Source organism: Mesorhizobium sp. SEMIA396, from assembly GCF_024518615.1.
Lineage (GTDB): Bacteria > Pseudomonadota > Alphaproteobacteria > Rhizobiales > Rhizobiaceae > Mesorhizobium.
On record NZ_JANIFC010000004.1, the window covers coordinates 230,687 to 344,290 of the forward strand.

A 113,604-nucleotide genomic window follows, 5' to 3' on the forward strand; every position below is an offset into this window, starting at 1 on the left:
ACTCAACATGGGTGACGCCTATCTGATGGAATCGATCGCCGTGGTGGTGCTTGGCGGCACCAGCGTCGCTGGTGGGCAGGCCAACGCGGTAGGCATATGGGGGGCTGCGTTGTTCTTCAACCTGATGTCTACCATGCTCAACACCTTTGGCATCCAGGCAGGCGTGCGCTTCCTTTTGACCGGCGTGCTGATCATCCTGATCGTCGTTCTCGTGCCGAGGCCTCGCGTCAGATGACATCCGCCACTGACACGCTCGCCAAGCTGTTCGAAACAGAGGCGGTTTCCTTCGTCGATTTGACGCATCCGATGAAGCCCGGCATGCCGGTGTGGCCGACGCACCCGCATTACTGCCAGGAGATGGTGGAATCCTATGACCGCGGCGACGTCGCCTGCAACCATGCGTTGGCCATGAGCGAGCACACCGGCACGCATTTCGACGCGCCGGTCCATTTCATCCGCGGCGGTGCTGCCATCTCCGGCATTCCGGTCGAGCGTTTCTTCGGCCGCATGGTGACGATCGATGCGCGTGGCTGTCAGCCCCGGCAGGCGGTCGAGCCGGATTCTATCTTTGCTTTCGAGGCCGAACATGGCCGCATACGGCAGGGCGACGCCGTGTTCTTCCATTTCGGCTGGGACCGGCTCTGGGACGATCCGGCTGCGTTTCTCGCCGACTGGCCAGGACTGTCGCCGCAAGCAAGCGAATTGCTGGTCGAGCGCGGTGCGCGCATCGTCGGCTCGGACTGCCTGTCGATCGATTGTTTCGGCAGCGAGGATTTCCCGGCGCACAATACGTTGCTTTCAGCAGGCATCCTGATCGGCGAGAATTTCGCACGGCTTGGTGACTTGCCGCCTTGGTGCTTCCTGATCAGCTTGCCGCTGGCGATCGAAGGCGGTAGCGGATCACCGCTGCGCGCCGTCGCGCTGGTCGAGGGCTAATTCCGGCTTACGAGAAGTCCAGCTGAACCTTGAGCGTTCGCTCCGGTTCCTTCTCGATCAAGTTGAAGGCTGCGCGTGCATCGGCCGCCGCGAACACCTGCGTGATCATGCCTTGCGGATCGAGCCGCTTGTCGGCCAGCCATTCGACGACGCGCGGCAACAGCCGGCGGTTCAGGCGCGAGCCGACGATGGTCAGTTCCTTGCGCACCACTTCCTGCTGGCTGAGGTTGGATGGGGCGTCCGAAAAGCCGAGCAGGCCGATGCGGCCCGCCGGGCTGGCCAGCCGGCAAGCCTCGTCGAGAAGTGCGGGAATGCCGGCGCCGTCAATGACCAGCGTCGGGCCAAGACCGTCATTTTCACCGCGCACCGCGGCCGGCACGGGATCGCGCACAGAGTGGATCACCCTGTCGGCACCGAAGCGGAGCGCTCGCTCCAGGCGGGCTTCGTCGATATCGGCAACGATGCACCGTGCGCCCTTGAGTTTGGCGACCTGCAGGACAGTGACGCCGACCGTGCCGGCGCCATAGATCAGCGCTGTGTCCTCGGGTCCGCAACCGGTACGATCGAGCACATTGGCGGCGATGGAAAACGGCTCGGCCAGTGCCGCCAGCCCAAACGGCATATCCCTTGGAACCGGTATGACATTTGCCGCCGGCACCGCGACGAAGGCGCGAAAACCGCCGTCGCGGTGAACGCCCATCACTTCGAGGTTGGCGCAGACATTGGAGCGGCCGACCCGGCAGGGATAGCAGTGGCCGCACGACACCACGGGATCGACCACCACACGGTCTCCCGTCGCAATGCCGGTCACATTGCGTCCGAGCGCTGTTACGCTGCCGGCGAATTCATGGCCGATGATACGTGGATAGACGGCGAACGGATTGGAGCCATGCAGGATGTGAATGTCGGAGCCGCAGATGCCGGCACGGCTGACATGAACGACGACTTCGCCTGCCCCGGGCTGGGGTATCGTGCCCTGCCGGACTTCCAGCGACTGCGGCGCGCGAACGAGAACTTCAAGCATGGCCTCACCACTTGTATACTAGTCGACAAGTGGCTCAATCTCGCTGCTTCGTCAAGCGCTCATGGCGGCTGTTAGACAGCCTCTTACCTGACACGTTGCGACACGAAATCGGAACTGGCGTTCACTGAAACGCAAATGCCCTGGCGTCCGCAGTTTGGACGCTCAATGCGCTGTCTTGCCGGTCTCCTCTCGAAGGGGCGGGCAGTCAAAATTTGTTGACTTCCATCAAGGAGGAAATGACTACCGCTTGCCTATCCGTCGGACCATAAGACAGGCTGTGCGATCGGGGCCTCGGCCGGCTTGCCGCACGGAAGGCGACCTTGCCTTTGAACGCGGACGCGCCATCTGGAATGGGGCAGCCGCCTGCATGACGGAATGGCAACAGCATTGGAACAGCCTCAATTTGCCACCGAGCGCGATCCGAGGCTGAGACTGATTATTCCAATCATCGTCGCCATCGCCTTTCTGATGGAGCAGCTCGATTCCACCATCATCACCACCGCGATCCCTGCCATCGCGCGCAGCCTCGACACGACGCCGGTCAGGCTGAACCTGGCGATCACCACCTACATCCTGACGCTGGCCGTATTCATTCCCGTCAGCGGCTGGTTCGCCGACAGGTTCGGCGCACGAAAAGTGTTCGCGCTCGCGCTTTTCACCTTCACCCTCGGCTCGGCGCTGTGCGGCATGGCCAACAGTTTCGGCATGCTTTTGGCGATGCGCGCCCTGCAGGGGCTGGGCGGCGCCATGATGACGCCGGTCGGGCGGCTGATCCTGCTGCGCAGCTTTCCGCGCAGCGGGTTGATCACCGCCATGACCTACATGACCTTGCCCGCCATCATGGGGCCTGTGATCGGGCCGCTGCTCGGCGGCCTGTTGACCACCTATGCATCGTGGCGCTGGATATTCTATGTCAACGTGCCTTTCGGTTGTCTCGGCATTCTGGCGGCGCTGCGCTTCGTCGACGATTTCCGCGAGGAGGCGGTGCAGCGCTTCGACTTCGCCGGGTTCCTGATGGTGGGATGCGGAGTCGCGCTGCTGCAGTTCGGACTGGAAAGCATCGGTAGGCCGATCATCTCCGTTTCGGCGACAGCGTTGGTGTTGGCCGCGGCGATCCTGCTGCTGCTCGCCTTCGGGCGCTATGCGCGCCGCGTCGTTGCACCGGCAGTCGATCTGACACTGTTTCGATTTCGCTCGTTCTGGGTCGGTACGCTCGCAGGCGGCCTGTGCCGCGTTGGCCTCAACGGCGTGCCTTTCCTGTTGCCGCTGATGCTGCAGGTCGGCTTTGGCATGAGCCCGGTCACCTCGGGCTCGCTGACATTCGTCGGCAGCTTCGGCGCCTTGCTCATTCGGCCGCTGCTGTCGCCGCTGTTGCGGCGCTTTGGCTTCAATGTCGTGCTCATCGGCAGCGCGGTGGTCGGCTCCGCCGCTGTCGGGGGCTTCGCCTTGATCGAAGCCGATACGCCGCACTGGATGATCGGCCTTTACGTCTTTGTCTTCGGGGTCATCCGGTCGGCGCAGTTCATGACCTCCAACACGCTGTCCTATGCCGACCTGCCGGACGACAAGCTCAGCCGCGCCACCAGTCTCGGCGGCGTCCTGCAGCAACTCAGCGTTTCCCTGGGCGTTTCGATCGCCGCCATGGTGCTGGGCCTTGTCGCAGGAGAAACCCGCATCGTGACAGCGGAACGCTTCCACCAGGTGTTCCTGCTGACCGCGGTCATCCCGCTGCTGTCCGTCCCCGGCTTCCTGTACCTGCGTGCCGAGGACGGCGTGCAGGTCAGCGGCCATGTTCGACCACGAAATTCTCGTTGACGCCGCGCCTTCGGCTGTCCTGGAGACATCGAGCCCGCCTGTCTGCCTGGCTGCCACCAATCGGCCCGGACCAGCTCGTGGCGCACGATGTCTTCCATGCTGGAATTTCAGGCGAAGTCCGCTCCCGCGCTTTTCTTCGAGAGCCGCGAAAGAAGGTGAACAGTCAGCACGACGGCCAGACCGGAGACGAGCGTCGAGAGGGTGAAAAGTGCGCCATAGCCGATGCGGTCGGCGATCGCACCGGCCATCATCGAGCCGATCAGGTAGATGATGATCTGGGCGCAGGACAGAATGGTGAAGTCCGTTCCAGGCTGATCTTTCGATGACACCGCCATGAACAGGCTGTAGAGCGCCACAATCTCCATATAGCGGATCAAGGTCTGAAACCCCGCCGCTCCCAAAAGAGTCCATATGCCCGTGATTTCGCCGGCCGCATGCAGGGCAAACAACAGGAAGCAGATCGTGCGCAAGGCGCCGAGCAGCAGCAGCGTTCGGCCGGCGCCGGAACGTCGAACAAGCATGGCCGCTATGAAGGATCCGGCAATGCCGGCCGTCGCCGCAGAAATACCGCTCAGATATCCGATCGCCGACAGCGGCAATCCGACGTCGACGAGATAGGATCCCTCCATGGATTTCACCAGCCCTTCGCTCGCCCGGTAGGTCAGTGCGATCATCAGGACGGTCACGGCTTCCGGGCGCTTGAGAAAGCTGGAGATCGAAGGTTTCGCCCGCGGTTCGGCGTTTTTTGTAGCGGTGTCCTCCGGCATGAAGGCGATCGCAATCAATGGCAGGGCTGAGACCGCCGCGATCGTCAGCACCATCGCCTGCCAGCCGACCCAGCCATAGAGAAGCAGGGAAACGGTGCCGCCGACGATGACGCTGAGTGCGACCGCTCCGCCCTGGATTGCGTTTCCAACGGCGCGATCCTCTTGCCTCAGGGCGAGCGTGGCATAGCCGTCGGTTGCAATGTCCTGCGTCGAGGTCAGCACCGCGATCGCGAAACCTATTGCGAATATGGCTTTCAGATTGGTCGGTTCCACAAGGGCGAGTGCCGCTATGGCGATCACAGTCCCGATCTGCGTGGGAAGAATCCATCCGCGGCGGTGCCCGATCGCCATCGGCCTGATCCGATCGACGAGCGGTGCCCAGAGGAATTTCACCGTCAGCGGGATCATCAGGACGGCAAGCATGCCGATGGCCGTTCTCGACACGCCAAGCTCGCGCATGATCGGCGGCACCGCGGCGACCAGGAGATAACCCGGAATACCCTGGGCGAGGTAGAGACCCGCCAGCACGGCGAACAGCCGCAAACGCTGCCAATCCCGCCGCTCTGCCGGCCGGCTGATGGTCTCGGATGCGAGCCCGCTCATGGCCGAACTGCCTTGTCGAGATGTTTGGCGGCGAACTGCCGCGCTTCCTCTCTGTCGCTGGTGACGTGGACCGGAATAGCCCAGAGCCGCTCGAACGATTGCCGCGATCGTGGGTTGGGATTGTCACGCACCAGTGCCAAGGCCCGGCATGCGCTGGAGATGCGCTGCCGCGTGGCCTTGGCCCATGCGGCCTGACGGACTTCCCCCTCTCGGGAGAGATGAGTGCTGCCGGCAATATCCACCACGATGGCATAGGGTCCATCGAGGTTGCCGATCCGGTCGAGCGCTTCGAGGTAGTCGGCCTCGTCGGTTGCCGCGTGCGGAGGGTAGAGGCGCAGGTCGACGATGCCGTCCTTGTGCATCTCGAAACGAACCATCTCAGAAGGTGACCTTGTAGCCGAGCGATACCATGCGGCCGAAACCATTGACGACATTGTTGCGCGTGGCGCTAGCTGTCGGATTCATGTAGTTGGTGTCGAAGACGTTCTCGACGCCGACACTGAGATCGCCCTTGCCGACCTTGTGGCTCGCAAGGATATTTACCAGTGCCGCGCCCTTGATCTCGGGTACGGTCGTTATCTTGTCCCGGCTGGTGAAGAACTGGACCTCGCTGCGAAGATTGAGGCCGTTGTCGAAGACATAGGTCCCGTAGACCGTGCCGTGCACCGGGGTCGCTATCCTGTTGTTCGGCAGCCACGCATCGATATTGCCATCGCCGTCATTGTCGTAGCGCCCCTCGGTATAGCCAAGGAGGCCACCGACGGTGAGGTTGCCGGTCAGGTTCCACCATGCGGTGACTTCGACGCCCCAGATTTCCTCCTTCTGCTGCGACACGCGGTTGGAGGCGATGTCGTAGTTCACGCCTTGGTCGGAGGTGGACAAAAAGGCCGACAGCGAGCCGCCATAGTCGACATCGCCGCCGCGAATGCCGATCTCGTAATTGTTGACGACCTGAGGGCTGGGAGCGATGTCAGCGTAGCTGACCGTATAGTCGGGTGCGCCTGCGCCGGGACATGCCAGCGCCCCGTAGGCGTCGCACAGTTCGGCACTGCTGTTGGCGCCGGCTCGCCGCGTGAAGCTGCCGATGTCGGTCAGCGAGAACCCCTGCGAGAAGCCACCGTAAAGCTGGACATCGGGCGTGAGATCGAATGTGCCGCCGACATTGAAAGTCAGATTGTCGTAGTCAAAGGACCCGCCGATGACGTTGATCGCCGGATATGGCCGGTTGATGTAAAAGATGGCTGGGCGGTTGAAATCCTCGATGTCGAGGAAGTAGCGTTCGTAGCGCAATCCACCTTGCAGGCGCAGCCGGTCGGTCACAGGGACCTGCAACTGGGCAAAGCCGGCGACCGAGTTCTGCTTCATCGGACTGATGACGTCCCAGCCGTTCTCGAGTTTCTGGAAGGTCTTGTCGTGGATGAAGTCCAGGCCCCAGGTCAGCGTCGACCCCTCCAGCAGCATGTCGAGAGGGGTCTCGACCGTAGCGGTGACGCCGGCGCGCTTGCTGAAGAGCGTGGTCTGGGCAAAGCTGGCCTGCGGGTTGAGCGGGTTGCCCGAATAGTAGACCTGATTGTTCACGAAGCGATCGAAGCGGGTGAAGGGAAAGCGCTTCTCCATATCGTTGTAGAACGACTTCACTTCGAGCGATCCCAAGGCGAAGGCGGTGTCGGTATAGCGCGCGGTGAAATATTTTGAATTCTCTTCCACGGATTCGCCCGTATACGGCGCCGTGTAGTCGGGCGCCGCTGGAGTGGCCTGGAAATTGGAAAACCAATCCGGATTCTGTTCCATGCGGACCAGTTCGCCGGAGACCTCGAAACGACGGGCCCCGTCCTCATATCCCAGTCTTGCATAGAGGTTGCCGAAGTCGGTGCGATCGCCCCCGCCTTGGCCGAGCATGGCGTCGGACGGCAGTTCGCGACCGTCTCCGTCATAGGTCCGGCGCGTCCGCTGGCCGCTGGCCGAGAACATGTAGTCGAATTTGCCGATCTTCTGCGTCGCCGAAACCGAAACTTCCGGCGCCAGGGACTTGCCGGGATTTGCAGTGAACGCCTTCACCTTGGTCTCGACGGTGACGGTTGGTCTTTCGGTCGCGTCCCGCCTGGTGATGAAATTGATGGTGCCGCCGGTCGCGCCGGAGCCGTAAAGGCTGCTTGCCCCGTTGACCACCTCAATGCGCTCGACTTTGCCGAGATCGATAAGCGAAAGCGTTCGTGAAACGTCACGCAACGGGGTGTTGCGGGGAATGCCGTCGACGAGAATCAGCACGCCGCGACCGCGAAAGCTTTCCGAGGCACCTGAAATCGTCTGGTTTGCGATCGAAAAACCGGGAACCAGCTTGGAAATCAGGGTCGCCGGGTCGCTCGTCAGCTTGAGCTGTTGTGCCAGCTCATCAGCCTCGATGACCTGGACGGACCCGGGAATGCTGGAGATCGGCTGCTCCGTTCTGCTCGCCGTCACCAACACTGTTTCCAGCTGTATCGCGGGTGCCGAATCTCCAGTGTTCTGCGCCTGCACGGGCATGGTCGTGAAAGCAAGTGGCAGCAGTGCGAGGCAAGTTCCCGCGATCAGTTCATTCCGCATAGTCGCACTCCAAATTGGCCCCTCGGGTGCCGCAAAGGCATTGAGGGCCACAAATCGCTGGCTCCCTTTTCCCGGATCGATTAAATATGTCTCAATTACTCATGTTATCGATCAGGGCGATGGCGCGCTTGGAGTGAAGCGAAGCCGGCACTGCTGAAAACGAACTCCGACGATCCGAATTGAAAATGTTGCAGTTATATCACAGGTCGACCAACCCCAGCGGGATCAGCCCGGTGAGCTTCGACATGTCGGGTCACGACGACGCGGAAGCCGAGCGGTTGTGCGCCGGCCATTTTTTAACGGTCATCGGGGAGGTCGCGATCGAAACAGGGCTGGGTGTCCTCTCCGCCGTGCGTGGCGTGACATGTGGCCTCGCCGATCTGAACGTCATGACGTGTTTCTTCCCGCCCTCGCCGTTACGGGTGCGGGGGATTGGAATGCCGGGTTCGGACAAGGTGCTCATGTTGCGAAGCATGGAAGGTCCGCTGGTCGTTGAGCAGGATGGACGGAAGATAGAAGCCGCGCTTGGAGATTTCCTCTTTGTATCCGGTGAGATGGCCTACGACTGGTATCTGCCGGAAGGGGGCAGGCTGGACTGCGGCAGCCTGCCCGGCGCCGCTTTCCGCGTTTCCGGCGAGACGCTTTCCAGGCTGATGCTGCGACCGATCCCGAGAACGTTTCCTCCGCTCCAGCTTCTGATCACCTACGGCGCTTATCTGTTGATGCGTGGCCCGCATTCTGCCAACGAGGCGGAGATGGCCAATGCCCATTTCAACGAAATACTTCCGCTCGTCGTCGCCTATCTGGAAACCCCATCAACGGTGGAACGTGACCGGCTGCACCCTGTTAAACGCTATATCGATGATCACCTGGGGGATGGCGATCTGAGCATTTCCGCTGTGGCCGCTGTCCTCGATGTTACACCACGATATGTCCAGAAGTTGTTTCAGCGCGAAGGGACGACATTTTCGAGATATCTTCTCGAACGGCGCCTGGCCGAGGCGCGCAAGCTGCTGTTGCGGGGAACGGGAACGCTTTCGATAGGCGCCACTGCCTATGAAGTCGGTTTCGGGGATATCTCCTACTTCAACCGCACCTTCCGAAAGCGTTATGGCGTGGCGCCTTCCAGCGTTCGGGATGAAGCGCGGCAGACCCTTGGTTGAGTGGCTAATAGCCCGGGCAGAGACCGTCGGAATAGTGCGGCGAACCCTTGGGGCGTTGCCGATACTGCGTATACGAGGATACCTACATCCGTTAAGCTGAGCGCCGCGTCAAACGGGAGCATCGATTGCAAGGATTTGCGGAAAGCGTGATGCAGGGGCCGCGAACCGTGGCCGAACAGGTCGCCAATGTCCTGCGCGAAGCGATTGCCGGTGGAACCATCAAGGCGGGCACTCCGCTGCGCCAGGACGAATTGGCCGAGCAGTTTGGCTTCAGCCGCATGCCAATTCGTGACGCCCTTCGCCAATTGGAAGCCGAAGGCATTGTTTCCATCCATCCGACAAAAGGCGCGCAGGTCGCCCGGATGGACGGCGCCGAGATCGGTGAAATCTACGCACTGCGCGAACTGCTTGAATGCGAGGCGGTGCGGCTTTCGCTTCCCAACCTCGCCGGCGCGAAGCTCGACGAGGCGGAACAGGTGCTCGACCAGATCGACGCGGAGCGCAATGTCGGCCGATGGGGTGCGCTGAACCGTGCCTTTCATCTGGCTCTCTACGACGCCTGCGGTAACCGTCGATTGCTCGGCCTGATCGAGGCGCACCACAATGCCGCAGATCGCTACGTCCGCATCCTCCTGTCGAACCTGGATTATCGCAGCCGCTCGCAGACGGAGCACCGCGACCTGCTGGCCGCCTGCAGGGCGCGCAAGGAGGACAAGGCCATAAGCATTCTGAGGCGGCATCTTCGCGAGGGAAGCGAGACGCTGGTCAGCGCGATCAGGGAAGATGGCCTGTCGCGAAAATCCTGACGGCGTGGCTTGAGCTCCGGTTGCCTCTGCGCGCGATCACTGCCACATATTGCAACATCGATACTCGATCCAGGATCATCATGTCCCCCGACAGCAGCCTGCCGGCGCGCGCCCTTGCTCCACGTCGCCACGAAGAGATCCTGCGGCGGCTGGGCGCTCACGGGTCTGTCAGTGTCGCCGAGCTGGCCGGGTTCTTCGATGTCTCACGCGAAACCATCCGCCGCGACCTGAAACTGCTGTCGGATAAAGGACAGCTCGGCATCGTCCATGGCGGCGCTGCCCGTTTCGAGCCGAGCGAACCGGCAATGAGCCTGCGCAGCCAGGAGAATGCCCGGGGCAAGGCTGCGATCGGCAGGATAGCTGCCGGTCTTGTGAAGGACGGCATGGTGGTGTTCCTCGATTCCGGCACCACCACGCTGGCCGTCGCACAAGCCATGACCGACCTGCGCGATCTCACCATCTGCACGGCGAGCCTCCCGATCGCGCTTCTGCTGTGCCACGTCTCAGGCATGCGCGTGCATATGCTGGGTGGCGAAGTCGATCCCGGCGAAGAAGCAGCCTCCGGCATCGACATGCTCGAAGCCATGGCGCGCTTTCGCGTCGACATCGCCTTCCTCGGTGGTGGCGCGCTGTCGCCCGACGGCGAGGTGACCGATTTCACCCGCGCCGGCGCCGAACAGCGCAGCCGCATGATCGCGCTTGCCGCCAAAACCTACTTCGTTCTCGACAGCAGCAAGTTCGCAAAGCTGACGCCGCTCAGGATCCCGAATTTTCAGCACGCCGCCGGCGTGATCGTCGATGCGAAGCCGCAGGCCGACATCGCCGAAGCGCTTGCGCGCAAGGGGCCTGAGCTGATGGTTGCATCTTGATGTGATATTTTGTGGCATTTTGTGTTGATATTTGGAATTCGACTGCTATGATCCGGCTCGTGTCAAAACGGCAGGATCTCCCATGGCAAACCAATTTCCCACCCAGGCGCGCGTCGTCATCGTCGGCGGCGGTATCATCGGCTGCTCGGTCGCATATCACCTGACGAAGCTCGGCTGGACCGATGTTGTGCTGCTCGAACAGGGGCAACTCAGCGGTGGCACCACCTGGCACGCCGCAGGGCTTGTCGGCCAGTTGCGCAGTCACTCCAACATGACCAGCCTGATCAAATACTCCACGCAGCTCTATGGCGAGCTGGAAGCCGAGACCGGGCTTGCCACCGGCTGGAAGAATTGTGGCTCACTGTCGGTGGCGCGGACCGCCGACCGCATGACGGTGCTGAAGCGCACGGCCGCATCGGCACGCGCCCAGGGCGTCGACATCGACGTGATTTCGCCGAAGGAGGCGGCGGATCTATGGCCGGTCATGGCGACCGACGATCTGGTCGGCGCCGTCTGGCTGCCGGGCGACGGCAAGGCCAATCCGACCGATCTCACGCAATCGCTCGCCAAGGGTGCGCGCAATCGCGGCGCGAAAATTATCGAGCGGGTCAAGGTCACTGGTATCAGCCAGAGGAATGGTGTCGCCTGCGGTGTCGAGACGGATCGCGGCAACATTGCCGCCGAGATCGTCGTCAATTGCGCCGGCCAGTGGGCGCGCAAGGTCGGGCTGATGTGCGGTGTCTCGGTGCCGCTGCATTCGGCCGAGCACATGTACATCGTTACCGGCAGGATCGAGGGCGTGCATCCGGACCTGCCCGTGATGCGCGACCCCGACGGTTTTATCTACTTCAAGGAAGAGGTCGGCGGCCTGGTCATGGGCGGCTTTGAGCCGCACGCCAAGCCGTGGGGCATGAATGGCATTCCCGAAAATTTCGAGTTCGCGCTGTTGCCGGACGATTGGGATCAGTTCGAGATCCTGATGGAAAACGCGCTGGTCCGCGTACCGCAATTGGCGGAGGCCGAGGTCAAGAAATTCTACAACGGTCCCGAGAGCTTCACGCCGGACAACAATTTTCTCCTTGGCGAGGCGCCGGAGCTGAAGAATTTCTATGTCGGCGCCGGCTTCAATTCGATGGGCATCGCCAGCGCCGGCGGTGCGGGCAGGGCGCTGGCGGAATGGATCGTCAATGCCGCGCCGACCATGGATCTATGGCCGGTCGATATCAGGCGTTTCGCCCCCTTCAACAACAATCCGCGCTGGCTGCATGACCGTGTCAAGGAAACGCTCGGCCTGCACTACGCCATGCCGTGGCCGAACCGCGAACTGGATACCGCACGGCCGTTCCGCCGGTCGCCGCTCTACGACCGGCTCGCCGTCAAGGGCGCCTGCTTCGGTTCCAAAATGGGCTGGGAGCGCGCCAACTGGTTCGCGGCACCGGGAGAAAAAGCCGAAAACGACTATGCCTTCGGCCGTCAGAACTGGCACGAGGCGGTCAAGCGCGAGACGAAGGCGACACGCGAAGCCGTCGCCGTCTTCGACCAGACCTCTTTCGCCAAGCTCCTCGTGCAAGGCCACGATGCCTGCGCCGCGCTCAACTGGATCTGCGCCGGAAATATCGACGTACCGGTCGGTACGTCTGTTTATACGGGCGTGCTCAATGCACGTGGCGGCTATGAAAGCGATTTCACCGTGATGCGGCTTGGCGTGGAGAAATTCCTTATCGTCACCGGTTCGGCGCAAGCCATCCACGATGCCGACTGGATCGTCAAAAACATCCCGTCCAACGCGCATGCAATCTTGACCGATGTCACCTCGTCCTACGCGGTACTGGCATTGATGGGGCCGCGCTCGCGCGATCTGCTGGGCAAACTCTCCTCGGCCGATCTCTCCAACGCCGGCTTTCCCTTCGCCACCATCCGCGATATCGATATCGGCTATGCCACCGCCTATGCCAACCGCATGACCTATGTCGGCGAACTGGGCTGGGAACTGATCGTGCCGACCGAATTCGCCGTCGGCGTCTATGAGGCACTGCATGAGGCTGGCAGCGAGTTTGGCCTGATCGATGCCGGTTACTACGCGCTCGACGCCTTGCGTATCGAAAAGGGTTTTCGCGCCTGGGGTCGTGAGCTGACGCCAGATATCAATCCCTGGCAGGCTGGGCTTGGCTTCGCCGTCGCGATGGACAAGCCGGGTGACTTTATCGGCCGCGACGCGCTGGTTGAGACGAAGCCATCAGCACCGGCAAGACGCGTCGTGCTGTGCACGCTCGATGATGCCGAGCCGATGCTGTGGGGCGGCGAACTGATCCTGCGCGACGGCAAGCCGGTCGGCGAAGTCCGCTCGGCCGCCTACGGCCACACGCTTGGCCGCTCGGTGGCGCTCGGGCTGATCGAGAACGAGGCGGGCGTCGATGCTGCGTTTCTCACCGGTGGTCGTTTCGAGATCGACCTTGCCGGCGTTCGCCATGCCGCGACAGCACATCTGCGCAGCCCCTACGATCCGAAGTCGGAGCGGGTGAAGGCTGATGTGGTGGAGGTTCGCGCTGCCGCCTAATCCGCCGACATGGACCTTGCCATATCCAGGAACGCCCGCACCAGTTTGCCGCCGCTGCGTTCACGCAGGCAGATCAGCGCTTCGTCCATCAGGGTCTCGGGAGCATCGATGGTGATCGGCACCAGCCGCGAATCCTGGCCGAATTCGGCCGCCGAGACAAAGCCGATGCCGGCGCCCGATGCGACGATCTCGCGGACCGCTTCGCGGCCCTCGGCTTCGATCGCCGGCCTGAGTTCGATTTTCGAGGCGGCTGCGAGATCTTCGAGTTTCTGACGCGTCTTCGAACCGCGCTCGCGCATGACCAGCGATTCCTGCGCGAGTTGCTTGAGGGTGAGCGACTTTTTCGCGGCCAGCGGGTGGTCGATGGATGCAAACGCGATGATCGGCGTCGAGTTGAGTTTCAGCACCTCGAAATCGCGCCCTGTCGGCACCTCGCCCAGCACGCCGATGTCGGCATCGTAGCTGTAGAGGCTGCTGATCACCGTCTCGGTGTTGCCGGCGCGCACCGAAACCTGCACGCCGGGGTAGCGGGCCCGGAAGCTGCCGAGAATGTGAAGCAGATGATGTGCGGCATCGGCGACGATGCGTAGCGTGCCGGAACGCAGCGCGCGCGACTCCGTCAGCAACTCCAGCGCCTGTTGCTCGGTATCGAACATGCGGTGGGTTATCTCGAGCAGCTTTTGGCCCGAATGGGTCAGCGTGACCTGCTTCTTGTTGCGGTTGAACAACAGCACATCATACTCTTCCTCGAGCTTGCGCACCTGGTCCGAGATCGCCGGCTGGGTCAGGAAGAGCGCTTCGGCAGCGCGTGAAAAGCCACCGGAGATGGCCACCTGGTGAAAGGCCCGCAATTGGACGTAGCGCATCTTACGTGCCTCCGACATTTCTGAAATCGCCAACATCCTATCATAAGTACAGCTTGGGAAAAGATAGAAATGAACGATTTGACTTATGTTTAGGCAGCCATCAGCCTGAGTGTGGGTCGACGTCTCTGCCGGCCGTTGGCCGGGAGGTCGCTATGCAATTTTCCATCATCCTGCTGCACCTGGCGGGTGCCGTCATGCTGCTGCTCTGGGCCGTGCACATGGTGCGCACGGGCGTCGAGCGCGCCTGCGGCCCTGCCTTGCGCGATGCGCTGAGACAGGCGCGGGGTGCGCGGATCAGGTCGGCGGGCGTCGGCACCGTGCTTGCCGTGCTGCTGCAAAGCTCGACCGCAGTCGCCATCCTGGCGGCCGGGTTTGCCGTCAGCGGCATGGTTTCGGTGTCGGCGGGGCTGGCGATCCTGCTGGGCGCCGACCTCGGTTCCGCTCTGGTCGTCCAGGTGCTGTCGTTCGATCTGAGCTGGCTGGTGCCGGCGCTGATCCTGGTCGGCGGCGCCATGGCCCTGAAGTTCGAGGCGCGCGGCATCAAGCAGGGCGGACGCATCCTGATGGGCGTCGCCTTCGTTCTGTTGTCGCTGCATATGATCGGCGAGGCGACCGCACCCATGCGGCAGAGCACCTTGCTGCCACTGGTGATCTCCTACCTGCGCGCGGACTATTTCACCGCCTTCGCCGCTGCTGCCCTGTTCACATGGCTGATCCACTCCAGCGTAGCGGCGATCCTGCTGTTCGTCACGCTTGCCGCGCAAGGCGTCTTGCCGGTCGAGGTCGGCCTGTTCTTCATCCTCGGCGCCAATTGCGGTGGTGCGCTGATTGCGGTGTGGCTGACACGCGGCGATGCCGTCGAGGCGCGCCGTGTCCCGCTTGGCAATCTGATCTTTCGCGGCACGACGGCGCTCGCCGCCTTGTTTGCGCTTCAGGCCGTGACCTTCCCGGCGCATCTGTTCGGCGTAACCGAAGGCCGCCAACTGGTCAACCTGCACCTTGCCTTCAATCTGGTACTCGTCATCGGCTGCTTGCCGTTCACCGGCACGATGGAAAAGCTCGCCACCTTGCTGATCCCCGACAGGCCAGCGGCAAAGGCAGGGGAGGCTGGGGACCTGATGTCACGCCGCACCAGCGCGCTCGACCGCACCGTCATGCGCACACCCGGTCTCGCTCTGGCCAGTGCGACCCGCGAGTTGCTGCGCGTGGGCGAAGTCGTCGAGGTGATGCTGCGCCCGGTGATGGATTTCTTCGACGCCGGCACCGCCGACCAGATACGCCAAGCCCAAAAACTCGATGAGGAGGTCAACCGCGCCCACACCGAGATCAAGCTCTACATTGCCGAAGTCAATCGCGGCAGCATGAGCGCGGCCGAGGCGCAGCGCGGCATCGAGCTCACCGACTTCGCCATCAATCTCGAACGCGCCGGCGATATCGTCGCCAAGAACCTGCTCGTGCTCACCCAGGAGCTGCGTGACAAGAACCTGCGCTTTTCACGCGACGGCTGGAGCGAACTGGCCGGGCTTCACAACCGTGTCATGGCCAACATGCAGCTTGCGCTCAATGTGCTGGTGTCGAGCGATCTCGAGTCGGCGCGGCAACTCGTCGTCGAGAAGGAGCATATGCGCAGACTGGAACGCACGAGCCACGACCGTCACCTCAAGCGCCTGCAATCGGGAATGCCGCAGAGCATCGACACCAGCGACATCCATCTGGAGGCGGTGCGGGCACTGAAGGAAATCAACTCGCTGATGGCTTCTGTCGCCTATCCGCTGCTGACGCAGAGCGGTGATCTGCTCGAAAGCCGGCTGGCGAGAGGGGCAGCGGAAGGGAGGGCTCCTGCACTGGCCTGACGGGTGACATTCTCCGCTGGCGAGTGGCAATCTTTGCCATCGTTAGAATCGATACATCGATACAAAATAACGATTTTACAAATAGATCATTCAGGCCAAGAATAAGGCCACATCGAACGCAGATCGAGCGGAGGACAACATGCTCGCCGAGACGAAATTTGCCGCGGAGCCGCTGGCCAGTCCGGCGCTGGGCGAGCCGTATCTTCTGACCCCAGGGCCGCTTACCACGGCCTATTCGGTCAAGGAGGCGATGTTGCGCGACTGGGGATCGTGGGACGGCGACTTCCGCGCCATGACATCGGATATGCGTCGCCGCCTGCTGGCGCTGACCGGGGACAGGAACGATGAGTTCGACTGCGTGCCGATGCAAGGGAGCGGTTCCTTCTGCGTCGAAGCGATGCTGGGTTCGTTTGTGCCCAGAGATGGCAAGGTTCTGGTGCTGGCCAACGGCGCCTACGGCCTGCGCGCCGCGCAGACCATGCACTATCTCGGCCGCGCCTACACGCTGATCGACAAGGGCGACTATCTGCCGCCGCGCGGCGACGAGGTGGCGGCGGCCCTCGCGGCCGACCCTGATATCACCCATGTCATCGCCATCCATTGCGAGACCAGCTCCGGCATCCTCAATCCGGTCGCCGAGATTGCGCAAGCCGTCCATGCCAAGGGTCGCAAGCTGCTGGTCGATTCCATGAGCGCCTTCGGCGCCGTAGCGCTCGACGTCAACGATATCCGCTATGAGGCGATGGTCTCGTCCGCCAACAAGTGCATCGAGGGCGTTCCGGGCTTCGGCTTCATCATCGCCCGCAAGAGCGAGCTGGAGGCTGCCAAAGGCAGGAGCCATTCGCTGTCGCTCGATGTCCACGCCCAGTGGGCGCACCTCAACAAAACCGGCCAGTGGCGCTACACGCCGCCGACGCACGTCGTCGCTGCCTTCCTCGAAGCACTGCGCCAGCACGAGGCCGAAGGCGGCGTCGCCGGCCGTGGCGCTCGCTATACGAGGAACCGCGACGTCATGGTGGCCGGCATGCGCGACCTCGGTTTCGAGACACTGCTCGGGGATCGCTGGCTGTCGCCGATCATCGTCACCTTCTTCAACCCGGCCCATGCCAGTTTCGCCTTCGACCGCTTCTACGATCTGATGAAGGACAAGGGCTTCATCATCTATCCGGGCAAGCTGACCGCCGTCGATAGCTTCCGCGTCGGCTGCATCGGCCAGATGGACGAACATGTCATGCGCCGCGTCGTCGAGGCGGCGGCCTTCTCGCTTCATGAAATGGGCGTCGACACCGCCGCTCCACCCGCCGCGGCACTCGCCGAACGCGCCAAACTCGCCGCCTGAAGCGGCCGATCTCGAGGATATCAGATGAACCAGATGTCTCCCATCAACGTCGCGGTCAACGGCCGCACCTACGCCTGGCCGCGTGTGCCGGCCATCGCCATCTGCCTTGACGGCTGCGAGCCGGCCTATCTCGATGAGGCGATCGAGGCCGGGTTGATGCCGGCGCTGGTCAGGATCAAGCAGAAGGGCACCGTACGTTTTGCGCACTCTGTCATTCCGAGCTTCACCAACCCCAACAATCTGTCGATCGCCACAGGAAGGCCACCGTCGGTGCACGGCATCTGCGGCAACTATCTCTATGAGCGCGAGACCGGCAAGGAAGTGATGATGAATGACCCGCGCTTCCTGCGCGCGCCGACCATTTTCCAGGCCTTCTACGATGCCGGCGCCAAGGTCGCCGTGGTCACCGCCAAGGACAAGCTGCGTGCCTTGCTTGGCAAGGGCCTTGCCTTCGATGAAGGCCGCGCGCTGTGCTTTTCGGCGGAAAAATCCGACACCACCACCAGGGCCGAGCACGGCATCGACAATGCCTCGAAACATTTTGGGCTGCCCGTGCCGGAGGTCTATTCGGCCGAACTGTCGGAATTCGTCTTTGCCGCCGGTGTGCAGCTGCTGAAGGAGTTCCGTCCCGACATCATGTACCTGACGACCACAGACTATGTGCAGCACAAATACGCGCCGGGCGTGCCGCAGGCCAACGCCTTCTACGAGATGTTCGACAAATACCTGACCGAGCTTGATGCGCTTGGCGCGGCGATCGTCGTCACCGCCGACCATGGCATGAAGCCCAAGCACAAGGCGGACGGTTCGCCCGACGTCGTCTATGTCCAGGACCTTCTCGACGAGTGGCTGGGCAAGGACGCCGCCCGCGTCATCCTGCCGATCACCGACCCCTATGTCGTGCATCACGGCGCGCTCGGCTCGTTTGCCACCGCCTATCTGCCTGATGGCGCAGATCAGGCCGGCATCATGGCCCGGCTGGCGAAGATCGACGGCATCATGCTGGTCGTCGACAGCCCGACGGCGTGCGAGCGCTTTGAGCTGCCGGCAGATCGCATCGGCGACATCGTGCTGATCTCGACCGAGAACAAGACGATCGGCACCTCAGAACATCGCCATGACCTGGCGGCTCTGAACGAACCGCTACGGTCGCATGGTGGGCTGACCGAGCAGGAGGTGCCGTTCATCGTCAATCGTGTGCTGCCGGAATTGCCTGATGAACCTGTGTTGAGAAACTTCGACGCCTTTTACTACGCCACAATGGCGGCGGCACTGGCGGGCTGAGCGCTAGTGTCGACCCCCCACTCCGCCTCGCTACGCTCGGCACCTCTCCCCCGATCGACGGGGGAGAGGAAGGCGCCAGGGTTAGCCGCGGCTTAGCCGGGAAACGTGGGGGCGCCGACTTCGCCTGATTTCCTCTCCCCCGTCGATCGGGGGAGAGGTGGCCCGAAGGGCCGGAGTGGGGGTCGACCCCGCGACGTACCCAAGAATCTGCTGGAGCAGAACCCATGACCAAACTCGACCCTTCCATCAAAGTCCGCCACGAGCCGATGCGCATTGCCGGCAAGAAAGTTGATGCCGACGGCGTCGTCGAGGTGCGCTACCCCTGGAACGACACCGTTATCGGCACCGTGCCGGCCGGGCGTGCCGAGCACGCGCGAAAAGCATTCGAGATCGCCGCCAGCTACAAATCGAAGCTGACGCGCTACGAGCGTCAGCAGATCCTGTTCCGCGCCGCCGAGGCATTGGCGTCGCGCCGCGAAGAAATCTCCGATCTCATCACGCTCGAGCTCGGCATCTCCAAGACGGACTCGCTCTATGAGGTCGGCCGTGCCTATGACGTGTTCACGCTGTCGGCGCAGATGTGCATCCAGGATGACGGCCAGATCTTCTCCTGCGACCTCACCCCGCACGGCAAGGCGCGCAAGATCTTCACCACCCGCGAGCCGTTGAAGGCGATCTCGGCGATCACGCCGTTCAACCACCCGCTCAACATGGTCTCGCACAAGGTGGCGCCGGCGATCGCCACCAACAATTGCGTGGTGGTCAAGCCGACCGAATTGACGCCGATGACGGCGCTTCTCCTGGCCGACATTCTCTATGAAGCCGGTCTGCCGCCCGAAATGCTGTCGGTGGTGACCGGCTGGCCCGCAGACATCGGCAACGAGATGATCACCAACGACAATATCGACCTGATCACTTTCACCGGCGGCGTGCCGGTCGGCAAGATGATCGCCCGCACCGCCGGCTACAAGCGCCAGGTGCTGGAACTCGGCGGCAACGACCCGCTGATCATCCTCAACGATCTCTCCGACGAGGATCTGGCCAGAGCCGCGGATCTGGCCGTCGCCGGCGCGACAAAGAACTCCGGCCAGCGCTGCACCGCGGTCAAGCGCATCCTGGTTCAGGAAAGCGTCGCCGACCGCTTCGTGCCGCTGGTGCTGGAGCGGGCGAAAAAAATCCGCTTCGGCGATCCGATGGACCGCTCGACCGACCTTGGCACCGTCGTGCACGAGAAGGCGGCGGCGCTGTTCGAAGCCCGCGTCCACATGGCCGCCGAGCAGGGCGCCGAAATCCTCTACAATCCGGGTCGTCAGGGCGCGTTGCTGCCGCCGATCGTTGTCGATCGCGTTCCTCACACATCCGAATTGGTGATGGAGGAGACGTTCGGCCCGATCATCCCGATCGTTCGCGCGCCGGACGACGATGATGCGCTGATCGCACTGTCCAACTCGACCGCCTTCGGCCTGTCGTCGGGCGTCTGCACCAACTCTTTTCCGCGCATGCAGAAATACATCGCCGGCCTTCAGGTCGGCACCGTCAACATCTGGGAAGTGCCGGGCTACCGCATCGAGATGTCGCCCTTCGGCGGCATCAAGGATTCGGGCAATGGCTACAAGGAAGGCGTCATCGAGGCGATGAAGAGCTACACCAATGTGAAGACATTTTCGCTGCCCTGGTCCTGACCGGGCGGCATTGACGGATAAGACAACCGAGGGAGCGTTCGCCGCTCCCTCATTCGCGTTTCGGAGACCATGATGGCCGCGATCAAAGAGCTTGTGCACACCGAAGGCGATTCCAACACCACAGCGGCTCGCGGCCGATGGGATGCCGGGCAGGACGATCCGCGGATCCGCGGCTTGCTCGATCGCGACGCGGCTGCCTTCATGCACCAGAGTCTGTCCAGCCCCTGCCTTTCGACCATCGCGAAGGCGCAAGGCATCTGGATCGAGGACACCGCTGGCCGCCGCTTCATGGATTTCCACGGCAACAGCGTGCATCACCTCGGCTACGGCCATCCAAGGCTGGTCACGGCGATCAAAAAGCAGCTCGATGAGCTCTGCTTTGCGCCGCGCCGCTTTACCTGCGAGCCCGCCGTCGAGCTGGCGGAGAAGCTGGCGGCATTGGCGCCCGGCGATCTCGGCAAGGTGCTGTTCACCACCGGTGGTTCGGATGCCATCGAGGTCGCGCTGAAGATCGCCCGCGCCGCGACCGGCCGCTTCAAGACGGTGTCGTTCTGGGATGCGTTCCACGGGGCCGGCTTCGGCGCTGCAAGCGTCGGCGGCGAGGCGACCTTCCGCTCGCACATATCAGGCCCGATGATGACCGGCACCGAGCACGTCGCACCCTGGGACGGCTATCGCTGTCCCTATGGCCACGATTCCCTCGAAACCTCGGGGCTCGCTTGCGCCAACATGATCGCCTATGTGCTCGGCCGCGAACAGGACGTGGCGGCGGTCGTCGCAGAACCGATGCGGGCGACGCCCAACCCGCCGCCGCCCGGTTTCTGGAAGCGGGTTCGCGAAGCCTGCGACCGGCACGGCACGCTGCTGATCTTCGACGAGATCCCGACCGGGCTGGGCAAGACGGGAAAATTCTTCGCCCACGAGCATGATGATGTGACGCCCGACATCGTCGTCCTCGGCAAGTCGCTCGGCGGCGGCATCCTGCCGATCGCCGCCGTCATCGCGCGCCGCGACCTCGACGTCACCGGTGGCTTCGCGATCGGCCACTACACCCACGAGAAGAACCCGGTGACGACCCGCGCCGCACTGACGACGATCGACATCATCCTGGAGGAAGGATTGGTCGAACGCGCGGCCGAACTTGGCCGGCACATGCTGGAGCGTATGCAGCACCTGATGGCGCGCTCGCCCCATGTCGGCGACGTCAGGGGCAGGGGACTGATGGTCGGCGTCGAGCTCGTCGAGGATCGCGATACGCGCGAGCCGGCGCGCGATCTCGCCGAACGCGTCTTCTATGCTTGCCTGGGGCAGGGGCTGAGCTTCAAGGTCAGCCAGGGCAATGTGCTGACGCTGTCGCCGCCGCTGGTCATTTCGAAAGCTGATCTCGATCGTGCGCTCGACATCCTCGAGACCGCCGTGCTGGCGGCCTGACCATGAAGGCCGTGCGCACCGACCGCGAGCTCGAATGCCCCGAAATCGACGCGGGCTTGCGGGCGAGGGGGGGCGATCTGGTGGTGACTGTCCGCTCGTCCGACCCGCGTTTGCGGGCACAGACAACGGGCGTTTCGTTCGGCTGACCATAACCGTCTCCGTGCCAATCGTGGGCTTTCGCAAGCGCGAAATAGCGGCCGCAACAGGCATGCGACAGTTCCATGACGACTATCAGTAGAAGTTTGCCTGTCATAAAATAAATAGATTTTACTTATCGATCACCAATCCCCAGAGTTGACCCAACGACGACATCCACAAGCGCTACAGGGCCGCAATGTCCACCGGCGCGATCGTCACAGTGCATCGCAGAATGTGCCAACAATCAAAGGGGAACTGAGCATGAAATCGCGCAACGCAACTATCGCAATGGCCTTCGCCGCGGCATTGATGTCATCCGCCGCCTTTGCCGAAACCTCCGAACTGACAGTCTATACCGCCATTGAAGCCGAAGATCTCGCCCGCTACGCCGAGACTTTCACAAAGAGCCATCCCGACATCAAACTGAACTTTGTCCGCGACTCCACGGGTGTCGTTACCGCCAAGCTGTTGGCCGAAAAGGACAATCCGCAGGCCGACGTTGTCTGGGGCCTTGCCGCTACATCGCTTCTGGTGCTGAAGACCGAAGGCATGCTTGAGCCCTACGCGCCAAAAGGCGTCGAATTGCTCAAGCCGAAGTTTGTCGACAAGGACACGCCACCGGCCTGGGTTGGCATGGACGCCTGGGCGGCTTCGATCTGCTTCAACACCGTGGAGGGCAAAAAGCTTGGCCTCGCCGAGCCGACCAGCTGGAAAGATCTTACCAAGCCGGAATACAAGGGTCACATCGTGATGCCGAACCCGGCCTCGTCCGGCACCGGCTTCCTCGATGTATCGAGCTGGCTGCAGTTGTTCGGCGAGAAGGATGGTTGGGCCTATATGGATGCCCTGCATCAGAATATTGATGCCTACACGCATTCTGGTTCGAAGCCGTGCAAAATGGCCGCCGCCGGTGAAACCGTAATCGGCATCTCGTTCGAGTTCCGCGCCGCGAAATCGAAGAAGGAGGGCGCTCCCCTCGATATCGTCATCCCGTCCGAAGGCATCGGCTGGGACATGGAGGCATCCGCGATCGTTGCGGGAACGAAAAATCTCGAAGCCGCCAAAACGCTGCTCGACTGGTCGATCAGCAAGGAGGCCAACGAGATGTACAATGTAGGTTATGCGGTTCTGGCTATGCCGAATGTCGCCAAGCCGGTCGAATTCCTGCCCGCAGATATCGAGTCCAAGATGATCGACAATGACTTCGAGTGGGCGGCCAACCACCGCAAGGCCATTCTCGACGAGTGGACGAAGCGCTACGACGCCAAGTCTGAGCCCAAGAGCTAGACGCAGAGCATTTCGACAGGGCGCCGTCAGAGCGGCGCCCTTCTCGTAACTCTTCCCGGATGGTCAAAATGAGACACGAACCCGTCGCTGATCTATCGGCAACGCTGGCCGAGGTGCATCCCATGACCGCTGCCGGCAACACGGCTTACCTGCGGATCGAACATCTCTGGAAGGCCTTCGGCGAGTTCCATGCGCTGAAGGACATCTCGCTCGACATCAACGAAGGCGAATTCATCTGCTTTCTCGGCCCTTCGGGTTGCGGCAAGACCACGCTGCTGCGCGCCGTCGCCGGCCTCGACCTGCAGACCAGAGGCGTCGTCCGCCAGGGGGGCAGGGATATCTCAACGCTGCCGCCGTCAAAACGCGACTACGGCATCGTGTTTCAGTCCTACGCGCTGTTTCCCAATCTGACGATTGAAAGGAACATCGCCTTTGGCCTGGAAAACACCAAACGGCCGCGCGCCGAGATCGATGCCCGCGTCAAGGAATTGCTCATGCTGGTCGGCTTGCCCGATCAGGCGAAGAAATACCCAGCGCAGCTTTCCGGCGGGCAGCAGCAGCGCATCGCGCTCGCCCGGGCCATCGCCACCTCGCCCGGCCTGCTTCTGCTCGACGAGCCGCTGTCGGCGCTCGACGCCAAGGTGCGCGTGCACTTGCGCCACGAGATCAAGGGGCTGCAGCGCAAGCTCGGCGTCACCACGATCATGGTTACGCACGACCAGGAAGAAGCATTGTCGTTGGCCGACCGCATTGTAGTCATGAACCATGGCGTCATCGAGCAGGTCGGCAGCCCGACTGAAATCTATCGCCATCCCAGGACGCTGTTCGTCGCCGATTTCATCGGCGAGACCAACAAGTTCGATGCGACGGTAGGAGCAGATTCGGTAGGCTTCGGGACGAAGGCTTTCAGATGCGCGCCGCACAGCTTTGCGAACGGCGAAGCAGTCGTCGCCGCCATTCGACCGGAAGACGTGATTCCACACGGGCCGGGTTCGCGCTCGCCTGGAGCACCCGATGTGGTGAAGACTTCGGAAAACCTGATCGAAGTGACCGTCGGTGAAATGGAATTCCTGGGTTCGTTCTGGCGCACCCGGCTGCGCGGCGGAGAGCTTGGAGACGAGATTCTGATCGCCGATTTCTCGGTCAACGCCACGCGGCGTCTCGGCCTCGCCGAAGGCGGAGCGCTAACGGTGGAACTGCCCGCCGACCGACTGCTTGTCTTCCCGCAAGGAGAGCGCCATGGCGGCGGCAACTGATATCCTGATGCCGTCCGGTCGGGCGCTTCGACAGTCGCTCGACAAGGACGAGTTGATCAAGCGCGGCCTGCTGGTCGTCATCTCGTTCTATCTGGTCCTGTCGCTGGCAGCCCCGCTCTACGTGATGCTGTCGAAATCGTTCTCGACCTACAGCTTCGATCTTGGCGCGTTCGAATTCCAGGTCAGCGACAAGCTCGGCAATTTCGGCGAGCCAGTGACGGCCGCCGCTCTGAACGAGAAACTCGCCGCGGTCCCGCTAGAAAAGCTTGCGACCAGTTCCGATGGTCGGCTGCCGGCCACCAGCTTCTTTCCGGATTTCAGTTTCCGCAGCCCGGTCAAATACAAGGTCCGCGGCACCACCGATGACGCTTATTTCCTGATCGGCACGCAACTCCATCGCGGCACCGAATGGCAGGAAGTCGATTCGAACACCTTTCGGCGCATTATGCTGAGGCCCGCGCGCGAGCTTGGGTTGGACAACTACACAACCTACTTCTCGACGCCAACGCTGTTCCGCTCGATCCAGAACTCCTTCCTGATCGCGCTGATCAGCACCATCATCACGGTCGGCATAGCCTTCGGCTTCGCCTACGCTTTGAACCGAAGCAAGATGCGCTTCAAGGGCCTATTCAGGCTCATCGCCATGGCTCCCATCCTGGTGCCGTCGCTACTGCCCGGCATCGCCCTCATCTATCTGTTCGGCAACCAGGGCCTGTTGAAAAGCGTGCTTGGCGGCATATCGATCTACGGTCCGTTGGGGATTGTCGTCGGCTCGATATTCTTCACCTTTCCCCATGCTCTGATCATTATCTCGACGGCACTGGCGATCTCCGACCAGCGCCAATATGAAGCCGCCGCTTCGCTGCGCGCCAGCAAGTGGCGGACGTTCTGGGTCGTTACCATTCCGGGCGCGCGCTACGGTTTGATCTCCGCGGCGTTTGTCGTGTTTACGCTCGTCATCACCGATTTCGGCTTGCCGAAGGTCATCGGCGGCCAGTTCAACGTGCTCGCCGTCGATATCTACAAGCAAGTGATTGGTCAGCAGAATTTCGAGATGGGGGCGGTGGTCTCGGTCATCTTGCTGATCCCGGCCATCGCCGCCTTCGTCGTCGACCGCCTGGTCCAGCGTAGGCAGGTTTCGCTCCTGTCGGCCCGCTCGGTGCCTTACGAGGCAAAACCCAATCGCCGCTTCGACCTGGTCTGTCTGGCTTATTGCAGCCTGGTCGCGTTGTTCATCGCCGGCATCATCGGCATTTGCCAGTACGCCGCGCTGGTCAAGTTCTGGCCCTACGACCTCAGTCTCAGCCTGAAGAATTTCGCGTTCGGTCGCATGGATGGCGGGGGCTGGGCTTCTTACTACAACTCGATCACGCTCTCGTTGCTGACCGCTGTGTTTGGAACCGTCATCGTCTTCGTCGGCGCTTACATCGTCGAAAAGACCGAAGGCTTCAGGACCGGACGGGCAGCCTTCCACTTCCTCGCCATGCTGCCGATGGCGGTGCCGGGGCTTGTGCTTGGCCTGGCCTATATTTTCTTCTTCAACAATCCGGCCAATCCGCTGCACGCGATCTACGGCACAATGGCGATCCTGGTCGTCTGCACCGTGACGCACTTTTACACGGTCGGTCATTTGACGGCCCTGACGGCGCTGAAGCAGATCGATCGTGAGTTCGAGCCGGTCGCGGCCTCGCTGAAGCAGCCTTTCTATCGCCTGTTCACGCGGGTGACAGTGCCGATCTGTCTGCCGGCAATCCTTGACATCTCGATCTATCTTTTCGTCAACGCCATGACGACGGTTTCCGCGGTGGTCTTCATCTATACAACACACACGGCGCTCGCCTCGGTTGCAGTGCTCAACATGGACGACGCTGGCGACACCGCGCCTGCTGCTGCCATGGGCATGATGATCTTCTACACCAACGCATTCGCGCGGATCATTCACGTGGCTGTTTCGAAAGGTATCCTGAAAAGAACTCAGGGTTGGCGGGTACGATAATGAAATGCTCTAGGACTTTCCCAAGTCTCAGCCCTGCGTCGGCCTGCGTTCGACGATGTAGATGTGGTCGGCCGCCAGCACCACTTCGCCGCGCTGGTTGATCACCTCGCAGCGTTCGATCACCCGTCCCGACCCCGGCCTCTTCGGGTCGTCTTCCCTGGCCGCAATTGTGGTGCGCGTCCGGATCGTGTCGCCGATGAACACCGGCTTGATGAAGCGCAACCGGTCGTAGCCGTAGGAAAAGGCGACAGGGTTGATGACGGTTGCCGTCAGCCCGATGCCGACCGAGAACACCAGCGTGCCGTGCGCGATGCGCTGGCCGAATGGCGTCGTCTTCATGAACTCGGCGTCCATGTGGTGCGGGAAGAAATCGCCGGTGTGGCCGGCATGGACGATGAAGTCGGTCTCGGTGATGGTGCGGCCGCTGGTCAGGCGCGACGCGCCAATCTCATAGTCTTCGAAATACTGTATCTGTTCCATCAGGGTCTTTCCGCGATCGGCGTCGCCGGTGCCGCACTCGACTGATACGCCGCCTCGACCAGCGCCATCGTGCTCCAGGCATCCTCGACCGGACTGATCAACATAGCATCTTCTCCGGTGGCAAAACGCTGGACATTGGCCATGCGGCCGACGAAGGCGTCTGGAAACCACTCGCCGGCCAAGGGCACCGCGACCCAGTCCGTTCCACCCTTGGGGTAAATCTCCAGCACATCCGGCTCACCTGTGGGATAATCGAGGTTGAGACCCAGCTTGAGATAGGCGGCACCTTCTGTGCCGCAGATGCGGAACTCGCAGGCCTGGTGCCGGCGGCCGAACTTATGGTCGTGGTTGATCGACAGCGCGCAGCGCACGGTGTCGCCATAGTCGAGAATGGCGCTGGTGCGCGTCTGCGCCACGGCATGGTTGGGATGGCCGAGCGTCTTGGCGTGCACACCCTTGGGGTCGCCGAGCAATTGCCTGATCAGGTCGAGATAGTGGATCGAATGCATGGCGATCTCGACGCGCGGCGCCTTGAGCAGGAATTCCCAAAGCTGCCATGGTGTCGCCAGCGCCAGCCAGGCGTCGAAGTCGACGATCTCGCCGAGCCAGCCCTTGCCGATAGCACCCTTGAGCGCCAGCATCATCGGCGCGAAGCGCAATTGGAAGTTCACCGCTGCGTGCAGCTTCCGGGCACGGCAGATCTCGAGGATCGCGGTCGCCTCGGCAAGATTGCTGCCCATCGGCTTCTGGATCAGCGCCACTGCGCCATCAGGCAAGGACTTCAGCACATCGGCATGACGCGACGGCGGGGTGGCAAGATCGAAGATCGCGCCCTCGACGGCAGCAGCTTCTTCGACCGAGCCAAAGGCCGTCACGCCCCATTGGCTGGCCAGTTTTTCAGCCCTGGCGTGGTCGGGATCATAAAGCCCGGCTACTGGAAAGCCGGCCTTCCTGTAGGCCGGGAAATGCGCGTCGCCGACGATCGATCCGGCGCCGAAAGTGACGATCGGCCGGGGTTTTGAGGGTTTTGGCCAGGATTGAACGAGCAAGGCAGGGTCGAAACCGCCTTCAATCATGATGGAAGACCTCGTCCATCTCGGCCCACCACTCGCCCTCTTTGCGCGTCGCCAGCGGCTCCTGGCATGGCATGCAGACCGCCCACCATTCCTGCGTCTTCGGATCGGCCGCCATCTTCGCCATGTCGGCTTCGTAGTCGCTGCCGTGATATTCGAAAGTGCTGAACAGCAGGTTCTCCGGCCGCTTCAGGTAGATCGAATAATTCTTGATGTTGCAGGCGGAGATCATGGCCAGCACGTCGGGCCAGACGGCGGCATGGAGGCGGACATACTCATCGACCTTTTCCGGCTTCAGTCGCAGAACCATCCCCATCCGCTGCATGCCCGTCTCCTATTTCGTGATCGCCGTGGTGAATTCGGCGATGCTCATGGCCTTGACCGCGTCCCAGTCCCAATCGATGCCGATGCCCGGCTCGTCGGGCGCCAGCGCCTGGCCATCCTCGATCCGCAGGCGCTTGCCGGTCAACTGGTCGAGCTGCGGAATGTACTCGACGTATCGGCCGTTCTGAACAGCGCAGGTCAGGCTGACATGCAGTTCCATCAGGAAATGCGGGCAGACCGGAATGTCGAAGGCCTCCGCCGCGTGCGCGATCTTGAGCCAGGGCGTGATGCCGCCGATGCGGCCGACATCGACCTGCACGATCGAGCAGGCGCCTTTCTGCATGTATTCGCGAAAATGGCGAATGGAATAGAGCGACTCGCCGATCGCGATCGGCGTCGGCGTCGAGTTCGACAACCGCACATGTCCGTCAATATCGTCGGCCGGCAGCGGCTCCTCGATCCAGGCGAGGTCGAGTTCGCGCAACCTCGCGGCGCGCCGGATCGCCTCGTCGATCGAAAATCCCTGATTGGCGTCGGTCATGATCTCATAGCCGTCGCCGACAGCCTTGCGCACCGCCGACAGGCGCGCAAGATCCTCCGACCCGTGCGGCCTGCCGATTTTCACTTTCGAGCCGCGAAAGCCCTTCGCCTTGGCGGCTAGCGCATCGTCAACCAGCGCCTGCGTCTCGATGTGCAGCCAACCGCCTTCGGTCGTGTAGAGCGGGCAGCGATCCTTGGCACCGCCGGCCAGTTTCCACAGCGGCAGGTTCTGTTTCTTGGCCCGCAGATCCCATAGTGCCGTGTCGATCGCCGCGATCGCTATAGCGGTGATCGCGCCAATCGTGGTGGCATGCGTGGCGAATTCGAGATCGTGCCAGATCGCCTCGATCATGTCGGGGTCGCGGCCGATCAGGCGCGGCACCAGATGGTCTGACAAAAGCCGCATCACCGACGAGCCGCCGGTGCCGATCGTGTAGCTGTAGCCGGTGCCGACCGCGCCGTCGGAATCGGTGATGGTCACGATCGGCGTTTCCTGGCTGACGAAGCTCTGGATGGCGTCGGTGCGTTTGACCTTGGGCACAAGGTCCACCATCCGAAGGTCGACTTTCTCGATTCTGGTCATGCCGATCAGCTCCGCAATGTCTTTCCGGTCTCAGTGGCAAACAGATGCGCCTGCGACATGTCGAGGCTCATGGCGACGCGCTCGCCCGGCCGGAGTGGCCTCGGGTTCAGCATGCGCGACACCCAGTCCGTACCGTTGAATTCGACGAACACCAGCGTCTCGTTCCCGAGCGGTTCGGTAACGGTGATCGGCAGTTCGATCTGGTGGACGTCTGCCGCGCCACCGGAACTGATGCCATGGCCGGTTGGATAGATGTCGTCCGGCCGTAGCCCGAACACAACCTTGTCGCCGGTCGTGACATTGGCCTTGAACTGAGCGGGCAGCGGCAGCTTTTCGCCGTTGGCGAAAACCATCTGGCCGTCATCGATCGTGGCCTCGTGCAAATTCATCGGCGGCGAACCGATGAAGCCGGCAACGAAGCGGGTTGCCGGCCGCCGAAAGACCTCGTCGGGCGTGCCGACCTGTTCGATATGGCCGTCGCGCATGATGACGATGCGATCGGCCAGCGTCATTGCTTCGACCTGGTCGTGGGTGACGTAGATCACCGTCGACTGCACCTTGGCATGCAGCTTCTTGATCTCGGTGCGCATCTGCGTGCGCAATTTGGCGTCGAGATTCGAAAGCGGCTCGTCGAACAGGAAGACGTCAGGATCGCGCACGATGGCGCGGCCCATGGCGACGCGCTGGCGCTGACCGCCGGACAGTTGTGAGGGGCGGCGATCGAGCAACGTGTCGAGGCCGAGGATGGCCGAGGCTTCGGCGACACGGCGCTCCATGTCTTCCTTGGCGGCACCTGCGATCTTCAGAGAGAAGCCGAGATTTTCGCGCACCGTCATGTGCGGATAGAGCGCGTAGGACTGGAACACCATCGAAATGTTGCGCGAGCGTGGCGGCAGGTCGTTGACGATGCGCCCGCCAATCTCTATCGAGCCGGCGCTGATCTCTTCCAGCCCGGCGATCATCCGCAGCGTCGTCGACTTGCCGCAGCCGGAGGGGCCGACCAGCGCGATGAATTCGCGGTCGGCGATGTCGAGATCGATGCCGTGCACGATCCCGACAGCGCCGTAGCGCTTGGTCAGCTTGGTGAGGGTAACGGTTGCCATGGTATCAGCCTTTCACCGCGCCGGAGGTCAGGCCGCCGACAAGGTGTTTCTGGACGACGTAGGTGAGGGTGAGCGCCGGGATGATCATCACCACGGCCAGCGCGCACATGCCGCGCCAATCGATGGTGAACTCGGCCGTGTAATCGAGCAGGCCGACCGGCAGCGTCTTGGCGCTCACCGAACGGGTCAGCTGCGAGGCCAGAGCGAACTCATTCCAGCAGGTCAGGAAGGCGAAGATCGCGGCCGACGCGATGCCCGGCCCGGCAAGCGGGAACTCGACCTGCCAGAACGCCTGCCAGCGCGTGCAGCCATCGATCTGCGCGGCCTCCGCGAGGTCCTTGGGCACCTGACGGAAGAAGCCGTCGATCAGCCAGATCGTGAACGGCACGTTGAGCGCGACATAGGCAAGGATAAGCCCGAAATGGGTGTCGATGATGCCAAGCCGCACATAGAGGAAAAACAGCGGCAGCGAGAGCGCAATGCCCGGCACGGTGCGCGTCAGCATCAGCCCGAGGAAGACGCTCGATTTGCCGCGGAAGCGGTAGCGCGCGAACGCATAGCCGCCGGCCATGCCGATGGCCACTGCAATGACCGTCGAGGTCACCGAGATGATCAACGAGTTGCGGAAATATTCGATCACTGGAATGCCGCCTTTGCCGATACCGCTGAACATGGCGACGTAGGCGTCGAACGAAATCTCCTGCGGGATCCAGACCGGCGGCTTGGCCATGATCTCGACCGCCGGCCGCAGCGACGAGAGGACGATCCACAGGCCCGGCAGGCAGATCGTCAGCATCGCCAGGAACAGGCCAATGCGATAGACGATGCCCAGCAGCCGGCGCTTCAGGCGGGCGGAAGAATTCTCGTCCATCTTCACCACTCCGCACCAATCTGCGTGCGCGCCGCGGCGAGCTTGTTGAAGAAGTAGACGGTGAAGGCGATCGACAGCAGGATCGAGAAATAGGCCATGGCGTTGGCCATGCCCATGCGCCCGTCGCTGTAGGCGGTGCGGGCCACCAGAGTCCATAGCAGTTCGGTGCGGCCCGCCGGTCCGCCATCGGTCATGATCTTGACGATGTCGTAGGCGCGCGCCACGTCGAGCGAACGGATAGTCATGGCTATGTAGGCGAAAGGCATGACGAACGGCCACGTCACATAGCGGAATGTCTGCCACGGCGTGCAGCCGTCGACACGCGCCGCCTCGATCGGCTCCTTGGGCATGGCGAGTAGGCCGGCGAGGATCAGGATGGCGAAGATCGCCGTCGACGACCAGATCTCGGCGATCGAAATGGCGATGAAGGCGAGATGGCCCTCGATCAGCCACGGAATGGCGTCTTGCGTAATGCCGAGCGACTGCAGCGCATTGTTCACCAGGCCGATATTGTCGTTGAACATGAACTTGAACTGGAAGCCGACGAGGATCGGCGAGAACATCATCGGAAACATCATCAGCGTGCGCAGGATGCGCTGGCCGCGTGTCGCTTTCTCGACCAGCATGGCAAGCCCAAGGCCGAGCAGCATTTCGAGATTGAGCGCGATGGTCAGCAGCAGCACCGTGCGGCCGAACGCCCACCAGAAATCGGTGTTGGACAGGATCGAAAGATAGTTCCGGATGCCGATGAAGACGTAGAACGTTTCGGGCCGCGTCAGGCGGAACGGCGTGAAGCTGGAGTAAAGGGACAACAGCAACGGCACAACGACAACCGCCGCCAGCACGATCATGGCCGGAAGCAGCAGCAGGAATGGCGCGGATGGCTTGAAGCCCTTCATCAGAATCCTTGAGGTGTTTGCATTTGGACGGCGGTGCGTGGGCCGGGGGCGATGGGTTAGCGCAAACCGCTGGCCGCGAAAACGCGATCGCCTCCCCCATTTCTGGTGGGGGAGGCAGCCCTGGGAGCCCGTTTCTAGAGCTTGCCGGCGTCCTGGAGGATTTGCGTCGCCTTGGCGGCTGCATCGTCCAGTGCCTGCTTGGAGGTCTTGTCGCCGAGGATCGCCGCCTGCAACTCGGGATAGACGGCGTTCGAGATCTCGATCCATTCAGGCGTCTGCGGCACGGCAAACGCGTGCTTGGCCTCTTCCTGGAAGGCGGTAAGAACCTCCTTCTTGTAAGGATCGTTTTCGGCCTGCTTTAAAACCCAGTCCCACACTGCGGTACGGGTCGGCAGCGGCCCGGCGGCGGCCTCGAGCTTCTGGCTGTCTTCGTTGGTCAGCCACCACACCAGGGAAGCCGCGGCCTCCTTGTTGGGGCAGTTCTCGGTCACCGAGAAGCCATGGAAACCGGACCAGCCGGTGCGCTTGCCGGACGAGCCCTTCGGCGCGACCTTGACGCCGACATTGCCGGCGACCTTCGACGACTTCGGGTCGTTGAAGAAACCGGCCCAGCCCGGCCAGTCGAGGTTGATAGCGACGGTGCCGGACGCAAAGCCCTGGCCGAGATCGTCCCAGAGGTAGTTGGTCGTGCCGGCCGGTACGGCCTTGGCCTTGTAGAGGTTGACGAACCAGTCGAGCGCCCGGATGCCGGCGTCGGAATTGAAGACCGGCTTGCCATCCTTGTCGAGATACTCGCCGCCTTCAGCGACAACCATCTCGTAGAAGCGGCCGTTGATCGCCTCTTCTTTGCCGGCGAACTGCGTGCCGTAGAAATTGGGTGGGTTGGCGAAGAACTGGGCTTGGTCGGTCACTTCCTTCCAGGTGTCCGGCGGCACCAGATCATAGCCGTATTTCGCCTTGAACTTGGTCTTGTTGTCGGCGTTCTCGTACAGGCTCTTCTGGTAGTAGAGCGCCGAAACGTCGAACTGCGCACGCGGCAGCATCTCCAGCTTGCCGTCGATGGTTGCGGACGTGATCGTCGACGGCACGAAAGCGTCGATCTCTTCCTTGGGCAGCAATTTGCTGAGGTCGGTGTAAAGGCCCGTATATTGCGGCGCGAAGGACGAATGGTTCCAGCCGACGCACCAGTTGGTGCTGCCGGAGGCGATGTCGGACTTGAGCTCCTTGTCGATATCGAAGCCGTTCTTCTTGGTCAGGATGTTGACCTTGGCGCCGGTCGCCTTCTCCCATTCGGGAATGCGCTCGTAGAGCTTTTCATATTGCTGGCCGCCGATCAGCTTCACGTCGACGGTCACGCCTTCGAACTTGCCGGGCAGGTCGCCGGCAAGGGCAGCGCCCGCACCTGACGCGAGCAACAATGCACCGGCGCACACGCCGGACAGCAGTCTGTTCATTGGTATCCTCCCTTGGCGCCGCCTCCGCGGCGACCGCAACTCGTCTGATGACAAGAAGTGCTACATTCATATACAAACAAAACATTCATAGACACGTCAAGGCGAAATTTGTTTCCGCCGCGCACGTTCCTGCGTATATGAAGGGTGAAATTCACTGGAGGATGAGCCCATGGACGACAGCGAAGACGAGCGCTATCGCGCGCCGGCGCTCGACAAGGGGCTCGATATCCTTGAACTGCTGGCGGGCGTCGACGGCGGCCTGACCCAGGCCGAAATCGCCAAGAAACTCGACCGCAGTCCCAACGAATTCTATCGCATGCTCGACCGGCTGGTGCGGCGCGGCTACGTCACGCGCCTCGATGGCGACCGCTATTCGCTAACGCTCAAACTGTTCGGTCTGGCACAGTTGCACGCGCCGGTACGGCGGCTGGTCTCCTATGCGACGCCGCTGATGCGTGAACTTGCCGAGACATCGCAGCAGGCCAACCAACTCGTTGTTTTTGATCGCGGTTCTGCCGTCGTCATCGGCCAGCAAGAAGCACCGAACTACTGGGGCATCTCGATCCGGGTCGGCTCGCACATCAGCCTGTTCGACACTGGGTCGGGGCATGTGCTGCTCGCCTTCCGCTCACCGGAAGAGCGCCAGATGATGATTTCCGAACACGTCCGCAGCACCGACAAGACGGCGCAATCGACCGAGTTCTTCACCCGTCTCGACCAAATCCGCGACCGTGGCTACGAGATGATGGCCTCGATGCAGACAGCCGGCGTCTTCAACCTGTCGGCCCCGGTCCGCAGTTCCGACGGCAAGGCGATCGCCGCGTTGTCGATTCCCTACATCACGGTGGTCAACGCGCCTTCCGCGCCCGACATCACCAGGACGATCGAACTGTTGCTGGCAACGTGTGAAAAGCTGTCGCACCTCGCTGGATCAGCAGTCGGCTCATCGGCGTGAATTCTTATTTGAATGAAGAATTCCCCTGTGAGATGCTTTGAAAGCCAGAGGAGGAGCCTCACCATGATCATAGATACCCATCTTCACCTCATCGATCGCTCGGCCCTGCGCTATCCCTGGCTCGCCGGCGTGCCGGCGCTCAACCGCGATTTCTCTTATGAAGACTACGCGACGGAGGCGCAGCGTGTCGGCGTCGAGCGCGTGCTGCATATGGAGGTCGATGTCGATGCGGCCGACATCGAAGCCGAGACCGCTCGTGTGGAAGAACTGTCACGGCAGCCAGGCAGCATGCTGGCCGGGGTTATCGCGTCCTGCCGTCCTGAGGAAGGGGATTTCGCGGCCTATCTCGAACGGCAGCGGGCAAACCCGTTCGTAAAGGGCTTTCGCCGCGTCCTCCATGTCGTGCCCGACGAGCTCTCGGAAGGTGCGGTGTTTCGCGACAGCATAAAGCGGCTTGGCGGCACCGGTCTGACCTTCGATCTCGTCGTGCTGCCGCACCAGATCCCCAAGGCGATCGCGCTGGCCGATCTGGCACCAGATGTGACGTTCATCCTCGACCATTGCGGCGTCCCCGACATCAAAGGCAAGAGCGAACATCCATGGCGCGAGCATATGAGCGACATCGCCCGGCGCCAGAATGTGGTAGCCAAGATTTCCGGTGTCGTCGCCTATGCCGATCCGGGCAACTGGACGGTCGAGACGCTGCGGCCATACGTCGAGCACACCGTCTATTCATTCGGCTGGGACCGCGTCGTCTGGGGCAGCGACTGGCCGGTCTGCACGCTAGGCGGCGGCCTGTCGACCTGGGTGGCGGCGACCCATGCATTGCTCTCGGGCTGCAGCATTGCCGAGCGCGACAGGCTGTTGTCCGGGAATGCCCGCAAGCTGTGGCGGCTCGACTGATTGGTCCTTTCAGATGGTTGTCGAGACGTGCCGTTCGCGGCCATAGAGCGAAACCAGCAGCACGATGACGAAGCCGAGCGCGGCCTGCACCGCTGCGGGCTGGAAGCCGAGGCCGATCAGCAGCGTGTTGATCTCGGTCAGCACCAGCACGCCGGCGATCGTGCCGAGATAGCTTCCCCGGCCGCCGACAAGTGCTGCGCCTCCTACGACGACCGCCGCGATGGTCTGGAACAGATAGGGCTGGCCGACATCGCCATAGGCCGAACCGGTGAAGCCGAGCAGCAGCACCCCTGCCACGGCGGCGAAGAAAGCGCTTGCCGCATAGGTGATGACCCACATGCGAACCGGGTCAATCAGCGCCAGTGGCGCCGCGCCCGGATTGCTGCCCAGCGCGTAGAGCCGGCGGCCATAGGGCGTTCGCTCCAGCACCAGCACGACGAGTGCGGCCAGCACGACCAGGCTCGGCACCAGCCACGGCACCGGCAGCGGTCCGGCCGATCCGCCGATCGACACGAAGCTGGAAACCGCTTGCGGCGCGGAGCCCGATGGGAAGCCGGCTGTCCACAGCAGCACCAGCCCTTGCACGACCATGCCGATGCCGAGCGTGACGATCAGCGGCTGGATGTCGAGACTGCGCGAGATCAGCCCGTTCAGCCCGCCGATGATGAGCGCCAGCGCACCGACAAGGCCGCAGACCACAACAAAATTCCAGCCGTCGCCATAGAGCTGCGCCGCCACGACATTGGCAAAGCCGATGACGAACGGGATCGACAGATCGATGCCGCCCATGATGACGACCAGCGTCTGGCCGATCGAGGCGACGGCAAGCAGCGAAGCGAGCACCAGCATGGCGCGTATCGCAAACGGCGCCGAATAGCCAGGAATGAGGACCGTGCCGGCGAGATGCAGAAGGGCGGCGACGCAGAAGGCGCCGACGACGCGGGCGTTGGTTGTGGCGAAGAGGTTTTGGCGCAAAACCATGTCAGCGTCTCCCCATGGCAAGACGTTCCTGCAGCGCTGTCAGCATCACGGCCAGCACCAGGATCGCGCCGTAGGCGATCTGCAGCACGAAGGTCGAGACGTTGAACGTCGTCAGCACGCTTTGCAGCAGGAAGATGTCGATGGCGCCAATGGCTGCACCGGCGACGCCGCCACGCCCGCCGGCCAGGCTGACGCCGCCGAGCGCTACGGCGGCGATGGCGATCAGCGTGTAGGTCGGCCCGATGTTAGGGTCGGCGGAGCCGATCAGCGCGGTCAGCATCAGCCCGGCGCAGCCGCCCAGGATGCCGGTCATGACATAGGCGATGAAGCGCACGCGCGTGACATCGACGCCGGCGGTGTAGGCGGCCCGATCGTCGCTGCCGACCGCCATCAACTGGTCGTAGTAAGGCGTGCGCCGCACCAGCCACCAAGCGATGAACATCAGTGCCAGCGGAAGCATCGAGAGCGGGCCGGACAAGGCCTTGAGCCAAGCCGGCGCCGGGCCGATCGGCGCCGGCAGGATCGTCAGCGTGACGCCGGCCAGGATCAGATAGGTGCCGAGCGTGGCGACGATCGGCTGGATGCGCACGATTGTCGCGAGAAAGCCGTTCGCAGCACCGACCAGCGCGCCGACGAGCAACGCCGCCGGAACGAGCACCAGGGGCGATGAGATGCCGGTGCCGAGGAACAGCACCTGGATCGTCAAAGCGTTGACGAAGCCCATCAATGGCCCGACCGAGATGTCGATTCCGCCACGCCCGGCGAGGATGACAGGCGTGGACGCAATGGCCGCGCCGATCAAGGGCGCGGCCAATCCGACCAGCGCCCCCCAGGAACCCGGCTGGAACCGCCCCGGGCTGAGGATGAGATTGACCGCAAGCAGCACGACCAGCAGCACGACCGCGAAGCCGAAATTTCGCCCAAGGGACAGGAGGCGCGCAACAGGGTTCATGCCGCACGTCCGAACATGGCTGATATCACGCTGTCGGTGGTGAGCGCGTCGCCAGAGATCTCGGCCGCGACTTCGTTCTCACGGAACACCAGCACGCGCTGGCACAGGAGAAGAATCTCCTCGATTTCGCTGGATAGGATGACGAGCCCCATGCCGTCGGACGCCAGCCCGCGAAACACGTCGTAGAGCACATGCCGCGTCGCCACGTCGACGCCACGCGTCGGATCGTTGAGGAGCAGGATCGCGGGCTCCAGCGCCAAGGCACGCGCCAACAGCACCTTCTGCTGGTTGCCGCCCGAAAGAGTGGTGATCGGCGCATCGGGCCGGGGCGCCACTATCGAGAGTTTTTCGCGATAGAGGTCGTAGCGCGCCTTGCGTGCCGACGGGCTGATTAGCCCGAGCCGCGTGTCGCGCGACAAGGTCGAGACGGCGAAATTGTCGAGCACCGACTGTGTCGGGAAAATGCCGTTGGCGCGTCGGTCGCGCGGCAAATAGGCGATGCCGCTGGCGACAGCCTTGCGAAACCCGGTAATCTTTCGGGAGGCATCTGATGAACCGAGTTCGATCGAGCCGCCATGGGACGGTTCCAGGCCGGCAAGCATCTTGAGGAACAGCTCCTGGCCATGACCATCGAGACCGGCAAGCCCGACGATCTCACCCGGAGCGATGGCCTGCGTGATCGGGCTGGCGCCGGGCGCGATGACGAGTTCGCGAACGGCAAGACCACCAAAATCGAGAGCAGTGCGATCAGCCATGCGCCAATTCCGCAGCGGTACGTGGCGCCATCGCCTTGAGAAGTTCCGCCGGCGTGGAAGCGCCGCGCTCTTCGGTGCGCACGACGCTGCCGCCCCGCAGGATCGAGATGCGGTCCGAAAGCGACATCACCTCATCCATGCGGTGGGTGATGAACAGGATCAGGCAGCCTTCGCCGGCAAGCGCACGCATCAACGAAAAAACCGATTCGCGGTCGGCGAAGTCGAGCGCGGCGGTGACCTCGTCGAGGATCAGGATCTTTGGGTTGCGCACGATCGCGCGGGCGAGAACGACCAATTGCTGCGCGGCAAGCGGCAGCAGGCCGGCTGGCTTGTCGAGGGGGACGTCGGTGACCGCGAAGCGCTTCAGCGCGGCTTCCGCCCGGTCACGGCGCTCATGGCGGGGAACGGCACGTCGGACCAGTCCGTCGAGGCCGAGCAGGATGTTGTCGGTTACGCTGCGGTCCGGCGCGATCAGCACCTCCTGGAATACCGTGGCGAAGCCTTGCGCCTGGAAGGCCGATGGATTGGCGCCAGGGAATGGCTTGCCGTGCAGCAGGATCACACCGCTGTCCGGCTGGACGATGCCGGACAACAGCTTGACCATGGTGCTCTTGCCCGAACCGTTCTCGCCCAGAATGGTGTGGATGGTCCCCGCCCGGAACGCGATCGATGCGTCCGCGAGCGCGATCGTCTCGCCATAGCGTTTGGATATGGTTTTGATTTCAAGCATGTCACAATTCGATGCTGGCAGGCCGGCTCCGCGAAAGGAGCCGGCCTGTTGAGAGACTGGTTCGCGCAGCGTTATTTTGCGCAGGCGTCGGGGACCTTCGAATAATCCCAGCCCTTGGTCGGCGCCGGGTTCGAGAAATAGGCGTCGAGCCATTCCTCCGGCATCGGATCTTTCGGCGGGATCGGGAAGATCGACACGGCATCGGTCGTCATGCAGTCCTTGTACCAGGCACCGAGATCGGCGGTGTGGACAGGTGGGATCGGGATCAGCAGCGTGTTCAGCTTCGGCTTCTGTCCGTCGAGCATGCGCTCGCCGACGCGGAACAGCGTTTGCGCGGTCCAGTGCGGCAGAACCGCATGGCCTTCGAAGCGGTACTTGTCGGGGTTGGCCTTCCAGTAGCCCAGCGCATCGCCGGTGATCGAGCCGGTGATCAATGGCGCCGGCCGGCCGGCTTCCGCGAAGGCTTCGGCAACGACACGGCTCTCGCTGCCTGTCGTCCACACCGCATCGATCGGCGCCGGGTTGGTGGCGATCGCCTGCAGCACCACTGTCTTGGTGACGTTGGCCGTCCAGTTGCCGTTGACGTTGCGCGAGATCTTCAGCTTCGGATTTTCGGCCAGCGCCTTGTCCGCGCCCTGGCGCTCCTGCACGACGATCGGGTGTCCCGCGATGCCTTCGACCAGAAGGATTCTGGGGCCGTCCGGCTGCGCCTTGCCGATCGCCGCCATCATGTCATAGCCCCAGCGCGCATAGTTGGAATCGACATTGATCGCGTTCGGGCTGGTCACCGAGCCGGCCGCCGTGATGAACGGAATGCCGGCCTTGGCGGCAGCGTCGATGGCGTCGTCAAGCGCCGTCGCCGAACCCGGGATCGAGGTGATGATCGAGCACTTCTTGTCGATGAAGGCGCGGATCTGGTTGATCTGCTGGCTGGCGTCATTGTTGGAGTCCGACACCTCGAAGCTGGAGACGGTGCCGTCGGCGATTAGCCCGTCGACAAGGCGCTTCAGTTCCTTGGTCACCGTGACCCGCCACGGATTGCCCTGATATGATTCCGAGTGGCACCATTTCCACGGCTTGGGCGGCGCGGTGAAATTGTCCCAGGCCGAGGGCAGCACCTTCTGGGGCGCGCCGTCATACTGCGCCTTGAGTTCGGTCGGCAGTCCACCGATGACGCCTTGCACATCCTGTGCAAAGGCGGTCGTTGCAAGCGAGGCAAGCGCCGTTGCGGCCAGCAGGCCGCGGATCATTCCTGTCATTCTTGTTCTCCTCCGTTCGGTTTGGTTCAGGCTCCTCCACCGGCAGCGCCGGACACCTGCGCCGGGGAACTCTCCCGAAACAGGCGATTGAGATCGGCAACGACCTGTCGGGCTTGATGCCGGGAGGTCATGCCGGAAAGGATGCGTTCGGAAGCCGCCTGCTGGAACGCCATGTAGCCGTCATGGCGCGGCCGCACCCATGCGCCCTCCAGCGTCGCTCGCGTATCCCGATAGAAGTCGCCGGTCGCTTCATTGACGGCTTGATCTTCCCAGGCCGCTGCATGGCCGGGCTGGCCCCCGGCGGCGGCATAGGGGCCGCGCTGAACATCGCCGCTCGCGACCCAATAGGCGAAGTCGATCGCGGCATCCCTGGCTCTGGAAAAGGCTGAAACCGCTATGCCGGTGCCGCCAAGCGCCGAACCGACCGGGCCGCCGGAACCGATGACCGGAACATCGGCAAAGGCCAGCCGGTTCGCTCGAAAGCCATCCGTCGCATAGGACACGTAGCCATAGATCAGTGGCGCGCAAACGAACCTGGAACTGGCCTCCGCCATACGTTCGGAGACGGCAATCGGGTCCATCTCGAAACACGCGGGATCGACCAGCGCTGTGATCTCGCGCATTGCCTCGAAGACTTGGCTACCGATCTCCACATCGATCAGATCGTCGGATGAATCGGTCGTGCAGGAATGCCCGAGATTGCCGGCAAGCGTGTAGAAAACCATCAACACGTGAGGCGGCCGCAACGGCAGCAGCACGCGGTCTTGACGGGCGAGATCGAGCACCTCGCTCCAGCGCGCCGGTGGCGCACTGATCGCATCCGGCCGCCATGCCTGGACTTGGGTTGCCGCATCGATCGGGAAAGCCCATTGCCGTCCTTGCCAGTTGTAGCTCGGATAGGACTGGCCGACGCTGCCCGACGCAAGGGCCGTGCGTTCCGCCTCGCGTCCGGCGACATCCAGCGGCTCCAGGCAGCCTTCGGCCGTGATCTGGCCGACATGCGGATGGTCGATGACGATGAGATCATAGGCGCGCGCCAGTTCCTCGACCGGAAAGGATTCGAAGTCCTGAAGCGAGCGCTTGTCCCATTCGATCACGACGCCGGTCTTCTGCTGCCATAGCGACGAGCAGGCGACCATCGGATCGTAGCCACGCGGATGGCTCCAGGTCATGCCCTTGAGGATGGGCACGCTCACAGGCCGAACTCCGCGCGGATGGCGGCACTGTGCTCGCCGATGCGGGGCGCCGCCCGATCGACCTTGGCCCTTATGCCATCGACCCGGAGCGGCGAACTGGTGGTGAGGATCGAGACATCGTCCTCGCGCGTCACAGTCTGCAGCATGTCGAGCGACTGGAACCCTTCGCTCGCCAGCATCTCCGGCCAGGTCAGCACTTTGGCGCACCAGATGTCGGCCGGCTCGAGGATATCAAGCCACTCATCGATGGTCTTGGTCGCGATCCGCTGCGCGATGATCGCCTTGATGTCGTCGCGCGCGGTGAACCAGGATGCCGGCTTGTCGCGATAGGGTGCGAGTTCGCTGAGCGACAAGAGATCGGCCAGCTTGGGGATCGGCGTCATGGCGATGGCGAGGTAGCCGTCCTTGGCCGGATAGACACCGTAAGGCGCCGACAGATAGGCATGCGCACTGCGGAAACTGGAGCGCCTGGGCAGCCGGCGGCCGTCATTGAGATGCGTGGTCAGCACCTCGAACTGGAAATCGACAAGCGCTTCCAGCAGGCTGGTTTCGATGTGGCTGCCCTGACCGGTGATACCGCGCCGCACCAGTGCGGCCAGAATGCCCTGCGCACAGGCCGCACCGGCCAGCATGTCGCCGATGGCGAGGCCGAATGGCACCGGCCCCTGGTCCTCGTCGCCGTTCAACCACATCACGCCGGAACGCGCCTGCGCCAGGAGATCCTGGCCCGGGCGTTTGACCCACGGGCCGTCCTCACCATAGCCGCTGATCGAGGCATAGACCAGGCGTGGATTGATCTTGCGGACCGCCTCGTAGTCCAGGCCGAGCCGTTCGATGACGCCCGGCCGGAAATTCTGGATCAGCACGTCGGCCTTGGCCAGAAGGCCGCGCAGCGCCTCGAGGTCGGCCTCGTTCTTGAGGTCGATGGCAAGACTTTCCTTGGCCCGGTTGATGGCATGGAAGATGGTGGAATCGCCGCCGATCTCGGTGTCGCTGAGATAGAGCCGGCGCGACAGGTCGCCGCCATCCGGGCGCTCGATCTTGATGACGCGCGCGCCGAGATCGAGCAGCCTCAGCGAGCAATAAGGCCCGGACAGGAACTGGCTCATGTCGACGACGACGAGACCGGCGAGCGGCAATTCGGCTGCTGCCGGCATCGTTATTTCTCCGTCTTGCCGACGAAGTCGGCCGGGTTGCGGTACTTCACCGTCTGCAGATGCTCGCAATAGAGAACCAGCTCGCCTTCGCCCTTGAACACCTCGTAGCTGGCGCGGATCAGCCCCATCTCCTGGTAGCGGGGCTTCTTGTCGAGATTGGAGCGGATCGAATAGATCGTGTCGCCAATGAAGACGGGTTTTATGAAGCGGAGCTTGTCGTAGCCATAGGAAAAGGCGTTGACGCAGTTGGTGGCGACCAGTCCCAGGCCAGCCGAGAAGACGAAGGCGCCGGCGATCAGCCGCTTGCCGAAAATGCCTTCGCTCTCGGCAAACATCTGGTCCTGCACATAGGGGTGGATGTCGAGCACCAGCGTGTTGAACAAATGGCTGTCGCCTTCGGCCATGGTCCGTCGCAACGAGCGGATCTTCTGCCCGACCGGCCAATCCTCATAGAACCAGTTTTCGGCGTTCCATACCGGCAGCGCGGCATGATCCGCCGGCATGTTCTTGGGATGCGTCGAGGCGACACCGACGGTGGATGCGAAATCGTTCATGACCGAATCCGCCAGTCCTGCCGAAGGGACCGCGCAACCATTTGAACACGCATCAAGGCGCCTGAATGCAAGACGTCTCCTCCCGTCAATCTTCTTTTGTAAATAGTATTTTCACATATGGGGTTGCGTTGCAAGCGTGAACAGGCGAAATTTTGGCTGCTCCCGCGCGCCGAAGCGCAGGCGGGCAGGGAGGAAAATCATGCGCAAGGATTGTCTGGTCTTTGTCGGCAGCCTGAATCGCGAGGCGCCGTATTTTCAGGGCGCTCGGGGCGTCGGTCTCGGCGTCTACAGCTTTGACGAGGAAACGCTGGAAACCCGAAAACTGGCTGAAGCCGATGACGTCGACAATCCAACCTTCTTCTCGGTGACGCCGGACGGTTCACACGTCTACGCCAATTCGGAAGTCTTCACCTGGCGCGAGGGAACTGTCTCCGCCTACAGCTTCGATCGTGCCTCGGGCGCGCTCACCTATCTGAACAAGCAGCCATCGCTGGGCAGCATCACCGCCCACAACACCATCACCCGCGACGGGACAAAACTGCTGGTCGCCAATTACGGCATGGGCGAGGGCGGTCCGGATCGCGCGGTGGCGGTCTATGGCTTAGAGGAGAGTGGTGCCTTGTCGGCCCCGCTGGCCAGCGTCTCGCATTCCGGCAGCGGCCCGAATGCGGCACGGCAGGAGCGCTCGCACGCCCACAGCGTCACCGAAACCATCGGCGGGGGAACAGCCATCGTCGCCGACCTCGGCATCGACCGGCTGGTGTCCTACCGGATCGGGCACGACGGCAATCTGGCCAAGCTAACCGAATCCGCTTTGCCATCCGGCGCCGGTCCACGCCACCTCGCACTGCATCCGAACGGACGCTTCGTCTTCGTTATGAACGAGCTGGATTCGACCATCGTGGCGATGGCGCTGGACGAAGCCTCGGGCAAGCTCACGCTCATCGACGCGAAGCCCGCGGTGCCGGCCGAGGCGCGCGACAGCAACCATTGCGCCGACATCCAGATCTCGCCGGATGGCCGTTTTGTCTACGGCTCCAACCGTGGCCATGACAGCGTCGTCATCATGGCGGTCGACCAGCAGACGGGTTCGCTGAGCCTCGTCGGCTATATCTCTTGTGGTGGCGCGACGCCGCGCAATCTGGCGCTGACGCCGTCAGGCGGCCATCTGTTTTCCGCCAACCAGAACGCCGACCGCATCTCGATCTTCGCTCGCGACGCCGAGACCGGCATACTCAGCGACACCGGGCGCGCCATCGAGATCGGCACGCCGATGTGCGTCAAGATCGTGCGCTGAACGCCGACAACTGTGAAGCCTTGGACAAAATCGCCCTGGGCTCAAGCCTGTTGTATTGCCGAGAGCTTCCAGTTCGAGCCATTCTCACGCACGAATGTCCACAGCTCGGTCGTCTCTGTCGGATGATCATCGTCGCCCGCGACGACCTTGCCGCTGGCCCGTTCGCGCGTCACGTCACGAGACTCGTAGCGCAATGCGGCCGTGGCGTAGTCGCGGTCATCCTCACGCCAGCTTTCAGCGACGTCGGCCTGCAGCAACGTGATGTCCGTTACCTCGTTCCTGAGACCTTTCTGGGCATTGTCGGCCAGCTCTTCCGACAGATAGGATACCATTTCGGGGGTAACAGCCCGGCGCAGAGCGGCATGGTCTTCGCGCCCGAATGCTTCCTGGACATCGGTCAACAGCTGCTGGAATGCGTCGAGGTCGGTCTGAGCCAGCGTGATCTCATCAGAACCGATGGCCGGAGAGCTTCCGCCCGAACCACCGCCAAAGCCGGGAATTGTGAAGGAGCCTGCAGTCTGCTGCCCTGCCGTTGCGCGGTTCTCAAATCTCGAAGCCTGGGCATTGCCGACACCGGCGAGCGCTGGCGCAGGACCACGCGCCGATTGCGAGCGGAAGAAGCGGATAGCCAGCATGATCGCGCCACCGATGAGCAGGGCCTGAAGCAGGAAACCGAACATTCCGGCCAGGCCGCCGAAGCCTTGGCCGACGAGCAGGCCGATCAGGCCGCCGAGCAGCAGGCCCCGCATCATCGTTCCCCCGAAGCCGCTCATGAAGCCGGGCCTCTGCGGGCCGGCCTGTGGCTGCCGGGCCGCGTTGTTCACACCGGTGTTGGGCGTCATCGAACGCTCGACCGGAGCGGTCGGGGCCGGCGCGGTCCTGGTCGGCGGTGCCGATTGGAACGTGCGCATGCCACGACTGCCGAAACTGCCGCCGCGGCGCGCCTCGGCATGGTCTATCGCGACCATCGAAAACGCCAGGAACAGTCCTGCAAAGAGGGCTGCAAATCGGCTTGTACGGGAAGTCATCGGAGATGAACCTTTGTCTCTGCGGTTTCGGAAATTTCAGCCGTCGCCGGGTGCCGGCGTTATACGGTCAATCGAACAACTCTTCGAAAAATGATTTCTTCCGCTTCGGATAGCGGTGGCCGTGGGAGCGGGAATAATCGTCGTCGCGGCCCTGGCCGTGTTGCGGCTGGGAGAACGCTGCCGGCTGTGGCTGCGGCGCGGGCGCCGCTTCCCTGCCGGAACGCTCGATGATCTTGTCGAGTTCTCCCCGATCAAGCCAGACGCCGCGGCACTGCGGACAGTAGTCGATTTCGATACCCTGGCGTTCGCTCATCACGAGCGCAACGCGGCAGGAGGGGCAAGTCATACCAAGGAGAGAAGGAGATGTCATACGGCGCTCCAAACCAAAAAAGAAGGAACCCGCTCGACCGAAAAGGATGAAAACGGGCCCGTTACAGCGGTCCGACATCACAGTCGCCAAAAGCGACAGTCAGAGGGGCCCGGCCCGCAGGGGACAATTAGGAATGCAGCGCCGCGCCTTCAAGGGGCGATATTGCCCGCAAGAGTGATTTGTTCGCCATCTCGCTCAGACCGTGACCACGATTTCAAATCGTCACCACGATTTCAGATCGTCACCACGATCTTGCCGAACTGCTCGTTCGACTCCAGGTGGCGATGTGCCTCGACGATTTGGTCGAACGCGAAGGTCCTATCGATGATCGGCTTTAGAGTCCCGGTCTCGAGTCCTGCGAGGATGAAAGCCTTGGCGGCCTCCAGTTTCGCCGGGTTGCCGGTGATCTCGTGGACGAGGTAGCCGCGCAGCGTCAGTGTCTTAGCCAGCACGGCGAATAGCGGAAACGGTGTCGGCGCGTGGCTCAGTCCGCCATATTCGATGAGGATGCCGCTATGCGACATGGCCGCCGTCAGCGGCTCGAAGATCGGGCCGCCGACCGCATCGAACACGACGCGCACGCCTCGCGGCCCGGCGATCTGGTTCAACCGCGCCGCCAGATCTTCCTCCGTCGAGGCCACGACTTCGGCCGCACCGGCCTCGAGCAGCGCCCGCATCTTCGCCGATGTTCGCGTCACCGCAATCGTCGTCGCGCCCACACTGTTGGCGATCTGGACCGCGGCAAGCCCGACACTACTCGACGCCGCGGTGATCACCACGTGGTCTCCGCTGTGCAGCCCAGCGATATCGATCAGCGCGCCATAGGCGGTGAGGTACTGCATCCAGACCGCCGCTGCCGTTTGCCAGTCGAGCGACGGCGGGTGCTTGACGATAAGTTCCGCGGGATAAGTGGCAAGCTCGCCATAGGCCGGCCAGCGGATCATCGATTGCGGCGGGATGGCACTGACGCCGTCGCCCGGCGCGAATTCCTTCACGCCGTCGCCTATAGCCTCGATGACACCCGCCGCTTCGAGACCAAGCCCCGAGGGCAGCTTCGGCGTCTCGATATAGGAACCCGCGCGCAGCAGCGCGTCGGCGCGGTTGAGGCCGAGCGCCTTGACGCGGATTTGAACTTCGCCCGGGCCCGGTGGGGGAAGCTCGGCATCCTCGATGCGCAGAACCTCAGGGCCGCCATGCTGGTGAAAGCGAACCACACGTGTCATTCGGGATACTCCAAATCAACTGGACCGAATGAGCTATGCAGCTAGGCTGCCCAGGGATAAATGGCTGCACGAGAAGAACAGTAGAAACCAGGAGTTCCGAATATGGATCGGCTCGAAAGCATGGCTGTGTTCGTCAAGGCCGTCGATCTCGGCTCGTTCGCGGCAGCAGCGGTCGCCCTGGACGTCTCGGGACCGATGGTTGGCAAGCATGTCCGGTCTCTCGAAGAACGGCTTGGCGTTCGCCTGCTCAACCGGACCACACGCCGGCAGAACCTGACCGATTTCGGCCGCGCTTACTATGAACGCTGTCGGGTGGTGCTGGCCGAGGCCGACGCCGCAGATGCGCTCGCCGCCGACCAGTTTTCGGAGCCACGCGGAAAACTGCGCGTCACCATGCCGGCGCATTTCGGTCGCCACTGCGTGACGCCCGTGCTGCTGAAACTCGCCCGGCAATATCCGATGCTGGAACTCGATCTATCTCTCAGCGATCGCTTCGCCGATCTTGCCGAGGATGGCTACGATCTCGCCATTCGGACCGGTGCTCTGGGCGACAAGGCGGGGGTGATCGCACGCCGCGTCGCGCGCCAGGACATGGTCGTCTGCGCCGCACCTTCCTATCTCAGAAATCATGGCGAACCGCGACAGATCGAGGATCTCGCCGACCATCAGGCAATTGTCTACCGCCGGCTCGGCCAGATCATTCAGCCCTGGCTATTTGCTCGAGAGGGGCAACCGGTGCAGGAGATCATACCGACCGGCCGTCTGCGGCTCGACGATCTCGATGCCATCGCTGACGCGGCTGCCGACGGCATGGGCCTTGCCTGGTTGCCCTGGTGGCTGGTGCGCGAGCGCATTGAAGCCGGCGTTCTGCTGGCGCTGTTGCCGGATCAGCCGCGATATCTCTACGACTGCCACGCCCTTTGGCTGCAGACACCGCATCTGCCGCTGAAGGTGCGGCTGGCCGTCGATGCGCTGGCGGCTGCCTTGCCGAAGTCGATGGCCTAACCGCAACGTCGCAATCGCTCTCAGTTGAGATCGCGCGGATACTCCTTGACCTCGCTGCGGTCGACGATCAGCTCATCGCCATCATGGGCGGTGATGTGGGTCTCGATCCGCCAGACCTTTCGCAGCGCCCTTACCGTCGCCTTCACTGAAAGCCGCACCTGCCAGTCGCCGCGACCATAGGACTTGTCCCAGGTGCAGGTGCCGACCGCCGAGTTCGGATCGTCGGGGTGGATGATGAACCGGTCGACATGCCTCGCCGAGAGCACCATTCCCGTATGTGGATGCCGCACCGTGCCGCCATCATTGGCGACCTGATAGACGGTCTCGCCGGTGACCTGGTCCGTCGACACCGAACGCTGGAAGCCGTCGCCCTTGGCCAGCACCTCTTGCTCCATCGGCGCGGCGCTTTCCGGAGTCAGGAAAACCCCCAGTGTGTCGTCCAGCTTCTGCTGCGCGCGCACCGGCAGGATCAGCCGGCTGTCGCCGCAATGGATCGACAACGTCGCCTGCTCGGCCGTCGGGAAGACGATCGGCCAATGCGATGTCGCCAGCGCCAGCCGGATACGCTCGCCGACCTCGAAACGCTGCCCGCAGCAGCGCAGCTTGACGCGGACGGTCTCCGCCTGGCCCGGCACCATGGGTGCGATGTCCAGATCATCGTTGCGATGGCTCAGATTGAGGATGCCGTAGCTGATACGCGAGGCGGCACCTTCAGGGAATACCTGCGACAGCGTGGCGGACAGAAGGGCGACGGGCTTGTCGGAGGAGAGCTTGACCTCGAATTCGGGGAAGCCAAGGATCTCGACCGCTTCGGTCAACGGCGCCGTCTCGAAGATCAGGGCATTGCCTTCTTCCATGCGCTGGTCGACCGGCAAGGTCGGCATCACGCCATAGCCGCACCAGGCGCCGGACGACAGGCCGGCCGTCTGTGGCGATGAAACCTCCAGGATCGCGTTTGCGCCCTTGGCTTCGCTCAGCACATGCGGCGCAAGGTTCAGCACCTTTTCGCCGACGCCGGGTCCCGGCCACGCCGGTTCCGCCACCCAGCGGCCGGGCCGCTCGTCATAGATCGCCGCCGGCCGTGCGGGATCCTGAATCCAGGCGCGCAGCATCGGCTCGTCGGCAATGCCGGTGTCGATGCCCTTGAGATATTGATCCCACCAGCGCAGGCACTCCTGCAGGAAGCCGATACGCGGTCCGGGCATGGCGAAGTGCGGATATTTGTGGCCCCAGGGTCCGATCAGGCCCTTGCGAGGACCGCTCAGTTTTTCCAGCATCCGGAAGATCGGATTGGGATAGCCGTCGGCCCAGCCGCCGACGGCATAGACCGGGATCTCGACATCGGAATAATCCTCGCAGATCGAACCGTGCTTGTAGAAATCGTCGCGGCGCTGGTGTTCGAACCAGTCCTGCATCCAGATGCCGTTGCCGTTCAGCCGTTGCTCCCAAAGCTCGCGCCAGCGGTCGCCGACAACAAGCGGATCCGGTGGCGTCATGGCGATGGCCCAAGCGGTGGTTCCCCACATCAGATTGTCGCACATCATCGCGCCGCCGAGATAATGCACGTCATCATTATAGCGGTCGTCGGTCGAGCACAGCGAGACGACGGCTTTCAGCGCCGGCGGGCGGCGGGCGGCGACCTGCAGCCCGTTGAAGCCGCCCCAGCTGATGCCGATCATGCCGACACTACCCGAGCACCAAGATTGCCGGGCCAGCCATTCGATGACCGCCAGGCAGTCATCCTGCTCCTGCTTCAGATACTCACCCTTGCACAGCCCCTCGCTGTCGCCCGAGCCGCGCATATCGACCCGCACGCCGGCATAGCCGTGACCGGCGAAATAGGGATGCGTCAGCGCATCGCGCTCCACCGTTCCGTCACGCTTGCGATATGGCAGATATTCCAGGATCGCCGGCACCGGATCGGCCTCCGCGTCTTCCGGCAACCAGATGCGTGCGGCCAGCTTGACGCCGTCCGGCATCGGAATCCACAAATTCTCGATCTCGCGGACTTTGCGCGGGAAATCGGTGACGACGCGGATATCTTGCATGGCGGCTCCTCTCAACGCCCGGCCGACACTTGCGCCGGTGGCGATCCTTATGTGTTCAGCGGGAAATGGCAGGTCAGACGGCTGTCGCCAACTGCGACCGGGACGGGGACATCCACCGTGCAGCGGCCCTGGGCCTGCGGACAGCGTGTGTGAAATTCGCAGCCTGAAGGGCGCGCCAACAAGGACGGAACGTCAGCCGGCAGCGTGATACGCTGATGCACCCTGTCGGGATCGGGCTCTGGATTGGCCGAGAGAAGGGCCGCCGTATAGGGATGATGCGGCGCGCGGAAGATCGCTTCGGTTTCGCCCTGTTCGATGAAGCGTCCGAGATACATCACCGCCATGCGGTCGGCGATCTGGCGCACGACATGCAGATTGTGGGTGATGATCAGCATCGACAGGCCCATGCGGTCACGCAGGTCGTTGAGCAGGTTCAGCACCTCTCCCTGCACCGAGACGTCGAGGCCGGCTGTCGGCTCGTCGGCGACGACCAGCACCGGGTCCAGCGCGATCGCCCGCGCCACACCGACGCGGCGCGCCTGGCCGCCGGAAAGCTGGTGCGGGTAGCGGTCGGCGAAATCGCGCGGCAGCCCGACCAGTGCAAGAAGTCGTGTGACTTCGGCGTTGAGATCGCGATCCGACAGTCCGTGGATGACGAAAGGCTCCGACAGCAGCGACCGCACGCTGAGCCGCGGCGACAACGATCCGACCGGATCCTGGAACATCATCGGCATGCGCCGCCGCACCGGTTTCATGGCGGCGTTGGACAGGCCTTGCAGTTCCTGCCCTTCAAACAGGATCGTGCCCGCTTTCACCGGCTGAAGACCGTTGAGCGTGCGCGCCAGCGTCGTCTTGCCCGAGCCGGATTCGCCGACCAATGCGAAGGTGCTGCCTCGTTGAAGCGTGAAGCTGACACCGGACACCGCTTCGATCTCGGTGGCTCGCCCGGCAAGTCTGGCGGACAGGCCGCCAACCCGGAACGAGACACGCAGATCGCTGACACGGAGCAGGTCGTCGGAACTCATGCGTTCATCGCTCCCAAGGGAATGTCCGCATGCCAGCAGCGGGCGATGTGAGACCCACCGAGGATTGCGCTGGGAGGCGTCGTCAGGCATTGGGCGTCGGCGCGATCGCAGCGCGGCTGGAAGACGCAGCCGCTTGGTCGGCGGCGCAGATCCGGCAAGGTCCCGGCGATGGTCGGCAGGCGGGCAACCCGCTGCGACAGCCGCGCGGGATCACAGGCCAAAAGCTTCTGCGTGTAGGGATGGCGCGCATCGTGGAAGATCTCGCGAGTCGTGCCGCTCTCCACCACCTCACCGGCATACATCACGATCATCTCGTCGCAGAGTTCGGCAATCACGCCCAGATGATGCGAGATGAACAGCACCGAGCAGCCGATGTCGCGCTGCAGATCCTTGAGCAGTTCGATAGTGGCCACCTCCAGCGTCGCATCGAGCGCAGTCGTCGGCTCGTCGGCGATCAGCAGCGCCGGTTCCATCATCAGCGCCATGGCGATGGCGATGCGCTGCTTCATGCCGCCGGAGAACTCGTGCGGAAACTGCGTCAGCCGGCTTTCCGGATCGGGAATGCGAACCTTGCGCAGCATGGCGACCGAGCGCGCATCCTTGTCCCGCTTCGACAGGTTCGAGCGATACTGGATGTCGCGCATCTGGCGCCCCACCGACAGCACCGGGTTGAGCGCGCCCATCGGATCCTGGAACACGGTGGCGATCCTGAGACCGCGCAAGCCGCGCATCGCGGTGGGGTCGAGCCGGGCAAGGTCCTTGTCGCCCTCGAAGATGATCTCGCCCGATGTGATTTCACCATTGTCGGCGAGCAGGCCGAGAATGGCGTTGATGAGCGTCGATTTCCCGCAGCCGGATTCGCCGACCACGCCGACGCTGCGGTTGGCCGGCACGGAAAAGCTCACCTGCTTCAGCGCCTCCAATCGCCCACTCTCGGTGTGGAAGGCGACGCTCAGATTCTTGACCTCGAGAACCGTCATGAGCGTCCCTTCAGCCTGGGATCGAAGAGGTCGCGCAGCGTCTCGCCGAAGAAGGTGAAACCGAGTGTCGTCAGCACGATCGGCAGGCCGCCGGCAATCACGATCCAGTAGGAATCGCGAATGTTGGCGAAGCCGTCATTGAGGATCGCGCCCCAGCTCGGCGTCGGCGGCCGCACGCCGAGCCCGAGAAAGCTCATGCCGGCCTCGATCGCCACCACCACGGGAATGTCCATCGATATCAAGATCAGGATCGGGCCGATGATGTTGGGCAGGATATGGACGCGCAGGATGCGGCCCGCACTGGCGCCCATCGAGCGCGCCGCCATGACATGTTCGGCTGATTTGAGCACCAGCGTCTGGGTTCTGATGATGCGGGCATAACCCGGCACATTGACCAGCATCACCACCAGCACCACCGCGTAGAGCGAGGGGCCGAACAGGGTGACCAGCGTCAGCGCCAGCATAACGGTGGGAAAGCTCTTCACCGCGTCGAAGATCAGCAGCAGCACATTGTCGAGCCAGCGCGGCCCATAGCCTGCGATCAGCCCCAGCACGACGCCGACAACCAGCGACACCGCTGTCGCGCCCAGCGCGATCAAAAGCGCGACGCGCCCGCCATAGAGCACCCGGGTGAGAAGATCGCGGCCGAGATGGTCGGTGCCGAGCAGATGCAGCAGGCTCGGCGAAGCGAAGCGTTCGGCCGGCGATATCTTGCTCGGCGCATAGCTGGTCAGGAGGCTGGCGAAGACCGCTGACAGCACCACGACCGTCACCAGCGTCAGGCCGATGGCGCCCAGCGGCTCGCGCATGATGCGGCGCACGGTGCGCCATATCATGCCGAGACGGAAGCTGCGGGACGGCAGCTCAGTTGAAACTTGATCTGACACGGGGATCCAATAGGCCGACCAGAATGTCGGCCGCTACGTTGACGAGGACGAAGAAGACCGTGGTGACCAGCACGGCTCCGGAGACGATGGGGTAGTTGCGCACCGAGATCGCCTCATAGACCAGCTTGCCGATGCCGGGGCGGGCGAAGACGATTTCGGCGAAAACGGAAGACGACAGCATGTGGCCGATGCCGACGCCGAGCAAGGTGATCGTCGGCAGCACGGCGATACGCAGCGCGTAGGTGTAGACGATCCGGTGCTCGGTCAGGCCGAAGGCGCGCGCCGTGCGGATATGGCTGGCCTCCAGTGTCTCCAGCATCGAGGCGCGCACCATGCGCGAGATGTAGCCGATCCAGCCAAGGCCGACCGCTAGAGACGGCAGGATGAGGTGCTGAAGCCGGCTGGCGAGGTCGCCCGGTTCGCCGGCGCCGATCGCCGGCAGCCATTGCAGGGCGACCGCAAACACCAGCAGCGAATAGATGGCGACGACGAAGGATGGCACGGCGATCATCGCCACCGACAGCACCCCGATCACCTGATCGACAAAGCCGCCGCGCCGCACCGCCGCGATGCAGCCAAGCGGGATGCCCAGCGCCACCGACCACGTGATGCCGCCGACCACCAGCGCCAGCGTGAACGGAAGCTGTTCCATCACCACGTCCAGGACCGGCCGGTTCGACAGAACCTCGGTGCCGAGATCGCCATGCAAGGCAGAGCCGTAGAAGTTCACGAATTGCCGCCAGACAGGTTGATCCAAGCCCATACGCTCGCGCAGCGCCTCCTTCATCTCCGGCGTCGCGCGTGGCCCCAGCGCGACGGAGGCCGGGTCTCCGGGAATGAGGTAGACCATGGCGAACATCATCATCATGGCGACGCTGATGATGATGGCGCCAAGCCACAGACGCTTGAGGGCGTAGCGGATCATTTTCGGTACCTGTCGGATGGTCTTTGGCCGGGGCGAGCCCCGCCCGCCGATATCATGCCGGTTTGAAGTCGGTGAACACGGGTTCGCCGTTCGGCTTCAGGCCGGCCACAAGCGTGTCTCGATTCATGATGCCGGTGACCTCATGCGTCAGGAAAATGTAGTTGCCGTTCTCCTCCATCAGGTCCTGAAGCTTCTTGTAGATGACATCGCGCTTTGCCGGGTCGAGCTCGACCATGCCCTCGGCGTTGAGCTTGTCGAATTCCTCGCTGGAAAAACGCTCCCAGTTCCAGACGCCGATCTGGTCGCGGGTGAACCAGGCGGTGGCCCAGCTCGGGTCCGGCTGCATGGAGAAGCGGCTGATGATCATCTGCAGCTTCTTGTAGTAGTCGCCTTCCTTGGCGCCAAGCGTCCAGAAGGTGCCGCTGTCGTTCTGCTTGATCTCCACAGTGAGACCGACATCCTGCAGGTTCGACTGCACGACCTGCGCCGCGGTCAGCCGCTCGGTCTTGTTGAGGATGTCGAGCGTGATCGTGGTGCCGGCCAGCCCCTCCTTGGCGATCATGTCGCGGGCGCGGTCCGGATCGAAATCGAAGAGGTTCTTCTCGCGATGGCCAGGCAGACCGGGCGCGATGATGCCGGTGGCCGTGGCGGCCGCACCGAAATAGGCAGCGTCGACCACCGCCTTGCGGTCCACGGCGTACTGAACCGCGCGGCGCATGTTCGGATTGTTGAAGGGAGCGACATCCTGGTTCATGCCGAGCCAGACAAAGGCCAGCGAAGGCTTCTCGACGACGGTCGTCTTTGGCGGCGGTGTCTGCTTCAGCCGCGAGATCGAGGAGACCGCGGTCCAGGTGTAGTCGAGGTCGCCGGCCTCATAGCCAAGTTCGGCGGTCTTCTCATCCTCGATCGGATGGATGTGGATTTCCGCGAAGGCGCCCTGCTCGTACTTCCAGTCGGGATTGCGCACCAGCACCGTGCGCTGCTTGGGCAGCCATTCCTTCAGGATGTAGGGGCCCGACTGGGCCACCGGCTTGACGCCCATCTTGCCGCCGAGCTCGGTGATGGCGCGCTTCGACAGGATGGTGCCGGACGGCGTCGGCAAGGTCGACGTCCACAGCGGCGCGAAGGCCTGCTTCAGGTGGATCAGCCCCGACAGCTTGTCCTTGACCTCGACTTCCTTGAGCGTTGCCCAGTCGCCGGAATAGGGGCTTTTGTTGGCGGGGTCGGCGATGCGTTCGATCGAAAACTTGACGTCTTCCGCCGTCATCTGGCCGTAGCCGTCTGTGAAACCGATATTGTCGCGCAGCTGGAAGGCGACGGTCAGCGGGTCGAGCTGCTTGATCGTTTCCGCCGCCATCGGCCGCCAGCCCCAGCTATCGCCCGGCGTGGTGACGACGAGGCCGGCGAAGATGACGCTGGTGATGTCGCCTTCAGGCGCCGCCAGCCGGAAGCAAGGGTCGAGCGTCTGGATGTCGGCGTAGGATCGCACCTTGAGGATCGGCCCGTCGCTCGACCAGGAAACTTTTGGATTGACCATTGAGGCGAGGCCGAAAGCGCCGGCTCCGGCGAGCAGGCTGCGGCGCGAAACCCTGGTGTCGGCTAGAATGGACATGCTCTACCCCTCTGCTGTTTTCGTTGTTTTGCTTTCCAGCCGTTGGCCATTCTCCAAGCCGGGCCGAATGTGTCTGTCAGCTAAAACTGCTAATAATAGACATCTATGTCTAGCGAAAATTTTGCCGGCATGTCCGAATCTTGGAGACGGACGATCTTGCGGGAAATCTCGATATCCGATCCGACCCCGCCGCTACGTCGGCATGGGCAAGCGGCTAAGCGCGAAATGTGATCGCGCACACGGTGCGGCCTGGCCCGCTATTCGGTGGGGCCTGGATCAAGAGCTGGAGCGGAGACGCGCTCTCCGCTACCTTCACTTCCAGATTTCGGCCGCCAGGCGCACGAAATTGCCGCCCAGGACGTTGCGCACGGTCTGCTCGGACTGGCCGCGGCGCAGAAGCACATCGGTCAGTTCGCGCATCTGGCCGGGAGCCGCGTAGGTCGTCGCCCCTTCCGGATATTCGCTCTTGGGCCAGAATTGCGGATTGTCGGAAATGATGCGGTCGATGCCTTTGACATCAACCGGAAAGGCGTAGTCCAGTCCGATGCCGACATGATTTGGGCCAGCCAGGTCGACGAGATATTCGATGTGGTCAGCCAGCCTGTCCGAGTCCGTCCGCCCTTCTCCCAGGAAACGATTGAGCCCGACAATCGCGACGATGCCGCCGGTGCGCGCGCAGGCCTTTATCTGCTCGTCGGTGATGTTGCGGCCATGGCCGCACAGGGCCTTGGCGTTGGAGTGCGAGAAGATGACAGGGCGGTTCGAGTATTCCATCACCTCCATCGAGGTGCGGTAGCCGGTGTGGGTGACGTCGACGAACATGCCGAGACGGTTCATCTCGTCGATGACCTCGCGGCCGAATGCCGTCAGGCTGGTCTCGACATCGTGGCAACCGCCGCCGGCGAGGTTGTTCCTGTTGTAGGCGAACAGGATCTGGCGCACACCCAGATGGTGATAGAACTCGACCATTTCGATGCGGCCGTCGAGCGCGTTCATGCCCTCAATGTCGAAGGTGATCGCCAGTTTGCCCTCGAGCTTGGCCTTGCGGATTTCCGCGACGGAGGAGACCAGCGTGTAGTGCTCGGGATTGGCAAGGATCCAGTGACGGAAATTTGCGAGCGTCCGCACTGTCTGCTCCCAGGGCAACAGGTCGAAGCCGACATCGATTGACAGATAGTCGATGCCGGCGTCGCGCCAGATCTGCAGATTGTTCAGGTCCGCAGCCGGATCCGGCATGAAGCCGGAATGCGCGTCCCATATGATTTCACTGTCGAAAATGGCCTTGGCGGCAGTCGAAACGCTCACTTTTTTCCTCGCTCTCTCGGCAACACCAACAACGGAAGGCCAGATCAAGCGGCGTTCCGGATGTGTGATCCAGATGCAGTGCGCATCAAGTATCAGGCCACAGACACATGTGTCTAGACAGCTCCGAACGGGCCTGTATGGTCGCCGTCGCTGCATGTCGCTCCGACCGGGCCATCGGCAAAAGGGAGAACAAAGATGAGCTCAAACGGAAGCCATGGCGGGAGCGATAGCAGGCATATCGCCGTGATCGGCGGCGGTATTATCGGCTGCAGCGCGGCTTTCCATTTGCTGCGGTCCGGCGTGCGCCGGGTGACGGTCATCGATGCGGGTCAGCCGGGTGCCGCGACCACCAGCGCCGGCGCGGGCTTCGTCTCCCATTGGTCCGCCGGCATGATCCCGCTCGGTGAAGAAGGCCTTCAACTGCAGCAATATGGCCTCGATTTCTATCGCAGGCTGCACGAGGTCGGCGTCGAGATCGGTTATCGGCCAAACGGCACCTTGATCATGGCGCTGACCGAGGATGGGCGCGAGCGTTTCGTCCGACCGGTGCTGGACTCACCCTATGCCCCGCCGGAAATGCAGGATTTGAACGCCGCGCAGATCGGCCAGAAGATGCAGGGCCTCATCGATCCGGCGCGGGTCCATTCGGCCGCCTACAATCCGCATGGCATCCAGCTCGACACCAAGCTGGCGATGGGGGTACTGACCGGCCAGATCAGCGAGCTCGGCGGTGTTTTTCGCAGCGGCACACGCGTAACGGCCGTCCATGATGCCGGTGACCGGGTGACCATCGAGACCGATCAGGGCAGCCTTGAGGCTGACGGCGTGATCGTTGCCGCCGGCGCCTGGAACAACCAGGTCATATCAGGCCTCGGCTGGAAGTTGCCGCTGCTGCGCGTCGTCGCAACGCGCATCGTCACCGACGATCGTGGGCTGCCGTCGACCATTCCCACGGTCCAATGCCGCGAATTGCGGCTGTGGCTGCGCGAAACATTCGGCGCCGTCATGTGGGGAACCGGCCGGCATTACAAACCTCTCTACAAGACCGACGACAACGAGATCGAACCTGGCCAGCCGCACAATATCGAGCTGATGCGGGAGACCTCCGAGCAGGAGCTTGCCGAGTTGCAGACTGTGTTCCCGCCGCTGCGCGGTTCGACGATCGCGAGCTGGGCGCAAGGCGTGCCGTGCTACACGCCCGACAACGGCCTTGTCGTCGGCAAGGTGCCCGGCAGCGACAATGTCGTGGTCGTCGGCGGCGACAATGAGAGCGGCGTCACCCATGGACCGGGTCTTGGCCGGCTATCCTGCGAACTGGTCCTCGGGCACACCCCGTTCGTTTCCGCCGAGCGGTTCCGTGTCGATCGCTACGCCTCCGATGCCTTCAAGTCGGAGGCCGAGATCGAGGCCGCCATGCCGGCCTGGGGCGCGCGTCATGAAGCGTCGCGGTTTGGTCGCGAGGCCTGATCTGTTAGCTGTCGCCGACGCTGGCCAGCAGCGCCTGCGCCACCGCCCTGACCACCGGGCCGGCATTCTTCCTCATGACGATGTGGAAGGAGCCGGCGTGGCGACGCGAGGTTTTCGTCAGCCGGACGAGCTGGCCGCGGCGCAGATGCTCATCGGCAAATCCCGCCCAGGCGAGTGCCGCGCCGCGCCCGGCGATGGTTTCGTGGATCATCGACATGTAGCTGGTGAACCGAGGTCCGTCGAGTTTCCGGTCGGTTCCGATCCATGATTGCCAACTGTCGATCGCGCCGGGCGGCGTCACCTGATGCAGCAGCGGCACCGCCATGAAAGCCTCGGGGTCTTCCGAGGCGAGCGCCGGATAACGCGCCAGGAACGCCGGCGCGCAGACCGGGAACCATTCACCGTCGAGCAGTTTTTCGGTCACGAATTCGGGCCATTGCCCGGCTTCGCCGAAACGGATCGACAATGCCACTTCAGGCTGATCGAAATCCCTGTAATCGGTGGATGTCTGCAGCAGCACCCGGCCATCGGCAACCTGCGATGTGATGAGGCCGAAGCGCGGCATCAGCCATGCCTGCGCGAAGTCGTGGCTGCAGCCGACCATGAATGTATCGCTGTCGTGCGCGGTCAAATCCTCGACCGCTTGCCTGATGGTGCCGAGACCCTCGCGGATCGCTTCGGCCAGCGTGTTGCCGGCCCCGGTGACGGCGACGCGGTTGCCTCTGCGCGTGAACAGCTCGACCGACAGCTGGCGCTCGAGATTGGCGACATGCCTGCTGACCGCCGATTGTGCGATGTTGAGCTCCTGCGCGGCCAGTGTCAGCCCGCCATGCCTGGCGGCAGCCTCGAAGACGACCATGGCGTTCAGCAGGGGAAGCGATGTTTTGAGGGTTTTCACGGTCCGGACCTACATTCATGCCTTTTCGATATGAAGGTCTATCATATCTGTATTTGCTGCAAGCCTTTCCGCATCGCACACTCTATCGAAACATCATTCTAACGCCAGCGAGCAGAAAGGTGTTTGCCGTGCAGGCCTACACACCGAACAGCCAGCCTATCGACAGAAGCGAGACCGTCAGGCTGATCGACCGGCAACGTCCGGACTGGTCGCTGGAACAGGCCTTTTATGCCGACCCGGCGATCTTCGCGCTGGAACGGGACTTGTGGTTTCCGCGCCAATGGATGCTTGTCGCCCATGCCAGCGAGGTTCCCGAAAAGGGCCGCTACATCGTGCGCCAGCTGTTCGACGAGGAGATCATCGTCGTGCGCTTCGGCGACGCCGAGGACGACATCGCGGCCTACTACAATGTCTGCACCCATCGCGGCTCGCGGCTCTGCGCCAAGGATGGTCGCGGCAAGCTTCTGGTCTGCCCCTATCATGCCTGGTCGTTCAGGCTGACCGGCGAACTGCAGTCGCGGCAGGATCTGCCGGCAAGCGTCGATCCGGAAGCGCTGGGACTGCACCGCGTGCCCTGCAAGAGTTTCGGCGGCCTCGTCTTCTGTGGCCTCGATGCCAGTTCGCTGCCCGACATCCAGCCTGTCGCGGACGGGCTGACGGGCGGCTTGCGCGAAAACGGCCTCGACCGTGCACGCATCGTCGCCCGCAAGAATTATCTGACCAAGGCGAACTGGAAGCTGGTGCTCGAGAACTTTCTCGAATGCTATCACTGCCGGCCGGCTCATCCCGAATATTACCGCGTCAACGGCCATGTCAAAGTGACCGCGACCCGCGATGCCGACAAGGCGGTCGAGTGGCAGAACGAAATCGAGGCCTGGCACAGCGTCATCGGCGATGCCGAATTCCACAAGGGTGCGTGGCAGGCAGGCGACCTCGACACGATGCCGTTTGCCATGCACCGCAAGCCGATCGGCTCCGGCCGTAACACGCTGTCCAATACGGGCGAGGGGGTCTCGTGCCTGATGGGTGGTCGTCACGCCTATGATGGCGGCGAAAGCGGCTTTCGCCTCGGACGCCTGTCGTTTGCAAGTGCTGCCAATGATTATGTCACGCTGTTCCAGATGATACCGCGCAACGCCATGGAAACAGACGTCATCCTGACCTGGCTCGTCGACAAGGATGCCGATAACGACATCGACGCCGATGCGATCAGCTGGATGTGGGACGTCACCACGGTGCAGGACAAGAAGATCACCGAGGACAATGCCGACGGCATTATGTCCCGTGCCTACCGGCCAGGCCCCTACACGCCGCTGGAAAGCCAGACCTCGTTCTTCGTGCAGACCTATCTGTCGGAACTGCGTTCGCTGATCACCGGCACGCGCGGCGCGACCGCCAGACAGTGGTCCGCGCCGAAGGAACTTTTCGCATCGCCGAAGGCGGCGAGCTGCAACACGCGGCTCTGACCCGCGGCCGAAGATGCCTCTTTGAGGCGTCGCATTCCGATGCCATATGAAGGTGGCCGACGGAATGTTGCGGGAGAGACAGTTTATGACCAAAGGTTCGGACTTGTTCGTCGCGGCCCTCGAGAACGAAGGGGTCGAACGGATTTTCGGCATTCCCGGCGAAGAAAATCTCGATATCGTCGAATCCATCCGCCGCTCCTCGATCCAGCTGATCCTGACCCGCCACGAGCAAGCAGCCGCTTTCATGGCCGCCACCTATGGCAGGCTCACCGGCAAGCCGGGTGTGTGCATCACCACGCTTGGCCCAGGCGCGCTCAATCTTTCGACCGGTTCGGCCTATGCGCTGCTCGGCGCGATGCCGATGATCATGATCACCGGCCAGAAGGGCATCCTGTCATCCCGGCAGGCGCGCTTCCAGATCGTCGACATCGTCGCGGCGATGAAGCCGCTGACCAAGCTGTCGCGCCAGATCGTCTCGCCGAAGATGATCCCCTCGCTCGTGCGCGAAGCTTTCCGTGTCGCCCAGGAAGAACGTCCCGGCCCCGTACATCTGGAACTGCCGGAAGACATTGCGGCGGCCGAGTGTGAGCCGATCGCACTGGTGCCGACGCACCCGGTCGAACTGCCGCTGGCCAGCCCGGGTGCGCTTGATCGCGCCGCCCTTATGATCATGGAAGCCAGGCGCCCGCTGCTGATGTTCGGCGCGGCGGCGTCGCGTCCGCGCGTGACCCCCGATGTCGCGCAGTTCGTGCTGCGGACGCAAATTCCCTATTTCACCACGCAGATGGGCAAGGGAACCGTGCCCGGCGGCACGGAGCTCTATATGGGAACGGCAGCCCTTTCGGAGCGCGACTACGTGCACGAGGCCATCGAGCAGGCCGATCTGATCATCACCATCGGTCACGACACCGTGGAGAAGCCGCCCTTCATCATGGGAGCGAAGGGGCCGAGGGTCATTCATGTCGGCTACCAATCAGCCGATGTCGAGCAGGTCTATTTCCCGCAAGCCGAAATCGTCGGCGACCTCGGCCCTTCGCTGGCGCTGCTGGCCGACCGCATCGAGGGCAAGATCCCCAACGCGCAGGTCCTGCTGCCGCTGCGCGAAGGCATTCTGAGCCGGATCGCCGCGCGCGCCACCGAAGATCGCTTCACGCCGCAGCGCATCGTGCACGACGTGCGCGCCGTGATGCCGGCCGACGGGATTCTCGCCCTCGACAACGGCATGTACAAGATCTGGTTTGCGCGCAACTACCGGACGCGCATGGCAAACACGATCCTGCTCGACAATGCGCTGGCCACCATGGGCGCGGGCTTGCCGTCGGCGATGATGGCGGCACTGCTCTATCCGCAGCGCCGTGTCATGGCCATCTGCGGCGATGGCGGCTTCATGATGAACAGCCAGGAACTGGAAACCGCCGTCAGGCTCAAGCTCAACCTGGTCGTCCTGCTGCTCGAGGACCACGCCTACGGCATGATCCGCTGGAAGCAGGCGGTCGATGCGTTCCCGGATTTCGGCATGACCTTCGGCAATCCCGATTTCGTCAAGTATGCCGAGGCCTATGGCGCCAAGGGGACCAGGGTTGCGGAGATCACCGACTTGCGGCCGGCGCTGGAACAGGCCTTCACCGGCGGCGGCGTGCATCTCGTCGTCGTGCCCATCGACTATTCCGAAAACACCAGGGTGCTTGTCGACGAACTGCGCGAGCGGCTGCCAGCGCCGCAGACGCCCTGACGGCAGCGACAAAGCCGCCGTCAGGATTGCTTGGGCGGAAGACCCTACACCTTGCAGTAAGGCGTCACCGGCTCGATGGTGCCGAAGTCCTTAGCGATCTCGTAGCCGATGCCGTCGGACGCCGCCTTGCCTACATAGGAATGGCACAGCGTGTGGTTGTTGGTGGCGTCGACACGGATCTTGCCTTGCGGTGCGTCGAACTCGATCGACGGCAGCGCGGCCAGCACATCATCGTCCTTCAACGATCCAGCCTTCTCGGCGGCCAGCGCATAGAGATGCAGGCCGTTGTAGCCGGCCTCGCCGATGCCGTTGACCATCTTCTCCTGACCGAACTTCTCGCGGAAGCTCGAGATGAACTTCTTGTTGACCGGGTTGTCGAGCGCCATCCAGTAGGGTTGCGGCGCATAGGTGCCGGCCGCCACGCCGGGCGGCAGCGCGTCCTTGTTGAAGACCTCGTCGAGCGGGGCGATCAGCGGCTGCTTGATGTCGAAGCTGCGATACTGCTTGAGCTGGGTGACGGCGTCGTTGCCGACCACCATCGACCAGACGACATCGGGCTTCAGTGACTTGATCTTCTGGAAGGCCGGGCCGAAATCGGTGGTGCCGAACGGATAGTAGTCGGCGCCGATGATCTTGCCGCCGGCCTTCTCATAGGCTGCCGTGATCGCCTCGGTCATCTTCTGCGGCCAGGCATAGTCCGAAGCCATGACATAGATCGTCTTGCCGAGGTTCTCGGCCACCCACGGCATCATCGGGTCGACCTGCTGCATCGGGATCGGGCCGGTGGCGACGAAGTAGCGGTTGCATTCGCCGCCTTCGAAATTGGTCGGGTAGAAGAACAGCTTCTTGGCCTTCGAGGTGACCGACAGCGTGGCGCTGCGTTCGGGCGAAATGATCGTGCCCATGATCACGTCGACCTTGTCTTCGTTGATGAGCTTGCGCGCCTTGTCGATGGAGCCCTTGGTCGTGGTCTGGTTGTCCTCGATGATGAGCTCGACCTGGCGTCCGCCAATGCCGTTGGCGGCGTTGAGTTCGGCGGCGGCCAGCTTGTAGCAATTGAGCAGCGTCTCGCCGAGAATCGCCTGCAGCCCGGTGATCGGGATCGATAGGCCGACCTTGACGGTGTCGGCGGCGCGCAGGATCGACGGCGCGCCGACGATGGCGAAGGCGGCCGCGGCGCCGCCGGATTTCAAGACAGTTCTTCTGCTTATCATTGTTGTGTTCCCTTCCAGTCCCAGGCGCGCCCCATGCACGCCTTACAAGTCAACAAGTTCCCAGGCGCGCTTCACGCGCGCTCTATAGGGCCAACAGATCCTTCAGCAGGGTCTCGTCGGCGAAGGTCTCAGGCGCACCTTCGTGGACTATCCTGCCCTTCTCCATCACCAGGCAGCGGTCCGATGCCTTGAGAACGAGATCGAGATTCTGCTCGACAAGAATGATCGCGATGCCGCGCTCGCGGGCGATGCGCGGCACCAGTTCGGCGATCGACTGCACGATGTTCGGCTGGATGCCTTCCGAGGGTTCGTCGAGCAGCAGCACCGACGGCAGGCCGCATAGCGCGCGACCGATCGCCAGCATTTGCTGCTGGCCGCCCGAAAGCGTGCCGGCAACCTGCGCTTCGCGCTCCCGCAGGATCGGAAAATAGCCGAAGATGTCGTCCGGGATGCCACCGTCGCCACGGTCCTTGGCGGCGCGGGTGCCGACCTCCAGGTTTTGCCGCACCGTCAGCTGGTTGAAGATCCCGCGCCCCTGCGGCACATGCGCGATGCCTGCCCGCGCGCGGCGGAAAGCTGGCGCGTTGGTGAGGTCTTTATCACCGAGAACCACCGCGCCTCCGCTCGCTCGCAAGCCGCCGGCGATGACGCGCAGCAGCGTCGTCTTGCCTGCGCCGTTGCGGCCAAGCAGGCCGACGACTTCGCCGGACGCGACACTGAGGTCGATGCCGTTCAGCACCGGGAGCAGGCCGTAGCCGGCCGAGACGGCAAGTGTCCGCAGCATGCTCAGCGCCTCCCCAGATAGACGTCGCGGACCATCTCGTCGGTCTCGATGTCGTGGAAAGGACCGCTGCGCAGTCGGCGTCCCTGGTGCAGCACCAATGTCTCGCAGTTCAGCGCCCGCACGAAGCGGATGTCGTGCTCGACGGCAACGATCGAGAACTCGCCCTTGAGCCGCAGCAGCATGTCGGCCGTCGCCAGCGTCTCTTGTGGTGTCATGCCGGCGGTCGGCTCGTCGAGCAAAAGCAACTTTGGCTCTATCGCCAACGCCATCCCGATCTCCAGCCATTGCTTCTGGCCATGCGCGAGCTCGCCGGCCAGCGTGGCGGCACGGTTACCGAGCGCGACCAGTTCCAAGAGTTCACCAACCGGGCGCACTGGCGAAGGCGCGCCCCAGCGCGCGACCTTCAGATTGTCCTCCACCGAGAGGTTCGGGAAAACCGAGGGAATCTGGAATTTGCGGGCGATGCCGAGCCGGGCGATGCGATGCAGCGGCAATCCGGCGATGTCATGGCCGAGGAAGCGCACGCTGCCGCTGGTCGGACGCAGCGTGCCGGTCAGCACGTTGAGGAAGGTGCTCTTGCCAGCGCCGTTCGGCCCGATGATGCAGCAAAGTTCCTTGTCTCGTACGGCGAGGTTCAGAGCCTCCAGCGCCTGCAGTCCGCCAAAGCGGATACCGACATTTTCAGCCTGCAGCAGGATGTCGCTCATTGCGCGCGCCTCCCGCCCTTGAACAGGTCTTTCAGCCGCGCGTAGATCGACAGGATGCCATCCGGCAGGACGAAGACGATGATGACGAAGACACAGCCGAGCAGCAGCGGCCACAGGCTCGGGTTGAAGCTGCTGATCGTCTGCTGCGCGCGCTGAATGAAGATGGCGCCCAGTACTGGCCCAAGCAGCGTGCCGCGTCCGCCGACCGCCACCCAGACGATGACTTCCGTAGACAGAAGCAGCCCGGACAGATCGGGTGCCACCAGCCCGGCCATACAGACATAGAGGGCGCCGGCAAGGCCGGCGATCGCCGCCGACAGGACGAAAGTGACAAGCAGCCGCAATGGCGCGTTGTGGCCGAGCGCGGCCGCCCGGATTTCATTGTCTTGAATGGCGGTCAGCACTGTGCCCCAGCGGCCACGGCTGATCAACCAGAGCGCCAGCACCGTCATGGCGACGATGGCCGAGACGAAGATGTAGCTGGGCAGATCCTGGCTGAGATCGACGTGCAGCCCGCCAAGATCGAACTCGATCGGCGGGATGCCGATCAGGCCGCTGTCGCCGCCGGTGACCGAGCTCCAGGAGACCGCGGCCTGCTGGCAGATGACGCCCATGGCCAGCGTGACGATGGTGAAATAGCTGCCACGGATGCCGCCGAAGAACAGGAAGTAGCCGATGATGGCGGCGACGAAGGCCGCACCCGCCACCGCACCCATGATGCCGAGTAAGCTTCCAAAGGGGATGGCATCATTGAGTGTGACCAGCGCCATGATGTAGCCGCCGATGCCGAAAAAGGCGGCGTGGCCGAAACACAGGATTCCGGTGCGGCCCCAGAAGAAGTCGAGGCTCGCCGCGAACAGGCCGAAGATCAGCGCGTCGCGGATCACCGTCAGCTGATAGCCGCCGGCAAAGAGCGGATAGACGACCGCGAGCGCCACGCAGATGGCGAAGATCAGCAGCCAGTTGCGGTCGCGGGCGATCATCGCGACGCTCCGTTGAACAGGCCGTTGGGCCGCAGCCGGACAGCGACGATGGCCGCCAGCAGCACGATCGCCTGCGCCAGCGACGGCGAGATCTGATAATTGAGGATGCTGGTCAGCCCGCCGACAAAGACGCTGCCGGCGACGAGGCCGCCGATCGAGCCGACGCCGCCGACGATGACGACGAAGAAGGCGTTGGCGAGATAGTTCACCCCCATCTGCGGCAGCACGATCGCCAGTGGCGCGACCAGTCCGCCGGCAAGCCCGGCGATGGCCGCGCCGAAGGTGAAGGCAATGGCGTAGGTACGCCGCGTGTTGATGCCGACGCCCTCGGCCATCTCGCGGTTCTGGATGACGGTTCGGATATCGAGGCCGAAGGGCGTCCGGCTGATCAGCAGGATGACGCCGAGCAAGGTCAGCATGGCGATGCCGATCAGGATCAGCCGGTAGGCCGGATAGACGGTGAAGACGAGATCGAGCGTGCCCTCGATCGGCGGCGTCACCGGCTTGGCGCCGAGGCCGAAGGTCAGTTCCAGCCCTTGCTGCAGGATCAGGCTGACGCCCCAGGTGGCGAGCACGGTCGAGACAGGCCTGGAATAGAGATGGCGGATGATGGCGAATTCGAGGATACAGCCGACCACCGCGCCGGCGATGGGCGCGGCGGCCAGGCCCAGCCAGAACGAGCCGCCCATGCTCTGGACGAAATAGACCGCGAAAGCACCGACGGTGACGAACTCGCCATGCGCCAAATTGGTCACGTTCATCAGCCCGAAGCTGATCGCCAGCCCGAGCCCGACCAGCATCAGGATGCTGATCAGCGTCAGCGCGTTGAGCAGCGTGGTGATGAGAAAATCCATCGCGTCAGGCCGCGCTTGCGAGACGTTGGCGCAGGCCGGCGAGCAGCCCCTCTGCGGCATCGATCGCAGCAGCCTGGTGTGGCTGCAGATCCTGCCCAGCCCACTCGTCGATATGGTCCGACAGCGGATCGACCACTTCGGTACGGTGATTGGCCAGCGTCTCGATGACGGCATGGCCGCAGAACGGCACATAACCTTCGGAGTAGCCGCCCTCATGGGTCATGATCAGACGCCCTTGCGAGGTCTCGGCGGCCAGCGCCACCATGCGCGCGGCGAGCCGCCTGAAGCATTCGCTGTTGAGCATCATGCGGCCGAGCGGATCAAAGCCTGACGCATCGAAGCCGGAAGCGACGATGACGAGGTCCGGTCTGTAGGCGCGCAGCGCAGGTGCGATGACGCGGTCGAAAGCCGCTTCATAGGCGCCGGTGCCGCTGCCCCCCGGCAGAGGTATGTTCATGTTGTAGCCTTTGCCGGCATCTTTCCCGTTGTCGGCCAGCGCACCGCGCCCGGTCGGGTAGAGATTGTCCTGATGCACGGAAATGGTCAGCACCGACGGGTCGGAATAGAACACCGTCTCGGTGCCGTTGCCGTGGTGCACATCCCAGTCGACTATCGCCGCGCGCCCGAGCAAACCTTCATGCTGCAGCCGGCGGACAGCAACGCCGATGTTGGAGAACAGGCAGTTGCCCATCGCCTGGTCGGGTTCGGCATGATGCCCCGGCGGCCGCGCCAACGCATAGGCATTGTCGACGCGGCCGGTCAGCACCGCGCGCATGGCGGCATAGGTGGTGCCGGCAGACAGCAGCGCGATGTCGAAGCTGTTGAGACCGATCGGCGCCTGTGGTCCGGCGAAACCGGAGCCACGTTCGCTCAGCATGCGGATATCGTCGACATGGCGTTGCGTGTGCACGCGCAGCAGGTCCTCGATCGAGACTGGCTCTGGGATGATCGGCACCAGATGACGCGACAGGCCACTGACCTGGATGAGGTTGTTCAGCCGGCGCTTCGAGCCGGGCGATTCCAGATGGCGGCCGGGTTCCACGAAACGGCCGGGCGGCATCATGTCGGCGCTGGGGCCGGTGTCGTGCCACATCAGCTGTTCGTGAAAAACGTAGCCTGTCGCCATCCGCAGCGTCCTCCGAAAACCAGGTGACGCTAGCAGGCTGACGATCATGTGGCCCGACCCGAAAGAGGGGTTGTGCCCGTTATTCTATACCCCTCCCTTCGGAGGGGGATGGGCGCCTGCTGACCCTTGCGCGGCGCGCACCGCCTGCACCCGGTTGGATACCGCAAGCTTGCCGAAAATGTTCTTCAGGTGCCATTTCACCGTGGTTTCGCTCACCGACAGCGCCAAGGCGATATCGCGATTGGACATGCCCTCAGTGAGATAGCGCAGCAGTTCGGCCTCGCGCTGGGTGAGCTGTTCCTTCTCAGCGGCTGGTGCGGCCAGCTTGCGAGTCGCGGCAGGCATTGTCTGCGCGGCGTCGATGATGCGCGTGGCATAGGCTGACAGTGCTGGATCGGTCTTTGCCTGGGCCGCACGCAGCCGCATCAACCCGTCGATAACAGGCCTTCCCTCGTCGACGAAGGAACGGATGAAGCCTGACGGCTGAGCAAGACGAAGTGCTTCGAGAAGATAACGGTCCGCCACGCGTTGGTCATGGGTGGCGCTGACTGCCTTGGCGCGCAGGATCAGCGCGAGGATATGGCGGCGCATGCGCCCGCTGCTTTTCGTTCGCACCAACAATTCGTCGAAAATTCGGGCGGCCGCGGCATAGGATTTCTCGGCCGTCAGCAGGCGGCCTTCGGCGAAGAACTCGAACTCGTTGGCTGTGGTGATGGCCATCGAAGCCTCGGTCCCTTCGCCGCGATGCTCGGTCAGCAGCGCGCGCGCCTCAGCATTGCGGCTCTGGTCGAGCAGCACGCGTATGCGGTCATGCACGATCATCGATGCCAGGCGGCGATACACCGTGCCGCGCACGCGTTGATAGACGCGCTCCAGCATATCCAATGCCGCTTCGGTGCGGCCCGTCAGCTGCAGCACGCGGGCATAGGTCGGCACGCTGGCCAGGGGATAGACGATGACCGCCGCGCCTTCGATCTGCGGTCCGAGATTCTCGACCAGCGTCAACGCCTCGCCCGACGCATTGGTCTCGTAGGCGAGTTCGGCAAGCAGCGTTCCGGCTAGGGCTTCGGCATAGGAGTTTGCACCGATCCGCGCCCTGGCTTCGATGATGGCGTTGCGCAGCAGCCGCTCTGCGGCGGGCAGGCGGCCCGCCGAACGCTCGATCACGGCCATGTAGCAATTGGCGATGGTGACGCCGAGCAGGCTGCCGCTTCGCTCGTGCGCCCGTCGTGCCGCGTCGATGGCGGCGCGGGCACCTTCGAGGTCGCCCAGCGCATAGAGGTTGTAGCCTATGACGTTGGCGGTCGCGCCCTCCATGAACCAGGCATCGGGCGCGATGACGCGCAGGGCCGCAAGGGCTGTGTCGCGCGCCTGATCGAACTGCTCCAGCGTGCTGTGCACGGCAGCGGCGAGGACCACGAGCTCGGCCTTTATCGTCGTGCCGGTCATGGTGCCCGGGTCACTGCCGTCGGCCGGTCCGGCCTCGACCAGCTTGCGCGCGTTGCTAAGCGTCTGCTGCGCAATCTCGGGTTGGCTGCTGTGCACCGCCAGCCACAGCACGACGAGTTGCAGCCGGATGCGCTGGTCAATCAGCGTCCTCGGCAGCAGCGCAAGCAACTGACGCACATAGAGGAGCTGGCACTGGGCGATGAGGTCGAGCGCATTGTTCTCGACGAACACCGCCGCGCGGGCCTGGTCGCCGGCGGCCAACGCGTGCCCGATCGCCTCTGTCAGCATCTTGCGCTCGCCGAACCATTCGGCGGCCGCCAGATGCAGCGGCGCGATCATCTCCGGTTCGCGCCGCTCCATTTCTCGGCTGAGGAAATCGCGGAACAGATGATGGTAGCGGAACCAGCGCCGTTCTTCGTCGAGCGGCACCAGGAACAGGTTGCGCGTCTCGATCTCGGTAATCGCCGCCTCGGCATCGGCCGCCCGCATCACCGCTCGGCAGGCCTCGGCACTGAAGCGTTCGAAGATCGAACTGTAGAGCAGGAATTTTGCGATTGCCGGCGGCAGTTCCAGGAACACTTCGCCCATCAGGAAGTCGGCGACGTTTCGGTTGGCGCCGGTGAAGTTGCCGATGACGGTTTCGGGTGCATGTGCGGCACTCAGCGACAGCGAGGCCAGTTGCAGGCCGGCGGCCCATCCTTCGGTGCGCGAGCACAGGGTTTCCACCGCACCGCTGCTGACGCTCAAGCCCAGCTTGTCGTTGAAGAAGGCTTCCGCTTCTGACGAGGCGAAGCGCAGATCGTCCGGGCCGATTTCGAAGACGTCGCCAAGCACCCGGAGCTTGCCGAGCTGCAGGTCGGGCAGGCTGCGCGAGCCGATGACGAAGGCGACGTTTGCCGGCGCCTGCCGGGTCAGACGCTCCATGAACCGCTTCACCGCCGGCGCCTCGACGGCGTGGTAATCGTCGAAGAACAGGGTGATGTCGGCCTGGCGCGCCGCCAGACCCGCCACAAGTGCCGAGAGCACGACATCGAGCTGGGGGATCGGGCTCGACTGGAAGGCAAGATCGAGTTCCGCCGGACTCTGGACCAGTTGGCGCAGCGCGCCCACCAGATGCGACAGGAAGGCGCCCTCGTCATTGTCCGTCGCTTCGCAAGACAGCCAAGCGGTCAGCCGACCGTGGCGCGCGACTTCCGCGGCCCATTGCGCCATCGTCGTCGATTTACCAAAGCCGGCGGGCGCGGCGAACAGCACGATGCGCGTGTCGATATGGCGCTCCAGCGTCGACAGGATGGTCTCGCGGCGAACCCATCGGCGATGGTGCGGCGACGCTTGGCTGACGGATTGCGGGGCTGTTCTCATCTAGGTCCGCGCAACTTGTCGCTTTTCCGGGGAAAGCGCGGCTCCCTTGCCATTGCTCCACTCCGTTTCGATCAGCGGAATCTGCGGTGCGGCATCGCGCGGCAAGGTTCCCTTGATCCGGGGATCGTCGACGATCTCAAATCCGGTCGCGAAGGGCACGAACCCGCAGGCACTGTAGAACCCGATGACACTGTGATGATCGAAGCTGCTTGTATGCAGCCAGATGCGGCTCGGGTTGAGACACCATGCGAGGTCCAGTGCCCCGGCCATCAGCCGTTTGCCGAAACCCCTGCCGGTCAGGGACGGGAACAGGCCAAAATAGATGATCTCGATCTCGCTGCTGTCGGCGACGAAGAATTCGACCATACCGAGATGGGCGCCGGTCTCGTCATGGCCGTAGTAGAGATGCTGGCGCGGGTCGGCGAAATGCGAGGTGATTTCGGCATCGGACATTTCGGAAACACGGTCCCAAAGCCAGGGCGCGCCGATCTCGAGGAAGATCGCCCGATAGGAAGCGCAGTCGGGCGTCGTGATCCGTGTCATGGCCAAGGGGTGCGCGAGATCGGGCTGCGGAGAGCGCGCCTCCATCCACGTCACCGCATTGGCAAGCTTGCCCGCCGGCAGGCGATGGTAGCCGATGGCGAGATCGGTGATTTCGGCCTGCATCGTGTCTTCGGTGATCAACGCATTCCCCGTCATGTCTTCCAGAGATAGCAGTATCGGCTTGCTGCATCCGATGCCAACTCCCCAAGACCATGGCAGCATCGAACGGCAAACCCTGGACTGAAAGTTTGGCGCGTATGCCTCTTGCATTTCACAGGAATGGCATATGAGATATGATACACCATTCAGAAGAAAGTGAAATATGATGCCTGAGCGGATTGCGGACGAGGCCATTCTGAGCGCGGTCGATGACGGCTTCGCGCGGCAGGTAGCGTTTCTGCAAGACCTCGTGCGTTTTCCTTCGCAGCGTGGCGAGGAACATGCCGCACAATCGTTCATGGCGGCTGCCTTTGAGGCTGACGGCTATGCCGTCGACATGTGGCGCGTCGATGTCGATGCGATTCGCGACCTGCCGGGTTTTTCACCCGTGGCAGTTTCTTATGACGACGCCTTCAATGTCGTTGCCACGCATACGCCGCGAAACGCGACCGGCCGCTCGCTGATCCTCAACGGCCATATCGATGTCGTTCCGACCGGACCGCTCGACCGCTGGGTGCGCGATCCCTACGACCCGGTGATCGAGGACGGCTGGATGCATGGCCGCGGCGCCGGCGACATGAAAGCCGGCCTGTCCGCCTGTCTCTATGCGCTGACCGCCTTGCGCAGCCTTGGCTATCAGCCGGCCGCGAACGTTTACCTGCAGTCGGTGGTCGAGGAAGAATGCACCGGCAATGGCGCGCTTGCCTGCGTGCAGCGCGGCTACCGCGCCGACGCCGCCTTCATTCCCGAACCGCTGGAGCCGAGGCTGATGCGGGCGCAGGTCGGGCCGATCTGGTTCCGGGTCGAGGTCGACGGCGACCCGCAGCATGCGTCGGGTGCATTTTCGGCCGGGGCCAATGCCATCGAAAAGGCATTTGTCATCATCCAGGCGCTGAAGCAACTCGAAATCGTCTGGAATGCGCGCAAGGTCGACGACAAGCATTTCCGTGATCACCCGCACCCGATCCGCTTCAATCTCGGCAAGATCGAAGGGGGCGAATGGACATCGAGCGTTCCGGCGCGATGTGTCTTCGAGATGCGCGTCGCCACCTATCCCGGCCAGAGGCTCGAAGACGCGAGAGCCGAGCTCGAGGCCTGTATCGCCGAAGCGGCGCGTGCCGATCCGTTCCTGGCCAATCGTCCGCCGAGCCTCACCTACAACGGCTTCATGGCCGAAGGCTATGTGCTGGAGGGTGCCGACGAGATGGAATCCGTGCTGCGCCGCAGCCATACCGCCGTCTGGGGCGAGCCGCTGACGGAACACGTCACCTCGGCGACGACGGATGCACGCTTCTTCGGCCTCTATGCCGACACGCCGGCGATCGTCTATGGCCCGATCTGCCGCATGCCGCATGGCTATGACGAGGCCGTCGATCTCGACTCGGTGCGCAAGGTCACCCAGACCATCGCGCTGTTCATCGCCGACTGGTGCGGGCTCGAACCTATCGAGGCTAAGCCATGAATTCGGCTGTCCCCGATGCATTCGGCGAAACACTCGCCGAGGACGCGCCTGATGTTTCGGCGGCCGAAGCGCTCGCCATCCTGCGCCGGTACTATGGGCTGACCGGCACCGCGCGTCCGCTGCCTGGCGAACGCGACCACAATTTCCACATCCAGGCCGACGGCGAGCGTGAGTTCGTTCTAAAGATCTCCCATCCGGCGGAAGAGGCCGGCTTCACCGATTTCCAGAACAAGGCGCTCGACCACATCCTTGCAGTCGACCCCATCTTGCCGGTTCCCTCGGTGCGCAAAAGCCTTGAAGGCGAGCCGCAATTTGCGGCCAGTGTTGGTGGATCGGCGCCGCGCATCATCCGGCTGGTGACTTATCTGCCCGGTCAGCTGCTGTCGCGCTCGCCGACTTCCGATGCGCAGGATCGCAATCTCGGCGTCTTCCTCGCCCGCCTTGGCCGGGCGCTGCGCGGTTTCTTCCACCCGGCCGCCGGCAGCGACCTGCTCTGGGATATCCGTAAGGTCGCCAAGACGCGGCCGATGATGGCGCATATCAGTGACGTTGGCCGGCGGGCGATGGTCGAGCGCGCGATCGACTCCTTCGAGCAGCATGCGGCGCCGGTCATCCCGACCCTGCGCGCGCAGATCGTCCACAACGACATGAACTCCTACAATGTGGTGATGGACGCGTCGCGGCCGGAGGTCGTCAGCGGCATCCTCGATTTCGGCGACATGATCCATTCGCCGCTGATCTGCGACCTCGCCATCGGCGCCGTCTATCGCTGGCCGGCGCAAGGCCATCCGCTGGCGCCGGCCGCGCGCTTCGTCGCCGGCTATCAGTCCGTGCAGCCGCTCGAGGAGGAAGAGATCAGCATTCTCTTCAATCTGATCCGTGCCCGCCTTGCGCTCATCGTCAACATCGCCAGTTGGCAGGCCGAGCGCTTCCCGGCCAAGCGCGACTATGTGCTGCGCCTCGCCACCGAGGTCTGGGCCTCGCTTGAAAAGCTGGATGGTCTGTCATCCACCGATGCCCGCCGCTATTTTCTCGACAATTCCAATCCGGAGTAAATGCTCGTGTCCCAGTCCTCGCCATATCCTTCAAATGCCGACGCGGCTGCATCGGAGCGCGCGCTGCTCGAGCGCCGCGCCAGGCTGCTCGGGCCGACTTACCGCGCCTTCTACCGCAACCCGATCCATCTGGTGCGTGGCAGCGGTGTGTGGCTCTACGATGCCCAGGGTCGCAGATTCCTCGACGCCTATAACAACGTCGCCTCGGTCGGACACTGCCATCCGCGTGTCGTCGAGGCGCTGTCGGCGCAGGCCGCCACGCTCAACACCCACACACGCTATCTCAGCGAGATCATCCTCGACTACGCGGAGAAACTTCTCGGCACCGTGCCGGCCCACCTCGGTCATGCCATGTTCACCTGCACCGGCAGCGAGGCCAACGACCTCGCCATCCGCATCGCCCAGCATTCCAGCGGCGGCACCGGGGTGATCATCACCGACTTTGCCTATCACGGCGCCACCATCGCGACGGCGCAGCTGTCGCCGGCGGCGGTCGGGGCAAAGGGCGTGCCCGCGCAGCACCGCACCGTGACAGCGCCGGACACGTTCCGCGACCATGGCCGGGCCGCGCATGATTTCGCCAGAAATGTCGCGGCCGCCATCGAAGATATGCGCGCAAAGAATATCCGGCCGGCAGCGCTGCTTCTCGACTCGGCCTTTTCCAGCGACGGTATTTTCTTTCCGGATGCGGCGGTGATGCGCGAAGCGGCGGATCACATCAAAAAGGCCGGCGGCATCATCATCGCCGATGAAGTCCAGTCCGGCTTCGGCCGGCTTGGCCAGGGAATGTGGGGTTTCGCCAATTATGGAATCGAGCCCGACATCATCACGATGGGCAAGCCGATCGGCGATGGGCACCCGATGGGTGCCGTGCTGGTGCGGCCGCAACTTGTCGCCTCCTTCGGCTCGAACACCGGTTACTTCAACACTTTTGGCGGCAATCCGGTCGCTGCCGCCGTCGGCCTCGCCGTTCTGGAGGTGATCGAAGGTGAAGGACTGATCGAGAATGCGCGCAATGTCGGCGCCTATACGGCTGAGCTGCTGCGCGCCCTGCAGAGCCGGCGTGGCGCGGTCGCCGATATCAGGCACAACGGCCTTTATTTCGGTGTCGAGCTGACGGCGGACGGTGACGAGGCGCTGGCCGCCACCAAGACATCGGCGGTCGTCGAAGCCATGCGCGAGGACGGCGTGCTGATCTCGTCCTGCGGTCCGCGCGGCAATGTGCTGAAGATCAGGCCGCCACTGCCGTTTGCCAGGGACAATGCCGAGCAACTGGCCGAGACGCTCGATCGCGCGCTGTCGAACTGGTGATCGGGCCGATCGCATGCTGAAGCTCGAACATCAAACCCTGAATGACCGCGCTTATGGCGCGCTCAAGCAGGAGTTGATTTCAGGCGGCTTCAGCCCGGGGCAGACGCTGGTTATACGCAAGCTCGCCGAGACGTTCGGCATCTCGACCACGCCAATCCGCGAGGCGCTGCAGCGGCTTGTCGCCGAGCGACTGCTCGAGATGCAGAACAACCGCTCGGTCATCGTGCCGTTGCTGTCCGCGCCTGCCTTCGAGGAACTGACGCGCATCCGTATCGCCGTCGAGGGACTGGCGGGCGAGATGGCGGCGACCAGGATGAGCGAAAGCGGACTGGCTGACATACAGGCGACGCTCGCCGGCATGCAGCGTGCCATCGAGGCCAGCGACGCCAGGGCCTATCTCTCGTTGAACGAGGCGTTCCACTTCGCCATCTACCAGCATGCCGGCGCGCCGATCCTTTTGAACATGATCCGCGACCTCTGGGGGCGGGTTGGGCCTTATCTCAAGCTGCTGATGCAGGCCGATCGCTACATCCCGCACTCCAACGACGCGCATCGCAAGATCGTCGCCGCACTGGAGCAGCGCAGCGGCCCCACTGTGCGGGTCTTCATAGAAGAGGACATCGCGATGGCGGCCGCCGTGCTGTCGGCAAACCTTGACGCTGCCAGGTAGCCGTCGGCCTAGCTCGTCCCGTCCAGCCGGTCGCGCAGCATGCTCCAGCCGAGCAGCATGTTGGGCGCGTGCCGCAGCAAGGCATGGAACGGGATTGGCGCCGGCGACGCAAAGGGCAGCGGCAGGTCGCGGGCCTCGGTTCCAGAGGCCCAGTCCGCCAGCACCTTGCCCATCGCCGTGGTCATCGCGATGCCGCGGCCGTTGCAGGCGCGTCCGGCGATCAGGCCCGGACCGAGGTCGATCAGGTGCGGCAGGAAATCCGGTTCAACCGCTGCCATTCCCGACCAGCTGTAGGCAAGCGGCGGCAGGTCGGGCAGACCGAGATGCCGACCAAGCCTTCGCCAAATCGTCTGCGGTACGCGCGTGTCGGCACCAGCGCCAAGGATGTTCATGCCGCCGCTGATCAGCCGGTTTTCGGCGTCGAAGCGGAAGGTGAACAGATTGCGTCTGGTGTCACCGACGCCTTGCCCGCCGGGAAGCAACCGGCTGCGTACTTCACGGGGCAATGGCGCTGTCGCGATCTGGAAGACTTTCAGCGGGAAATAGGTTCGCTGCAATGACGGATTGAGGGACCAGCCATAGGCGTTGGTGGCGATCAGCACCTTGCCGGCGCGTACTGAGCCAGATGGGGTTTTCAGCATCCAGCCATCGGCTATGCGATCAACCGAGGCGACGCGCGTCTGCTCGAAGACCTTCGCGCCGGCTTTCTCCGCCGCATCGGCAAGCCCGCGCGCATAGGCGACCGGATTGAGCACGCCGCCGCAACGATCCATCCAGCCGCCGGCATAGCCCGGCACGCCCGTCAGGGCTTCGATTTCCTGCCGATCCAATGTGACTGCCGGCCGGCCAAGCTGTGCCCATTGCCCGGCACGTGACTTGACCTTCTCGAAGGCGGCAGGCGAATGCGCAGGCTGGATCCATCCGTTCTGCACGGCGTCGCAGTCGATGCCGTGCTGCCGGATCAGGCGGAAAACCAGGTCGGCGCTGCCGGCGGCGAAATCGATCAGCCTTTCGCCGCGCGACGGTCCGAGATGGGCCAGTATGTCGACTGGATCCATTTTGGCGAAGTTCGGCACGACAAAGCCCGCATTCCTGCCGGTCGCACCCCAGGCGATGAATTCGGCTTCGAGAACGGCGACGGAAAGGCCTTTCCCCGCCGCGTGCAGCGCGGTGGAAAGACCGGAAAAGCCACCGCCGACGATGGCCAGGTCGACAGCGAGCCCGCTCTGCAGCGCCGGCCGCTCGCGGCGGTTGCGGCTGACGGCATGCCACAGCGAAGCGCCATGCGTTTCCCGCCGAACCGTGGCATTCATGACGGCGAAATGCTCCTGGCCGTCGCCGCCTTCGCCCGCTTATCTAACCAGGACCGCCGCGGTCTGTCGCCGAATAGGCCGTTCGGCCGGATCAGCAGTATGACGCAGAGCATGACGCCGATGGCGGCGATCTGCAGCGCGGCGGCGCGAGCCTGCTGTTCCGGCGGGAAGAGGATGCTGGTCAGCGTGCCCGATCCGGCCCATATCGCCCACACCAGGATGCTGCCGATGACGGCGCCGAGATTGCTGCCGGAACCGCCGACGATCAGCATCACCCAGACCTGGAAGGTCAGGATCGGCAGATAATTGTCCGGCGCGATGAAGCCGGTGAAATGCGCCTGCAGCGCGCCGGCCAGCGCCATGATGGCGCCGCCGACGGCAAAGGCCTGGACGCGGTAGAAACGCGCGCTCTTGCCAAGCGAGATCGCCGCCCGCTCATCCTCGCGCAACGCCTTCAAGACCCGCCCCCACGGGCTGCGCGACAAATGTTCCAAGGCGAGATAGGCGATCAGCGTCACCACCGAGACCACGCCAAGGTTGGACAGGTTGAACAGCAGCGGCGTCTCGGCAAGGCTGCCGAAGGGGCGCGGAATAAAACCGATGCCGAACGGGCCGCCGGTCAGTTTCTGCGCGTTGAGCGCGACCAGTTGCACGACGACGGCGACGCCGAAGGTGGTGATCGCCAGATAGTCGGATTTCAGCCGCAGCGTTGCCATGCCGGTAAGCGCTGCAGCGATGCCGCCGACGACCATGGCGCCCGCCCAGCCGACAAGGATCGGCAGGCCGAAGCCGCCCAGCCGCGCGGCATCGTCCGGTGTGGTCAGCAGCGCCGATGTGTAGGCGCCGATGGCGACGAAGCCGGCGAGGCCGACATTGAACAGCCCGGTCAGGCCCCACTGCAAATTGAGCCCTAGCGTGACCAGCGAGAAGATCAGCGCTGTGGTCAGGAAGAAGGCGCCGTAGCCGAGCAGGTCCATCAGCGTTCCCTCACACCAAACAGGCCGATCGGCCGCACGAACAGCACCGCCATCAGGATGATGAAGGAAACGGCGGCGCGCCACTCGGCGCCGATCAACTGCACCGCACCAGCCTCGGCGAGCCCGATGATCAGGCCGCCGAGCACCGCACCGGGAATGCTGCCGATGCCGCCGAGAATGGCGGCGGCGAACATCGGCAGCAGCATGTCGAAGCCCATGAACGGGCGGATCTGCACCAGAATGCCGATCATCACGCCGGCGACGCAGGCGAGAGCGCCGCCGATGACCCAGGTGACGCGCACCACGCTGGCGACATCGATGCCGACGATGCGGGCCAGCGCCGCGTTCTGGCTCAAGGCCTGCATCGAGCGGCCGGTCTGCGTGCGCGTTATCAACAGATGCACGCCGAGCACCAGCACCGCGGTCAGCAGCAAAAGCGCGATCTGGTCGGGTGTGATGCGGATGCCGAAGCCGATCGGCATGGCGATCTGGATCGCGCGGCTGAAATAGGTCGGCCGCGAGGTGAAGGTGAATTCGAGCAGGCTTCTCAGCGCCATCGAGGCGCCGAAGCTCGCCATCACCACGATGATCGCCTGGCCTTGCGAGCGAAGCCGCGAAAACAGCACCTTGTCGAGCAGCAGCGCCAAGAGCGCGGTGAAGGCCATGCCGATAACGAGCGCAACAATGAGCGGCCAGCCGAAGGACAGCGGTGCGATCGGCGCCACCTTGCCTACTGTCGCACCGATGGCGCTGACGACGGCCAGCGTCGCATAGGTGCCCCATGCCATGAAGTCGCCATGGGCGAAGTTCGAGAAGCGCAGGATCGAATAGGTAAGCGTCACGCCGATGGCGCCGAGGCCGATCATCGAACCCGTCAGCAATCCGTCGACGACAAATTGCAGGCTCATGCCTCACCTCCTTTCCCTGCCTTAGATGGGCGCTGGCCGAGATAGAGTTCGGCGACCACCGGATCGTTCCACAATTCGGAGGCGATGCCCTCGTGCCGGTCCTTGCCTTCGACCAGGACATAGGCGCGGTCGCCGATGGCGAGCGCCGCCTTGGCATTCTGTTCGACCAGCAGGATGGTGACGCCGGACTTGCGGATGCCGGCCAGCATCTCGAACACCATCGAGACGAATTTCGGCGACAGGCCGGCCGACGGCTCGTCCAGCACCAGCACTCTGGGGTGGACGATCAGCGCCCGTGCGACAGCGAGCATCTGCCGCTGTCCGCCCGACAAATTGCCGGCGGCGGTGCGGCGCTGGCGGACGAGGTCTGGGAAGGCGGCATACATCTCCTCGATGCGGGCAGGGATTTCGCGCCGCTCGAGGACGCCGCAGGCGACCCTGAGATTGTCCTCGACCGACATCAGCGGGAAGATGTTTTCGGTCTGCGGCACGAAGGCCAGTCCAAGCCGCACCATGGTGTGGGCAGGCGCAGCGGTGATGTCCTTGCCGTCCAGAAACACCGTGCCACCGGTGATCGGGACGAGGCCGGCGATGGCCTTGATGAAGCTCGACTTGCCGGCGCCGTTGGGGCCCAGCACGACGACGATCTCGCCTTTTTTGACAGTGATCGAGGCGCCGCGCACGATCGGCACGCCGGGCTCGTAACCGGCTTCGAGGTCGCGGACTTCGAGGACGATCTCGCTCATGCCGCGCCTCCGAGATAGGCCTCGATGACACGTGGGTCGCGAGCGACTTCTTCGGCCGTGCCTTCGCTGAGCAGCTGGCCGCTCGCCATGACGAGGACGCGATGGCAAAGCCGCGTCACCATATCGATATTGTGCTCGATCAGCAGGAAGGTGATGCCACGCGCGTTGATGTCCCGGATGCGGTCGATGATGACCTCCAGCAGCGTCGCGTTGACGCCGGCCGCCGGTTCGTCGAGCAGTATGATCGCCGGGTCGGCCATCATCACGCGGGCGAGTTCGAGCAGCTTGCGCTGGCCGCCGGAAAGCACCCGCGCCGGCTCATGCGCGAGATGGGTGAGGGTGACCAGTTCCAGCAGTTCGAGCGCCTTTGTCCTGGCGGCTCTTTCCTGCGCGGCGACGCGCCATGGCGTGATGAAATTGGCGAGCAGCTTTTCGCCGGCCTGGCCCTGTGCGGCCAGCATAATGTTTTCGATCAGCGTCAGATTGGGCAGCGGGCGCGGGATCTGAAAAGTTCGGCCAACGCCATGACCGATGCGCAGATGCGCGGCTTCGCCCGAGACAGGCGTGCCGTTGAGTAGGATCTCGCCGCTGGTCGGCAGGATGCTGCCGGCGAGCAGGTCGAACATCGTCGTCTTGCCTGCACCATTGGGGCCGATCAAGCCGAGGATTTCTCCCGCTTTGACGTCAAACGAGACATCGTTGACCGCGACAAGGCCGCCGAACCGCCTGACGACATTCCTTGCCGTCAGAACCGGCGCGCGGGTTTCCCCTTGCCGTTTGGTTGCCTCGCTCATCAAACCCTCTGGCCGAAGACGATCGTTGCCGTCTCCTGATTATGATTTGTGATCACACTTGCTTTGATCACGCTATTCGGCTTTAATTTCATCCGCAAGCCGAAAACCGGCCAAGAACGGAATTCCATGCAAAAGGCTGCCATCGAAAAGAACAACGAGGCGATCGCGGCCCAGCTTGCGCCAGTCGGCCGCGAAACTGTGCAGGACCGCGTCTACTCGGAATTGCGCCGCGCCCTGATCGGCGGCCTGTTCGAGCCGAGCCAGGTGCTGACCATCCGTGGCCTAGCTGACGCCTTGGTCACCTCGACCATGCCGGTGCGCGAGGCGCTCGGCAGGCTGATCACGGAAAAGGCGCTGGAGGCGCTGCCCAACCGTTCGGTGCGTGTGCCGCCGATCACATTGGAACGGCTGGATGATCTCTTGCGTGCCCGCATCCTGATCGAGGGCGAAGCGATCGCGCTGGCCGCCGCCCGCATGGGCCCGCGCCAGATCGCCACCATCGAAACCATTCTCGGCGAATGGGACGAGATGCGGGCGCTGAAACACAAGAAGGACGTCGATCGCGAAGTGACGCTCAATCAGAGCTTTCATTTCGAGATCTACCGCTCCTGCGGCTCGGCCGTGCTGATCCCGATGATCGAGAGCCTGTGGCTGCAATCGGGGCCCTGCATCCGCGTCGCTATCTATGCCTTCTCGGAGGCCGGCGAAGTCGACACCGCCCAGTATCACCGCCGCATCGTCATGGCGCTGTCCACGCAGGATGCGCAGGCGGCGCGCGAATCGCTTGTCGCCGACATCAGCCGCCCCTTCACCTTCCTGCGCAGCAAGCTGCAGGCCGCCGCCGCGAAAGACCAGACATGACCGCCATCAGGATCACCGAGCCGCGCTCGCAGCTTTCCGTCACGGCGCTGCTGCTGCCCGAGAAGGCACCGGAAAACGCTGCCTTCCTCTCGGCCTATCTCGGCACGCCACGTGTCGTCCCTGGCATCCATGCGATGTGGACGGGGCCGGAAATCTCCTGTCCGGTTCCCGCGGCCGATCTCGAGGGCCAGGCCTATGCGAAACCGTTGCCGGCCGAGAACGCGACGCTGACGCCGCAGCCGGGCGACATCGTGCTTTCCTACGTGCCGCCACGCATGTGGGGCGGCAATCCCAATGCGATCTTCGACATCGGCCTCTACTACGGGCAGGGCGCGCGGCTCTTGTTCCCGATCGGCTGGCTGGCCGGCAGCGTGGTGGCGCAAGTGCGCGTCGAAGAGCGTGACCGGTTCGCCGCCGCTTGCGGTGTCATCCGCCGCAACGGCGCCTGCGATGTTACCTTCAGCCTGATGGAGGCTTGAATGGCCGACGACAGTTTCGAGCTGTTCGATCTTCGCGTCGAGGCGGTCATCCCGGAGGGCAAGCCGATCTATTGCGGCGCCAAGGAAGGCGACTATTTCGAACTTAAGGGCGAGATGCTGTCGATGCCGGCAGGGCAGGGTTTTTCGATCTATTCGCTCGCCGCCGTCTTGCCTCTGCTGGCGGCCAAGCAGCGCCCAACCCACCCGAACGACTGGATGACCTCGGACGCGGAGATCGCTTGTCCCGATCCCAATTGCGCCAGCCGGCTGAGGATCGTCAGGATGGCCAAGCGGCGGTTCAGCCACGCCGAGACCACGGCGGTGCCGCTGCCTAAAGAGGATGACCTGAGATGAGTGCCAACACCTTCGAACTCGGCTCTGGCTACACCATCTCGCGCGTCATCCGCGGCGGTTGGCAGCTGGCCGGCGGCCACGGCGCCATCGACCGCAGCCAGGCGGTGGCCGATCTGATCGCCACCTTCGATGCCGGCATCTGGACCTATGATTGCGCCGACATCTACACCGGCGTCGAGGAATTGATCGGCGCCGCGCGCCTGCGACTGGCCAGTGAGCGCGGCCTCGATGTCGCCGCCCGGATGAAGGTGCACACCAAGCTGGTGCCCGACCTCGAACGGCTGGCCAGCATCAGCCGCGACTACATCAGGAGCATCGTCGACCAGTCATTGCGGCGGCTGAAGACCGAGCGGCTCGATCTCGTTCAGTTCCACTGGTGGGATTATGACCAGCCTCGCTATGTCGAGGCGATGGGCTGGCTCGACGAGCTTCGGCTTGAAGGCAAGGTGCGCAATCTCGGCACCACCAATTTCGACACGCCGCGCCTGGCTGAAATCCTTGCCGCCGGCATACCGCTGGTCAGCCAGCAGCTGCAATATTCGGTGCTCGACCAGCGGCCTGGCAACAGCTTGGCGAACCTCGCCGCCAAACACGGCGTCAGCTTCCTCTGCTATGGCTCGGTGGCCGGCGGCTTTCTCAGCGACAAATGGCTCGGCGTGGCCGAACCGGCCACGCCGCTCGAAAACCGCTCGCTGGTGAAATACAAGCTGATCATCGACGATTTCGGCGGCTGGGGCCTTTTCCAGCACCTGCTTCAGGCGCTGAAGGCCGTTGGCGACCGCCACGGCGTCGACATCGCCACCATCGCCAGCGCCTGGGTGCTGGAGCAGCCGCAAGTGGCGGCCGTCATCGTCGGCGCCCGCAACCAGGCGCATGCGCTGGCCAATGCAAAGATCATGGACGTTGCGCTCGACGCCGAAGACCGGGCGCGGATTGCCGCTGTCATCGCGCAAGGCACCGGTCTCGAGGGCGACGTCTACACGCTGGAGCGCGACCGTCACGGCCGTCACGGCTCGATCATGCACTACAACCTCAATGCGGGGAAGAAATGAGCGACGAGCCCTCCCTGTTTTCACGCGCCAGCGCCGAAATCATCGACCTGCACCGCTTCTTCGTCGACTGGTTCGTCGCTGCGCGCGCCAACACGGTGGACTTCGGCCGCTTCGAACGCGCCATGGGCAAAGACCTCAGCATGGTGGCGCCGGACGGGCAGATCCTCGACCGCGAAGCGGTCATCGATCATGTCCGCGCAAGCCGCGCTTCCTGCGACGATGGTTTTGCCATTTCGATCGAGGACATCCGGCCCGGCTGGCAGGACGCCGATACCATCGTCGTCCTCTATGTCGAAGCGCAGCTGCGCGCAGGCAAGCACAGCCGCCGCCAGTCCAGTGCCGTCTTCACCACCAGTTCATCGGCGCCCAACGGCGTTGAATGGCGACATCTGCATGAGACCTGGCTGCAGGTGCCGGAACGCTGAACAGGCTCCAGAATTCAAATACAGTCGAGTAACGAAAGGGGAACAACAATGACAAAGACGATACTCCAACTCACCACCGCGCTCGCCCTCGTCACGATGGCGGGTGCTGCGCAAGCCGCCGATTGCAAGATCACCGTCGGCCTCGTCATGGAGCTGACCGGCCCGGCCGGCGAATACGGCCAGGCCGGCGCCAAGTCGGTCGAGATGGCCTTCCGCGACATCAACGGAGCCGGCGGTGTGCGCGGCTGCGATCTCGTCACCGACACGCGCGACAGCCAGAGCCAGGGCAACGTCGCCGTTGACGCCGCCACCCAGCTGGTTCAGGTCAAGAAGGTGCCGGTCATCATCGGCGGCATCATCTCCTCGGTGTCGATCCCGATCCTGACTTCGGTCACCGCACCAGCCAAGATCGTCCAGGTCTCGCCGGCTTCGTCCTCGCCGACGCTGACCGCGCTCGGCCGCGACGGCAAGACCAACGGCATCTTCTTCCGCACCATCACCTCGGATGCGCTGCAGGGCGTCGCCGCCGCCAAATACGCCGTCGACAAGGGTTTCAAGAAGCTGTCGATCATCCATGTCAACAACGATTTCGGCGTCAACATGGTGGCCGAATTCTCACGTGCCTACAAAGCGCTCGGCGGCACCATCGTCTCCGACACGCCCTACAATGAGAAGCAGTCGAGCTATGCCTCGGAAGTCACGGCGGCAATGGCCGGCGAACCGGACGGTCTTTACCTCGTCAGCACGCCGGTCGACGGCGCTACGGTCGCCCGTACCTGGATCTCGCAGGGCGGCGTGCAGAAATTCCTGCTCAATGACGGCATGAACAGCCCTGATTTCATCGAGTCCGTCGGCGCCGACTATCTGAAGGAAGCCTACGGCACGTCCTCCGGCACCAGCCCGACGGCCTCGACGGAGTATTTCACCAAGAACTACAAGGAATTCTCCGGCATCGAACCGACCAATCCGGCGGCCGACCGCTCCTATGACGCCGGCGCGATTGTTGGTCTGGCCATCGCCATTGCCGGTTCTGAGGATCCGGCCAAGATCAAGGATGCGATGTACAAGGCCGTCGATCCGGCCGGCACGCCGATCTTTGCCGGCAAGGAAGAGTTCGCCAAGGCGCTCGGCCTGATCAAGGACGGCAAGCCGATCCGCTATGAAGGTGTCATCGGCCCTGTCGCCTTCGACAAATATGGCGACATCACCGGCCCGTTCCGCCTGTGGAAGATCGTCGACGGCAAGGTGGCAACGGACGGTGAAATGACCACCGACGATGTCAACGCGCTGCAAGCCAAGCTTCAGTAAGACAACTCTCCGGTATCGATCACGATCCATCGTGATCGATACAGGACGATTGTCCTGTTTTACATTGCCGACGGACACGGACGACGTCGCTCAGCGCTTGACCCGAGAAACATCCTCAATCCGGGACGGGTCTTCGACCTCGACCCGACTGCCTTCTGCCGATGACGATCCCGCACAGCCTGACGCATCAGCCGCTTTGCCTTGCCGCTTCGCGGATGGTCTGCAGCAGGATGGAAAAGGCCGGCGAGGGCGCGGTGTCGGTCCGCATGGTCAGGCCGACCGGTCCCTTGGTTTCCTCGGTGTTGACCGGCAGGGCGACGAAGGCGCCGCTGCCGAGTTCATTGGCAACGACGCCAGCCGAAATGATCCAGACGGCATTGCTTTGCCGCAGGAAGGCGCGGCCGAAGGAGTCTGAAACGGTTTCGATCTCGGTTGCCGGCGCCGTCATGCCGTTGGTGATGAACAGGCGGTCGACGAAGGGGCGGATGACCGATTCCCGCGTCGGCATCAGCATCGGGAATTCGTCGAGCCGTGCGAACACATCCTGTCCCGGATCGAGCAGCGGATGTCCGGCTCGCACCACGAACAGCACCGGTTCAGAATAGAGGTGCTCGAAGAAGAAGCCGGTCATGTTTTCCGGCGCCGCCAGCCTTCCGACGACGAGATCGAGCGCTCCGGTGCGCAACTGTTCGAGCAGCACGGCGTTCTCGCCGGTGACGATCTTGATCGCCGCACCTGTGTCCTCCTCGAGGAACAGGCCCATGGCGAGCGGTATCACCCGCGCCGACACTGTCGGCAGCGCACCGATGCGGATCGGGTGCCGGCTGACCGCTCCGTCCTGGCGGACAGAATCGACGCCTTGCTTGAGTGCCGTGATCGCCGTTCCGGCATGGCGAAGAAAGATCTCGCCAATGCGCGTCAGTCGGATGCCACGGCCGTCGCGCTCGACCACCGCAACCCCCAGCGCCCCTTCCAGCTCGCGCAATGTCTTGGTCACTGCCGGCGGGCTGACATGCAGCAAGTCAGCCGCTCGTGCCACGCTTCCCTGCCGCGCGACCTCCAGGAATGCCTGCAAATGGCGGAACCGGATCCGGCTCTCGGACATGAATTAATAACCCATGAGTTAATGAAACGACGCAAAATATCATTTTACCGAACCAAACGCCTTGTGCAATGTGGGGGCGGAGGACCGAAACCGTGCCATTCCTCACCATCGGCGGCATCACGCTGCACCATCGCCACATCAAGGCGAGCGGCAATGCGCGCCCTATCATATTCATCAATTCACTGGGCACCGACTTCCGGATCTGGGACGAAATTGTCTCGGCGCTCGATGGTGAAATGCCGCTGCTGGTCTATGACAAGCGCGGTCACGGGCTGTCCGACATCGGCGACATCAGGTCGATCGACGATCATGTCGATGATCTCTCGGCCCTCATCGATCATTTCGAATTGAGCAAAGTCGTGCTGTGCGGCCTGTCGGTCGGCGGCATGATCGCGCAGGGGCTCTATGCCAGGCGACCTGAAATCGTCGAAGGCCTGATCCTTTGCGACACGGCGCACAAGATCGGCACGACGGACAGCTGGAACACACGCATCGCAACGGTCGAAAGCAAGGGCATCCAGGCGATTGCCGATGGCGTGCTCAAAATGTGGTTCACCCCCGCCTTCCACGCAGCGCGTGTGGCCGAGCTCGACGGCTATAGGAACATGATGACCAGGCAAGCGCTCGCCGGTTACATCGGGACCTGCGCTGCCGTTCGCGATGCCGATTTCACCGATGCCGCACGCCGCATCGCGGTGCCGACACTCTGTGTCGGGGGCGACCAGGATGGCTCGACGCCGCCCGATCTCGTCCGCTCGCTGGCCGAGCTGATCCCCGCCGCGCGCTTCGAGATCATCCGCGACGCCGGACACATTCCTTGCGTCGAACAACCTGAAGCGCTGGTCGCCCTGATCCGCAGTTTTATCGCGTCGCTTGCCCCTGGGACAGCAACCCATGGATGAAGCCCCCGGCGACGCAGCCAGATATCGCAAGGGGCTTGCGGTGCGGCGCTCGGTACTCGGCGACCGGCATGTCGACCGGGCCGAAATCGCCGCCACCGATTTCGACCAGCCTTTCCAGGAGCTGATCACCGAGGCTGCCTGGGGAACCGTGTGGGCGCGGCCGGGCTTCACCAAGCGTGAGCGTTCGATCGTCACGCTGGCGCTGCTGGCCGCACTCGGCCATGATGAGGAGGTCGCCATGCATGTGCGCGCCACCGCCAACACCGGTGCGTCGCGCGACGACATCTGCGAGGCGTTCCTGCATGTCGCCATCTATGCCGGCGTGCCGGCCGCCAACCGTGCCTTCAAGATCGCCAAGGAGGTGTTTTCGGAAATGGACGAGAGCCAGAATGCCCGCTGAGTCCGGCTCGACCCGGAGGCCCGAGACCGGCGCCTTCTTCCAGCGCGACCGGACATGGCATCCGCCGGCTCTGACGCCGAACTATAAAACCTCGGTGCTGCGCTCACCGCAAAAGGCGCCGCTGTCGTTCGACAACACGCTATCGGAGATTGCAGGCCCGGTCTTCGGTCACGCCATGCTCGGCGAACTCGACGCCGACCTGATCCACAATTTCGCCAGGCCCGGCGAGAGCGCGCTCGGTGAGCGCATCCTCGTCTATGGGCGGGTGCTCGACGAACGCGGCGTTGGCGTGCCCGGCGCGCTGCTTGAGTTCTGGCAGGCCAATGCCGGTGGCCGCTATCGCCATAAGAGGGATGGCTATCTGGCGCCACTCGATCCGAATTTTGGCGGTTGTGGCCGAACTATTACAGGCGAGGATGGCTTCTATGCGTTTCGTACCGTCAAGCCCGGTCCCTATCCCTGGCCGAACGGGCCGAACGACTGGCGGCCTTCGCACATCCATTTCTCTGTCTTTGGCCACGGCTTTGCGCAGCGGCTGATCACGCAAATGTATTTCGAGGGCGATCCGCTGATCTGGCGCTGCCCGATCGTGCGCGGCATCCCCGACAAGGCGGCCATTGAGACGCTGATCGCAACGCTCGACATGCAAGCGACGATCCCCTTCGACGCGCGCGCCTACAAGTTCGACATCGTTCTGCGCGGGCGCCGCGCGTCGCGGTTCGAAAACAGGCTGGAGGGCAATTGATGGCCCAGTCGCTCGACCGGCTCAGGGAGAGCCCCTCGCAGACCGCCGGACCCTACGTTCATATCGGGCTGACGCCCAATTTCGGTGGCATCGGCGGCGTCTACCCGACCGACCTCGGCGCGACCATGGTCAACGACAAGACCAAGGGCGAGCGCATCGGCCTGCGCATCCGGGTGCTCGACGGCACCGGCACGCCGCTCAAGGATGCGCTGATCGAGATCTGGCAGGCGGATGCCGACGGGCTCTACAATTCGCCGGCAGAACCGCGCGGCACGGCCGATCCCAACTTCTTCGGCTGGGGCCGTTGCCCGACCGACATGGACACCGGCCTGTGTGCGTTCGAGACGATCAAGCCTGGCCGCGTCCCGTTCAACGATGGTCGCCTGATGGCGCCGCATATCACGCTCTGGATCGTCGCCCGCGGCATCAATCTCGGCCTGCACACAAGACTGTATTTTTCCGATGAGGAAAAGGCCAATGCTGAAGATCCGATCTTTGCGCGGGTCGAGCACCGCCTTCGCGTGCCGACGCTGATCGCCGAGCGCCAAGGCGATATGTATGTCTTCGACGTCCATCTCCAGGGGGAGAAGGAAACGGTCTTCTTCGACAGCTGATGCTCAGGAGGCCTGTGACATGACTGTATCGCCTTTCGACCATCCGCTGCTCTCCGCTCTTCTCGGCGACGAAGAAGCGGCGAGGCATTTTTCCGTCGAGGCGGAAATCGAGGCCATGTTGGCCTTTGAACAGGCGCTGTCGCAAGCGGAGGCCGATAACGGGATAATCTCCAAAGATGCCGAGGCAGCGATCGTGGCGGCGCTTGGCACGTTCCGGCCGAACACGGCTCTGCTGCGAGCCGGGGTCGCCAAAGACGGCGTCATGGTGCCGGAGTTGGTGCGCCAGATCAGGGCGGCGGTCGGCGAACCGCATGGCCAGAAAGTGCATTTCGGCGCGACCAGCCAAGACGTCGTCGACACGGGCCTGATGCTTCGGCTGAAACCCGTCGTCGAGCATCTCGATCTGCTGTTGACCGAAACCGTCATGCGCCTCGCCTCGCTCGAAGAGCGTTTTGGCGGCAGGGCGCTGACCGGCATGACGCGTATGCAGAAGGCGATTCAGATCAAAGTGCATGATCGTGTGGCAGCGTGGCAGGGGCCGCTGCAACGGCACCAGGAAAAGCTGCCGGAACAGTCGAGATGCCTGCTGGTGGTGCAGTTCGGCGGTGCCGCCGGCACACTGGAAAAACTAGGCGACAAAGGGAAAGCGGTGCGCGCAGCCCTGGCCGTCAGGCTTGGTCTTGGCGACGCACCGCAATGGCAGAACCAGCGCGACGCGCTCGCTGATTTTGCCGGTTGGTTATCGCTGCTGACCGGCAGCCTCGGCAAATTCGGCCAGGACATCGCTCTGATGGCGCAAGATGGAACCGAGATCAAACTTTCCGGCGGTGGCGGCTCGTCTACCATGCCTCACAAGCAGAACCCGGTGAAGGCCGAAGCGCTGGTGGCGCTTGCCCGCTTCAACGCCACGCAGCTTGCCGGCCTGCATCACGCGCTCGTGCATGAGCAGGAGCGGTCGGGTGCTGCATGGACGCTGGAGTGGCTATTGCTGCCGCAAATGGTCGTCGCAACGGCAGCGTCGCTGCGCCTTGCCGCCGAACTGGCCGCACAGGTCGAAAGTCTCGGCCACTGATGCGCACGCAAATCGTCGTCATCGGGTCCGGGCCGTCCGGGTTGCTGCTTGGGCAACTGCTGGCCGGCATCGGCGTCGAGACGGTCATTCTTGAACGTGCGAGCCGCGAGCGCGTGCTTGGCCGCGTGCGGGCAGGGGTGCTCGAACAGGGCACCGTCGAATTGCTGGAACAGGCCGGCGCGGCGGCAAGGCTGCATGCCGAAGGGCTGCCGCATACTGGCATCTCGCTCGCCTTCGACGGACGCTTGCATCGCATCGACCTCGAGGCGCTGACCGGCGGCAGGCATGTCACCGTCTATGGCCAGACCGAGGTCATGCACGATTTGATGGACAAGCGCGACGCGGCAGGGCTGACCACGATCTACGAGGCGGCAAATGTCGCTCTGCACGATTTCGACGGCACCGCGCCTTTCGCCACCTATGACAAGGATGGCGTCACGCATCGCATCGACTGCGACTTCGTTGCCGGCTGCGACGGTTATCATGGCGTCAGCCGCAAATCGGTGCCCGAGCGTACCCTAAAAATCTTCGAGCGGCAGTATCCGTTCGGCTGGCTCGGCGTGCTGGCCGAGGTGCCGCCAGCCGACCGCGAACTGGTCTACGCCAATCACGAGCGGGGTTTTGCGCTGTGCTCGATGCGCTCGACGCATCGCAGCCGCTACTATGTGCAGTGCCCGCAGGACGATCGCGTGGAGGCGTGGTCGGATGAGCGCTTCTGGGACGAGTTGCGCCGCCGCTTGCCGGAGCAGACGGCGGCAAATGTCGTCACCGGCCCATCCTTCGAGAAATCGATCGCGCCGCTGCGCTCCTTCGTTGCCGAGCCAATGCGCTTCGGCAGGATGTTCCTGGTTGGCGACGCCGCCCATATCGTACCGCCGACCGGGGCGAAAGGGCTCAACCTCGCCGCCAGCGACGTGCGCTATCTCTTCGCAGGTTTGCGCGACTTCTACGTCGAGAAGTCACATGATGGCATCGATGCCTATTCCGGCAAGGCGCTGGCACGGGTCTGGAAGGCGGTGCGCTTTTCCTGGTGGATGACGACGATGCTGCACCGTTTTCCCGACACCGGCGATTTCGGCCAACGCATCCAGGAGGCCGAACTCGACTACCTCATGCACTCGCGCGCCGCATCGACCGCGCTCGCCGAGAACTATGTCGGCCTGCCTTATTGAGGGCTGCGGATCATCCCGCGCCTTGCTGCCTGGCAAGATCCAAAAGCATCGGGCGCTGCCCCTTGAGGATTTTCACCTCGGCCTCGGGCAAGGTGAACCAGCCCGCTCTGTCGACCTCCGGGAACTCCTTCAGGGATCCCGACCTTGGCGGCCATTCCATGGTGAAGCTGTTGCTCTTGATGGAGGTCACATCGATGTCGATGGTCGCCTCGACGGACCAGGCCGAGACGATCTTGCCGCCCGGTTGCCTGTAGTCGCCGAGACGAGTGAAGTATCCATCGACCTTGACGCCAAGCTCTTCCTCGGTCTCGCGTTGCGCTGCCGTCAACTCATCCTCGTCCTCGCCGACGAGGCCCTTCGGTATCGACCAGGCACCATCGTCCTTCTTCGCCCAGAAGGGTCCGCCCGGGTGAACCAGCAACACCCTGAGATCGTCGTCGCTGCGGCGATAGATCAGCAATCCCGCACTGCGTTTTGCCATTTTTGTATGTCCGTTTGCGAAGCTGGCAGCCTGCCGATGGTCCTTGAATCGTTGACGCGAACCTTGCACCAGGGGATTGCGACGCTATGTCAGGCGCGGCTGCATTGCACCTCACCCGCGAGTCCGGCAATCTGATACCATCGCCTATTTGGCGGCTCGAAGGCTAGGTGACGATGCAACTCGGTCTTATTGGCTACTACAGCGACTTCGTCGTGTATCCGCTGGTAATCGCCGTGCTGGCAGTGGCTGGGCTGCTCGAGGCCGGCGAAGAGGGTGCGCCGGGCTGGATAGGCACGGTCCTCGCCTGTCTCGGCCTCTGGACGCTGATCGAGTATGTGCTGCACAGGTTCGTTCTTCACCACATTCCCTACATCAAGGACCTGCACGACCGTCACCATGTCGAGGAGCGCAGTTCGGTGGGCACGCCGACCTGGCTCAGCCTCGGGGTGCATGCGCTGGTCGCGTTCCTGCCGGTATGGATGATCTCGGATTTAGCAACCGCGAGCGCGGTAAGCTGCGGGTTGATGCTGGGGTACCTCTGGTACATCAGCATCCACCACATGATCCATCACTGGCATCCCGCGCATCCGAGCTATCTCTACACGCTCAAGCGTCGCCACGCGGTCCATCACCACATCGACGAAGCGGCCAATTTCGGTGTGACGTCGGCGTTCTGGGATCGCGTTTTCGGGACGGCGCGGCTCTGAAGCCAGTTCAGCCTCGGCCGTTCAACGCCTCTTGCCGCGACCGCCGGGAGACTTGGCTCCGCGGGGTCCGCTCTGAGCCGGCGTGTTGTTCTGGTTTTCGTCGGACAGTTTTCGCCAGCGGGCAAGGCGCTCCGGATCGAGCGTTCCGGCCTTCAAGGCAGCCTGCACAGCGCAGCCCGGCTCATGCACATGCGTGCAGTCGCGGAACTTGCACAGTGGCGCGAGTTCGGTGATTTCGGCAAACAGCGTGTCGATGCCGGAGGCGACGTCACTGACCTGCAAAGTCCGCATGCCCGGCGTATCGATCACCCAGCCGCCGCCGGCAATGGCGTGCAGCGATCGCGACGTGGTGGTGTGGCGTCCCTTGGCATCGTGCTCGCGAATGCCTCCGGTCTGCTGCGGCGATTGCTGCCCCGATCCGGCCAGCGTGTTGACCAGCGTCGATTTGCCGACGCCGGAGGAGCCGATCAGCGCCACCGTCTGGCCGACACCGCACCAGGCAGCCAGGATGGTTGCCGCATCCGATGTCCGGGGGTTCAGCGTCACGACCGGCAATCCACGCTGCAACGCGGCAGCCTGCCTTGCATATGTCTCGGCGTCTTCAGCGGTATCGGCCTTGGTCAGCAGGATCACAGGCGTCGTTCCGGCCTCATTGGCGAGCGCCAGATAACGCTCGAGCCGGGCGGGATTGAAGTCGGCATTGCACGAGGTGACGATGAACAGCGTGTCGACATTGGCCGCGGCAAGCTGCGGCACCCTGCCGCCCTGGGTGCGGCGCTCCAGCACCGTCTTGCGGACCAGGCGGCGCTGCACAAGGTGTTCATGCCCATCGACCAGTACCCAGTCGCCGACCGCATAGTCACCGGTGTTCGCCTGCGCCGGCAGTGTCAGATCGACCGGCCCTGCCTGGGACAGGCCGGTCAGGCGATCGCGGTGGACGGTGGCGATCCGCGTCGGGATAAGATCGGCGTCGCCGGGTTCGAGCTGGTCGCCAAAAAAATCCGTCCAGCCCAGGCCGGCAAGCGATGGCATGGAGTGGTCCGTCACGGCTTTGACCACGGCGTCGCGGACATTGGAGAGTATCCCTGGCAGGTGAGGCGCGGACGGGGTGGGCGATTGCCCAGCTGTATGGGCGGCATGGCGGCATTTGGCAAGCAGGCCCGGAGCCGAGAGCGAGCGGCAAGCTTCTGCGGCCCTCGATCGTCGAACTGACGATCAAGTCGACGAAACAGCGCTATCCGAAAGCGTTTGGCGGGAAAAAACGGCGGCGAGCCGCCTCAGCTTTGAAACGTTAACGAATAATTTGACGCATGCAATATTTCTGGGTTCTATTGGTAACTGTGAAAATTGACTGAATAAGTTCCATCCAGGATTGTCGCATCCGGTCAACGGCCGCATGACTGGGGGCGGGCCGATCATGGCAGGGGATCAGGAATATATCGATGGCGGAGAAGACGCACCGCACGATGGATGACTTCGCCCAGGCATGCGGCGTGTCCCGGCCGACGCTGTCCAAATATTTCGACGATCCGGCGAGCGTGAAGCCGGCGACGCGGGCGCGCATCGAAGCCGCCCTGCGCTCCTCGGACTATCAGCCCAACCTTTTCGCCCGAAATCTCAACCGCAAGCGCACCCGCAACATCGGCATCGTCGTGCCGACGATCACCGATCCGTTCTACGCCGAGATGGTCAGCCGCATCGAATTTCGCTGCCGCGACGAAGGCTACTGGCCGATCGTCATCTCCTCGCATGGTTCGCCGAAGCTGGAGGCGGAGTCGGTCAGGACGCTGCTGTCCCTGAAGGTCGCCGGCGCGATCATCGCCCCACTGGGTCTGGCTTCCGACCGCGGCGTCTTCGACAAGCTCGGGCAGGATATTCCGATTGTCTATTTCGACACCTATATCGAGGGCGATACGCCGTTCGTCGGCAATGACAACCGGCAGAGCGTCTCGACCATCGTCGACTATCTCTGCCGTTCGGGTGAGCCGCCGGTCTATCTCGACATCCCACACGTCAACCACAACTCCGGCGAACGCCAGGAAAGCTACATCGTCGCGATGGAGACCGCCGGGTTCAAGCCGGTCGTCATCGAAGGCACCCGCGATTACACCTGGGACTTCGAACGCATCGGCTACGAGCAGACGGAAAAAATGCTGCAGGCCGGCGCCTTGCCCGGCCGCACCATCCTGTGCGCCAATGATCGCCTCGCCTTTGGCGTGATGGCGGCTGCGTTCTCGCGCGGCCTGAAGGTCGGCCGCAGACCCGATTGCGATCTGCGGGTTGCAGCACACGACGATCATCCGCTGAGCCGCTACACCTGCCCGGCGCTGACCACCATGGCGCAGGATTTCACCGCCATGGCCGGCCGCAGCGTCGAGATACTGCTGGCTCTGCTGGACGAGGCCGATCCGCCGAAGCAAGGCCTGGCCCGCACTGTCAAGCTCGGCGCCACCCTGGTGATGCGTCAGTCGGCCTGATCGTCAGCGACCTTCTCGAAGTGGCGCCAGGCAGCCACCGCCTCGGCCACCGCTTGCCGGGCAGCGGGAATATGGCGTCCCATTGAGACGAAGCCATGGATCTGGCCCGGCCACTGCCGGAGGATCACCGGCACGCCCGCGGCTTGCAGGCGCGCCGCATAGGCTGCCCCTTCGTCGGCGAGGATGTCGCGGCCGGCAAGCGCCACAAAAGCCGGCGCCGCGCCGGCGAGGGCAGGCGCCAGCAAGGGCGAGACGCGCCAGTCCATGATGTCCTCGGGCGTTCGCACATAGTGGTCGCGGAACCATGCCATGGTGGTTGCGGTGAGCCCGAAGCCGTCGCCGAAACGCTGGTAGCTATTCGATGCCTGCCGCGCGTCGGTGTTGGGATAGATCAGGAGTTGCGCCGCAAGCTGAGGCGCAAGCCCATCGCGGGCAAGCAGCGCCAGCACCGTGGCGAGATTGCCGCCGGCGCTGTCGCCGGCAACGCCGATGCGTCTGATGTCGATGCCGAGACCGGCGGCATTCCCCGCTATGAAGCGCAGTGTCGCCAGGCAATCCTCGAGCCCGGCGGGAAATTTGTGCTCTGGCGCCAGGCGATAATCGGGACAGACAATGACGGCGCCGCCGAGATTGGCCATCAGGCGGCAGATCTCGTCATGCGAATCGAGGTTGCCGATGACCCAGCCGCCGCCATGCAGGTAGAGCAGCGCCGGTGCCCCGCTTTGCGGTGCGCCGATGCCGCGATGGATGCGGAGCGCTATAGGCCCATTCGTCCCGTCGATCTGCCGTTCCTGGGTCGCAGCGACCGGCTCGTGCTCACCCTGTAACGTCGGGAACGAGGCGTTGTAGGCAGTTCGCGCCGCCGCCACGCTGCCGGTCTCGAATGGCTCGCCGCCGGCTGCACGACCAATTTCGAGGACGCGCAGCGCATCCGGATCGAGCGTCATGGTCATGTCCTCAGGCCAGCAGGCTGCTCGCCTCTTCCTCGGTCAGCAGGGCCGGCTGCACGACATCGCCCGCGATGGCGACTGATCCCTGTGTTTCACCGGAGCGCAGGATAGCCTCCATGATCTCCAGTACATGCAGCGCGAGGCTGCCGGAGGCCCGTGGGGTGCTGCCGGTTTGAAGCGAGCGCACCAGATCGGCGACGCCGAGCATGCGGTAATTGGCGCGGTCGGGCGCGGCATAAGGCCAGTTGCGGGCGCCGTAGAGATCGCCCTCGCTGGCGAAATCCTGCCAGTCGGTGCCGCGCTCCGACAGCGACACCGTGCCGCCGAACGTGTCGGGGTCGGGCAGGCGCAGCGAGCCCTCCGTGCCGTGCAGTTCGATCGGGTGGTTGGAGTGGCGAAAGACATCCCACGAGGCGCCGAAGGTGACGGTCGCGCCGGAGCGGAATTCAAGCAGCGACAAAACGTTGGTTGGCGTGCCGACCTTGAATGTCGTGTTCTTGAATGGCCCATCGGCTGATATCAGCCTTTCTTCCTGGCCGCGTGTCGCCATTGCCATGACGCGCTCGACCGGGCCGAGCAGATTGACCAGCATGGTCAGATAGTACGGACCCATGTCGAACACGGGGCCACCGCCTGGCTGGTAGTAGAATTGCGGGTTGGGGTGCCAGTGCTCCATGCCGCGGCCCATCATGAAGGCGGTGCCGGTCACCGGACGGCCGATGGCGCCCTCGTCCATCAACCGGCGCGCACGGCGCCCGGCAGCACCGAGGAACGTGTCGGGCGCCGAGCCGAGCAGCAGGCCGCGCGACCGCGCCTCGTTGACCAGGCGTTGTCCGTCGGCGGCCGAGGTGGCGAGCGGCTTTTCGGTGAAGACGTGCTTGCCGGCCGAAAGCGCGGCAAACGAAATATCGAAATGCGCCGCCGGAATGGTCAGGTTGAGGACAAGATCGATCTCCGGGTCGGCCAGCAACGCGTCGACGCCGAGTGCCTGGATACCATATTCCTTCGCTCGCACTGCTGCCATGTCGGCCGAAATATCGGCACAGGCGCGCAATTCGATCCCGCCAAAAAGCCCGGCGTTGCGCAGGTAAGTCATCGAGATGTTGCCGCATCCGATGACGCCGATCCCGAGTTTGGTCTTTGATGTCCCGTGCATTTTCGATCCTGCCTCCCAATGCGCTCATGGCCTGCCGGTTCCGCCCAGCCGTTAGGCGGATCGCTTTCGCAAAAGGCTATACAACGTTTTAAATATTGACGCGCGTAAAATTTTTATACAACATGCGAAAATGCTGGTGCGATATCGGGAGGCCGCCAGCCTTGGGAGGAGAAAAATGACAGACATGAAAACCGGCCGACCGCCGATGCGAATCCTGTGGGCTATGCGCGCATTGGATACTCGGTCGCAGCCAGGGACCGCGACGGGGTCAGGCATAGATCACCTTGGCCCCGGTCCTATCAAGCTGGCTGCGTATCGGACCCGACAGGCTATCGTCGGTGATCACGACATCGACGCTCGACAGCGAAAAGGCCTTGGACGTCCCGCTGACGCCCCATTTGCTCGAATCCGCAAGGAGGACAACGCGCCGGGCCATGCGCACGAGGTTTCGCTTCGTTCGCGCCATGTCTTCGTTCACGTCGACCACATCCAGCGACGAGTCGATCGCATGCGCTCCAACAAAGACCTGATGCGCTACCAAGCCGCCGAGAGCCGTGTCGGCATCGGTGATCAGTGTGCTCACCGTGTCTGGATAGACCCGGCCGCCGATCATGTGAACGTCGAGCCCGGGCCGATGCATCAGATGCTGCACGATATTCATCGCCGTGGCCGCGACCACGACATTGCTGAGCGGCGGTAACAGCATGGCAACCTGCATCAAAGTCGAGCCGCCGTCGAAGATGACCGATTGGTTGTCCTCGAACAGTTCTACCGCTGCCCGGGCGATGCGTTTCTTTGCATCGAGGTTGGTTTGCATCCGCCGGGCGAACGCGGCCGTGGTCGAATCCGTGGTCCGGGTCACCGCGCCTCCGCGGGTCTTGGTCAGCAGTCCCTTACGGTCCAGTATCTCGAGGTCGGAGCGCACCGTGACTTCCGATACGCCAAAATCGTCTGACAGGTCCTTGATGCGGACCTGTCCGCTACGTTGCACTTCACCCAGGATCGATTGGCGTCTCTGCTCTGACAACATTGCCCTGTCCTTGCCTCCATCCGCCAAGCAATCACCCTGGCCTCGGTTCACTCTACCAAAAATATGCGAATTCGAAAGCTTTCGAAAGATTGCATTTGTCTTTTCTTTCGCAAACATTGGGTGCAGGATTTTGAAATCAATCGATTGGAGAGTTTAGGACTCATGAGCCTCGGAACCAAGGTGCGCCTGGCGCGCCTCTTCTCACATCCGTCGGGGAATCTTTTTGGCGGCGCGGTCGACCACTTTGTCGGCTATGGCGACGTGCGCAAAGGAGGTCTTGCCGATCTGCCGGGCGCCCTTGCACGCGTCATGGTAGGCAAACCCGACTATGTCAGCATCCAGCCCGGCACCGCGCGCCATCTGTGGCCGCAATACGCGGGCAAGGCTTGCCTGGTGATCCAGGCCGGCTGCTTTACCCCAGACGATCGCATCAGTGAACTGATTGCAACGCCCGAGGATGCGGTGCGCGCTGGCGCCGATGCGTTGGCCGTGGCCATTCCGGTGCGCGGCGCGACCGAGGGCAAATACATACGCTGGCTGACCGATTCGGTGAACGCTGCGGCCCGTTACGGCATGCCGGTGGTGGCGCATATCTACCCTCGCGATTTCACCGACGGGGCAAAAATCGTCTTTACCCCCGACGAGATCGCCTATGCGGCACGCATCGGCTACGAGTCCGGCGTCGATGTGATCAAGATCGGTTACACGGGCGATTTCGAGTCGTTCCGAGAGACTATTCGGACCTGCCCGGTGCCGGTTGTGATCGCCGGCGGTCCGAAGACCGACACGCTGCTCGGCGCCCTTCAGCAGACGGCGGACGCCATCCGTGCCGGCGCGCGCGGTGCCGTGGTGGGCCGCAATCTCTGGGGGCACGGCGATCCGGAAAAGGCAGCGATCGCCTTTCGGGGCGTCATCCATGACGGCCTTTCGGCGCAAGACGCCCTGGCGAAGGCGGGTGCCTGAACCATGCCCGCCGTCCCTTCAATCCTCGGCTTCGGAGCTATTGCGATCGACGACATCGTCTATGTCGATCAGCCGTTGTCGGCGGGCAAGGGGAAGGTTCTGCAAAGTGCCCGAGCTTTCGGGGGAAATGTCGCGACGGCACTTGCCGCCGTCGCGCGGCTCGGCGGAAGCGCCGGGTTCGTCGGATGGCTGGGCAGTGCCGCCGACGACGCCGTGTTGTGCGATCTCGTTGCGAGCGGCGTTGAAACCGCGTTTGCGCCGCGCCACCCGCACGCGCGCCCGGTGCGCTCGCGGATCACCGTCGGTTCGGATGGGGAGCGATTCATCGCGTATGACGACGAAGCGATGCTGGGCACCGCGCCGGACTTTCCGGATGAGGTTCTCAGCCGCGCGACAGTCCTGATCGTCGACAGTTACGGGATCGGGTCGCTGGATGTCGTGGCTCGGGCTCGCGATCTCGGCCTTGCGATCCTCGGCGATGTCGAATGGAGCCACGGCCCGGCCACCGAGAGACTGATCGGGCTCTGCGACCATCTCATTCTTCCGCTCGGCTTCGCGCGGACCGCCACCGGCCGCCAGTCGCCGGCCGAGATACTCGATGCATTGTGGTTGCCGTCGCGGTCCGCCGTGGTTCTGACGGATGGCGGCAGGGGCGTCTTCTATCGCGGACGCGACGAGACAGGGCTCTGGCACCTGCCTCCGCACCGGGTTGCCGTCGTCGACTCGACCGGCGCCGGTGACTGCTTTCATGGCGCCTATGCCCTGGCATTGACACGCGGGGCCGAAACCGCAGGCCGGGTCGCATTCGCGGCCGCGGCGGCGGCCGTTTCGATAACGGGGCGGGGCGGGCGCGAGGCGCTTCCGACCGACGACCAGGTCAAGCAACTCCTGGCATCGACAAACGCGCCGTCGGCAGTCGAACTGAAATATGCGCGGCTCGATACTGGAACATAGCCTAGCTATCCGAGGAAAAATTTCGCAGGTGAACGTAAGCCGAGGACAATCATAAAAATCAGTGGCTTAGACTTGTGGAGGGAGGAATATGGCAGAAGTCGTTCTTGAAAATATCTGCAAGACATACGGGAACAATTTTCACGCAATCGACCAATTGAACCTGTCGGTCAAGGACGGTGAGTTCTTGATTCTCGTCGGGCCGTCCGGCTGTGGCAAATCCACCGCGCTGCGGATGATCGCGGGATTGGAGGACGTCACCAGCGGCAGCCTTCGGATCGGCGGTGTCGACGTCGTCGACATGCCGCCCAAGGACCGCGACATCGCGATGGTCTTCCAGAGCTACGCCCTCTACCCGCATATGACGGTGTTCGAAAACATCGGCTTTTCGATGCGGCTGGCAGGCAAGCCGAAGGCCGAGCGCAAAAAGCGCGTGGACGAGATCGCCAAAACCCTTCAACTGACGTCTCTGCTGGACAGCAAACCCGCGAACCTTTCAGGCGGACAGCGTCAAAGGGTTGCCATGGGCCGCGCCATGGTGCGCGAGCCGGCAGCCTTTCTCATGGACGAACCGCTTTCCAATCTGGACGCGAAACTGCGTGTTCAAATGCGCGCCGAAATCACCAGTCTGCAAAAGCAACTCGGCGTAACGACCATATATGTGACCCACGACCAAACCGAAGCCATGACGATGGGCGACAGGGTCGCGGTGTTGAAAGGCGGCGTGCTGCAGCAGGTCGACACACCCAAGAGACTCTATGAATCGCCGGTGAACGCCTTCGTTGCCGGCTTCATCGGGTCTCCTTCGATGAACCTTTTCGAGGCGACCCTGACGGGCGACGAACTGATGTCCGGCGCCCTGGCCATTCGGCTGCAGGATGCAGCCTTCGTGCGCAGGCCGGGCTTGAAGTCGTATGCGGGGCGCAAGGTCGTGTTCGGCATACGACCGGAGGATCTCTATGACAGCAGCCTCGAATCCGGCCGCAAGTATCAGACGATACCGGCAAAGGTGACCTCGATCGAAGAACTTGGATCCGAACAAATCGTCCATCTCGACATCGACGCGGTCCGGGTGGACTCCGGCGACCCTGACGCGGTGCAGGATTTCGGCCTGGCGTCGAATGCGGTGGCGAAATTCGAACCGACCAGCACGGTCCGCTCCGGCTCGGAAATCAGGTTGGCCCTGGATGATACCAAGCTCCATTTCTTCGACCCGGAGACGCATCTGGCAATCTGAATATCAGCGATAAGACCCGCGGGTGAGGGTGAGGCGCCTGCGTAAGAAGACTTCTGAATAATCAGACGATCGGCCGCATTGTGCGGGCGAATATAAAGAAGGAGGAGAAAATGACGTTTCGCATTAAACCCGCGATGCTGAAAATAGCCGCGGCCGCATGGTTGCTTGGCGCAACCGGCGCCATGGCGGATACGACGCTGGAATTCACCCAATGGTGGGAGCCCGAATTGCCGGCCGGCTCGCTCAGGGCAATCATGGATGACTTCGAGGCCGCAAATCCCGGAATCAAAGTGACGCTGGTCAGCGGCCCCTACGCGACCACGCGTGACCAGATCTCGGTTGGTGCTGCAACCGGAACGCTCAGCGACGTCGTCGGTCTCGACGGTGCCTGGGTGAACAATCTGAATGCGCAGAGCGCACTCGCCGACATGAATCCGATGATGGATGCGAGCGGTTTCGACAAGAGCCAGGTCGCGGACATCGTCAAGGTGGACGGCAAGGCGGTGATGTTTCCCGTGGCTTCCTTCGTCTATCCGGTCTTCGTGAATTTGGACCTTGCTGCCCAGGCAGGCGTGACCAAGCTGCCGTCGACCCGTGCGGAGTTTCTCGAAGCCGCCAAGAAGATGACGATCGCCGACAAGAATCAGTATGGCTGGGTGCTGCCCCTGTCGCTGCAAACGCCATCCGGCGTTCAGAACGACATGATGTCGTGGGTTTGGGCTTCGGGTCAGTCGATGATGGCGAACGGCAAGCCGGACCTTGAGGGCAAACCGGTGGTGGATATGCTCACCTTCGTCAAATCTCTCAACGACGCCGGCACCATCTCGCCCGGCATCGCCACCAAGACCGAGCAGGAAAAGGTCGAGGAGTTCGTCAACAACCGCGTCGGGATGATGATCGACTCGCTCGCGCATGTGAACCTCATCCGCAAGCGCAATCCCAAGCTGAACTTCGACCTCATCCCGGTCCCGGTCGTGGAAAACTATACCGGCAAGCGCGGCCTTCCCTATGCCTCCTGGGGCATCGGCATCTCTGCTGCCTCGAAACATCAGGAAGAGGCCTGGAAACTCGTCCAATATGTGATGAGTGAAAAGGTGAACGCCAAGCTCGTATCGCTTGCAAACGCCTTCCCGGGCAACGTCAACGCCAAGCCCGATTTCGTGACCTCGGACAAGGCTTTCGGCAAGGCTTTTGAAATCTTCAAGACCGGTTATCTCGCCAATGAGTTCACGGGCCTGCCGGTGGCAGAAGACCTGATGACCCAGTTCGACGTGCAAGCCCAAAAGATGCTCGCCGGCGAGCAGTCTCCGGAACAAGCAGCCGCCGCCGCTCAGAAGGGCTGGATGGCGAAATTCTGATCGGCCTGTTCCCGTTTGCTGACTTCGACCGGGTGGCCTGACTTCGGGCAGGCCACCCGGCAACAACGGATCGGCAATTTGAGTGGACCTGTTTTTGAAGCTTACCTTCTCTTGAAGGCGTATCCCAAGGTTGGCACATGACCCGGCAAAAGCGCTCTCACCACAAGCTCAAACGAGCGGTCGCACCCTACCTCTATCTGTCGCCCTCGCTGCTCATAATCGGGCTTCTGATGCTGCTGCCGATGGTGACGGTGATTGGCTACTCGTTCCAGAACAGCGCGGTGCTGCGTCGTGACCCATCCTTTGCCGGACTGAAACACTACCAGGCGATCTTCGACGACCCCGTGTTCTGGGCTTCGCTGTGGCACACGCTCTACTTCACATGCATGAGTGTCATTTTCCACATGACCATCGGCATGGCCTTCGCGCTCATGCTGAACAGCGACCGCATCAATCCGACGCTGCGCAATATCCTGCGCGTGCTCTATATACTGCCTTGGCTGTTCACCGCGGTGATTATCGCCGTGATCTGGCGCCTGCTGCTTGAGCCGAACGGTGTCGTGAATAGCATTCTCATGCAAATCGGCATCATCGGTTCCAAGGTCGAATGGTTTTCCTCGCCTGAGACCGCGCTGCACGCCGTCACCTTTGCCAACATCTGGGCGGGCTATCCGCTCTTCATGGTCAGCCTGCTCGCGGGTTTGCAGGGCATTCCCAAGGATTTCTACGAGGCTGCCGATATCGACGGGGCGAAAGCCTACCAGAAGCTGATCTTCATCACCATTCCGCAGCTGATGCCGATCATCATCAGCATCTCGCTGCTCGACTTCATCTGGACCATGCAGGTCTTCCCATTAATCTGGATAACGACGGGCGGTGGCCCGATCTACTCGACCGAGGTCCTCAGCACCTACACCTACAAGCTGGCGTTTTCGAGCTACAACCTGTCGCAGGCTTCAGCCAGCGCTGTGGTCATCTTGCTGATCTCTCTCGGCCTGACGCTGTTCTATATTCGCTATCAGAAGGCTCGGTAGTCATCATGAGGAAAAGGCATACGCCGAAAGACAGGCTGATCACCGTCGCGCTCCATGTAGCGCTTGCAGCGGGGCTCTTTTTCGCGGCATTTCCGATCTACTGGATGCTGAGCAGCTCGTTCAAATCGAATACCGAAATCTTTGCCCTGCCACCAACCATCCTGCCAAAGGCCTTCACGCTGGAAGCGTATGCAGCCATCCTTGGCGACCCGGTAAAGCTGCGCTTCTTCTTCAATAGCTATTTCGTGGCGGGAGCGGTGACTGTGCTGACGGTGCTGATCGCCCTGCTGGCGGCCTACGGGTTCAGCCGCTTCAACTTCCGCGGCAAGGGCATCCTGAACACAATCATCATCAGCACGCAGACGATTCCGCCGATCACACTTTTGATCCCCTTCTTCGGGCTCGTCGTCTCATACGGCATCTTCGACACCTATGTCGCACTGATCCTGACTTATCTGGTGTTTACGCTGCCCTACGCGATCCTGCTGATGACGGGATATCTGAACACCTTGCCCCGCGATCTCGATGAAGCCGTGGCCGTCGATGGCGGCACCAGTTGGACAGCGCTTTGGCGGGTGATCGTCCCGATTTCACTGCCTGGCATCGTGGCGACGTCGGTCTACACCTTCCTGTTGTGCTGGAACGAATTTCTCTTTGCGCTGACACTGACGAAGTCAACGTCCATGCGCACCGTCCCGATCGGCATCCAATTGTTGATGGGTCAGCACGCCTTCGAATGGAACCAGATGATGGCGATGAGTGTGCTCGGCTCGCTACCGCTCTTGCTCATCTACCTCGTTGCCCAGAGGTACTTCCTCGCCGGCATGACCGCGGGCTCCGTCAAGTAGGATGTCCATCCCACGGCGACGCAGGGTGGCATCAAGCAATGGGCGATACCAAGGAATGAAAGGATGAACGTGAAAGAGCTCAAAGTCGGCTGCCAGACCTTCACCTGGGAAATGCTGGGAGACCGGTTCACCGGCGGCCCCGACGATCTGCTGAAGGCGATCTCTGACGGTGGCTATGCCGGCATCGAGATCACCGACACCATGATCGGACATTATGGCGACAAGCCGGAGGAGTTCGCCGCCGCGCTGAAGGCGTCGGGGCTGACGCTGGTTTCCTTCGCCTTTGGCTCGAACAGTGGTTTTACGCTGAAGGAGGAGATCGGCGCCGACCTCGAAACCGCCAAGCGCTGGATCGATTTCGCCGCCGCCTTCCCGAATGCGCTGGTATCGATGGGCTCGGCCACGGTGGTGTCCGACGGCCCGCGCGAGGATAAGTTCGCCATCGCCGCCGAGGTTTACAACAAGGCCGGCGAACTCGGACGCAAGGCCGGCGTCCAGGTTGCCCTGCATCCTAGCTCCCACCACAACACGCTGCTGTTCGACCGCGCCGACTACGACACGATCTTTGCCTTGCTCGACCCCGACCTGGTCGGCTGGGTACCGGATACCGGCCATATCCTGCGCGGCCACAAGGACATGTCCGATACACTGCGCACCTACCGCGACCGCATCCGCTACATCCACCTCAAGGACGTCGATGCCAACGGTACCTGGGCCATGCTCGGCAAGGGCGTCTGCGCCACGGCTGCGGTCATCGAGATCGCCAACACCGCACCGCGCTTCAACGGCTGGCTGGTGCTGGAGGAAGAATCCGAAACGGCCGCCGCCGATCCTGCCGGCGCGGTCAAGACCAACCGCCAGACTATGCGCAGCTACGGCGCCTGAAGAACGAGACGATGATCAAGAAACAGGACAGACGCCTCAGGGTCGGCGTGCTCGGCTGCGGCCCCATCGCGCAGTTCGCGCATCTGGAATCCTGCGTGAAAGCCGGCAATGCCGACCTCTACGCCATCTGCGACGCGGCACCCGATCTGCTTGCGCGCATGGGCGCCACTTACGAACCGCAGAAAATGTATTCCGACTATGAGGCAATGCTCGCCGATCCCGAGCTGGAAGCGGTGATCGTCGCCACGTCGGACGCCTATCATGTGCCGATGTCGATCAGGGCGCTCAACGCCGGCAAGCATGTTCTCTGTGAAAAGCCGATCGGCACCTCGGTCGAGGAGGGCGAGGCGCTGGCCGAAGCGGTCAGGCGCTCGGGCAAGATCCTGCAGGTCGGCCACATGAAGCGCTTCGATCCGGCACTGGAGACCGCGCGCGACTTCGTTCGCGACGAGATCGGCGAAGTGCTGGCGCTGAAGGCCTGGTACTGCGATTCCACCCATCGCTACACCAACACCGATGCCGTGCAGCCGCTGCCCGTCACCAGCAGGCTAGCCAGGAAGCCAGCCGGAAATCCCAAGGCCGATCTCAGGCAATACTTCATGCTGGCCCATGGCTCGCATCTCGTCGACACGGCGCGTTTCCTGTGCGGCGATATCGTCGCCGTGCGCGCCCGCCTCAATGAGAAATTCGGCGCCTATTGCTGGTTCGTCGAAACCGAGTTCGCCAGCGGCGCGCTCGGCCATCTCGACCTGACGGTTGCCGTGCGCATGGACTGGCACGAAGGTTTTCAGCTCTATGGCGAGAACGGCTCCGTTATCGCCAGGACATTCAACCCTTGGTACTTCCGCGCCAGCGAGGTGGAGATATTTCACGAGAAGACCGCCACGGCCCACAAGCCGCTCGGCGCCGATGGCCATTTCTTCCGCCGCCAGTTGGAAGGTCTTGCCGACACGGTGCTGAACGGCACGCCGATGCGTGGCGCCAATGTCGAGGACGGCATCGCCTCGATCCGCGCCATGGTCGCCATCGCGCGTTCGGTGGAATCAGGCGAGCGAGTCGAACTCGCCTCGGTGTCGGGGGCGGTGTGATGCGTCTCGGCATTTTCGCCAAGACCTTTGCCGGCACCGATCCGGCCGCCGTGCTGGTTGCGGTGCGGCAAGCTGGGTATGAGACGACGCAGTTCAATCTGGCCTGTGCCGGCCTGCCGTCGATGCCGGATGCTGTGCCGGCGGACGCCATCGCCTCCGTCCGTGCCGCCGCGCAGTCGAACGGCGTTTCACTCGCAGCACTGTCGGGCACCTACAACATGGCGCATCCCGACAAAGCCGTGCGCGACGACGGCCTCAGGCGCCTCGCCGTTGTCATCGAGGCTGCTGCTGCCCTCGGCATCCCGCTGGTCACGCTCTGCACCGGCTCGCGCAACGCCGCCGATCAGTGGGCCTATCATCCCGACAATGCCGATCCGGCCGCCTGGTCCGACATGGCCGCCGAGATGGCGAAGGCGCTGGCGCTGGCCGAAGGTGCCGGTGTCGATCTCGGCATCGAGCCTGAGCAGGCCAACATCGTCACCTCGGCCAGGGATGCGACCCGGCTGATCGCCGAGATGGGATCGAAGCATCTGAAGATCGTGCTCGATCCGGCAAACCTGTTCGAACACGCCACGCCCGGCGAGGCGCGCGCTATCGTTGCCGCCGCGATCGACGAGGCCGCCGGCCACATCGCCATGGCGCATGCCAAGGACCGTCATGGTGACGGTCGCTTTGCCACATCAGGACAAGGCATTGTCGATTTTCCTGATTTTGTTGCACGGCTAAAGGCAGCGGGCTTCGACGGACCGCTTGTCACCCACGGCCTGTCCGCCGACGAAGCCCCCGATGTCGCCGCCTTTCTGCGAAGGCTCCTCTGATGGGCGTCGCCCCGACGATCCTGCTTCGCGACGATGCAGCGCTTCGTGTCTTCGACACGGGGCAGGGCAGGCTTCCCGTCGTCTTCCAGCATGGCCTCGGCGGTGACGCAGCGCAGGTCGCGCAGAACTTTCCCGATGGTCCTTCATACCGTCGGCTGACCGTCGAATGCCGCGCGCAGGGCGGTTCCGGCGCCGGTAGCAAGCGCCCGTTTTCGATCGCGATGTTCGCCGATGATGTGCTGGCCGCCGCGGATGCGGCCGGCCTCGACCGTTTCGTCGCCGGCGGCATCTCGATGGGTGCGGCCATTGCCTTGCAGCTTGCCGTCCGGCACCCGGACCGGGTCGCCGGTCTCGTGCTTGTGCGCCCTGCCTGGGCTTTCGAGGCGGCGCCGCAAAACATGCGCCCTTACGTGGAAGTGGCGGAGCTCATCCGCAGCCGTCCTTTATCGCAGGCGCGAGATATCTTCGCGGCGTCCGCGACGGCCGCCCGCTTTCGCACCGAAGCGCCGGACAATCTTGCTTCCCTGCTCGGCTTCTTCGCGCGCGAAAACGCGCCCGTCTTCGCCGAGGTGATGCAGGCGATCGCAGAGGATGGACCTGGCGTGACGCGGGCAGCCGCCGCCAGCCTTGCGTTCCCTACGCTCGTCATCGGCAGCGGCATCGATCTCGTCCATCCGCTGGCCGCCGCCCGCAGCCTCGCCGACGCCATCCCCAATGCGACCTTTGCCGAGGTGATGCCGAAGGCCACCGACAAGGAGTGCCATTTCGCCGAAATTCGCGCCGCCATCGCGGACTTTCTCGACATGAATTTCAACAACCAGGACCAGTCATGACCTCGAAACCTCTCTCAGGCCCGGCCGCCATCGCCGCATTGCCGCGCGACCGGATGATCGCCGAATTCTCGCTCTGGTCGGCCAATCTCGCCAATTTCGAAAACGACTTGAAGCGCATCGAGCCCTATGTCGATCTTCATCATATCGATGTGGCGGACGGTCATTTCGCACCGTCCTTCCTGTTCTTCCCCGATCTCGTCGCCCGCATCGCAGGGCTGACGGCGAAACCCATCCATGTCCACCTGATGGTCGATGAAGCAATCGTCGAGGCGCAGACGCGCCAGTTCATCGAAGCCGGCGCCGACATGATCAGCGTCCATGCCGAGAATGGCGAAGCCGGATTGCGCGCCGTGCGGCTGGCGCGGGAGCTCGGCGCCGAGGCCGGCGTCGTACTCAGGCTGGAGACGCCTGTGGAAGCGGTGACGGCCTTCGTCCCGGAAGTCGCCTTCGTGACGCTTCTTGGAACCGCAATCGGCGTCAAGGGACAGAGCCTGTCGGACAAGGCCTGCGACAGGCTGGGCGCTGCCCGCGCCATCCTGAGAGAGGCCGGCCGCGAGGCGCAAGTGGTTCTGGCGGCCGATGGCGGCATCCGCCACGAGACCGTGCCGTTGCTGCGTGCCGCCGGGGCCGAAACCGTGGTTCTCGGTTCGCTCGCCTTCGGTGACAAGGATCTCGCCGGCCGCATCGGCTGGCTGCACGGCTTGAAGGTCGCGGCATGACATCAGAAGCCGCCCTTGCGATCGATCTTGGCGGGACGGAGCTTCGCGCCGCCTTGGTCGACCGCGACGGCAAGATCCTGGCATTCGCGGCGGTGCCGACGCAGGCGCTGGCCGGTCCCGATGTGGTGATCGGCCAGATCGAGGCGTTGGCGGCGACAGTCCATGCCGAGGCCCCGGCACTTTCGGTCGTCGGCGTCGGCGTCGGTGCACCGGGGCCGCTCGATCCGCTGGCCGGCATCGCCGTCGGCCCGCCGACGCTCGCCGGCTGGCTGGACGTGCCGCTTGCCGACATCCTGGAACGGCGGCTCGGCCTGCCGGTGCGGCTGGAGAACGACGCCAATGCCGCGGCGCTCGGCGAATGGCGCTTCGGCGCCGGTCATGGCGCTCGCTCGCTGGTCTTTGTCACGGTTTCGACCGGCATCGGCGGCGGTGTCGTCGTCGACGGGCGCATCCTGCATGGCCGCCGTGGCCTTGCAGCCGAGATCGGTCACATGACCATCACCAATGAAGGCGAGCGCTGCGTATGCGGTGTCGTTGGCTGCTTCGAGGCCATCGCGTCGGGAACGGCACTTGGCCGCCGCGCCAGCGCCGCCACGGCAGCCGGAGACGGCTCTACCTTGCGACGCTTGTCAGCGGACGCGGAGGTGACCGGCCGCCATGTCGTCGAGGCGGCACGGCTGCAGGACGCTCTTGCCTCGGCCTTGCTGGAGGAGGAAGCGCGCTGGCTGGGCGTTGGCTTCACCAATCTCCTGCATCTCTATTCGCCCGATGTGCTGGTCGTCGGCGGTGGCATCGCCAATGGGCTCGATCTGATGCTGCCGACCATCGAGGCGACCATCAGGCAACGGGCCATGCGCGCCTATCGCGACGTGCCGGTCGTTCAGGCCCAGCTTGGCCGCCATGCCGGGCTCGTCGGCGCCGCCAGCCTTGTGCTGTTCGACGACGGGGGCACTTTGGCAGCCCGCATGCCTGTCGGCCCAAGCACGTTTCCGGACACGCCGCTGAGCAAGACCGGCACGGTCTGACGTTGCGACCTGCATGACAAAGGCCAGAGGCAGCACGCCTCCGGCCTTTTACGCATTGACCGCGCGTCATTACTCGGCGGGAACAACGTCCGCCGGCAGGCTATCGTCGGCCGTGCCCGCCAGCGCTCTGGCCAGCTTGGCCTTGTCGAGTTCGCCTTCCCAGCGAGCCACCACCAGCGTGGCGACAGCATTGCCGACGAAGTTGGTCAACGCCCGGCACTCCGACATGAAGCGGTCGACGCCGAGGATCAGCGCCATGCCGGCGACCGGCACCGCCGGAACCACCGACAGCGTCGCGGCAAGGGTGATGAAGCCGGCCCCGGTGATGCCGGCGGCACCCTTGGAGGAAAGCATGGCCACCAGCAGCAGCAGGATCTGGTCACCCATAGACAGGTGGATGTTGGTCGCCTGTGCGATGAACAGCGCCGCCAGCGTCATGTAGATGTTGGTGCCGTCGAGGTTGAAGGAATAGCCGGTTGGGATGACCAGGCCGACGACCGAGCGCTTGGCGCCGGCCTTCTCCATCTTTTCCATCAGCGAGGGCAGGGCGGCTTCCGATGAGGAGGTGCCCAGCACCAAAAGCAGCTCTTCCTTGATATAGCGGATCAGCGACAGGATGGAGAACCCGTTGTAGCGGCAGACCGCGCCAAGCACGACGAACACGAACAGGAACGACGTCACGTAGAAGGTGCCGACCAGCATAGCGAGATTGATCACCGCGCCGATGCCGTATTTGCCGATGGTGAAGGCCATCGCGCCGAAGGCACCAATGGGGGCCGCCTTCATCAGCACGCTGACCAGCTTGAAGATCGGTGTCGTCAGCGCCTGCAGGAAATTGAGCACGGGCGTGCCCTTGTCGCCGACCAACGCCAGCGCGATGCCGAACAGCACCGAGAAGAACAGCACCTGCAGGATGTCGCCGTCGGCGAAGGCGCCGACGATGGTCGACGGGATGATGTTCATCAGGAACCCGGTGACCGACTGGTCGTGCGCCTTGGCGGCGTAATTGCTGATGGTCGAGGCGTCGAGCGTCGCCGGGTCGATGTTGAAGCCGGCGCCCGGCTGCACGACATTGGCGACGACAAGGCCGATGATCAGAGCCAGCGTCGAAAAGGTGAGAAAATAGAGCATCGCCTTGCCGGCGACACGCCCGACCTTCTGCAGGTCGCTCATGCCGGCAATGCCCGTAGTCACGGTCAGGAAAATGACGGGGGCGATGATCATCTTGACCAGCTTGATGAAGGCGTCGCCGAGCGGCTTCATGCTCTCGCCGACCGACGGATAGAAATGGCCGAGCAGGATGCCGACGGTGATCGCGACGAGCACCTGCACGTAGAGTTGGGCATAGAAAGGCTTGCGCTGCGCGGAAGACGCGCCTGAATGGTCTGCGATGTGCATCGAACTCTCCCTGGCCGGATGGGGCGGAGCGCCCTGCGTGACTTCTCCCATCGCGGCGCTCCGGTCGCACGCCGCTGCCAGGGAGTTTTGCAAGCGCTGTGCCAGTTCGCGGAAAGGCCGGAACCACGGGATTTCCGCCTTTGTCTGACGTCATGCGGCCAAAGCCTGTGCGGATTTCCGCACAGGCAGTGTTTGCCTGGGCGGATTTTCGCATTACACTGGCCGAAAGGCCGCGAGCAAAGGGGAGAGGGCAGACGCCGCAAGCAGGCACCGATAGCGGATCCCCCGGATTTGCCGGCCGTGGATTGCTGCGCGAGGCCGTGGCGCGGCTGCGCGATGGCCGCTGGGTTGCCGTGGTCGTCGCTCTTGCCTTTCTGGCCGGCGTGATTGCCATTGCCGGGCGCATCGCCTCCGGCCAGGCGGCCGATAATCTGCGCGAGACGGCACTCGCCGCACTGCCGCTGGCGGCGGGAACCCTGACCGGCGAAATCGAAAAGCAGCGCCTGGTTCCACTGGTGTTGGCCAGAGACGATGCGGTGCGCGGCGCTCTGCGCCGGGCCGGAAAAATGAAAGAAAAGGCCCTCAACGACAAGCTCAAGTCGATTGCCGGCGATGCCTCGGCATCCGCCATCTACATCATCGATACGGCAGGCATCGCCATATCAGCCAGCAATGCCGACGAACCGGCGAGCTTTGTCGGCATCGATTACAATTTTCGGCACTATTTCCAGGAAGCGATGAGCAAGGGTGCTGCCAGCCAATATGGCCTCGGCACAATCAGCGGCAGACCGGGGCTGTACCTTGCCAGCCGCGTCGACGATGGCGGCAAGCCGCTTGGCGTTGCGGTGCTGAAGGTCGAACTCGACGGCGTCGAAGCCAATTGGCGTTCCAGCGGTTTCCTTGTGTTCATCACTGATGAACGCGGCGTGGTGCTGGCTACCAGCCAGCCCGACTGGCGGTTCCGTGCGCTGGCGCCACTGTCGGCCGAGGACACCGCCGCAGCCCACGAGCATCTCCAATTGGCCGATGCAGGCTTCGAGCCGCTGCCGATCCGGCGCGGCGCTGGTGACGGCCTGGCGACGATCGACAACGCGGGAAAACCGCGCCAGTTCGTCGAGGTGGTGCAGGATTTGCCCGCTGCTGTTCCTGGCTGGCGTCTCTGGCTGCTCACTCCCGCCGACGCTGCTCTTTCATCGGCCGCCAACACGGCGCGCCTGACCACGCTGCTTGGGCTTCTGCTGATGGGCTTGCTTGCCTTCGTGCTTACCCGCCGCCAGCGCGCACGACGGCTGAGGCAGGAGGCGCTGGCGCGGATGAATGCCGAACTGGAGAGCCGAGTCAGCACGCGAACGGCCGAGTTGACCCGCTCCAACACCGCACTTGCCGGTGAAATCGCCGAGCGCGAGAATGCTGAAGCCAAGGTGCGCCGGCTGCGCGACGACCTCGCCCAGGCCAACCGGCTTTCCATCCTCGGCCAAATCGCCGCCGGCGTGGCGCACGAGATCAACCAGCCGGTCGCCGCTATCCGCACCTATGCCGAGAATGCGGGCCGCTTTCTCGAAACCGGCAAAACCGAACCGGCCAGCGGCAATCTGACGTCGATCGTGTCGATGACCGAGCGCATCGGCGCGATCACCGGCACCTTGCGTACTTTCGCCCGTCGACCCGGGGTTGCCGCTTCGCCGCTGCCGGTGCGCGAGGCAATTGATGGCGCGCTGTCGCTGCTGTCGGGCCGCATCCGTGATTCCGGCGTGACCATCGTCAAGCCGCGCGGCAATGCCTCGCCGGTGGTCATGGCCAGCCGCATCCGGCTGGAACAGATCCTGGTCAATCTGTTGCAGAATGCGCTGGACGCTATGAAGGACCAGCCCGATCCCCGCATAGAGATCCAACTTGCCGAGCACGACGACAGGGTGCTGATTTCGGTGCGCGACAACGGCCCAGGTCTCGGCCCGGAAGCAGCCGGCAATCTGTTCATGCCGTTCCAGACCACCAAGGAGAAGGGGCTTGGCCTCGGGCTGGTGATCTCGCAGGAGATCGCCCAGGAATTGGGCGGCACGCTGCGGCTCGATCCCGGCAATGGCATCGGCGCATCCTTCACCATCGATTTGAGGCGAATTGAATGATTGAGGGATCAGGGCTGGTGGCGCTCGTCGACGACGATGCGGACCTGCTGCACGCCACAACGCAATTGCTCGAGCTTGCCGGCTTCGCTGTGGTCGCGCGCGACGCCGCCGAGGCAGCGCTTGCCGTTGTCGACAGGACCTTTGAAGGCGTGGTGGTCAGCGACATCCGCATGCCGGGCATGAACGGGCTGCAGCTGTTCGATCGCATCAAGGCGATCGACCCGGACATACCCGTGATCCTGGTCACCGGCCATGGCGACGTCGATCTCGCAGTGGCCGCGCTCAAGGACGGTGTCTACGATTTCATCTCGAAACCCTATGC

The 113,604-nt window shown here is 63.3% G+C and carries 106 protein-coding genes (2 of these 106 only partly in view); 54 read left to right on the forward strand and 52 right to left on the reverse strand.

The annotated features are described in order from the left end of the window. Positions 1-235 carry the 3' end of an ABC transporter permease gene (locus NP503_RS13115; RefSeq protein ID WP_127269554.1) on the forward strand. The gene continues 704 nt to the left of window position 1, outside the view, so only the last 235 of its 939 coding nucleotides appear in the window; its start codon lies off the left edge, out of view; its stop codon occupies positions 233-235. Continuing rightward, positions 232-936: a cyclase family protein gene (locus NP503_RS13120; protein ID WP_164748650.1), complete on the forward strand. Its 705-nt coding sequence runs from the start codon at positions 232-234 to the stop codon at positions 934-936. Before NP503_RS13115 ends, NP503_RS13120 begins: the two co-directional genes overlap by 4 nt. Before the next feature lie 7 nt (positions 937-943). On the opposite strand, the gene NP503_RS13125 is transcribed toward NP503_RS13120, so the two are convergent. Beyond that, positions 944-1,960 (reverse strand): Zn-dependent oxidoreductase, encoded by a 1,017-nt coding sequence (locus NP503_RS13125; protein ID WP_127269556.1) that lies wholly within the window; start codon positions 1,958-1,960, stop codon positions 944-946. 375 nt (positions 1,961-2,335) lie between these two features. On the opposite strand from NP503_RS13125, the gene NP503_RS13130 reads away from it, so the two are divergent. Then, positions 2,336-3,775 carry a DHA2 family efflux MFS transporter permease subunit gene (locus tag NP503_RS13130; RefSeq protein ID WP_127269557.1) on the forward strand — a complete coding sequence of 480 codons (1,440 nt, stop codon included), beginning with the start codon at positions 2,336-2,338 and terminating at the stop codon, positions 3,773-3,775. A gap of 107 nt (positions 3,776-3,882) precedes the next feature. Here the strand turns inward: NP503_RS13130 and NP503_RS13135 are convergent, their stop codons facing one another. The 3 genes from NP503_RS13135 to NP503_RS13145 are packed head-to-tail and all read right to left on the reverse strand — an operon-like array spanning position 3,883 to position 7,728. Then, positions 3,883-5,145, reverse strand: coding sequence for a RhtX/FptX family siderophore transporter (locus NP503_RS13135; RefSeq protein WP_127272287.1), 1,263 nt, complete (start codon positions 5,143-5,145; stop codon positions 3,883-3,885). Next, on the reverse strand, positions 5,142-5,522 hold the full coding sequence (locus NP503_RS13140; protein ID WP_127272286.1) for a hypothetical protein: 381 nt from the start codon (positions 5,520-5,522) through the stop codon (positions 5,142-5,144). The genes NP503_RS13135 and NP503_RS13140 overlap by 4 nt, the downstream gene beginning before the upstream one ends. Before the next feature lies 1 nt (position 5,523). After that, a complete protein-coding gene (locus NP503_RS13145; protein ID WP_127272285.1) occupies positions 5,524-7,728 on the reverse strand; it encodes a TonB-dependent receptor in 2,205 nt (734 codons plus the stop codon). A 233-nt stretch (positions 7,729-7,961) separates the two neighbouring features. On the opposite strand from NP503_RS13145, the gene NP503_RS33400 reads away from it, so the two are divergent. The 4 genes from NP503_RS33400 to NP503_RS13165 all read left to right on the forward strand — a co-directional run bounded on the left by NP503_RS33400 (position 7,962) and on the right by NP503_RS13165 (position 13,123). Beyond that, complete coding sequence (locus NP503_RS33400; protein WP_164748649.1) at positions 7,962-8,891, forward strand: AraC family transcriptional regulator; 930 nt, start codon at positions 7,962-7,964, stop codon at positions 8,889-8,891. Between the two features lie 149 nt (positions 8,892-9,040). Continuing rightward, positions 9,041-9,697 carry a GntR family transcriptional regulator gene (locus NP503_RS13155; protein WP_127266983.1) on the forward strand — a complete coding sequence of 219 codons (657 nt, stop codon included), beginning with the start codon at positions 9,041-9,043 and terminating at the stop codon, positions 9,695-9,697. Between the two features lie 80 nt (positions 9,698-9,777). Further along, a complete protein-coding gene (locus NP503_RS13160) occupies positions 9,778-10,566 on the forward strand; it encodes a DeoR/GlpR family DNA-binding transcription regulator (protein ID WP_127266984.1) in 789 nt (262 codons plus the stop codon). Positions 10,567-10,648: 82 nt separating this feature from the next. Beyond that, complete coding sequence (locus NP503_RS13165; RefSeq protein ID WP_127266985.1) at positions 10,649-13,123, forward strand: FAD-dependent oxidoreductase; 2,475 nt, start codon at positions 10,649-10,651, stop codon at positions 13,121-13,123. Here NP503_RS13165 and NP503_RS13170 read toward each other — a convergent pair. Further along, entirely contained in the window at positions 13,120-13,989 is an 870-nt protein-coding gene (locus NP503_RS13170) for a LysR substrate-binding domain-containing protein (protein ID WP_127266992.1), read from the reverse strand. The two genes, NP503_RS13165 and NP503_RS13170, sit on opposite strands and share 4 nt — an antisense overlap. Before the next feature lie 152 nt (positions 13,990-14,141). On the opposite strand from NP503_RS13170, the gene NP503_RS13175 reads away from it, so the two are divergent. The 8 genes from NP503_RS13175 to NP503_RS13210 all read left to right on the forward strand — a co-directional run bounded on the left by NP503_RS13175 (position 14,142) and on the right by NP503_RS13210 (position 26,255). Continuing rightward, positions 14,142-15,842, forward strand: a complete 1,701-nt coding sequence (locus tag NP503_RS13175; RefSeq protein WP_127266986.1) for a Na/Pi cotransporter family protein — start codon at positions 14,142-14,144, stop codon at positions 15,840-15,842. A 139-nt stretch (positions 15,843-15,981) separates the two neighbouring features. Continuing rightward, complete coding sequence (locus NP503_RS13180; protein ID WP_127266987.1) at positions 15,982-17,181, forward strand: 2-aminoethylphosphonate--pyruvate transaminase; 1,200 nt, start codon at positions 15,982-15,984, stop codon at positions 17,179-17,181. Between the two features lie 24 nt (positions 17,182-17,205). Continuing rightward, positions 17,206-18,465, forward strand: coding sequence for a phosphonoacetate hydrolase (gene phnA, locus NP503_RS13185; protein ID WP_127266988.1), 1,260 nt, complete (start codon positions 17,206-17,208; stop codon positions 18,463-18,465). 224 nt (positions 18,466-18,689) lie between these two features. Then, entirely contained in the window at positions 18,690-20,147 is a 1,458-nt protein-coding gene (gene phnY / locus NP503_RS13190; protein WP_127266989.1) for a phosphonoacetaldehyde dehydrogenase, read from the forward strand. Between the two features lie 72 nt (positions 20,148-20,219). Beyond that, entirely contained in the window at positions 20,220-21,578 is a 1,359-nt protein-coding gene (locus NP503_RS13195; RefSeq protein WP_127266990.1) for an aspartate aminotransferase family protein, read from the forward strand. A gap of 399 nt (positions 21,579-21,977) precedes the next feature. Further along, positions 21,978-23,003, forward strand: coding sequence for a putative 2-aminoethylphosphonate ABC transporter substrate-binding protein (locus NP503_RS13200; protein ID WP_127266991.1), 1,026 nt, complete (start codon positions 21,978-21,980; stop codon positions 23,001-23,003). A gap of 122 nt (positions 23,004-23,125) precedes the next feature. Next, positions 23,126-24,259, forward strand: a complete 1,134-nt coding sequence (locus tag NP503_RS13205; protein WP_127270136.1) for a putative 2-aminoethylphosphonate ABC transporter ATP-binding protein — start codon at positions 23,126-23,128, stop codon at positions 24,257-24,259. After that, positions 24,243-26,255: a putative 2-aminoethylphosphonate ABC transporter permease subunit gene (locus NP503_RS13210; protein ID WP_127269441.1), complete on the forward strand. Its 2,013-nt coding sequence runs from the start codon at positions 24,243-24,245 to the stop codon at positions 26,253-26,255. Before NP503_RS13205 ends, NP503_RS13210 begins: the two co-directional genes overlap by 17 nt. 27 nt (positions 26,256-26,282) lie before the next feature. On the opposite strand, the gene NP503_RS13215 is transcribed toward NP503_RS13210, so the two are convergent. The 8 genes from NP503_RS13215 to NP503_RS13250 all read right to left on the reverse strand — a co-directional run bounded on the left by NP503_RS13215 (position 26,283) and on the right by NP503_RS13250 (position 33,582). Then, entirely contained in the window at positions 26,283-26,738 is a 456-nt protein-coding gene (locus NP503_RS13215) for a MaoC/PaaZ C-terminal domain-containing protein (RefSeq protein ID WP_164748657.1), read from the reverse strand. Further along, positions 26,735-27,808 carry a Gfo/Idh/MocA family protein gene (locus NP503_RS13220; protein ID WP_206517064.1) on the reverse strand — a complete coding sequence of 358 codons (1,074 nt, stop codon included), beginning with the start codon at positions 27,806-27,808 and terminating at the stop codon, positions 26,735-26,737. The genes NP503_RS13215 and NP503_RS13220 overlap by 4 nt, the downstream gene beginning before the upstream one ends. After that, on the reverse strand, positions 27,804-28,133 hold the full coding sequence (locus NP503_RS13225; RefSeq protein WP_127269444.1) for an L-rhamnose mutarotase: 330 nt from the start codon (positions 28,131-28,133) through the stop codon (positions 27,804-27,806). The genes NP503_RS13220 and NP503_RS13225 overlap by 5 nt, the downstream gene beginning before the upstream one ends. Positions 28,134-28,142: 9 nt before the next feature. Beyond that, complete coding sequence (locus NP503_RS13230) at positions 28,143-29,255, reverse strand: mandelate racemase/muconate lactonizing enzyme family protein (protein ID WP_127270133.1); 1,113 nt, start codon at positions 29,253-29,255, stop codon at positions 28,143-28,145. A 5-nt stretch (positions 29,256-29,260) separates the two neighbouring features. Continuing rightward, positions 29,261-30,358 carry an ABC transporter ATP-binding protein gene (locus NP503_RS13235; RefSeq protein WP_127270131.1) on the reverse strand — a complete coding sequence of 366 codons (1,098 nt, stop codon included), beginning with the start codon at positions 30,356-30,358 and terminating at the stop codon, positions 29,261-29,263. A gap of 4 nt (positions 30,359-30,362) precedes the next feature. Then, on the reverse strand, positions 30,363-31,229 hold the full coding sequence (locus NP503_RS13240) for a carbohydrate ABC transporter permease (protein WP_127267476.1): 867 nt from the start codon (positions 31,227-31,229) through the stop codon (positions 30,363-30,365). A gap of 2 nt (positions 31,230-31,231) precedes the next feature. After that, complete coding sequence (locus tag NP503_RS13245; RefSeq protein WP_023808865.1) at positions 31,232-32,128, reverse strand: carbohydrate ABC transporter permease; 897 nt, start codon at positions 32,126-32,128, stop codon at positions 31,232-31,234. A 134-nt stretch (positions 32,129-32,262) separates the two neighbouring features. Further along, positions 32,263-33,582 (reverse strand): sugar ABC transporter substrate-binding protein, encoded by a 1,320-nt coding sequence (locus tag NP503_RS13250; RefSeq protein ID WP_127267477.1) that lies wholly within the window; start codon positions 33,580-33,582, stop codon positions 32,263-32,265. A 169-nt stretch (positions 33,583-33,751) separates the two neighbouring features. Between NP503_RS13250 and NP503_RS13255 the strand changes: the two genes are divergently transcribed. Both NP503_RS13255 and NP503_RS13260 read left to right on the forward strand, forming a co-directional pair. Further along, positions 33,752-34,537 (forward strand): IclR family transcriptional regulator, encoded by a 786-nt coding sequence (locus tag NP503_RS13255; protein WP_127267478.1) that lies wholly within the window; start codon positions 33,752-33,754, stop codon positions 34,535-34,537. A gap of 63 nt (positions 34,538-34,600) precedes the next feature. Then, complete coding sequence (locus NP503_RS13260) at positions 34,601-35,440, forward strand: amidohydrolase (RefSeq protein ID WP_127267479.1); 840 nt, start codon at positions 34,601-34,603, stop codon at positions 35,438-35,440. Positions 35,441-35,449: 9 nt separating this feature from the next. Here NP503_RS13260 and NP503_RS13265 read toward each other — a convergent pair whose 3' ends face one another. The 8 genes from NP503_RS13265 to NP503_RS13300 all read right to left on the reverse strand — a co-directional run bounded on the left by NP503_RS13265 (position 35,450) and on the right by NP503_RS13300 (position 43,024). Continuing rightward, complete coding sequence (locus NP503_RS13265) at positions 35,450-36,421, reverse strand: ABC transporter permease (protein ID WP_127267480.1); 972 nt, start codon at positions 36,419-36,421, stop codon at positions 35,450-35,452. A gap of 1 nt (position 36,422) precedes the next feature. Continuing rightward, positions 36,423-37,373: an ABC transporter permease gene (locus tag NP503_RS13270; RefSeq protein WP_127267481.1), complete on the reverse strand. Its 951-nt coding sequence runs from the start codon at positions 37,371-37,373 to the stop codon at positions 36,423-36,425. Continuing rightward, on the reverse strand, positions 37,370-38,128 hold the full coding sequence (locus tag NP503_RS13275) for an ATP-binding cassette domain-containing protein (protein WP_127267482.1): 759 nt from the start codon (positions 38,126-38,128) through the stop codon (positions 37,370-37,372). Before NP503_RS13275 ends, NP503_RS13270 begins: the two co-directional genes overlap by 4 nt. Continuing rightward, a complete protein-coding gene (locus NP503_RS13280; protein ID WP_127267483.1) occupies positions 38,121-38,858 on the reverse strand; it encodes an ATP-binding cassette domain-containing protein in 738 nt (245 codons plus the stop codon). The genes NP503_RS13275 and NP503_RS13280 overlap by 8 nt, the downstream gene beginning before the upstream one ends. A gap of 71 nt (positions 38,859-38,929) precedes the next feature. Beyond that, positions 38,930-40,117 carry an ABC transporter substrate-binding protein gene (locus NP503_RS13285; RefSeq protein ID WP_127267484.1) on the reverse strand — a complete coding sequence of 396 codons (1,188 nt, stop codon included), beginning with the start codon at positions 40,115-40,117 and terminating at the stop codon, positions 38,930-38,932. A 26-nt stretch (positions 40,118-40,143) separates the two neighbouring features. Further along, complete coding sequence (locus NP503_RS13290; RefSeq protein WP_127270129.1) at positions 40,144-41,313, reverse strand: extracellular solute-binding protein; 1,170 nt, start codon at positions 41,311-41,313, stop codon at positions 40,144-40,146. Further along, on the reverse strand, positions 41,310-42,470 hold the full coding sequence (locus tag NP503_RS13295) for a CaiB/BaiF CoA-transferase family protein (RefSeq protein ID WP_127255131.1): 1,161 nt from the start codon (positions 42,468-42,470) through the stop codon (positions 41,310-41,312). The genes NP503_RS13290 and NP503_RS13295 overlap by 4 nt, the downstream gene beginning before the upstream one ends. Before the next feature lie 2 nt (positions 42,471-42,472). Then, positions 42,473-43,024, reverse strand: a complete 552-nt coding sequence (locus NP503_RS13300; protein WP_127270127.1) for a MaoC family dehydratase — start codon at positions 43,022-43,024, stop codon at positions 42,473-42,475. A 199-nt stretch (positions 43,025-43,223) separates the two neighbouring features. Here NP503_RS13300 and NP503_RS13305 point away from each other — a divergent pair, with 199 nt between their 5' ends. Beyond that, positions 43,224-44,321, forward strand: a complete 1,098-nt coding sequence (locus NP503_RS13305; protein WP_127270125.1) for a lactonase family protein — start codon at positions 43,224-43,226, stop codon at positions 44,319-44,321. A 41-nt stretch (positions 44,322-44,362) separates the two neighbouring features. Here NP503_RS13305 and NP503_RS13310 read toward each other — a convergent pair whose 3' ends face one another. The 3 genes from NP503_RS13310 to NP503_RS13320 all read right to left on the reverse strand — a co-directional run bounded on the left by NP503_RS13310 (position 44,363) and on the right by NP503_RS13320 (position 46,942). Further along, positions 44,363-45,349 (reverse strand): Tim44 domain-containing protein, encoded by a 987-nt coding sequence (locus tag NP503_RS13310; protein WP_127270123.1) that lies wholly within the window; start codon positions 45,347-45,349, stop codon positions 44,363-44,365. Positions 45,350-45,416: 67 nt separating this feature from the next. Continuing rightward, positions 45,417-45,719 (reverse strand): zf-TFIIB domain-containing protein, encoded by a 303-nt coding sequence (locus NP503_RS13315; RefSeq protein ID WP_127270121.1) that lies wholly within the window; start codon positions 45,717-45,719, stop codon positions 45,417-45,419. 233 nt (positions 45,720-45,952) lie between these two features. Beyond that, positions 45,953-46,942, reverse strand: coding sequence for a zinc-dependent alcohol dehydrogenase family protein (locus tag NP503_RS13320; RefSeq protein ID WP_127270119.1), 990 nt, complete (start codon positions 46,940-46,942; stop codon positions 45,953-45,955). 102 nt (positions 46,943-47,044) lie between these two features. Here NP503_RS13320 and NP503_RS13325 point away from each other — a divergent pair, with 102 nt between their 5' ends. Beyond that, positions 47,045-47,947, forward strand: coding sequence for a LysR family transcriptional regulator (locus tag NP503_RS13325; RefSeq protein WP_127270117.1), 903 nt, complete (start codon positions 47,045-47,047; stop codon positions 47,945-47,947). 20 nt (positions 47,948-47,967) lie between these two features. Here the strand turns inward: NP503_RS13325 and NP503_RS13330 are convergent, their stop codons facing one another. The 7 genes from NP503_RS13330 to NP503_RS13360 form a co-directional block, all read right to left on the reverse strand. After that, positions 47,968-49,995, reverse strand: a complete 2,028-nt coding sequence (locus NP503_RS13330) for a CocE/NonD family hydrolase (protein ID WP_127268560.1) — start codon at positions 49,993-49,995, stop codon at positions 47,968-47,970. Between the two features lie 47 nt (positions 49,996-50,042). Then, positions 50,043-51,020: an ABC transporter ATP-binding protein gene (locus tag NP503_RS13335; protein ID WP_127268561.1), complete on the reverse strand. Its 978-nt coding sequence runs from the start codon at positions 51,018-51,020 to the stop codon at positions 50,043-50,045. After that, a complete protein-coding gene (locus tag NP503_RS13340; RefSeq protein WP_127268562.1) occupies positions 51,017-52,000 on the reverse strand; it encodes an ABC transporter ATP-binding protein in 984 nt (327 codons plus the stop codon). Before NP503_RS13340 ends, NP503_RS13335 begins: the two co-directional genes overlap by 4 nt. Continuing rightward, positions 51,997-52,836 (reverse strand): ABC transporter permease, encoded by an 840-nt coding sequence (locus NP503_RS13345; protein WP_127268563.1) that lies wholly within the window; start codon positions 52,834-52,836, stop codon positions 51,997-51,999. Before NP503_RS13345 ends, NP503_RS13340 begins: the two co-directional genes overlap by 4 nt. Before the next feature lie 28 nt (positions 52,837-52,864). After that, a complete protein-coding gene (locus NP503_RS13350; protein ID WP_127268564.1) occupies positions 52,865-53,812 on the reverse strand; it encodes an ABC transporter permease in 948 nt (315 codons plus the stop codon). A 52-nt stretch (positions 53,813-53,864) separates the two neighbouring features. Continuing rightward, complete coding sequence (locus NP503_RS13355; RefSeq protein WP_127270115.1) at positions 53,865-55,424, reverse strand: ABC transporter substrate-binding protein; 1,560 nt, start codon at positions 55,422-55,424, stop codon at positions 53,865-53,867. 312 nt (positions 55,425-55,736) lie between these two features. Next, complete coding sequence (locus NP503_RS13360) at positions 55,737-56,729, reverse strand: dipeptidase (RefSeq protein ID WP_127269817.1); 993 nt, start codon at positions 56,727-56,729, stop codon at positions 55,737-55,739. Positions 56,730-56,924: 195 nt separating this feature from the next. Between NP503_RS13360 and NP503_RS13365 the strand changes: the two genes are divergently transcribed. Beyond that, the gene (locus NP503_RS13365) at positions 56,925-58,196 is read left to right on the forward strand and encodes an FAD-binding oxidoreductase (protein WP_127269819.1); all 1,272 of its coding nucleotides are present in this window, start codon (positions 56,925-56,927) and stop codon (positions 58,194-58,196) included. Positions 58,197-58,200: 4 nt separating this feature from the next. Here the strand turns inward: NP503_RS13365 and NP503_RS13370 are convergent, their stop codons facing one another. Beyond that, positions 58,201-59,094, reverse strand: coding sequence for a LysR family transcriptional regulator (locus tag NP503_RS13370; protein WP_127270114.1), 894 nt, complete (start codon positions 59,092-59,094; stop codon positions 58,201-58,203). A 128-nt stretch (positions 59,095-59,222) separates the two neighbouring features. Here NP503_RS13370 and NP503_RS13375 point away from each other — a divergent pair, with 128 nt between their 5' ends. After that, a complete protein-coding gene (locus NP503_RS13375) occupies positions 59,223-60,560 on the forward strand; it encodes an SRPBCC family protein (RefSeq protein ID WP_164748648.1) in 1,338 nt (445 codons plus the stop codon). A gap of 85 nt (positions 60,561-60,645) precedes the next feature. Then, entirely contained in the window at positions 60,646-62,292 is a 1,647-nt protein-coding gene (locus NP503_RS13380) for an acetolactate synthase large subunit (RefSeq protein ID WP_127268600.1), read from the forward strand. Between the two features lie 44 nt (positions 62,293-62,336). Here the strand turns inward: NP503_RS13380 and NP503_RS13385 are convergent, their stop codons facing one another. The 8 genes from NP503_RS13385 to NP503_RS13420 form a co-directional block, all read right to left on the reverse strand. Beyond that, positions 62,337-63,506: a substrate-binding protein gene (locus tag NP503_RS13385; RefSeq protein ID WP_127268599.1), complete on the reverse strand. Its 1,170-nt coding sequence runs from the start codon at positions 63,504-63,506 to the stop codon at positions 62,337-62,339. An 82-nt stretch (positions 63,507-63,588) separates the two neighbouring features. Then, positions 63,589-64,290, reverse strand: coding sequence for an ABC transporter ATP-binding protein (locus NP503_RS13390; RefSeq protein WP_127268598.1), 702 nt, complete (start codon positions 64,288-64,290; stop codon positions 63,589-63,591). Between the two features lie 2 nt (positions 64,291-64,292). Continuing rightward, complete coding sequence (locus NP503_RS13395; RefSeq protein WP_127268597.1) at positions 64,293-64,997, reverse strand: ATP-binding cassette domain-containing protein; 705 nt, start codon at positions 64,995-64,997, stop codon at positions 64,293-64,295. Next, positions 64,994-65,980, reverse strand: a complete 987-nt coding sequence (locus NP503_RS13400; protein WP_127270113.1) for a branched-chain amino acid ABC transporter permease — start codon at positions 65,978-65,980, stop codon at positions 64,994-64,996. Before NP503_RS13400 ends, NP503_RS13395 begins: the two co-directional genes overlap by 4 nt. Further along, the gene (gene urtB / locus NP503_RS13405) at positions 65,977-66,834 is read right to left on the reverse strand and encodes an urea ABC transporter permease subunit UrtB (RefSeq protein ID WP_127270111.1); all 858 of its coding nucleotides are present in this window, start codon (positions 66,832-66,834) and stop codon (positions 65,977-65,979) included. The genes NP503_RS13400 and urtB overlap by 4 nt, the downstream gene beginning before the upstream one ends. 4 nt (positions 66,835-66,838) lie before the next feature. After that, on the reverse strand, positions 66,839-67,960 hold the full coding sequence (locus tag NP503_RS13410; RefSeq protein WP_127267844.1) for a class II histone deacetylase: 1,122 nt from the start codon (positions 67,958-67,960) through the stop codon (positions 66,839-66,841). A gap of 84 nt (positions 67,961-68,044) precedes the next feature. After that, positions 68,045-70,771 (reverse strand): LuxR C-terminal-related transcriptional regulator, encoded by a 2,727-nt coding sequence (locus NP503_RS13415; protein WP_127267843.1) that lies wholly within the window; start codon positions 70,769-70,771, stop codon positions 68,045-68,047. Further along, a complete protein-coding gene (locus tag NP503_RS13420; RefSeq protein WP_127267842.1) occupies positions 70,772-71,470 on the reverse strand; it encodes a GNAT family N-acetyltransferase in 699 nt (232 codons plus the stop codon). Between the two features lie 169 nt (positions 71,471-71,639). On the opposite strand from NP503_RS13420, the gene NP503_RS13425 reads away from it, so the two are divergent. From NP503_RS13425 to NP503_RS13440, 4 genes are read left to right on the forward strand one after another with little or no spacing between them, the layout of a single operon-like run. Then, positions 71,640-72,935 (forward strand): ArgE/DapE family deacylase, encoded by a 1,296-nt coding sequence (locus NP503_RS13425; protein ID WP_164748646.1) that lies wholly within the window; start codon positions 71,640-71,642, stop codon positions 72,933-72,935. Continuing rightward, on the forward strand, positions 72,932-73,990 hold the full coding sequence (locus NP503_RS13430; RefSeq protein WP_127267840.1) for a phosphotransferase: 1,059 nt from the start codon (positions 72,932-72,934) through the stop codon (positions 73,988-73,990). The genes NP503_RS13425 and NP503_RS13430 overlap by 4 nt, the downstream gene beginning before the upstream one ends. Continuing rightward, positions 73,991-75,301 carry an aspartate aminotransferase family protein gene (locus NP503_RS13435; protein WP_164748645.1) on the forward strand — a complete coding sequence of 437 codons (1,311 nt, stop codon included), beginning with the start codon at positions 73,991-73,993 and terminating at the stop codon, positions 75,299-75,301. 13 nt (positions 75,302-75,314) lie between these two features. Then, entirely contained in the window at positions 75,315-75,971 is a 657-nt protein-coding gene (locus NP503_RS13440) for a GntR family transcriptional regulator (RefSeq protein WP_127267839.1), read from the forward strand. An 8-nt stretch (positions 75,972-75,979) separates the two neighbouring features. Here NP503_RS13440 and NP503_RS13445 read toward each other — a convergent pair whose 3' ends face one another. Genes NP503_RS13445 through NP503_RS13465 form a run of 5 tightly spaced genes read right to left on the reverse strand, consistent with a single transcriptional unit; the run spans position 75,980 to position 80,709 of the window. Continuing rightward, positions 75,980-77,284: an FAD-binding oxidoreductase gene (locus NP503_RS13445; protein ID WP_127276523.1), complete on the reverse strand. Its 1,305-nt coding sequence runs from the start codon at positions 77,282-77,284 to the stop codon at positions 75,980-75,982. Continuing rightward, the gene (locus tag NP503_RS13450; RefSeq protein ID WP_164748655.1) at positions 77,281-78,264 is read right to left on the reverse strand and encodes a branched-chain amino acid ABC transporter permease; all 984 of its coding nucleotides are present in this window, start codon (positions 78,262-78,264) and stop codon (positions 77,281-77,283) included. The genes NP503_RS13445 and NP503_RS13450 overlap by 4 nt, the downstream gene beginning before the upstream one ends. Beyond that, on the reverse strand, positions 78,261-79,169 hold the full coding sequence (locus NP503_RS13455; RefSeq protein WP_127271373.1) for a branched-chain amino acid ABC transporter permease: 909 nt from the start codon (positions 79,167-79,169) through the stop codon (positions 78,261-78,263). Before NP503_RS13455 ends, NP503_RS13450 begins: the two co-directional genes overlap by 4 nt. Next, on the reverse strand, positions 79,166-79,915 hold the full coding sequence (locus tag NP503_RS13460; protein WP_127272525.1) for an ABC transporter ATP-binding protein: 750 nt from the start codon (positions 79,913-79,915) through the stop codon (positions 79,166-79,168). Before NP503_RS13460 ends, NP503_RS13455 begins: the two co-directional genes overlap by 4 nt. Next, positions 79,912-80,709: an ABC transporter ATP-binding protein gene (locus NP503_RS13465; RefSeq protein WP_127270676.1), complete on the reverse strand. Its 798-nt coding sequence runs from the start codon at positions 80,707-80,709 to the stop codon at positions 79,912-79,914. Before NP503_RS13465 ends, NP503_RS13460 begins: the two co-directional genes overlap by 4 nt. A 126-nt stretch (positions 80,710-80,835) precedes the next feature. Here NP503_RS13465 and NP503_RS13470 point away from each other — a divergent pair, with 126 nt between their 5' ends. Genes NP503_RS13470 through NP503_RS13495 form a run of 6 tightly spaced genes read left to right on the forward strand, consistent with a single transcriptional unit; the run spans position 80,836 to position 85,188 of the window. Beyond that, positions 80,836-81,570, forward strand: a complete 735-nt coding sequence (locus NP503_RS13470) for a GntR family transcriptional regulator (protein WP_127270675.1) — start codon at positions 80,836-80,838, stop codon at positions 81,568-81,570. Next, positions 81,567-82,049, forward strand: a complete 483-nt coding sequence (locus NP503_RS13475; protein WP_127270673.1) for a DUF3830 family protein — start codon at positions 81,567-81,569, stop codon at positions 82,047-82,049. Before NP503_RS13470 ends, NP503_RS13475 begins: the two co-directional genes overlap by 4 nt. After that, positions 82,050-82,403 carry a TIGR04076 family protein gene (locus tag NP503_RS13480; RefSeq protein ID WP_127270671.1) on the forward strand — a complete coding sequence of 118 codons (354 nt, stop codon included), beginning with the start codon at positions 82,050-82,052 and terminating at the stop codon, positions 82,401-82,403. Beyond that, on the forward strand, positions 82,400-83,455 hold the full coding sequence (locus NP503_RS13485) for an aldo/keto reductase (RefSeq protein WP_127272524.1): 1,056 nt from the start codon (positions 82,400-82,402) through the stop codon (positions 83,453-83,455). The genes NP503_RS13480 and NP503_RS13485 overlap by 4 nt, the downstream gene beginning before the upstream one ends. Then, positions 83,452-83,880 carry a DUF4440 domain-containing protein gene (locus NP503_RS13490; protein WP_127266587.1) on the forward strand — a complete coding sequence of 143 codons (429 nt, stop codon included), beginning with the start codon at positions 83,452-83,454 and terminating at the stop codon, positions 83,878-83,880. Before NP503_RS13485 ends, NP503_RS13490 begins: the two co-directional genes overlap by 4 nt. A 48-nt stretch (positions 83,881-83,928) precedes the next feature. Beyond that, a complete protein-coding gene (locus NP503_RS13495) occupies positions 83,929-85,188 on the forward strand; it encodes an ABC transporter substrate-binding protein (RefSeq protein ID WP_127266586.1) in 1,260 nt (419 codons plus the stop codon). 187 nt (positions 85,189-85,375) lie between these two features. On the opposite strand, the gene pcaQ is transcribed toward NP503_RS13495, so the two are convergent. Beyond that, positions 85,376-86,293 carry a pca operon transcription factor PcaQ gene (gene pcaQ / locus NP503_RS13500; protein ID WP_127266585.1) on the reverse strand — a complete coding sequence of 306 codons (918 nt, stop codon included), beginning with the start codon at positions 86,291-86,293 and terminating at the stop codon, positions 85,376-85,378. Between the two features lie 92 nt (positions 86,294-86,385). Here pcaQ and pcaD point away from each other — a divergent pair, with 92 nt between their 5' ends. Genes pcaD through pobA form a run of 6 tightly spaced genes read left to right on the forward strand, consistent with a single transcriptional unit; the run spans position 86,386 to position 91,198 of the window. Next, the gene (gene pcaD / locus NP503_RS13505; protein WP_127266584.1) at positions 86,386-87,195 is read left to right on the forward strand and encodes a 3-oxoadipate enol-lactonase; all 810 of its coding nucleotides are present in this window, start codon (positions 86,386-86,388) and stop codon (positions 87,193-87,195) included. Beyond that, positions 87,188-87,595: a 4-carboxymuconolactone decarboxylase gene (gene pcaC / locus NP503_RS13510; protein ID WP_127266583.1), complete on the forward strand. Its 408-nt coding sequence runs from the start codon at positions 87,188-87,190 to the stop codon at positions 87,593-87,595. The genes pcaD and pcaC overlap by 8 nt, the downstream gene beginning before the upstream one ends. Then, positions 87,585-88,340, forward strand: coding sequence for a protocatechuate 3,4-dioxygenase subunit beta (gene pcaH / locus NP503_RS13515; RefSeq protein ID WP_127266582.1), 756 nt, complete (start codon positions 87,585-87,587; stop codon positions 88,338-88,340). Before pcaC ends, pcaH begins: the two co-directional genes overlap by 11 nt. Next, positions 88,340-88,954 carry a protocatechuate 3,4-dioxygenase subunit alpha gene (gene pcaG / locus NP503_RS13520; protein ID WP_127266581.1) on the forward strand — a complete coding sequence of 205 codons (615 nt, stop codon included), beginning with the start codon at positions 88,340-88,342 and terminating at the stop codon, positions 88,952-88,954. The genes pcaH and pcaG overlap by 1 nt, the downstream gene beginning before the upstream one ends. Positions 88,955-88,973: 19 nt before the next feature. Continuing rightward, complete coding sequence (locus tag NP503_RS13525) at positions 88,974-90,026, forward strand: 3-carboxy-cis,cis-muconate cycloisomerase (RefSeq protein WP_127266580.1); 1,053 nt, start codon at positions 88,974-88,976, stop codon at positions 90,024-90,026. Further along, the gene (gene pobA / locus NP503_RS13530) at positions 90,026-91,198 is read left to right on the forward strand and encodes a 4-hydroxybenzoate 3-monooxygenase (RefSeq protein WP_127266579.1); all 1,173 of its coding nucleotides are present in this window, start codon (positions 90,026-90,028) and stop codon (positions 91,196-91,198) included. Before NP503_RS13525 ends, pobA begins: the two co-directional genes overlap by 1 nt. Positions 91,199-91,208: 10 nt before the next feature. Here the strand turns inward: pobA and NP503_RS13535 are convergent, their stop codons facing one another. After that, positions 91,209-91,679: an NUDIX domain-containing protein gene (locus tag NP503_RS13535; RefSeq protein WP_127266578.1), complete on the reverse strand. Its 471-nt coding sequence runs from the start codon at positions 91,677-91,679 to the stop codon at positions 91,209-91,211. Positions 91,680-91,852: 173 nt separating this feature from the next. On the opposite strand from NP503_RS13535, the gene NP503_RS13540 reads away from it, so the two are divergent. After that, positions 91,853-92,386: a sterol desaturase family protein gene (locus tag NP503_RS13540; RefSeq protein WP_127266577.1), complete on the forward strand. Its 534-nt coding sequence runs from the start codon at positions 91,853-91,855 to the stop codon at positions 92,384-92,386. Positions 92,387-92,407: 21 nt separating this feature from the next. Here the strand turns inward: NP503_RS13540 and rsgA are convergent, their stop codons facing one another. Continuing rightward, a complete protein-coding gene (gene rsgA, locus NP503_RS13545) occupies positions 92,408-93,418 on the reverse strand; it encodes a ribosome small subunit-dependent GTPase A (protein ID WP_164748644.1) in 1,011 nt (336 codons plus the stop codon). Between the two features lie 410 nt (positions 93,419-93,828). Between rsgA and NP503_RS13550 the strand changes: the two genes are divergently transcribed. Then, positions 93,829-94,863: a LacI family DNA-binding transcriptional regulator gene (locus NP503_RS13550; RefSeq protein ID WP_127266575.1), complete on the forward strand. Its 1,035-nt coding sequence runs from the start codon at positions 93,829-93,831 to the stop codon at positions 94,861-94,863. On the opposite strand, the gene NP503_RS13555 is transcribed toward NP503_RS13550, so the two are convergent. From NP503_RS13555 to NP503_RS13565, 3 genes are all read right to left on the reverse strand, one after another. Further along, a complete protein-coding gene (locus NP503_RS13555) occupies positions 94,851-95,810 on the reverse strand; it encodes an alpha/beta hydrolase (RefSeq protein ID WP_127266574.1) in 960 nt (319 codons plus the stop codon). The two genes, NP503_RS13550 and NP503_RS13555, sit on opposite strands and share 13 nt — an antisense overlap. Before the next feature lie 10 nt (positions 95,811-95,820). Beyond that, entirely contained in the window at positions 95,821-96,969 is a 1,149-nt protein-coding gene (locus NP503_RS13560) for a Gfo/Idh/MocA family protein (protein WP_127266573.1), read from the reverse strand. Between the two features lie 268 nt (positions 96,970-97,237). Then, positions 97,238-97,999 carry a DeoR/GlpR family DNA-binding transcription regulator gene (locus NP503_RS13565; protein WP_127266572.1) on the reverse strand — a complete coding sequence of 254 codons (762 nt, stop codon included), beginning with the start codon at positions 97,997-97,999 and terminating at the stop codon, positions 97,238-97,240. A 162-nt stretch (positions 98,000-98,161) separates the two neighbouring features. On the opposite strand from NP503_RS13565, the gene NP503_RS13570 reads away from it, so the two are divergent. From NP503_RS13570 to NP503_RS13625, 12 genes are all read left to right on the forward strand, one after another. Further along, positions 98,162-98,962, forward strand: a complete 801-nt coding sequence (locus NP503_RS13570; RefSeq protein ID WP_127266571.1) for a class I fructose-bisphosphate aldolase — start codon at positions 98,162-98,164, stop codon at positions 98,960-98,962. A gap of 3 nt (positions 98,963-98,965) precedes the next feature. Beyond that, entirely contained in the window at positions 98,966-99,916 is a 951-nt protein-coding gene (locus NP503_RS13575) for a PfkB family carbohydrate kinase (protein ID WP_127266570.1), read from the forward strand. A gap of 88 nt (positions 99,917-100,004) precedes the next feature. Beyond that, positions 100,005-101,150, forward strand: coding sequence for an ABC transporter ATP-binding protein (locus tag NP503_RS13580; RefSeq protein WP_127266569.1), 1,146 nt, complete (start codon positions 100,005-100,007; stop codon positions 101,148-101,150). Between the two features lie 110 nt (positions 101,151-101,260). After that, complete coding sequence (locus tag NP503_RS13585) at positions 101,261-102,508, forward strand: sugar ABC transporter substrate-binding protein (RefSeq protein ID WP_127266568.1); 1,248 nt, start codon at positions 101,261-101,263, stop codon at positions 102,506-102,508. A gap of 137 nt (positions 102,509-102,645) precedes the next feature. Further along, positions 102,646-103,542 (forward strand): carbohydrate ABC transporter permease, encoded by an 897-nt coding sequence (locus tag NP503_RS13590; RefSeq protein ID WP_023808791.1) that lies wholly within the window; start codon positions 102,646-102,648, stop codon positions 103,540-103,542. A gap of 5 nt (positions 103,543-103,547) precedes the next feature. Continuing rightward, positions 103,548-104,390, forward strand: a complete 843-nt coding sequence (locus NP503_RS13595) for a carbohydrate ABC transporter permease (protein WP_127266567.1) — start codon at positions 103,548-103,550, stop codon at positions 104,388-104,390. A gap of 63 nt (positions 104,391-104,453) precedes the next feature. Next, complete coding sequence (locus tag NP503_RS13600; RefSeq protein WP_127266566.1) at positions 104,454-105,275, forward strand: sugar phosphate isomerase/epimerase; 822 nt, start codon at positions 104,454-104,456, stop codon at positions 105,273-105,275. A gap of 11 nt (positions 105,276-105,286) precedes the next feature. Next, positions 105,287-106,363, forward strand: coding sequence for a Gfo/Idh/MocA family protein (locus NP503_RS13605; protein ID WP_127266565.1), 1,077 nt, complete (start codon positions 105,287-105,289; stop codon positions 106,361-106,363). Beyond that, positions 106,363-107,181 (forward strand): sugar phosphate isomerase/epimerase, encoded by an 819-nt coding sequence (locus NP503_RS13610; protein ID WP_127266564.1) that lies wholly within the window; start codon positions 106,363-106,365, stop codon positions 107,179-107,181. The genes NP503_RS13605 and NP503_RS13610 overlap by 1 nt, the downstream gene beginning before the upstream one ends. Then, positions 107,181-108,014: an alpha/beta fold hydrolase gene (locus tag NP503_RS13615; protein WP_127272188.1), complete on the forward strand. Its 834-nt coding sequence runs from the start codon at positions 107,181-107,183 to the stop codon at positions 108,012-108,014. The genes NP503_RS13610 and NP503_RS13615 overlap by 1 nt, the downstream gene beginning before the upstream one ends. Then, positions 108,011-108,733, forward strand: coding sequence for a ribulose-phosphate 3-epimerase (locus NP503_RS13620; RefSeq protein WP_127272187.1), 723 nt, complete (start codon positions 108,011-108,013; stop codon positions 108,731-108,733). Before NP503_RS13615 ends, NP503_RS13620 begins: the two co-directional genes overlap by 4 nt. Continuing rightward, the gene (locus NP503_RS13625) at positions 108,730-109,758 is read left to right on the forward strand and encodes an ROK family protein (protein WP_127270821.1); all 1,029 of its coding nucleotides are present in this window, start codon (positions 108,730-108,732) and stop codon (positions 109,756-109,758) included. Before NP503_RS13620 ends, NP503_RS13625 begins: the two co-directional genes overlap by 4 nt. A 69-nt stretch (positions 109,759-109,827) precedes the next feature. Here NP503_RS13625 and NP503_RS13630 read toward each other — a convergent pair whose 3' ends face one another. Next, on the reverse strand, positions 109,828-111,156 hold the full coding sequence (locus NP503_RS13630) for a dicarboxylate/amino acid:cation symporter (RefSeq protein ID WP_127270823.1): 1,329 nt from the start codon (positions 111,154-111,156) through the stop codon (positions 109,828-109,830). Positions 111,157-111,323: 167 nt separating this feature from the next. Here NP503_RS13630 and NP503_RS13635 point away from each other — a divergent pair, with 167 nt between their 5' ends. Then, positions 111,324-113,282, forward strand: a complete 1,959-nt coding sequence (locus NP503_RS13635; protein WP_127301679.1) for a sensor histidine kinase — start codon at positions 111,324-111,326, stop codon at positions 113,280-113,282. Then, positions 113,279-113,604: the start of a sigma-54 dependent transcriptional regulator gene (locus tag NP503_RS13640; RefSeq protein ID WP_127271088.1), read on the forward strand. Its footprint extends 1,078 nt past the window's final position; the window shows 326 of its 1,404 coding nt (coding positions 1-326); the start codon lies at positions 113,279-113,281; the stop codon falls past the right edge of the window. The genes NP503_RS13635 and NP503_RS13640 overlap by 4 nt, the downstream gene beginning before the upstream one ends.

What these genes read in the sequence shown, in the direction of transcription:
- NP503_RS13120 (WP_164748650.1), top strand. Translation starts at nt 232, where the DNA reads ATGACATCCGCCACTGACACGCTCGCCAAGCTGTTCGAAACAGAGGCG.
- NP503_RS13125 (WP_127269556.1), bottom strand. Translation starts at nt 1,960, where the DNA reads ATGCTTGAAGTTCTCGTTCGCGCGCCGCAGTCGCTGGAAGTCCGGCAG.
- NP503_RS13130 (WP_127269557.1), top strand. Translation starts at nt 2,336, where the DNA reads ATGGCAACAGCATTGGAACAGCCTCAATTTGCCACCGAGCGCGATCCG.
- NP503_RS13135 (WP_127272287.1), bottom strand. Translation starts at nt 5,145, where the DNA reads ATGAGCGGGCTCGCATCCGAGACCATCAGCCGGCCGGCAGAGCGGCGG.
- NP503_RS13140 (WP_127272286.1), bottom strand. Translation starts at nt 5,522, where the DNA reads ATGGTTCGTTTCGAGATGCACAAGGACGGCATCGTCGACCTGCGCCTC.
- NP503_RS13145 (WP_127272285.1), bottom strand. Translation starts at nt 7,728, where the DNA reads ATGCGGAATGAACTGATCGCGGGAACTTGCCTCGCACTGCTGCCACTT.
- NP503_RS13155 (WP_127266983.1), top strand. Translation starts at nt 9,041, where the DNA reads ATGCAGGGGCCGCGAACCGTGGCCGAACAGGTCGCCAATGTCCTGCGC.
- NP503_RS13160 (WP_127266984.1), top strand. Translation starts at nt 9,778, where the DNA reads ATGTCCCCCGACAGCAGCCTGCCGGCGCGCGCCCTTGCTCCACGTCGC.
- NP503_RS13165 (WP_127266985.1), top strand. Translation starts at nt 10,649, where the DNA reads ATGGCAAACCAATTTCCCACCCAGGCGCGCGTCGTCATCGTCGGCGGC.
- NP503_RS13170 (WP_127266992.1), bottom strand. Translation starts at nt 13,989, where the DNA reads ATGCGCTACGTCCAATTGCGGGCCTTTCACCAGGTGGCCATCTCCGGT.
- NP503_RS13175 (WP_127266986.1), top strand. Translation starts at nt 14,142, where the DNA reads ATGCAATTTTCCATCATCCTGCTGCACCTGGCGGGTGCCGTCATGCTG.
- NP503_RS13180 (WP_127266987.1), top strand. Translation starts at nt 15,982, where the DNA reads ATGCTCGCCGAGACGAAATTTGCCGCGGAGCCGCTGGCCAGTCCGGCG.
- phnA (WP_127266988.1), top strand. Translation starts at nt 17,206, where the DNA reads ATGAACCAGATGTCTCCCATCAACGTCGCGGTCAACGGCCGCACCTAC.
- phnY (WP_127266989.1), top strand. Translation starts at nt 18,690, where the DNA reads ATGACCAAACTCGACCCTTCCATCAAAGTCCGCCACGAGCCGATGCGC.
- NP503_RS13195 (WP_127266990.1), top strand. Translation starts at nt 20,220, where the DNA reads ATGGCCGCGATCAAAGAGCTTGTGCACACCGAAGGCGATTCCAACACC.
- NP503_RS13200 (WP_127266991.1), top strand. Translation starts at nt 21,978, where the DNA reads ATGAAATCGCGCAACGCAACTATCGCAATGGCCTTCGCCGCGGCATTG.
- NP503_RS13205 (WP_127270136.1), top strand. Translation starts at nt 23,126, where the DNA reads ATGACCGCTGCCGGCAACACGGCTTACCTGCGGATCGAACATCTCTGG.
- NP503_RS13210 (WP_127269441.1), top strand. Translation starts at nt 24,243, where the DNA reads ATGGCGGCGGCAACTGATATCCTGATGCCGTCCGGTCGGGCGCTTCGA.
- NP503_RS13225 (WP_127269444.1), bottom strand. Translation starts at nt 28,133, where the DNA reads ATGCAGCGGATGGGGATGGTTCTGCGACTGAAGCCGGAAAAGGTCGAT.
- NP503_RS13230 (WP_127270133.1), bottom strand. Translation starts at nt 29,255, where the DNA reads ATGACCAGAATCGAGAAAGTCGACCTTCGGATGGTGGACCTTGTGCCC.
- NP503_RS13235 (WP_127270131.1), bottom strand. Translation starts at nt 30,358, where the DNA reads ATGGCAACCGTTACCCTCACCAAGCTGACCAAGCGCTACGGCGCTGTC.
- NP503_RS13240 (WP_127267476.1), bottom strand. Translation starts at nt 31,229, where the DNA reads ATGGACGAGAATTCTTCCGCCCGCCTGAAGCGCCGGCTGCTGGGCATC.
- NP503_RS13245 (WP_023808865.1), bottom strand. Translation starts at nt 32,128, where the DNA reads ATGAAGGGCTTCAAGCCATCCGCGCCATTCCTGCTGCTGCTTCCGGCC.
- NP503_RS13250 (WP_127267477.1), bottom strand. Translation starts at nt 33,582, where the DNA reads ATGAACAGACTGCTGTCCGGCGTGTGCGCCGGTGCATTGTTGCTCGCG.
- NP503_RS13255 (WP_127267478.1), top strand. Translation starts at nt 33,752, where the DNA reads ATGGACGACAGCGAAGACGAGCGCTATCGCGCGCCGGCGCTCGACAAG.
- NP503_RS13260 (WP_127267479.1), top strand. Translation starts at nt 34,601, where the DNA reads ATGATCATAGATACCCATCTTCACCTCATCGATCGCTCGGCCCTGCGC.
- NP503_RS13265 (WP_127267480.1), bottom strand. Translation starts at nt 36,421, where the DNA reads ATGGTTTTGCGCCAAAACCTCTTCGCCACAACCAACGCCCGCGTCGTC.
- NP503_RS13270 (WP_127267481.1), bottom strand. Translation starts at nt 37,373, where the DNA reads ATGAACCCTGTTGCGCGCCTCCTGTCCCTTGGGCGAAATTTCGGCTTC.
- NP503_RS13275 (WP_127267482.1), bottom strand. Translation starts at nt 38,128, where the DNA reads ATGGCTGATCGCACTGCTCTCGATTTTGGTGGTCTTGCCGTTCGCGAA.
- NP503_RS13280 (WP_127267483.1), bottom strand. Translation starts at nt 38,858, where the DNA reads ATGCTTGAAATCAAAACCATATCCAAACGCTATGGCGAGACGATCGCG.
- NP503_RS13285 (WP_127267484.1), bottom strand. Translation starts at nt 40,117, where the DNA reads ATGACAGGAATGATCCGCGGCCTGCTGGCCGCAACGGCGCTTGCCTCG.
- NP503_RS13295 (WP_127255131.1), bottom strand. Translation starts at nt 42,470, where the DNA reads ATGCCGGCAGCAGCCGAATTGCCGCTCGCCGGTCTCGTCGTCGTCGAC.
- NP503_RS13300 (WP_127270127.1), bottom strand. Translation starts at nt 43,024, where the DNA reads ATGAACGATTTCGCATCCACCGTCGGTGTCGCCTCGACGCATCCCAAG.
- NP503_RS13305 (WP_127270125.1), top strand. Translation starts at nt 43,224, where the DNA reads ATGCGCAAGGATTGTCTGGTCTTTGTCGGCAGCCTGAATCGCGAGGCG.
- NP503_RS13310 (WP_127270123.1), bottom strand. Translation starts at nt 45,349, where the DNA reads ATGACTTCCCGTACAAGCCGATTTGCAGCCCTCTTTGCAGGACTGTTC.
- NP503_RS13315 (WP_127270121.1), bottom strand. Translation starts at nt 45,719, where the DNA reads ATGACATCTCCTTCTCTCCTTGGTATGACTTGCCCCTCCTGCCGCGTT.
- NP503_RS13320 (WP_127270119.1), bottom strand. Translation starts at nt 46,942, where the DNA reads ATGACACGTGTGGTTCGCTTTCACCAGCATGGCGGCCCTGAGGTTCTG.
- NP503_RS13325 (WP_127270117.1), top strand. Translation starts at nt 47,045, where the DNA reads ATGGATCGGCTCGAAAGCATGGCTGTGTTCGTCAAGGCCGTCGATCTC.
- NP503_RS13330 (WP_127268560.1), bottom strand. Translation starts at nt 49,995, where the DNA reads ATGCAAGATATCCGCGTCGTCACCGATTTCCCGCGCAAAGTCCGCGAG.
- NP503_RS13335 (WP_127268561.1), bottom strand. Translation starts at nt 51,020, where the DNA reads ATGAGTTCCGACGACCTGCTCCGTGTCAGCGATCTGCGTGTCTCGTTC.
- NP503_RS13340 (WP_127268562.1), bottom strand. Translation starts at nt 52,000, where the DNA reads ATGACGGTTCTCGAGGTCAAGAATCTGAGCGTCGCCTTCCACACCGAG.
- NP503_RS13345 (WP_127268563.1), bottom strand. Translation starts at nt 52,836, where the DNA reads ATGATATGGCGCACCGTGCGCCGCATCATGCGCGAGCCGCTGGGCGCC.
- NP503_RS13350 (WP_127268564.1), bottom strand. Translation starts at nt 53,812, where the DNA reads ATGATCCGCTACGCCCTCAAGCGTCTGTGGCTTGGCGCCATCATCATC.
- NP503_RS13355 (WP_127270115.1), bottom strand. Translation starts at nt 55,424, where the DNA reads ATGTCCATTCTAGCCGACACCAGGGTTTCGCGCCGCAGCCTGCTCGCC.
- NP503_RS13365 (WP_127269819.1), top strand. Translation starts at nt 56,925, where the DNA reads ATGAGCTCAAACGGAAGCCATGGCGGGAGCGATAGCAGGCATATCGCC.
- NP503_RS13380 (WP_127268600.1), top strand. Translation starts at nt 60,646, where the DNA reads ATGACCAAAGGTTCGGACTTGTTCGTCGCGGCCCTCGAGAACGAAGGG.
- NP503_RS13385 (WP_127268599.1), bottom strand. Translation starts at nt 63,506, where the DNA reads ATGATAAGCAGAAGAACTGTCTTGAAATCCGGCGGCGCCGCGGCCGCC.
- NP503_RS13390 (WP_127268598.1), bottom strand. Translation starts at nt 64,290, where the DNA reads ATGCTGCGGACACTTGCCGTCTCGGCCGGCTACGGCCTGCTCCCGGTG.
- NP503_RS13395 (WP_127268597.1), bottom strand. Translation starts at nt 64,997, where the DNA reads ATGAGCGACATCCTGCTGCAGGCTGAAAATGTCGGTATCCGCTTTGGC.
- NP503_RS13400 (WP_127270113.1), bottom strand. Translation starts at nt 65,980, where the DNA reads ATGATCGCCCGCGACCGCAACTGGCTGCTGATCTTCGCCATCTGCGTG.
- urtB (WP_127270111.1), bottom strand. Translation starts at nt 66,834, where the DNA reads ATGGATTTTCTCATCACCACGCTGCTCAACGCGCTGACGCTGATCAGC.
- NP503_RS13410 (WP_127267844.1), bottom strand. Translation starts at nt 67,960, where the DNA reads ATGGCGACAGGCTACGTTTTTCACGAACAGCTGATGTGGCACGACACC.
- NP503_RS13415 (WP_127267843.1), bottom strand. Translation starts at nt 70,771, where the DNA reads ATGAGAACAGCCCCGCAATCCGTCAGCCAAGCGTCGCCGCACCATCGC.
- NP503_RS13420 (WP_127267842.1), bottom strand. Translation starts at nt 71,470, where the DNA reads ATGACGGGGAATGCGTTGATCACCGAAGACACGATGCAGGCCGAAATC.
- NP503_RS13425 (WP_164748646.1), top strand. Translation starts at nt 71,640, where the DNA reads ATGCCTGAGCGGATTGCGGACGAGGCCATTCTGAGCGCGGTCGATGAC.
- NP503_RS13430 (WP_127267840.1), top strand. Translation starts at nt 72,932, where the DNA reads ATGAATTCGGCTGTCCCCGATGCATTCGGCGAAACACTCGCCGAGGAC.
- NP503_RS13435 (WP_164748645.1), top strand. Translation starts at nt 73,991, where the DNA reads ATGCTCGTGTCCCAGTCCTCGCCATATCCTTCAAATGCCGACGCGGCT.
- NP503_RS13440 (WP_127267839.1), top strand. Translation starts at nt 75,315, where the DNA reads ATGCTGAAGCTCGAACATCAAACCCTGAATGACCGCGCTTATGGCGCG.
- NP503_RS13445 (WP_127276523.1), bottom strand. Translation starts at nt 77,284, where the DNA reads ATGAATGCCACGGTTCGGCGGGAAACGCATGGCGCTTCGCTGTGGCAT.
- NP503_RS13455 (WP_127271373.1), bottom strand. Translation starts at nt 79,169, where the DNA reads ATGAGCCTGCAATTTGTCGTCGACGGATTGCTGACGGGTTCGATGATC.
- NP503_RS13460 (WP_127272525.1), bottom strand. Translation starts at nt 79,915, where the DNA reads ATGAGCGAGATCGTCCTCGAAGTCCGCGACCTCGAAGCCGGTTACGAG.
- NP503_RS13465 (WP_127270676.1), bottom strand. Translation starts at nt 80,709, where the DNA reads ATGAGCGAGGCAACCAAACGGCAAGGGGAAACCCGCGCGCCGGTTCTG.
- NP503_RS13470 (WP_127270675.1), top strand. Translation starts at nt 80,836, where the DNA reads ATGCAAAAGGCTGCCATCGAAAAGAACAACGAGGCGATCGCGGCCCAG.
- NP503_RS13475 (WP_127270673.1), top strand. Translation starts at nt 81,567, where the DNA reads ATGACCGCCATCAGGATCACCGAGCCGCGCTCGCAGCTTTCCGTCACG.
- NP503_RS13480 (WP_127270671.1), top strand. Translation starts at nt 82,050, where the DNA reads ATGGCCGACGACAGTTTCGAGCTGTTCGATCTTCGCGTCGAGGCGGTC.
- NP503_RS13485 (WP_127272524.1), top strand. Translation starts at nt 82,400, where the DNA reads ATGAGTGCCAACACCTTCGAACTCGGCTCTGGCTACACCATCTCGCGC.
- NP503_RS13490 (WP_127266587.1), top strand. Translation starts at nt 83,452, where the DNA reads ATGAGCGACGAGCCCTCCCTGTTTTCACGCGCCAGCGCCGAAATCATC.
- NP503_RS13495 (WP_127266586.1), top strand. Translation starts at nt 83,929, where the DNA reads ATGACAAAGACGATACTCCAACTCACCACCGCGCTCGCCCTCGTCACG.
- pcaQ (WP_127266585.1), bottom strand. Translation starts at nt 86,293, where the DNA reads ATGTCCGAGAGCCGGATCCGGTTCCGCCATTTGCAGGCATTCCTGGAG.
- pcaC (WP_127266583.1), top strand. Translation starts at nt 87,188, where the DNA reads ATGGATGAAGCCCCCGGCGACGCAGCCAGATATCGCAAGGGGCTTGCG.
- pcaH (WP_127266582.1), top strand. Translation starts at nt 87,585, where the DNA reads ATGCCCGCTGAGTCCGGCTCGACCCGGAGGCCCGAGACCGGCGCCTTC.
- pcaG (WP_127266581.1), top strand. Translation starts at nt 88,340, where the DNA reads ATGGCCCAGTCGCTCGACCGGCTCAGGGAGAGCCCCTCGCAGACCGCC.
- NP503_RS13525 (WP_127266580.1), top strand. Translation starts at nt 88,974, where the DNA reads ATGACTGTATCGCCTTTCGACCATCCGCTGCTCTCCGCTCTTCTCGGC.
- pobA (WP_127266579.1), top strand. Translation starts at nt 90,026, where the DNA reads ATGCGCACGCAAATCGTCGTCATCGGGTCCGGGCCGTCCGGGTTGCTG.
- NP503_RS13535 (WP_127266578.1), bottom strand. Translation starts at nt 91,679, where the DNA reads ATGGCAAAACGCAGTGCGGGATTGCTGATCTATCGCCGCAGCGACGAC.
- NP503_RS13540 (WP_127266577.1), top strand. Translation starts at nt 91,853, where the DNA reads ATGCAACTCGGTCTTATTGGCTACTACAGCGACTTCGTCGTGTATCCG.
- rsgA (WP_164748644.1), bottom strand. Translation starts at nt 93,418, where the DNA reads ATGCCATCGCTTGCCGGCCTGGGCTGGACGGATTTTTTTGGCGACCAG.
- NP503_RS13550 (WP_127266575.1), top strand. Translation starts at nt 93,829, where the DNA reads ATGGCGGAGAAGACGCACCGCACGATGGATGACTTCGCCCAGGCATGC.
- NP503_RS13555 (WP_127266574.1), bottom strand. Translation starts at nt 95,810, where the DNA reads ATGACGCTCGATCCGGATGCGCTGCGCGTCCTCGAAATTGGTCGTGCA.
- NP503_RS13560 (WP_127266573.1), bottom strand. Translation starts at nt 96,969, where the DNA reads ATGCACGGGACATCAAAGACCAAACTCGGGATCGGCGTCATCGGATGC.
- NP503_RS13565 (WP_127266572.1), bottom strand. Translation starts at nt 97,999, where the DNA reads ATGTTGTCAGAGCAGAGACGCCAATCGATCCTGGGTGAAGTGCAACGT.
- NP503_RS13570 (WP_127266571.1), top strand. Translation starts at nt 98,162, where the DNA reads ATGAGCCTCGGAACCAAGGTGCGCCTGGCGCGCCTCTTCTCACATCCG.
- NP503_RS13575 (WP_127266570.1), top strand. Translation starts at nt 98,966, where the DNA reads ATGCCCGCCGTCCCTTCAATCCTCGGCTTCGGAGCTATTGCGATCGAC.
- NP503_RS13580 (WP_127266569.1), top strand. Translation starts at nt 100,005, where the DNA reads ATGGCAGAAGTCGTTCTTGAAAATATCTGCAAGACATACGGGAACAAT.
- NP503_RS13585 (WP_127266568.1), top strand. Translation starts at nt 101,261, where the DNA reads ATGACGTTTCGCATTAAACCCGCGATGCTGAAAATAGCCGCGGCCGCA.
- NP503_RS13590 (WP_023808791.1), top strand. Translation starts at nt 102,646, where the DNA reads ATGACCCGGCAAAAGCGCTCTCACCACAAGCTCAAACGAGCGGTCGCA.
- NP503_RS13595 (WP_127266567.1), top strand. Translation starts at nt 103,548, where the DNA reads ATGAGGAAAAGGCATACGCCGAAAGACAGGCTGATCACCGTCGCGCTC.
- NP503_RS13600 (WP_127266566.1), top strand. Translation starts at nt 104,454, where the DNA reads ATGAACGTGAAAGAGCTCAAAGTCGGCTGCCAGACCTTCACCTGGGAA.
- NP503_RS13605 (WP_127266565.1), top strand. Translation starts at nt 105,287, where the DNA reads ATGATCAAGAAACAGGACAGACGCCTCAGGGTCGGCGTGCTCGGCTGC.
- NP503_RS13610 (WP_127266564.1), top strand. Translation starts at nt 106,363, where the DNA reads ATGCGTCTCGGCATTTTCGCCAAGACCTTTGCCGGCACCGATCCGGCC.
- NP503_RS13615 (WP_127272188.1), top strand. Translation starts at nt 107,181, where the DNA reads ATGGGCGTCGCCCCGACGATCCTGCTTCGCGACGATGCAGCGCTTCGT.
- NP503_RS13620 (WP_127272187.1), top strand. Translation starts at nt 108,011, where the DNA reads ATGACCTCGAAACCTCTCTCAGGCCCGGCCGCCATCGCCGCATTGCCG.
- NP503_RS13625 (WP_127270821.1), top strand. Translation starts at nt 108,730, where the DNA reads ATGACATCAGAAGCCGCCCTTGCGATCGATCTTGGCGGGACGGAGCTT.
- NP503_RS13630 (WP_127270823.1), bottom strand. Translation starts at nt 111,156, where the DNA reads ATGCACATCGCAGACCATTCAGGCGCGTCTTCCGCGCAGCGCAAGCCT.